The following is a 115,343-nucleotide window of genomic DNA, read 5'->3' on the forward strand; positions in this document are numbered from 1 at the left end:
CGTTTTCATCAACGACAAAACCATGCGTCAGTACTTGTTTAAAGGGCGGACGCTCGTACATGGCTTCAGACGTTAGTAGTGACGTTTGGAACCAGCCACGGTGTTGATCAGAGCCTTCTAAGTACATATCGGCAGGATTGGTCAGCTCATCACGCTGTTCAAGTACTGCAAAGTGCGTCGTACCAGAGTCGAACCACACGTCGAGCGTATCTGTGGCTTTGTCATAGTCAGCGGCTTCGCTACCTAAGAAATCTTCACAGCTGGCATCAAACCACGCTTCCACGCCGCCTTCATTGATTTTTTGCGCGGCCGTTTCCATCAGCTCTAGCGTGTTTGGATGTAGCTCACCCGTTTCTTTGTGGGTAAAGAAGGTAATCGGCACGCCCCACGTGCGCTGGCGGGAGATACACCAGTCAGGGCGACCCGTCATCATCGCTTCAATACGGTTTTGGCCCCATGCTGGCGTCCAATTGACGGATGGAATATCAGCAAGTGCTCGCTCGCGTAACCCTTTGGTTTCCATGTTGATAAACCACTGCGGCGTGGCGCGGAAAATAATCGGCGACTTGTGACGCCAGCAATGTGGATAGCTGTGTTCAATCTTGGTGTGGCTGATTAAGTGACCGTTGTCGTGTAAGGCTGCGATGATTTTTGGATTGGCTTTATAAATATGCTCACCCGCAAATACCGCTGCGCTGTCTAAATAAACGCCTGTACCGCTTACTGGGTTTTCAACGGGTAAATTGTACTTAAGACCCACAATATAATCGTCCAAACCATGACCCGGCGCGGTATGCACGAGACCTGTACCACTGTCAGTGGTCACGTGATCGCCTAAGATAAGTGGTACTTGACGCTCTGCAATCAGTGGGTGCTGGGCACGCAGCCCTTCAAGCTCGCGTCCGGCTACAGTCGCAAGGATACCTTTGTTGTCCAACTTAAGCTCAGTCAGTGCGGTTTCAACCAAATCAGCCGCCAACAGCAAATTGCCCCTTGAAGTGGCAACCACGCTATAGTCATGCTCAGGATGTACCGAGATGGCTTGGTTGGCAGGCAATGTCCATGGCGTCGTCGTCCAGATAACAGCGGCAATACGGCTTTCAACATTAGCCAAAGCGCCAACCTTATCAGTGCCAAGCACATCAAAGCTGACATAGATGGCATCTGAGACTTTATCTTGGTATTCGACCTCAGCTTCTGCCAAGGCAGAGCTACAGTCCAAGCACCAGTTGACGGGCTTCATACCGCGGGTCACATGACCGTTTTCATGAATTTTGGCAAGCGCACGTACGATGTTGGCTTCTTGATGAAAGTTCATCGTTAGATAAGGATTGTCCCAATCACCAAACACGCCTAGGCGCTTAAAATCCGCTTTTTGCAATTCAATCTGTGTGCTGGCGTACTCACGGCAAAGACCACGAAACTCAGTGGCCGAGACTTTCTGGCCAACTTTGCCGACCTTGGCTTCGACTTTTTGCTCGATTGGCAGACCATGACAGTCCCAGCCAGGCACGTATGGCGCATCAAAACCTGATAGTGTTTTGGACTTGACGATAATGTCTTTGAGTACTTTATTGACCGCGTGACCTAAGTGAATCTGACCGTTGGCGTATGGAGGGCCATCGTGCAAAATGTACTTGGGCGCACCCGCTCGTGCCTGACGAATTTTGCCATACACGTCATCCGCTTCCCACGCCGCCAGCCAATCAGGCTCGCGCTTAGCAAGATTTGCACGCATCGCAAATGGCGTGTCGGCAAGGTTTAGGGTGTCTTTATAATCGTGGCTTGGTGTATCAGTACTTTTATCAGTCATAAAGGTGTCTTTTTAAAAGGTAGGTTAGGATTGGATTAAAAGGTCAGTGTACAATCGGATGTAAAATTTAAGGCAACGCTTAGCTGATCGTTTCAACGTGCCTAGGCGTTTTTTTGCTAATAGGGTTAAAACGCTTTAAAGGTGCTATGGTGTGTATGCGATAAAACGTTTGCCACCTCTGTCATGTTTGCGAACCGCAAGCTAAAAGATTTTACCAGTAGCACAGACCGTTAGCGTCTTTATTTAGTGGTGCTGTGACTGTAAGGTTAGGCCGCGATATGCTATTTATCAGCCCCGTTACGTCAATAATAAATGCTAACGAGACGAATGCAACATAAAATACGTTTATCAGCCACAAAACACCGTGATAAAAATACATTAAATAGGTGCAATGATAACGGCAGCTATTATATGACAAAAAGGGTAGGGTAAAAAGGGCTGACCAGTGTCGCGCGTATTTTGCCCAAAATCAACTGTTTATCTCAGGGATATGTCACTTATCACGTCATACGTGTGACCTTGTTGAGGGTTTATTTATAACCGCCAAAAAATTGGTTAAACGTTAAAAAATGGACGACAACCACAATCGTAACTTCAATGACCACAGGGGCTGAATCCCTGTCAAACCTTGTGCCATCTCACCCTCTTTTAAAATGACGTAGGACGGCGTCACTTGCCCTTGCCAGTCAGCAAAGACACGGCCCTCTTGGTCGTTTACTGTGGTAAAACGATAGTTGTTTTCAGTAAGGTAGCGATGGAGTTCTTGGTCGGAACCGGATTTGATCGCAATAGTGACGATGGGATAATGGTTTTGTGCCGCAAGTTTGTCTATCGTGGGAGAGGTAACACGACAAATGGGACACCACGTCCCCCAAAAATATACCAGCGTTGGTTGCTCGCGACTCAGCGCTGCTAAATCAACCGGTTGTCCTTGATAGTCTGTTAACTGTAGCTGCGGGTTGGCTGGCATGACCGGTTGGCGCCACCAATTAAACGCCGTATAAATCACCGCGAATACCAGACCGTATAATAGTATGGTTCTACAGACAGACCACGCCTTTTGTGTTGGTGTTTTTTTAGGTTTGTCTTTTTTCTTTTTGATATCAGTCATCATGGCTGCTTTTTTATGTCGAGTTGACTATAGATAAAAATAAACGGCTGAGTGATCAGCCGTGTTATCAATACGATTTATGATAGATGTCTTATCTTAACCGATTAGGGTTTTTTGGCGCGGTTTTGTAACGGATCACCGGTCAGTACGCTGCCTGAGTTTTCACGGCGCTCTTCATCAGTTAATTTGCTCGCTGGAATTTTGGCTTTTCGCTTCCATTTTAAGCTAAACAAATCATCACGGCGATCAAGTAAATTATGTACCGAGCCTTCGTTACGGACGTGGGTAAGCTTATCTAAATTCACGTCTGAGAAGAAGATCATTTCAGTATTGGGGGTCGTTTCTGCCATAATCGCATCATGGGGGAAGGCAAAGTCTGATGGTGAGAAAACAGACGACTGTGCGTACTGAATGTCCAAGCTCTCAACTTGCGGTAAGTTACCCACTGAGCCGCAAATCATGACATAGCATTCGTTTTCAATCGCCCGTGCTTGTGCACAGTGGCGCACTCGCAGATAACCGTTTTTGGTATCTGTCCAAAAAGGGACGAACAAAATATCCATGTCATCAAGCGCGAGTAGGCGGGCAAGCTCTGGGAATTCAACATCATAGCAGACCAAGATACCAATACGTCCAGCATCCGTATCGAATACTTTGACCTCATCACCGCCTTCGATGACCCAAGCGCTACGCTCGTGCGGCGTGATATGAATTTTGCGTTGTTCTTCAACCGTACCATCGCGGCGACACAGATAACTCACATTGTACAAAGTATCGTCTTCATCGAGTAATGGCATGGAACCAGTGATCACGTTGACGTTATAGCTGACTGCTAAATGCGAAATCTCATTTTTGAACCATTCGGTATAACCTGCCAAAAATCGAATAGCGATGTTTTGATCCGTCGATTCACACAAACCCATTAATGGCGCGTTAAAGAATTCTGGTAAGCAAGCAAAATCTGAGTTGTAGTCTGCCATCACATCGACAAAAAACTCGACTTGTTGTAATAATTCCTCAGGTGATTCGACCTCACGCATTTGCCATTGAATACCACCAATACGCACTTCAGACTTACGCGTACTAGGCTTGTAATCTTGTGGCTCATAATAAATATTTGCCCACTCAAGTAAAGTCGCAAACCCTTTGGATTGTTTGTCATCGGGCAAATAAGCGGTCAAGATGCGCTTGACGATAAAGCCGTTCGATAATTGAAACGACAGCGCAGGATCATGTATTTCCCGAGCTGCCACGGCGTCAATATATTCGCCAGGGGTGAGGTCTTGGTGGTTATGGTAATTAGGAATGCGGCCACCTGCCAAAATAGCGCGGAAGTTAAGCTGGCGACAAAGCTCTTTACGGGCATCATAAAGCCTACGACCTAGGCGATAACCGCGATATTCAGGGTCAATCAAGGCGTCCAACCCATAGATAGCATCACCCTCTGGATTGTCTCTGATAATTTCTTTTTGTCCAATCAGATCATCGTAGGTATGCGGGTTTGAAAACTTAGCATAATCCACACGCATGGATAGGACGATACCAATCAGTTGATCGTGATCAAATAATGCAATCTGGCCTTCAGGGAAAGCATCAATTAAGGCGTGAATGGTGTTCTTTGACCACGCACCGCCTAAGTTTACATAGACACGGTCCATCAGTGCTTTTAATTGCGGATAGTCTTTTTTCTTGATTTCAGCGATCGTAAGATGAAAATCATCTAATTTTTCTATTTTACTCATAATTTTCCTGTTGTGGGACTCTACTGGACTGGTTTTGGTGGTATCAAGTATATGTGTGGGGCGGTACTCAAGTTGGCAAGGCTGTGTCTTTAGCCCCCTTTGTTTTGTTCGATATCATAACAAGCTGCCTGATCAATGACAGTCTAACGTGGTAACTATTTGCTACGTTTTTGTGAGTTAACACCTTTTGTTTATTCGGATATCACAGGTGTCTTATGTTATGGCAGTGGTCACTTTTTGCAATGTATCGAAGGTGAGAAAGCGCACGTCTTGGCATTACTTAAAGTGCGCTGGGCAACCTGTGTCGTCATATTGCCGCACCGCATCAAGCCTTTTTAATCGTCCAAGGCTTTTTAAGTGCCCTACTTATTGCGGCCTTGGTACTGCTGTATTTATAAGCTCAAACGTGTAAAAAAAGACGCTAACTTTTGCAGTTTAGCGTCTTTTTTATGTCAGGCTCATGAGAAGACGGTCAGTTAAATATCAAAAATCTTACCCCGATTCATAATGTTGTTTGGGTCAAAGACTTTTTTAATGTCACGTAAGTAGTCTATTTCAGTCTCGCTGCGGCTATAGTGTAGATACGGCTTTTTAGTCATACCCACCCCGTGCTCAGCAGACACAGAACCGCCATATTTTTGTACCGTCTCAAACACATACTTATTGACGATCTGACATTCGCTAAAGAAGTCGTCTTTACTCATGTTTTCAGGCTTTAAGATGTTTAGGTGCAAGTTACCATCACCGATATGGCCAAACCAGCAGACTTCAAAGTCAGGATAGTTACTGCTGACGATGTGATCAATCTCAGTGATAAATTCAGGCACATAGCTGATGAGTACAGACACATCGTTTTTGTAAGGGGTGAATACTGAGATGGTCTCAGAGATGTATTCGCGCAGTTTCCAGAGCTCCTCAGCTTGTGCGAGGCTTTGGCTCATCACCCCATCGACGACCCAGCCTTGCTCCATGCAGTGCTCAAATATGGCCATGGCTTTATCCATGATCGGCTCGTATGGCGCTTCAAACTCTAGCAGCGTATAAAACTTGGTACGTGATTCAAATGGCTCTTGGACTTGACCGTGGGCCATGAGTTTATCAATCGCGACATCATCAAAGAATTCAAACGCGGTCAAATCAATCTGCGCTTGAAACGCCGATAGGACATTCATCACATCGTTAAAGCTGTCCATGCCAAGTACCATGACGTTTAAGTCTTGCGGCTGACGTTCCAGCTTGATTTGGGCATGGGTGACTAGCCCTAGCGTGCCTTCGCTACCGATAAACAATTGGCGCAAGTCATAACCGGTGGCATTTTTGACCATACCGCGATTAAGCTGCAAGATATCGCCACGACCGGTGACGACGGTGAGTCCCATGATCCATTGACGGGTCATACCGTAGCGAATAACTTTGATACCGCCTGCATTGGTGCCGATATTGCCACCCATTTGACTGGAGCCGGCTGAGGCAAAGTCAACGGGGTAGTACAGATCTTTTGATTCGGCGAATTGTTGTAATTGCTCAGTGACCACGCCTGCTTCAATCTCAACCATGCGATCGGCAGGATAAAACTGGCCGATCCGGTTCATTTTATCCATGCTGACGACTATCTCGCCATTGGCCGCGACGGCGCCTGCAGACAGACCAGTACGACCGCCACTTGGGGTTAGAACGACATTGTGCTCATTGGCAAGGAGGACGATGGCTTGTACTTGCTCGGTGGTCTTTGGAAAGACGATGGCAGCAGCGGCTGGCGCAAAGTGTTTGGTCCAGTCTTTGCCCCAATGTTCTAAGCTCTCAAGGTCAGTTTTGATTTGGGCGGGGTCAAACTGATGGGTGTCGAGTAGAGTGTTTAAAACAATTTGGACAGCAGCGGTATTGGTTTCAGAAGGGCTTTGGCTAGATAAAGAAGTCATGGTCAAATCTCAGTAATAACGGAAGCGCGATGCATGAAAGGGAATATTATATCGCTAAATGTCTCTAACGAAACACATATAACGATGTTTACATAATTGTGTGGGTATAACTGCACATTCGTTCGCGAGCAACTATAGAATGACACGATTGAGTGTCCATAGTTGAGCGTCAGTAGGAAAAAGCAATGCAATCAATGTTGAACAAAATAATTCACTATAGCATAAAAAGTTTTCAGGCTTGATAATCAATAATTCATCTAATCTGCTAACATCAGCGCCCGATTTTGTGTAAGATATCTAGACTGTTTTCGTTTCATTCATCATAGATTATCCCTTAGATAATTTTATAAGCAATTATAGGACAGTTCTCATATGGCGTTATCACTACAAAAAGACAAAATCCGGTTTTTATTGCTCGAAGGCCTGCATGACAATGCGTTAAAAGTACTAGAAGGAGCTGGTTATCATAATATTGAGAATATCAGTCACGCCTTAGATAAAGATGAGCTGATCGAAAAAATTAAAGATGCGCATTTTATCGGCATTCGCTCGCGTACGCAGCTGACACGTGACGTCCTTGAGCACGCACACAAGCTGATCGGTATTGGCTGCTTTTGTATCGGTACCAACCAAGTAGACTTAGACGCGGCTCGTGATCTAGGTATCCCAGTCTTTAACGCGCCATTCTCTAACACCCGTTCAGTGGCTGAGCTGGTATTGGCTGAAGCCATCATGCTATACCGCGGTATCCCTGAAAAAAATGCAACCGTCCATCGCGGCGGCTGGGGCAAGTCTGCGACCAACTCACATGAAGTGCGTGGTAAAACCATCGGTATCGTCGGTTATGGCTCTATTGGCTCGCAGTTGTCTGTGTTGGCAGAAAGTTTTGGTATGAAAGTCATCTATCATGACGCCGTGACCAAACTGCCACTGGGCAATGCCGTACAAGTAGGCAGCTTAGAGGAGCTGCTATCAACGGCTGATATCGTGACGTTGCACGTCCCTGATGTGCCAAGCACGCGTTACATGATGAAAGCGGAGCAGTTCGCGCAAATGAAAGAGGGCAGCTACTTTATCAATGCCGCTCGCGGTACGTGTGTCGAGATCGACGATCTGGCGGCGGCACTTGAGTCTGGAAAGATATTGGGCGCGGCAATTGACGTGTTCCCAAAAGAGCCAAAATCAGCTGATGAAGAGTTTGAATCACCACTGCGTAAGTTTGATAATGTCATCTTGACGCCGCATATCGGTGGCTCAACGCAAGAAGCGCAGGCCAATATTGGTCTAGAAGTAGCTGATAAGTTTGTCAGATATTCTGATCAAGGCGATACCGCGACTGCTGTCAACTTCCCAGAGGTTTCTGTTCCGTTTAAAGAAAACTCGCATCGTCTGCTCCATATTCATAAAAACGTACCGGGCGTATTGTCACAGATCAACCGCCTGTTTGCTGAAGCAGGGATTAACATCCTCGCACAGAGCCTAATGACAGAAGGCGATGTCGGTTATTTGGTCATGGATGTCGACTACAATGACTCAACAGCCGCGCTAGATCAATTAAAAGACGTAGAAGAAACGATCCGCGTGCGTATTTTATTCTAATAACAGCGCTGATTGCCTGAATCTACAACTCCTCATGAAAAACTGGTATTAAAAAAGAGATGCTCTATGCTCTATGTACTAGGGCATCTCTTTTTTTATGGCATCAGGCGATAGCCTAGTCAGCTTTGATATGATTGGCCGCTTCTGCTTGCAGGCGGGCTTCAATTTTAGCTGCTTTGCGTTTTTCTATTACATCGATGACGTCGCTACCAATGTGGGCTTCGCCACGTTTTTTGGCTAACTGCATTTGATGCTCACGCTCACGGAACCGGGCTTTTTGCTCATCGGTGGCTTTATCGATACAGTGCGGGCATGACTCGCCTTTAACATAGGCAAGGCTTTGCATGTCATTGGCAGTGATGGGCATACGGCAGGCAAAACATTGCTCATAGCTGCCTTTTTCTAAGTTATGATTGACCGAAACGCGATTATCAAAGACAAAGCAGTCGCCTTGCCACATAGAGTCACTGGCCGGGACTTCTTCTAGATACTTTAAGATACCGCCTTCTAAATGATAGACCTCTTCAAACCCTTGCTCACGCATATAAGCGGTGGACTTTTCACAGCGGATACCGCCCGTACAGAACATCGCAACTTTTTTATGCTTAGTTGGGTCGAGCTCTTTTGCCACATATTCTGGAAACTCGCGGAAAGTTTCCGTATTGGGGTTGACGGCATTTTGGAACGTACCGATTTTTACCTCATAGTCGTTTCGCGTATCAATGAGAATAACGTCTGGATCTGAGATTAGCGCATTCCACTCACTAGGCTTCACATAACGACCGACTGACTGTAATGGGTCGATGTTTTCTACGCCCATAGTCACGATTTCTTTTTTGAGCTTGACCTTGGTGCGATAAAAAGGCTGGGCGTCGGTATAAGACTCTTTAAAGGTAAAGCTGCCAATGGCTTCGATGCTACGTAGATACTCAAGGACATTATCAATACCTTGACGTGTGCCAGAAATCGTACCGTTAATGCCCTCGCTTGCGATTAACAAGGTGCCTTTGACCTCGTTATCGAGCATAGTGTTTAAAATTGGCTCGCGGTATTGCTCAAAATCAGCAAAGCGCGTGAATTTATAAAGGGCGGCCACAACGATATTATTAGTGACGCTATCGTAGGCGGGGGCTGACTTATCATCAGTTACAGTGGTATTTTGGATATTGCTATCTTGGGTCGTGCTCATGTCTTTCTCCTGCTGGCTAGGTCGCAAACCTAGTGCAATACGTTAAGTTTTTTGAAGTGATAAAACATTGGTGCAATTGTGGAATTGGCCAATGCGCGCGTAGTGTAGCAAATTTTTAGAATATGTTGGCGATTTTATTAAAATATTCTATAGGCATCAAAGCATTTGAAGGAACGCTAAAAAACGAAAAAGCCCAGTAAAATACTGAGCTTTTTTATATTCTTGGCGTAAGATTTGAGTTTACTTACTTTGGAACCAAGTATCCGCTTGGTTGCGGGCGCTCGCGATATCTGCACTTGATAAGTTCAATGCCAACTGACCGATTTTGCCGCGGGCTTTGTTGCGCACTTTTTCATCGAGCATACCATCACGGGCAGCCAAGTCGTACCATTTATACGCATCGACAAGATTTTTTTGCTTTTCGTCTAACAACGCAAGCGTATAGCTAGCACGGTTATCGCCACGCATGGCGGCTTTCTCTAACCAAACACGGGCTTGTTGCAAGTTTGGTTGGACACCTTCACCGCGCAAGTACATGATGGCAAGGTTCAATTGAGCAGGAGCGACGCCTTGGTTTGCTGCTTTGGTGTACCACTGTATCGCTTGTTGCGTGTTTTGGGCAACCCCTTCACCTTTTTGCAAACGCTTGGCTAGGTAAAACTGAGCATGGTCATTACCTTGAGCCGCACGATTAGATAGCTCGCTAATAGGCATCAGCTCAAAGCGTGACGTGTCCAGTGGTACGTTTGATATTAACTCAGCGTTGGCAATACCGGCACAAGAAAATAAGGCAGTAAACAACGCAGCTTTTAATAATTTCATAGCAGCTCCAAAATTAGGCAGTTAATAAGCAAAAGAAAAAGTTGTACCGTCAAATCCGTTTAGACGGTGATAACAATTAGGTGAAATCTTGCTTTAGCAACTTACCTAATTATTAGCAATATCATTCATCATTGTAGTGTGACAACGCATAAAGTCATGGCAGACGGTCTTCATTCAACCGATAAACGGCCAAAAACACGGTGCGATTGACACTATTTTGCTAGCTTAACACCCAAACTTACGAAACTCAAATACTAATTACACGATTTAATTCCTATTTGTACTTCATTGTCCTCAATAAAATCATAGAGTTACTTAAGCGCAATAAAGGATTAATACCGTGTTAAGGTTAAAAATTGTCCTTATGGAGCCGCTGCATGTCCATTAATAAACCCTTGGATTATTTTGGCTGTTGTTTGGTGACACGGTAAATCGCCACATCGGCCAACAGATTGGGAGCTTGTCGTATCAATGACTTCATCAGAGTCGTGTGACCTTTCTCAGAGTCACTGACCGCAAAGCGGTTGATGATATGAATATCGTGCTTGGCACATAGCTGCTCAAAATCTTTAAAGGTACACAGATGAATGTTTGGGGTGTTATACCATTCATAAGGCAGTGCTTCTGAGACGGGCATGAGACCTTTTAGTCCCAAGTGTAGGCGGTTTTGCCAGTGAGCAAAGTTAGGAAAGGTAATGACGGCCTCGCGAGCCACCCGCAGCATATCAAGCAATAATACATCTGGTGATTTTACCGCTTGTAGTGCACGGGCCATAACGACAGTGTCAAAGCTGTTATCAGCGAAACGTGCTAAACCATCATTGAGATCTTGCTCAATAATAGATAGACCCTTGGCAATGCCGTCATTGATTTTTTCTTCATCAATCTCTAGCCCATACCCCGTCACACCGCGGTTTTGTTGCAAGTGCGCGAGCAGCTCACCATTACCGCAGCCCAAGTCAAGCACGTGTGAGTGCGGGGCAATCCAACGCTCAGCCAACTGATGGTCCATTCTCATGAGCGCGCTCCTGTTTTCTGATGATTGTTGCCGCGGCTGTTTTTCGGTAGGCTACCTGTTATAAATGGCGCGGTTAAAAAGCCTTTGACGGCGCCCATATAACGCGGAATATCAAATAAGAATGAGTCATGACCGTGCGGTGCATCGACATTAATGTAGTTGACCGGCTTACCAGTGGCCATCAGCGCATCGACAATCTCTTGTGAGCGCTCTGGGGCAAAGCGCCAGTCAGTGGTGAATGACACAACCAAATATTGGCACTGGGTGTGGGCAAAGGCGGCTTTAAGTGCGTTAAGCTCTTGCTGACGGTTATTCTCGCCCTCATCTATCGCGGTTACCGTCTCTTCTAGCGCATTTTGAGTGGCTTTTTTGGTGGCCTCGACTGATGCGCCAATTGAGTCCTCAAGTGGGACTAATGGTTCTGTCGATTCTGTTGCCAGTGCTGCTGGATAATCACGCGTCGGATCAAAGTAATCTAGCGCCTTGGTCATTAGCAAATACGTATTGGCATCGAAGTTTTCGCTAAAGCGTTCGCCCTGATAGCGTAGATAGCTTTCGACTTGGAACTCGACATCGTAGCCATACATAAACTTGCCGGATTTTAAATCACGGCCGAATTTGGCTTTCATGGCGTCATCGGTCAAATAGGTGATATGTCCGACCATGCGCGCTAGGATCAGGCCACGACGAGGATAAGTGCCTGCTTGTAAGTAGCGTCCGTCTTTGAAGTCAGGATCAGAGAGAATGGACTGACGCGCGACTTCATTGAAGGCGATATTTTGTGCGGACAGCTTGGGGGTACTGGCAATCACCACACAGCGCTTGAGCCTATCTGGGTAATCAACCGACCATTGTAGCGCTTGCATCCCGCCCATTGAGCCACCAACGATGGCGTGCCAAATATCAATGCCTAGGCGGTCTGACAGCATGGCTTGGGTTTTTACCCAGTCTTTAATGGTAACCAAAGGGAAATCAGGCCCATAAACTTGAGCTTCGTTATGATCACTTGTATGTGGTTTGTCTAAATGATGCTCGTCTGAGCTGACGCGGTCTGGATTGATCGTTGTGGGGCCTGTGGAGCCAAAACAGCTACCGATATTGTTGACACACACCACATAGAATTGATTGGTGTCGATGGCTTTATTTGGGCCAATCATGTTGTCCCACCAGCCAGCTTTTTTGTCATCGGCACTATGAAAACCTGCCGCATGATGGCTGCCTGACAGCGCATGACAAATAAGTATGGCATTCGACTTATCGTGGTTTAGCGTGCCATAAGTTTCGACGATCAAGTCAAACGAGGGCAGGGTACGATTGCACTCTAAGGTTAATGGCTCAGGGAAGTGAAAAATTTCGGGCGTGACGACTCCAACTGAGCCAACAGTGTTCACTTGGCTAGTCAAATCAGCTTCATCTTTTGGGAGCTGGTCACTGGTATTATCAGGGCGTGCGTTCAAAGCTACCTCGCAAGACAACAATCATCAATAAAATAAAATGGCAATATGTCGATAGGCTGTGTTGCCGACATTGTTTTTACCTACGTTTTTTACCTACACTTTGTTTACTACAACGCGCTTGCCTATTGTATGGTGATGCGCATATGAGTACAACCTTCGAGGGACATCTTTTGAGCCGAGTTTTTATCGTGACTGTATAATAGATAGATAATGGTGGGTGATAGAGAATAGTGATCGAGTATCATACGATATAAGTGAACTTTTCTCATGCGTTGTTAAGGGATAAAATGCTACACTAATCGGGCGTTCATTCAATAATGACTTAACAATCTTTTATCTGCTAATCTTTGACATGATCCCATGTTTTTCTCTAATTAACCTACTTCTAAAACAGTGCTGCTATGAAACCTGAACTGCCACCCCGTATCGCCGTCCTATTAGTTAACCTTGGTACACCTGATGAGCCGACCGCGCCTGCGGTGCGTCGTTACCTAAAACAGTTTTTGTCAGACCCACGGGTGATTGAAATCCCAAAGTTCTTGTGGGCGATTATTCTAAACCTGTTTGTCTTGCCCAGTCGCCCTAAACGCGTGGCAAAGGCTTATGCCAGCATTTGGGAGGGGGACTCGCCGATTCGTAAGATACTAAAGCGCCAAGTTGAGTTGTTAGCGCCGCGTTTGGCGGATAGTGCGGGCCCCTTTCGTGTCTCTGTACATCCAGCGATGAGCTATGGTAATCCTGGACTGCCTGAGGTGATGGATACGTTGCGCGGTGAAGGGGTTGACCATTTCGTCATCTTGCCTTTGTTCCCGCAGTATTCGGCTTCTTCAGGTGGGGCGGTATATGATGCGCTTACTAAGTGGACGCTAAAACAACGCAACTTGCCAAACTATACGATTGTTAAAGATTACTTTGCCCACCCGCTGTACATTCAAGCACTGGCCGATTCGGTACGTCGTTTTCAAGCAGAGCATGGCAAGCCTGATAAGCTCATGTTTAGCTTTCATGGTATCCCGCAACCTTATGCGGATAAAGGGGATCCATACCCTAGTCGTTGCAAATGTACGGCCGCACAAGTGGCGCACGCGCTTGGTTTGCAAGAAGATGAGTGGATTATTAGCTTTCAATCACGCTTTGGCAAACAAGAGTGGGTCAAGCCCTATACCGATGTGGTGCTAGAGGATTGGGGTAAATCAGGGGTACGTTCGGTACAAGTCATCAGTCCTGCATTTTCAGCGGATTGCCTCGAGACGTTAGAAGAGCTGGCGATTGAAAACCGTGATAACTTTTTAAATGCGGGCGGGCAAGAGTATCATTATATTCCAGCACTAAACCTTGATGAGGCTCACATTGATTTGCTCGAAGCCCTAAGTGTGCCCTTAGTACAAGGCTGGGCGGGAACGTTAGAAGGCTGGGCGTAAATAGTTACGTTTTTTATCGTATCAAAAGCCCCTTTAACAGCAGTAAAGGGGCTTTTATGTTGCAAATAAGGCACACACGCCTAAACCCAAAAAATGGTTTAAGTGGCTTTATTAAAAATCATCATCATTACTACGTTCTGCCGCCTCTTTATCCGCGATGTCTACCACATCTGGATAGTCACTGTCATCAAGGTTGTCTTGAACCAACACCTCATCAACACGTGCTTCATCGATATTCTGACGATGTATGGGCGTCAAACCTTGAGTTGCATCCGTGCCGACTTCTGAATTATCAAAACCTGCCCTGTTATCAATCACGTCGTCATCATCAGTTGTATGTAGCATAGGGTTGTCTAAATCGACTAACTGGTTGTCTTGGTTATCTAGAGTGACATCGTTATTGTCATTGTTGCGACGGGCATTGCCATCAATTTGATCCATCTCTTTTGGTAGTGGGGTTTTTGAGTTGTCCATAATGGGTTCCTTACTATCGATGGTTATTATTGGTTTTGTTTATCAAGATTTGTTTATCAAGAATAGTGTGACGCGTTATATTGACCACTCATAGTAGTATGCTGTCACAGCATGTTCAAAAAATGTAAGACAGCCCGAACAATAACTCAAGAAGACCCGATAGAGCATAGAGAGGAGAGACAGTAATTTTATCAATAGAGCGGCAGCGCAAGCGATGAGCGTGTGAGGACAAGTAACAACGGCCACTCATATTGAGTAGCTGTCATGGAAACTTATAAGATGATAATGAGTTTTTGAGGGGTGTAATGACATCATGTTAAAGGCTTAGTTGGCACCAATCTGGTATTGACCAAATGCATCGAGGCGTTGGACACAACTTTTGCCAGTGTCTGTAAGAGGGTCGCAAAAGTGTTACTGTGATGTCGGAGGACGTTATGGTTTGCTTACGCTCTAGGGTTGATCACTATATGATTGGCCGCTATAAGCGCTTAAGTGCAATCGCCATAAATAAACCAAAGCGATAGTGTAGATCACCGTTTCAGCCAGCTCTTCGACGATACCGCCAATAGTGTGAGGGAACATAATCGCATTTTCTCCCATATATTGTATTACCGCCAATGCCGTGACACTGAGATAAAGAGAAACAGGAACGCGCTTCAATACCGCATAAAGATAATGCCTTGAGTAAGCCAGCAAGCCAAGCGCAACGAGGTAAATAACGGTCAAAATGCTATCTTCCCACCAGTCATAAGATTGGCTGAGAAATGAGAAGTCACTGGGAACAAATAAATCTGGTAGGTAGTTCAATTCGCGGCGTATCACAGTAAAAAATATCAGTGCCGCAGCCAACCAAAAAGCCCGTGTTTGTTTAAGATGGCTCTGCCAAAGATATTGCGCGCAACGTAGCAAACAGGCGAACAAAAGCAAGTTGCCAGGGATTTCAATGATGCCATCTGAAGCCAAAATAGGAAACTCCTAGTTTTTGAAAAATAAAAAAGTGAGCGCAAAGGCTCACCGTAGATCGAAAATTATCCAATGACATACTATTTAATAGACGGCTATTATAACGCCAAATTTGTTGTGGTCAGTTAGTTATATTAACCAACTGGTCATAAGGAAAGGTTAAGCTGGACAGCACAACGTGTTTAACCATAAGTATGATGATTAACTATAGGCAGTACAAAATAAAATTGATACGTTAATAGCGACATGCGACTGGTATCAATTTTCCTTGCTTGCTGCTAATACAGAGGCTGCGAAAAATGCATTCCAGTCGCCTTATATCGTTCTTAAAGTGAATCGACTGTACTCTCCAAACTGTTATGTTAGTGCGCATTAGCACTGGTGAGTTGGCTTTATTTGCGCTTTTTTTGAGCACTTAAAAAACCCACTCATTTTATATCTCAGCCAATTGAAATCAGCGATTAATGCGCCTCATCCCAGTTTTGCCCACTATCAGTCTCAACGAGTAACGGCACGGCAAAGTCTACACTCCAACCTTTATCTACCGCTGTCGTGGTCAAGACATCTTGCATCGCATCGGTAATCAACTGGCTAATCTCATCCACTTTATCCGCATCGACTTCAAACACCAATTCGTCATGCACCTGTAGCAGCATTTTGGCCTGATCTTTTGGTAATACTTTATCAACGGCAATCATGGCAAGTTTAATCAAATCAGCGGCAGAGCCTTGTAGCGGTGCATTGATAGCAGCACGCTCAGCGCCCTGTTTGACCATACGATTGCTGTGAGTGATATCGGGCGTGTAGAGCTTGCGACCCAATATCGTCTCGACATAGCCTTGCTCATAAGCGCTGGTACGCGTGTTGATCATATAGTTCTTGACGCCTGGATAACGCTCAAAGTACATATCGATATAATCTTGCGCTTCACCGCGACTCATTTGAATCTGCTTGGCAAGGCCAAAGGCGCTCATACCATAGAGCAGTCCAAAGTTAATGGCTTTGGCATTACGGCGCTCGGTTGGTGTCACGTCTGAGACATCCTTTCCAAGCACTTCGGCCGCGGTGGCCGCGTGAATATCCAGCCCTTCGTTAAAGGCACGAGTCAGGTTGCTATCGCCTGAAAAATGCGCCATCAAACGCAGTTCAATTTGTGAGTAATCCGCGGCCAAGATCACGCGACCTTCTGGTGCGATAAAGGCTTGGCGAATCAGTCGACCTGTGGCCGTACGGATCGGAATGTTTTGCAAGTTAGGGTCTGTAGAAGACAGCCTGCCTGTGCTGGTCAACGCTTGATGATAACTGGTATGGACACGATCAGTCTTAGCATCTGCCACATTATCCAGCGCATCGGTGTATGTGCTTTTTAGCTTAGAGAGACTGCGATACTCAAGAACGATTTCAACCAATGGATGGTCAATCTTTGACAAGACCGCCTCACCTGTTGAGTATTGTCCAGACTTGGTTTTTTTACCACCAGGGACGCCCAGTTTGTCAAACAGCATCTCACCAAGCTGTTTCGGGGAACCTAAGTTAAATGCTTCGCCAGCGACTTCATACGCGCGTTTTTCTAGCGCAATGATTTCTTCGTCAAAACGTTTGGACAGCTCGTTCAAAAATGAGCGTTTGATTAGGATACCGTGCGCTTCCATTTGACAAAGTATTTGGGCCGTTGGAATCTCTAGCTCATGGAGTAATTTGGCATTATTGGCGTCATTAGCAAGCTCGACGCTAAACACGTCAAACAGTTGATAAGTGATATCGGCATCTTCACAAGCGTAGTCACTGGCGATATCAATGGCGACTTGATCAAAGGTGACTTGTTTCGCCCCTTTGCCAGCGACATCTTCATAGCTGATGGTTTGCGTTTGCAGATAGTGCCGTGCCAGATCGTCCATACCATGACGAGTGACAGCCGCATTAATCACATAGCTGGCGAGCATGGTATCCATTGCCCAGTTATTTGGCTGCTCATGGATGGCACCGATAAGGTCGATACCGTAGTGGGCGAGGATATGGGCATCGTATTTTAGATGTTGACCGATTTTACCAATGCTTGGGTTTTCTAAAATAGGCTTTAAGCGTGCCAATACCATGTCGCGGTCAAGTTGCTTGGCTGTCAGCTCATCGCCTTCTAAGCTGTGCGTTAGCGGTACATAATAAGCTTCATGGGCTTGTACGGCAAAAGATAGACCGACGATTTGTGCCTCGCGCCAGTGAACGCTGGTCGTCTCGGTATCAATGACGAAGTGCGGCGCAGATTCTAATAATTTGACCAAATTATCAAATGCCGGCTCATCTAAAACAGTGTGCCATGCTTTGTCATGATGTTTACTGTCTTTGATATTGTCGATCTTGGTTGATTGTAGCGATTTGGCGATTTGCGCTTGGGATTCGGCATCCGCTTGGCTATCAGCGACACTTTGCGAGCCGTTTCCATTAGCATTGGCGGGATGGTTGGGATGATCAAGCGATGCCAGCTCATTTCTAAACTCAAGCTCACCATACAGCTCGCGCAACTCATTTATGTGGGCACAAGGGTCTGTATTGATTTTTAAGTCATTCCAGTCTTGACCGATCTCCAAATCCGTGACGATAGTGGCCAGCTTTGCATTGAACGGAATATCGTCTGCGTGCTCAATCAGACCTTTGGCTCCGCGGCCTTTAATAAAGCCAATATGCTTTAACATATTGTCAATGGTGCCGTACTCAATAAGCAGGTCTTTCGCGGTTTTTTTACCGATACCAGGCACGCCTTTGATACCGTCAGAGGCATCACCCATTAAAGTTAAAAAATCAATCATTTGATTTGGGTTGATGCCGAACTTATCAATGACCGCTTGGGTGTCCGTCACTTTACCGGTAAAGCTGTCTTCTAGTATCACGCAGTCATTGACCAGCTGCATCATGTCTTTATCGCCCGTGGAGATGACCACGTGATGACCTTGTTCAACCGCACGGTGGGCCAGTGTGCCGATAATGTCATCGGCTTCTGCGCCTTCGATGCGTAACAGCGGAATGCCTAACGCCGTCACTAAACGATGAATGTAAGGAATCTGTTCTACCAACTCTACATCGATGGGTGGACGAGCTGCCTTATAATCAGCAGACATATGATGGCGAAAAGTCGGCGACTTAGTATCAAAACACACGGCCATATGGGTTGGATGATAACGACGCATCAATTTTAGCAGCGCGTTGAGGGTGCCACGAATGGCATTGGTTACCAGCCCTTGCGAGTTTTGCATGGTTTTTGGTAAAGCGTGATAAGTACGAAATAGATAATAAGAGCCATCAACCAAAATAAAAGGCGGTTGGTCTTTGTCGACGTGACTGGTGTCCATGGTCGCGACATTGGGCATGGTGTCAAAGTTTGGTAGGGCTTTGGGGTCGAGTGCCTGGTGGGAGTTGTGATTACTGTCGCTCATATTATCGCTCATAAAAGTCACTTAGTATCTGTTAGATAAAATATGTGCTTATTATAACGCTAAAATCAGCGCGTGCCGAACTGCTTAACCGTTACGAGATATTCTAGGGTTTTCCAAAATCTAAAATAAAAAAGAATCCAGCGCTGACTGGATTCTTTTATACGAAACCTTTTCTGTAAAGATAAGCCCTAACTGCTTATTTTACTTCTGAGGTGACTTCTACATCGATATTGCCACGGGTCGCTTTTGAATAGGGACAAACTTGGTGGGCTTTTTCGACCAGTTTTTGAATGTCGTCCGCTGATAGATCAGTGCTATCAGCAATGACGTGAATTTTTACGGAAAGTTTGTACTCATGATTGTCACCTTGTAACAAATCAACAGAAGTTTCAGTCGTTGAACCGAAGCTTGCGCTTTCCATTTTTTTGACCACACCCAAGGCGCTATCAAAACAAGCCCCGTAACCCATAGCAAGTAACTGCTCAGGATTATTGCCCTTCTGGTTGCCGCCTGGCGGTGCCATGTTTATTTCAAGATCACTATCGCTTAGCGTTGCTGTACCCATGCGACCGCCAGTAACCTTAGATTTAGTAGAATATAATGTTTTCATAACACATCCTTTATTTTAATATTTTGAATTTTTATATTTAAGCGGTAAATTTTAATATGGGATTTAGCATAACAAACTAGTGAAGTTCCTATATAGGTCAGTCGTAAACATATACTGTGTATTTGTAAGTACGAGGCCAAACACCCTGTCATAAATTGCCACCAAAAAGGCGACTGACACGCTGTGTTTGACGATTAGGGCGGGTTTTTTTATACGCTTATTCTGCACCATTCTGCTAAATCCGCTACAATACGCTCATTATTTATTCTATTTATTTAGATTGATTTCTAAATGACACAACCGTTGAAGCCGAAAACTATGAGCGTAGATCCAAAAAAGTTAGCCAAAGAAGTTGCCAAACGCCGTACCTTTGCCATCATCTCGCATCCCGATGCAGGTAAGACTACCATGACTGAAAAGTTACTGTTATGGGGGCAGGCGATTCAGGTGGTTGGTGAAGTCAAAGGCCGCAAAACAGATCGTCATGCCACCTCAGATTGGATGAGTATGGAGCAAGAGCGTGGTATCTCGATTACTACCTCTGTCATGCAGTTTCCTTATCAAGACCACATCGTCAACTTACTAGACACACCCGGTCACGCCGACTTTAGTGAAGATACCTATCGTACCTTGACCGCTGTGGATAGCGCGCTGATGATGGTGGACGGTGCCAAGGGTGTCGAAGAACGTACCATCAAATTGATGGAAGTTTGCCGGATGCGTGATACGCCGATTATCTCATTCGTCAATAAGCTCGATCGTCAGATTCGTGAGCCGCTAGAGCTACTTAGTGAAATCGAAGCGGTGCTAAAAATTAAATGTATTCCTGTGACTTGGCCTATTGGCATGGGACAAGATTTTATCGGCGTGTACCATTTGACCGAAAATAAGACTTACTTTTATCAAAAAGGTCATGGCGGTAAGATGACGGTGGCTGAGACCCGTGAAGGCTATGATTATCCTGATATACGTGAGCGTCTAGGAACGTTGATGTTTGATGCCTTTGAGGAGTCACTTGAGCTGGTACAAATGGCGTTAGAAGAGTTCAGTGTTGAGGCGTTTTTAGCGGGTGAGATGACGCCTGTATTGTTTGGCACAGCACTCGGCAATTTCGGTGTCAATATGGTACTTGATACGTTAGTGAAGTATGCGCCGCCGCCAAAATCCCATCCCACGCAAGAGCGTGAAGTGGCAGCAACGGAGACAGATTTTAGTGGATTTGTCTTTAAGATTCAGGCAAATATGGATCCGCGTCACCGTGACCGCATTGCTTTTTTACGCGTCTGCTCAGGCAAGTACGAGAAAGGCATGAAAATGAAGCATGTGCGTTTGGGTAAAGACGTGCGCATTGCCGATGCATTGACCTTCCTCGCTGGTGACCGTGAAGCGTTAGAAGAGGCGTACCCGGGTGATATTATTGGGCTTCATAACCATGGGACGATTTCTATCGGTGACAGTTTCACCGAAGGCGAGGAGTTGAACTTTACCGGTATTCCGCACTTTGCCCCAGAATTGTTCCGCCGTGTGGTGCTAAAAGATCCGCTGAAATCAAAAGCGCTGCAAAAAGGTCTACAGCAGTTAAGTGAAGAGGGTGCAACACAGGTGTTTATGCCGCAGATTAACAACGATTTAATCTTGGGTGCGGTGGGTGTACTACAGTTTGAGGTGGTCGCGCATCGTCTCAAAGAAGAGTACAAGGTACAATGTATCTTTGAGCCGGTCTCGATTGCCACGGTACGCTGGATTCACTGTGATGATGAAGTGGCACTGGCTAAGTTTAAGAAAAAAGCCCACGACCAGCTGTCGCTAGATGGTGGTGGTTATTTAACCTATCTTGCGCCATCGCGGGTTAATTTGCAGCTGATGCAAGATCGTTATCCAGAAGTAACCTTTAGTAGTACGCGTGAGCACTAATATCCGTAAATATAATGTATAGCCATCTCTTAAGACACGCCAGCCGTGTCTTTTTTATTAGCTATTATTTATCTATTGAATGAGGCTAGGGGTGTGCTCAGTAGGAATAGCACCTCAAAAACACAAACAGTGTTCCTACAATACGTTGCCATGGTTACGGTAGAATATTCAGTAACGTCTTATGTGGATAAAAGAGGATATATGAACGCTGCGAATCACTTCGATATCAAAACCCCAGAAACGGCGGGGCGCTTAGCGATAAACGCCAGTCCTACACGTCTGTTAGGTCTACTAGTGAGTGGGGTGCTACTAGGGACAATGGCTATGTCCGCAAACGCTGGCAGCCTGATTAGTAGCACTGACTATCTGAACTATACTTTGCCTAAAAATCTGCAAGAGCAGTGTGTTGAGAAAGACAACTGCCCAGAGATTGAGGTTAAATATCTTCAGACCAATCATGATTGGATAAATGATATTACCAACGCCCGTATTAATCACTTAGTCGTAAACAGCAAACCGACTGAGTCAGCGCCTATTAAGACGATAAACAGTCAGGCAGAGGTGACAGCGGCTATCGATGACTTTGCTAAATCGCAGTTGAGAGACATGCCTGAGGGTCGTTCATGGGCTTACAGTCTGACGGTAACGCCGGACTACTTAGGTCACATTAATGACGTTGAGTTGTTTGAAATTAACACGTATGTCTTCACTGGTGGCGCTCACGGTATGCCTTATAGTGAATACTTGATGTTTGATCTCAGCAGCAAAAAACACATTCAGCTGAATGACTTGCTGCAATCAGGTCAGAAGACACGTTTTAAGGTGCTCGCTTATGATGCTTATAAAACGTGGGTGAAAACGGTGGACGATGACATCAGCAACTATGAGAAAAATTGGCCGTTTACCTTAAGTGACAATGTGACACTGACGGATAAAGGCATCGATATTCGTTATCAGCATTATTCTATCGGCCCCTATGCTTACGGCATGCCCGTACTCAGTATCCCGTATAGTAAGCTTGATGGTGTGATAAAGCCTCGCTTTTTGCCTAAATAACTTAATAAATAACTGAAATAGTCATTACATAATGCATTGCAGCTCACATTAACATACTTAAAAAATCTTGAGAAAACTGGCAATACTGTTTTAGAACCATTTGAACTTTAATAGAAAATAAGGAGTGACAGCATAATGAATAATACAGATAGCGTGAACACGACGGTAGACGCAGACACTTGGCAGCTTAACGCGTTAACAGAGGCGCTTGGCGATCTGACATTAACGGTCAGTGAAAGCTTGTCGGTTGGTCGTGGCAGTGATAATGATGTGGTGCTCGGCAGCAAACAAGTATCGCGTAACCATGCCGTGCTAAGCGTATTAGAGGGTCAACTCTATGTAAAAGACTTGGATTCATCAAACGGTACGTTTATTAATGACGAACGTATCGAGGGTAATAAATCGCACCTTTTACAAGTGAGCGATACGATTGGTTTTGCAAGCTTCCGCTTTCAGGTGAATGCGCCTATTAACGAGGCAGAAGAGACTGAAGGGTTGGCGCCAGTGGCGGCAGAGAGTACAGTGGCTAGTACGAATACGGCTGAAACAGAAGCTGCTGAGACTGTAAAAGAAGCACACATGAACGAAGAGCCAACCGTTAAAGAGCCTGTGGTACAAAAAACAGGTATCGAAGAGTTTTTACCGACCACAGATAATGTAGAGACAGCAACGAGCGAAACTGCCACCGTGTCAGAATCGCCAGCGACTGGTATCAAGGAGGAAGCTGTGTCAACCAAACAAAGCACACCGACAGTCTCTGTCGATAACGATTCATTAGTAGAGCAGCCAGTTGTACGTGAAGAGCCAGTTGTACGTGAAGAGCCAGTTGTACGTGAAGAGCCAGTTGTACGTGAAGAGCCAGTTGTACGTGAAGAGCCAGTTGTACGTGAAGAGCCAGTTGTACGTGAAGAGCCAGCAGTCCAACCAGAGCACGATAAGACGACCAAAACTGAACTACAAGAAGAAGCTGATCCTGAGGTACTGCGTGCCAAGCAGGCGGCCACCGCCCAGTTTTCGGGTACGGCTAATCTAGGCCAGTCTCGTGATCTCGGTACCGAAGGGAATAACGCGATGGATCAAGCCGTTAGTAACCTAGCCAATGCAGGACAGGTAGAGAAAAAACCGAGCGGCAGTTGGTTTATCTGGGTATTTCTTGCCATTCTTGTGATCGGACTGGCGCTGTGGTTATTTAATATGGGCGGTGCGTAATTGGTTTTTACGTAGATGCCAAGCTGTGAGTACGGGTAAATGTTAGGGGTTTGGCTAACTGGCCAGTCCTTATGGATAGCGTGATCGTCAGCGAGATTTGGTGTACTCGTATATCGATTATCAGTCACTCTAACCATTGTTTATCACCCGCCTTTTTTATAGCGTCAGCATTCAGTAGAGTGTTGACGCTATATTTCATTTGTATTTTTATTATTGTTTCTACTGGTTATATCTTTTGCCAATATTTTGCTAAGAGAGCGTTACTATGATGACCTTTAAAGAGTATCGAGCGTTTAAAGACCGTGGCTTTAGTCACGCACCACTGGTGAAAAAACGTTTAATGGATGCACAAACCCCCGTATCTGTTTTTTCTAAAGTGCGTGATTTAAACGGTTCTGCGTATTTATTTGAGTCTGTCGTTGGCGGTGAGCGTTGGGCGCGATACTCGATGATTGGTCTGGGTAGCGAGCTGATTTTGCAGTATGCAGACGGCAATATGACGGTCAAAAAAAATGATCATATCGATGTAGAGGCGGTGGATGATCCTTTTGACTTTATTCGCACGTTAATGGCGCAGTATAAGATGCCAACGACAGCCGATATTGCTGCGTTACCGAGCTTTAGTGGGGGTTTGGTCGGTTACTTTGGCTATGACATGATACGTGTCATAGAGCCAACGGTGGGTCTGTCTGATGCACCCAATCCAATGTCGATGCCAGACATGTGGCTCATGCTTTCCATGAGCGTGATTGTTTTTGATAGTTTAGAAAACACCTTGTCTATTATTGTTTATGCCGATTGCAATGATGAGAATGGGTACAGTAAAGCCATTCGTGATCTAGAAAAAATAGAAGACAAGCTGGCAGAAACGCCAAATCTGAGCGCCCCTGTGATGCCGACACCAAAGTTCACGTCAAAAACCGGCGCGGATAAATACTGTAGTGACGTCAATAAAATAAAAGAATACATCTTAGCAGGCGATGTCATGCAGGTGGTTCCAGCGCAGCGTTTGACGGCCGACTATACAGGTGACTCACTGGCCGTCTATCGCGCTCTACGGTTTTTAAATCCATCGCCTTATCTGTTTTTGGTGCATGGCTATACGCTTGATGATCATAAGCGCTTTGACATTATTGGAGCTTCGCCTGAGATACTATCGCGTATCGAAAACGGCAAAGTGACTGTGAGACCGCTCGCTGGTACTCGCAAACGTGGTCAAGATGAAGCAGAAGATCTGGCGCTTGAGCAAGAGCTGCTAAATGATGAAAAAGAGATAGCTGAGCACCTGATGCTCATTGATTTGGGTCGTAATGATATTGGCCGTGTTTGTGAGTATGGCAGTGTCAAGGTCACCGAAAAGATGTTTGTGGAGCGCTACTCACAAGTGATGCACATCGCGTCCAATGTGGAGGGCACCATATCACCCGATAAAGACGCATTGGACGTTTTTTGTGCCGCCTTCCCAGCAGGTACACTGACAGGTGCTCCCAAAATTCGTGCCATGCAGATCATTGATGAGATAGAGCCTGTGCGTCGCACCGTATTTGGCGGCTCAGTGGGGTATCTGGGCTGGCATGGCAACATGGACACAGCGATTGCTATTCGTACCGCTGTGATGCGCCGCGGTGAGATCCACATTCAAGCAGGTGCTGGCGTCGTCGCTGATTCTGTACCAGAAGCGGAGTGGGAGGAGACCAATAAAAAAGCGTTGGCATTGGTTAAAGCGGTAAAAATGGCATGTAATGGCTTACGCATTCGCTAGCTACTAACCCGTTATTTGGTAAAGGGGAGCAAGTTCTACAGAAAGACCAACCACAAGCGTATTTATATCCGAAAAAAATAATAGTATAATCAATGGCTTGAATATTTTTCTTAAAATAATTTAAAAAAAGATAAAAAAGGGCTTGCGCATCTCAAAATATTTGATAGAATAGCCACCACTTTGAGAGAACAAGCCGACTTAGCTCAGTTGGTAGAGCAACTGACTTGTAATCAGTAGGTCGCCAGTTCGATCCCGGCAGTCGGCACCATCTCTCTCAAAGTAGCTTTTTATGAATTTGTCTTAAATGAAAGTCATTTTTGTTCAAAGCAACCTAAGGTGGGGTTGGGGAGCGGTCAAACCCAACAGACTGTAAATCTGTCGCGAAAGCTTCGAAGGTTCGAATCCTTCCCCCACCACCATATTTTTTTAAAGTTTGTCATAGCGCCAAGCACACTCTTTGTAGTTAACAACTCTCGATTAGAGTTGATCTGAATAAGAGTCAATGCGGGTGTGGTATAATGGTAACACCTTAGCCTTCCAAGCTAATGACGCGGGTTCGATTCCCGCCACCCGCTCCATATATACACCGTCGCAAAGCCTATCAATTATTCATCACGACCACAGTTATTTTGCTGTATCGTGATATTTTTTTTAGTGCAGCTTAAAGGTTTGATATACGCTCATATAGCTCAGCGGTAGAGCACTCCCTTGGTAAGGGAGAGGTCTCGAGTTCAATTCTCGATATGAGCTCCATTTATTAGTGAAACCCTACTTGCTTGTTTTGCTATTTATATAGCTTTGCGTTGTTATTGAATTCATAAGATATTGAAAATTATAAATACAGTGTGGCAGGTAATGATTTGAAGGTGACACTGAGGTGTTGCCTTTTAGTGCTGTCAGTTTATTAATAAATAATATCCCTATTTGTAAGACAGCTTCATTAATAACTGCTAGTAAGATAAAATATAACCATTGCTGTAGCGTATAACGCCTTACGTTGTTCAATAGATTAAAAAGCACGTATAATGTCTATATCTACGTATTCAGTGGTCACACAGATACTGGATCAAAACGTAGACAGTAACAGAGCAAAAAACAGTTTTGCAAAATAGTTTAGATAGATAAACCATAGCGTCAACGGTTTGATGGTTTTATATATATCATAGACCGTCAAACAGCTATTCACCGATCTTTGATTGATAAAGATTCACCAAAAAAAGAGGAAATACCCATGGCAAAGGCCAAGTTTGAACGCAACAAGCCACACGTCAACGTCGGTACCATCGGACACGTTGACCACGGTAAAACAACCCTAACAGCTGCAATCGCAACCGTAGCAGCAATCACCTCAGGTGGCGAAGCCAAAGACTACGCGTCAATTGACTCAGCCCCAGAAGAAAAAGCACGTGGCATCACCATCAACACCTCACACGTAGAATATGACACAGACACACGTCACTACGCCCACGTTGATTGCCCAGGTCACGCCGATTATGTTAAAAACATGATCACCGGTGCCGCTCAAATGGACGGCGCAATCCTAGTCGTATCAGCCACTGACGGCCCAATGCCACAAACTCGTGAGCACATCTTGCTATCACGTCAGGTTGGCGTACCATACATCATCGTATTCATGAATAAATGCGACATGGTAGACGACGAAGAACTACTAGAACTAGTAGAAATGGAAGTTCGTGAATTGCTTAACGACTACGACTTCCCAGGTGACGACACCCCAATCGTAAAAGGTTCTGCTACTGAAGCCCTAAAAGGCTCAGAAGACAAATATGGCCAACCAGCCGTCGTAGAACTACTAAACGTACTAGACACCTACATCCCAGAGCCAGAGCGTGACATCGACAAAGCATTCCTAATGCCAATCGAAGACGTATTCTCAATCTCAGGTCGTGGTACTGTTGTAACTGGCCGTGTAGAGTCTGGCATCGTAAAAGTTGGTGACGAAATCGAAATCGTTGGTATCCGTGACACTCAAAAAACCACCTGTACTGGTGTAGAGATGTTCCGTAAACTGCTTGACGAAGGTCGTGCAGGCGAAAACTGTGGCGTACTACTACGTGGTACCAAGCGTGAAGACGTACAACGTGGCCAAGTACTAGCGAAGCCAGGTTCAATCACGCCTCACACCAAGTTTGACGCAGAAGTATACGTACTATCAAAAGAAGAGGGTGGTCGTCACACACCATTCCTAAACGGCTATCGTCCACAGTTCTACTTCCGTACCACTGACGTAACTGGCGCAATCCAATTACAAGACGGCACTGAAATGGTAATGCCTGGTGATAACGTTGAGATGGGCGTAGAGCTTATCCACCCAATCGCTATGGACAAAGGTCTACGCTTCGCAATTCGTGAAGGCGGCCGTACTGTAGGCGCTGGTGTTGTTGCTAACGTATTGAACTAATCGATAAGTCTCAGCAATGAGATTTTGAGTTAGTCATAAAAAAGCCATCCTTTAAGAGGGTGGCTTTTTTTGTGGGGGCGCGGAAGTGGTATTATTGATAATAGAGTGACGTCTCGATAAGATTCTTTGGTAAAATTTGCCTAAGCTAAGAGCCATTAAGCGATAAACATAAGAGGAAGGGCCGTGTTTGCTATAGAAGATTTACCCATTCATGCAGCAGAGCGTCAGCACGTAATACAAGCGGTGGCGGATATTGAAGTTGTGGTACAGCCACAAGATGCGTGGTCTTATCAGACATTGCTCCAACTCCTTGAACAAGATAGCATCCACATACTAATTGTCTATGGGCAAGAGCAGCCTGCTCCTACTGATAGTGATAAGGTGCTTGGCTACTGTTTATATCAAGTGGTTTTTGAGCAAGCAGAAATTCTACGTATTGGGACGCAGCCTGCTTATCAACGCCAAGGTATTGCTTCGCAACTTTTTGCTAAATTAAACACAGAGTTAAAGACCCGTCAGGTAGAGAGTCTATTGTTAGAAGTGCGTGCAGATAATGCCCCTGCCATTGCTTTATATGAACAGCAGGGGTTTTTGGTGATTCATCAGCGTAAAGGCTATTATCAACGGTTGGGCCAGCCTGCTGTTGACGCGTTGATTATGCAGCGTGTTTATTGTTAAGTGGTTCAAGACGTCTTTTGTCACTGTGAGGGTGCTTTCTTTTTGCATACTTCGATATCCAGCTGATAGTCACTGTCTGCTTTCATGCGCTCCAGCACCTCGATACGTTCGCTTAGCAACTCTACCATAATGTTGATATTGGCTTGTTGGTTTTGAACCTGTGCTAACTTTTGCTGAGTCAGTGTCAACTGCAAATCAATATCGAGTTGACCGTCGTAATAATCATTAAGATTTTCTCTGATTTCTATAAGCGTAAAGCCGATGGCTTGGGCGCTTTTGATCAGCTCGATACGTTCAATACACTGGGGGTGAAACTCCGTATATAGACGAGAACCTGCCTGCCGTTTACGGGACTTTAGCAAACCCAATTGGTCATAATGACGAACGGTATCTTTGGTTGTATTGGCTTTTTTTGCTAGGGCGCCAATTAATAAGAATGAGGTATCAGGTGCCATAATGATCTCGACCGTAGGTAAATATTTATAGAATATTATAAATAACAAAATGGAGTGTGATAGGTAGTAGCAGTCGCGCTTAACGTTGTTTGAGCTGCCAAGGCTCTACGGTATCAAGTAGCGACACTGCTAACGGTTTGTGAGAGTCGCTTTGCCATTTTACTGAGCGACCACTCAGTAGGGTACCCAGTTGATTGAGAAAATCCACTCGCGGTAAGGTGATGGCGCCTAAGCTCATAAGATGGTCATTTGGAAGCTGACAGTCAACGAGCCCTACATGGCTTTGTTCGCACAAACGCATCAATCCCCAAAACGCCAGTTTTGAGGCGTTAGAGGCGCGGTGAAACATGGATTCGCCAAAATACACGTTGCCTATTTTTAATCCATAAAGCCCGCCGATCAGCTGTCCTTTATCATCCCAAACCTCGATACTGTGGGCAAAGCCTTGAGAATGCAGCTCAGTGTACGCTGCAATCATCTCTTCATGAATCCATGTATGCTCGCCCTCAGGTAGTCCGTCGCTACGGGGTAAACTACAAGCATGGATCACCTCAGCAAAAGCGTGGTTTAGGGTCAGCTGCCACCGTGCGCGACTGGCTTGCTTACGCAGAGACTTACTCGGCTGATAGTCCCTTGGCACCATCACACATCTTGGTTCAGGACACCACCAAGCGATGGGCTCATCTTCATTAAACCAAGGAAACAGCCCCTGCGCATAGGCAGAAATCAGGGTGTCGGGCGCTAAGTCCCCACCCATAGCGACGATACCAAGCCCCTCAGGATCGATAGACGTAGGATCAGGAAAGTCATAACGCCCAAGACTCTTTAGAGCCTCAGGCGTGATGGGATGATCATTATACTGTGATAAGTTAGCCATTTAGTCTTCTTGATCAGCAGTCAACGTTGACGCATACGTGTGATCAGACGCATTGGCTTCCCCAATGGCGTCCAAATATTTCTCTGCATCAAGCGCTGCCATACAGCCCGTACCAGCAGAAGTAATGGCCTGACGATACACATGGTCTGCGACGTCACCGGCTGCAAATACCCCTGCCATACTGGTTTGGGTGGCATTACCATTTAAGCCGCTGTTGACGATAAGGTAGCCATCTTTCATATCGAGCTGACCTTTGAACAAATCAGTGTTGGGCTTGTGACCGATGGCAACAAACATGCCCATCGCTTCTAGTGTTTTGGTGCTACCATCTAGCGTAGACTCGATGACCACGCCATTAACGCCCATGTCATCGCCGACCACTTCTTTTACTTGATGGTTCCATTCGATTTTGACATTACCATTTTTGGCTTTTTCAAATAACTTGTCCTGTAGGATTTTTTCAGAACGCAAGCTGTCACGGCGATGGACTAGTGTGACCTCAGAAGCAATGTTAGAAAGGTACAACGCTTCTTCGACGGCGGTATTACCACCGCCAATGACGGCGACTTTTTGGTCTTTATAAAAGAAACCATCACAAGTGGCACAAGCTGATACGCCCAAACCTTTAAATTTGGTTTCAGACTCTAGGCCCAAGTATTGAGCAGATGCCCCTGTTGAGATAATCAAGGCATCACAAGTGTAGTCGCCGTTGTTACCTGATAGCTGAAAAGGACGCTCATTCAAATTCACGTCATTGATATGATCATAGACCAATTCAGTACCGAAGCGTTCGGCGTGGGCTTTCATACGCTCCATTAAAGCAGGCCCCGTTAAATCATGAGCGTCGCCTGGCCAGTTATCGACTTCGGTGGTGGTCGTTAATTGTCCACCCACTTCCATACCTGTGATCATGACAGGCTTGAGATTGGCACGTGCCGCATAGACGGCAGCGGAGTAACCGGCTGGGCCTGATCCTAAAATAATGAGCTTTTCGTGACGTGGAGCTGTAGTGGCAGATACCATGAGTTGTTCCTTGCTAAAAATAAGAATGAAAAATGTGAGTTATTAGTAGAATAAAAGATACTCTTCAAAAGTTGTGACGAATATGGTTTTTCTAATTGCTGTGTGATAATAACATAAGGGCATATGGCAAAAAGTGCAAGTTTGCTAAAACAAACACAGGTATCATTAGAATTAAAGCATGTGGGTCTTGAAAGAGGATTTTGAAACATAGCTAACAGGATAGTGGCTATGTTATATAGTCAATTCTAAATAAAACAGATACATCATATTCTGACGTGGAACTGGAATAAATTTTTCTGGCGTGCTTGCCTGCGCAGACAGAGGCTGCAAAAAATTCAACCAGTCCCACTGTATCGCTTTTATACTGAACTCACGATAGGTTTACGAAAAATTGTTAAAGTATCCTGTCAGCGGTTTTGACGAGCAGCTCGTGTTTTGTGTCTAAATCGTATATTGGCTTACTTTCTTGCACGCTTTCTTTAGAAGACTGTCGCCACTGTACCTATGTATTTGTTATTATAAGAAGTTATGCCAAGTGTGGTCGTGTCTAAAAAATAACGGTTATCCATCGTTGTTAGGAGGGATAATGGCCTTTAAACACTTAGCCAGGTATATTTATGTCAGCACTTTATGTCAGCATGATTAGGCTTAGTCATGCGCAGACGACCATTTAGTATTAATAACAAGGCAGATCTTACGTGATATCAGCACCGCTTATTGAGTATTTAAAAAAGGGAATATTTACCCTCCTTGGGTTGATACTGGCCGTTTACCTGTTTGTCATTTTGATGACGTACACAGGCAATGATCCTAGCTGGTCGCACATCAGTAGTGATATGACGACGATTAATAATATGGGCGGTGAAACTGGGGCGTGGTTGTCTGATTTGCTCTATAGCTTCTTTGGTTTTGGCGCATGGTGGATTCTGGCGTTTGTGGTTTATGAGTCTATTCTTATTTGGTGGGACAATAAGCCAACGTTTTGGCTCATGCGCTTGGTTGCTTATGTGTTTTTATTATTAAGTGCCAGTGCTTTATTTGCCCAGTTTGTGTCTTTGATCCAGCAGATTACCAATCCCGCATCGACTGAGCTTGAAGGTGTGGCGGGTGGTATTATCGGCCTTGAATTACAAGTGCGTTTGGCGCAGCTGTTATCACAGTGGGGGAGTGCGCTTTTCTTGGCAGTATTTGTCATTATTACCGCCACCTTTGCCTTTAACATTCATTGGCTGACGATCTATCGCAAGGTTACGGCGCTATCATGGCTCGGTGCTGGTGTAAAAAATAAAGACAGGGACAATACCTTAGCCACGCCAGAAAATAACGCTTCCGAGAACGATGATGAAAGTACAGTAAAAGATCATACAAAAAAAGAGGCGTCAGAGTACGAACAATTACCACTTGAGCTACAGACAGCGGATCATGCTAAAACAGTAGATAACAGCGGTCGGTTCAGCAATGCGTTGTCAGATTTTTTAGTAAACTCTGGGCTTGCTGATAGTGTGAAAGCGTCCATGGCGACAGCGACACAAGCTACTACCTCTGATCAAACCGCTGTGTCTAGTAATGGAAAAAGCGATTATTTAAACACAGTAGCCATGACCCCTAGCGGCACTATGGCTCGTGATATGACGACCAGTGGTACTACGGACAGTACTACCGCCCCCACGAACACCTCGGCGTCATCGAGTTCTACTATGATGCCTGTGCGTAAAGTGGAACCAAGCTTTGCGTGGAATGACGCCAGTACCGTCGATGATTTGTTAGCAAGCGAGCAAACGAGTTATAGCGCTCGTCGTGTGAATCGCGCCGATGCTGACACTTTAGTTTCTAATGATACCGACCTTGAATCAACAAATGAAGCTGCCCTAGCGTCCACACTCACCCCAGAGGCAGAGCTGGCATCGGCTCAATCAGCTGTGAATCCACAGACAAACACTATTCAGCCATCAGTTGATGATTTGGCATACAGTGACAGTCGTCACCAAGTTACGACCGAGTCTAGCTCTGCTGAATTAGAGAGCACAACGGTAGCCGTTGATACGTTGGCAGAGGCTTGGTTAGCAGAGCACGCTGACGTCTTGGAACCTGCGAATCCTGAGTCTCCTGACCCCATTCAGTCAGACAACATCGCTGAGCCGCTAGTATCAAAAAAAGTAACGTCTGCGCCAGATGTTACTCCTGATGACTCAAACACACCCTCGCAACAGAGGACTGACGAACCAGCTGAGCTGTCACATAATGTTGAAGAGCCGAGCGTGACTGAACCTCCAGCTGCTCTAGCATCGACAGAAGCTACTTCGCCCGCACCAGAGGATACTGCCTCGGTCTCAGAAGTGGCTGACATGACGCCAACCAACACGCCGCCTACCAATCCAAAAGCCGCGCCAACGGTAGAGGCAACGAGCACTAAGACAAGTACCCCATCGGCTAATGCGGTTAAACCTTTGATGAGCTTTGCCGTGCCAGAGGGTGATAGCAGCAACCGTATCACCGACATGATGCCAGATGATGACACGAGTACTGATGACGATGCCCCAGTCATGCCAGATATCAGTGATGATGCGGCCTTTAGTCAAAAATCACGCTCGATGCAAACGGCCGCCTATCGCAGCAGCTTAACCCCTATTCCAGAAGTGTCTATACTCGATAAGCCTGATCCTGACCGTAAGCCTAGCTACACCGTGGCTGAACTTGAGCAACTTTCTGAATTGTTAGAGATTAAACTGCAAGAGTTCAACGTCAAGGCAACCGTCGTTAATGCAATCCCAGGACCTGTGGTCACTCGCTTTGAAGTGGAGCTTGCCGCAGGGGTAAAAGCCAGTAAGGTCACAGGCATTTCACGCGATTTGGCGCGCTCATTATCGATGGCTTCTTTGCGGGTGGTCGAAGTCATCCCAGGCAAGCCTTACATCGGTATTGAAGTGCCCAATAAAAAACGCGAAATGGTACGCTTGATTGAGCTGCTCAGTACCGAAACCTTCAAAGACCCTAAAGCGCAAATCAGCATGGCCATGGGTAAAGATATTGGTGGTAACCCAATCATCACGGATCTTGCCCGCGCGCCGCACATGTTGGTCGCTGGTACCACAGGCTCTGGTAAGTCTGTACTGGTTAACTCCATGTTGCTCTCGATGCTACTTAAATATACGCCAAATGAGCTGCGCCTGATTCTGATTGATCCAAAGCAGCTAGAGCTTGCCAACTACAATGACATTCCGCATCTGCTGACGCCAGTCGTCACGGATATGACCGAGGCTGCTAGTAGCCTGTCATGGTGTGTGGCAGAGATGGAACGCCGCTATCAGTTGATGAGTTTGCTTAAGGTTCGTAAGCTAAACGAGTTTAATAAAAAAGTCGTTGCGGCAGAAAAAGCAGGCAAGCCGATGCTAGATCCTTTGTGGCGACCGAACGACAGTGTCAGTATCAGTCAAGCGCCCAAGCTAAAAACTTTACCAATGATTGTTATTGTTGCAGATGAGTTTGCCGATATGATCATGCAGGTCGGTAAGCAAGCAGAAGAGCTGATCACACGCTTGGCACAGAAATCGCGCGCCGCTGGTATTCACTTGATGCTCGCCACCCAGCGCCCATCCGTAGATGTCATCACAGGTTTGATCAAAGCCAATATTCCAGTACGTGCGGCTTTGCGAGTCAACTCAAAGGTCGATTCCCGGACGATCTTAGACAGTGGCGGGGCCGAAGACATGTTGGGTAATGGTGATATGCTGTTTTTGGGACCAGGTCAAATCGAACCCGATCGGGTACATGGCGCATACGTCAGTGATGAAGAGGTAAACCGTGTTTGTGACGCTTGGCGTGAGCGCGGTGCACCTGACTATATCGATAATATGGCAGGTAACTTTGAGTTGTCTAGCCCGGGTGGGGGCGGTAGTACGGCTAACGCTTCTGGTGAGGACGACGACCTTTATAATGACGCAGTGGCCTTTATTATGGAAACCCGTAAAGTCTCCGCTTCTAGCATCCAGCGTAAATTTAGTATCGGCTACAACCGCGCCGCCCGTATTGTAGACTCCATGGAAGAGGCAGGATTGGTCAGCTCGATGGGTAAAAGTGGTAAGCGTGAGCTACTGATGTAAAGGCTGGTCAGTTGGACTAAATGATTCAAAAGCGAGCTGCACAAGTAGCTCGCTTTTTTAATGCCGTTTTTCAGTCTTGTTAAACAAATATTGGTAGGAAGTCTGTCCGACTATGCGCTAACCCGATATACTAAGTAAAATCATTTACCATGGAAGGTTAATTATGTTTAAAGAATATACTCAGTATGATGCCATAGGGTTGGGCGCACTCGTCAACTCAGGTGAGGTGAGTGCCAAGGAGCTGCTGGACGCAGCTGTTGATCAAGCGAACAAGATGAACCCAAAGTTAAACGCCATCATTCACCGTTTTGATGAGCGCGCTTATCATACTGCGCAAGCAGGATTACCGACAGGCGTTTTCAATGGCGTGCCTTATTTGCTAAAAGACTTGTCTTTTAGTTTCGCTGGTGAACCGATTACGATGGGCAGTCGCAGCGTCAATATCATCTCAGAAAATGACAGCGAAATCGTTAAGCGTATGAAAGCTACCGGCGTGAATACCTTCGGTAAAACCAATACCCCTGAGTTTGGTTTGATTATCACCACTGAGCCAAAAGCCCACGGTGCCACTCATAATCCCTTTAAAAAAGGCTATAGCTCGGGCGGATCTTCAGGCGGTAGCGCGGCGGCAGTGGCTAGTGGTATGGTACCAATGGCAGGCGCGGGTGATGGTGGTGGATCGATACGTTTCCCAGCCGCTTGGTGCGGCGCATTTGGACTCAAGCCGAGCCGTGGTCGTAATCCAATGGGTCCTAGGTTTGGTGAAGGCTGGGAAGGGGCAGTCGCTGATCATGTGATTACGCGCTCAGTACGTGATAGTGCTGCGATGCTCGATGCCACAAGCGGAGCAGAAATTGGTGCGCCATTTGTGATTGGCGCGCCTGACGGCACTTTTTTGCAGGCTGCCATGCGTGCACCGCGGCAGTTGACCATCGCCTTACATCAGCAGCCATTGATCGCCAATACCACCGTAGATAAAGAAGTGCTTGCCGTCCTTGAGCAAACCGCAAAGCAACTAGAATCTATGGGTCACCGCGTGATACCAGCTGAGCCAAATATTAACATTGAACAGTTTTGGCACGACTTTATCGTCGTGGTTTGTGCACACACCGCCTTTACGATAGATAATATCGCGCGTGACTTTGGCGCTGCCCACATCAAAAATTTAGAACCGCAAACCTATAACATGGCGCTGCTAGGTCGCTCGCTATCAGCGGTCGATTTGGCGCACGCCAAACACGGTTGGCACAACAGTCAGTATCAAACGGGTTTATTACTCGAAACCTATGATATGATTTTGTGCCCGACTGTACCGACCACTGCTGTGAAGCACGGCGTGCTACCGCCAAGTCGTGTGGATGAGATGCTGATGCGTAGCGCTGAATTGCTCAATAAAGGCATAGACATGGGTAAATACGCCTTTAACTCAGGCATGATCGAAAAGCTGAGCCAGCCTGTGCTTGGTAAAATGGCCTTTACATTATTGGGCAATGTCACAGGATTGCCCGCGATGTCAGTACCGGTCGGCATGAGTAAAAAAGGCTTGCCCATCGGCATGCAGTTGATCGGGCGCATGAACGATGAGGCGACCCTGGTTAGTGTGGCAGGCGAGATGGAGCGGGCGGGTTTATTTACCAAGCCTGCTTTTGAAAAGTAGTTTTATGTTCAATGCCTTCTAATCAAAGCGATAGATATCCATACCCAAACTATGATGCGCCATGCTTTGATGAACGACAGAGACGCGCTGACCTGCCCCTAAGGCAAAAAATAGTGGGAGCAGATGCTCGTCACTTGGATGAATATCTTGATAATTAGGATATTGCTGCCAGTCGAGAGCGCTGGGTATGTCTATTTTAAGCTGCTGTAGCAACCATAACTTAAACGCTTTTGCTGTCTGATCGATGCTGTCCGCTTGCCAGCGCAGTGCTTGTAAATTGTGCGTGATGTTACCTGAGCCAATAAGCAAGATCTGCTCATCACGCAGGCGAGCAAGCTGTGCGCCCAACTGATAGCAAGCGACACTGTCATAGTGCTGCGGTAACGATACCTGCACGATAGGCACATCTGCCTGTGGGTATAGGTGTTTGAGCGGCGCCCAAACCCCATGGTCACACGCTCGCACCGGATTGACGCTACAAGTAATACCGCGTGCGGTGAGTTGATGCGCGAGGGACTCAGCAAGGGTTGGCTGACCTGCCGCAGGATACTGGATTTCGTACAGCTCAGGAGCAAACCCGGAAAAGTCATGCCACGTTTTTGGCTGTGGATTACTGCTGATTTCAAGCTTTGCCGACTGCCAATGGGCTGACATAATAACGATGGCACGGGGCTTGGGTAAGTTTTGCCCAATACGTGCCAGCGCGCTGGTGGTGGCAGACTGCTCAAGCGCCAGCGTGGGTGCGCCATGTGAGATAAACAAGGCTGGTAGCTTTGCCATGTTACCAGTACTGGTTATGACAGTAGATGTGTCCGCCCAAGATGTTGCTGCCGTGATGGGCGGCAGCGTACTATCGTGATGATCATCACGTGGACGGTGAGTCTGAGAGGCGTTAGGTGTCGCGCGTTTTGGATATTTCATGGTCCCTGTATTAGGGCGCGCGCCAGTTTTTCAATCTGTTTTGCTAGTGATATTTTTAGATTCAAAAACAGTGGGTATGTATTTTATTCAATTACCACGATGATAAGGGTGGTTGTTATTGATACTCATCGCTCGGTATAACTGCTCCATTAACACCACACGAACTAACGGGTGCGGCAGGGTCAGCGCTGATAATGACCACTTTACATCGGCTTTTGCTAACACTTCTGGCGACACCCCATCTGCACCGCCAATGACTAAGGCAATGTCATCGCCTTGCTGCATGCTGTCTGCCAGTTTGTCCGCCAGCCCTTCTGTTGAAATCATCTTACCTTTGACGTCCAGTACCCATAGCTGTTCGCGCCCTGTTGCGTTATGAGCGGCCAAAATTGCTTGACCTTCTTGCTCACGGTACTGTGCTAAATTGGCATCTGAAGGGTTTTTTGCCCGTTTTGCGGCGGCAATTTCAACGATTTCTGTGCTCAGCATGGGTTGGATACGCTTAAAGTACTCATCAAAACCCGTCTGCACCCAGTTCGGCATTTTATTGCCCACACTCAAAATTCTTACTTTCATAGGAAACACCATTTTAATAGTTGAAAAAACGTAATAGCAAAACGCTACGCTTAAATTACTGTAACAAACCTGACTTTTACAATGCTTTTTTTTATGCTTTACTAAGATTTGACAAACACTTGTTCTTTATATAGTCGTCTCTTAGCGCCGTTTGGTAGAGCGATGAGCAAGTACCCCGTGTTTTTGTCGTGCTTCTAGCCAGCATTATGGCCTTAGGGGTAAAAGGGATATTAACGTTTTTAAACGAAAGGAGTCGTTCATGAACCGTAGTATATCAAGTTTTCTCACGCTTACCGCAGGTACCCTGCTATCTACCTCCGTTTTTGCCGCCTCTTTGGACGGCACGCAATGGCAAACCATTGACGATAAAACAGGAGAAAAAAAGGCCATCATTCAGTTGTACGAAAACAATGGTAGAGTGTCCGGAAAAATCATTAAGGTGCTTGACAGAGAAAAGGCCAAAGCAGTCTGTACTAAGTGTCCGGGTAGCCTCAAGAATCAACCTATCGAAGGCCTGCGAATTTTAACAGGTCTAAAGGCCGATGGTAATAACCGATGGCGTGATGGTAAGTTGGTCGATCCTGAATCAGGTAAAGTCTATTCGGGTAAGTTGACGTTAAGTGATAATGGTCAAAGTCTAGACTTACGTGGCTATGTCGGCACACCACTATTTGGTCGCTCACAAACTTGGCAACGCATCAAATAACCGTTTGACGTTAGGTAGACGGTTTATTAACAGTCATTGTCATTTGAAATCAACTATTTAAAACAAACCACTTTAAGTAAAAGGGTGGCCAATAACCATGGGCTACCCTTTTTTATTGGCCAAATATGATCGAGCCAAATCGTTACTGCGTGGTTATTGAGTGTGACTTGCAGCCTACATTAAAGGCGCAATGGTTTGTGAGACGGTGCTTTCTGTCTCTTGGCTGTTGGCGCTAGTATCAGTTGGGGTGGGCTTTGGAATAATGGTGAGCTTTGCGTCAGACTCAAAGACAATCGCTTCAACATCATCGAAGTTGTTTATCCCTTCAGAACGCATCGCACATTCGATCTCTTGCCCAGTCAACCGTTCAGCGCGCATCGCGTCGGGCAAAAACTGCCCTTGATAAAAGACAATACGCGGCTCAGATAAAATAAAACTGCTAAATTGCGGGGAGATAGAGGCGTATTTGGTGACCAAAAACTGCAATAGGTACAGCACCAAGATAGAAGCAACCCCTTCGATAAAAGGCACTTCTTTAAGGAGAATAGTACTGGCACCCAAGGAGCCAATCATCACCGTGACAACCCAATCAAAGTTGTTGAGCTGTGAAGTGGAGCGCTTCCCTGAGGCTTTAGTGACCAGCACGATTAACACATAAACCATGGTTGCCGTCAGCACAATACGCCCAAGTTTGTCTACACTGTCAAAAAAAAGCATATCCATGAAGATCACTCCTGTTATCAAAGTAAAACTGCTTTTTATTAGTAAGGTATCTACTAAACTTAGCCTAACGGATTTTGCGCGTCTATAGGAAGAAATTTGTAGTCACTTGTAGAGGCCTTAGATATCTTGTTAGTCTCAAATCATCTTGCGTTTGGGATCAAGCAAGCGATTGAACGCCCAAATACTGATTCGAGCGCTGACTAAGGTCAGTACCAGTATCATGATCAACGATGAGAGCAGGGGTAACGGGCGTTGTTTGGCCATCTCAAACAACACTTCGCGATTTACCGCATCAAATAACCAAAACCATATGCCTAAGAAATAAACGACCGTGAGTAACCACACGGCTGCGACTCCGCCAAACATCAAACGATTGATCTCTTCACTATCTAGTGCGCGCTGCTGATGTTTGACAAATTTGTGTACCGCGATGTAGGCGCCGACAATGACGGAGAGTACGGTGATGAGCTGGGAGTTTAGGGCGATTTGGGTTTGGATCATCATGAATATCACACTGGCAAGCGTATAACCAATCGCGAAAAACCCAACATATTGAGCCAGTTTAGGCTGAGCAAGTTCATGGTGTTGTGCTGCCCTGTTATGGCCTAAATGTGGGTTGGATTTATTGAGTTTAGTTGTCTTACGTGACATAAGCTGACCTTTATAAAGATAAAAAACAGAAGGTTCAAATTAACATTATGGTGCGATAAAAGTAAGATAAAAGGGGCTCATTGCTGCGCTGTCCAGTCTAGCATGGCATCTAATACGGGTCTCGCGGTATAAGTGTTTAACGCCTGCTCACTATTGATGAGCCCAACCACGACATAGTCCTGTCCTGATACCCCTTTGACATATCCTGCCATCGAAGTGACGTTGTTTAAGGTGCCCGTTTTTATCCACGCGCGACCAATGGCGGCTGACTCAGGTAAACGGTCACTATGCGCCGTAATGGTGCCGCTGACACCAGCCACGCCCAAAGAGTTGACGTAGGCATCGAAGCTTGGACGATTATAAGCGTACGTTAATAACTCGCTTAAGTTAGCGGCAGTGATCGTACAGTCGCGGCACAGTCCTGAGCCATTGGTTAGATACGGTGGCGGCGTGTCTAAATGGTGCTGCCACCACTGATTGATGGTCTGTAGTGTCTGTGGATAGCCCGTCGCAGCCGCGTTGCTAACTTGATACAAGCTGCTGGTTTTCTGGAGACTATTTTGATTGCCAATTATTTGCTCACGAGCCTTTTCACTGGAAATACTTTTATCGGTATTAGGTAAATTTTCGTGATGATAAGCGCCTATCGATAGCGCCACTTGCTCGGCCATGACATTGTTTGAGAAGTGATTGATGTCATGGACCTGCTGCCTTAAATTTAGCGAGGGGTAGCTGACAATGGGTAGTGGTGACACAGACAGGGCGGCCAGACCTTTTGCTGGCGTTGGCTTTTTTGTCGCATCATACGGGGTTTCTTGGGTAATGACGTGTCCACTTAAGGTATTGCCCAGCGTTTGCCACTTAGCGGCGATGACCCGTGCAGCGAACTCTTTGGCATCAGGGTAGGCGACATAAAAAGCATGCTCTTGACAGCGGTTTGGCAGATCGGTATTTAGTACTAACTGTTTGGCTTGCCACTTTGGGGCGAGACTATAGCGTGCTTGACCGCAGGCTGCTGCACGCACATCTATCACGCTTGGCATGTGATAATTCGCTAATTGCGGCGTGTACGTGAGGCGAGCTTGACCGTTGTCCATCGGATAGCTTTTGATACCAACGGTGCTAAAATTGACCAAAAATCCATCAGGACTGGCGTTATAAGGACGTAGTGGCGCATTATCAAAGGCGGCAGGGTCTTTAGTAACGTTGTGAAAAATAGAACTATCGACAATCATATCCCCATTGATATGACGAATCCCTGAGGTTTGTACTTGATACAGCAGTTGTTTTAAACGCTCATGGGTCATTTTTGGATCGCCGCTTCCTTGGATAATCAAGTCGCCATACAGCCGATCTCCTATCACTAAGCCTGTGTGATAAACACGCGTATGCCAGACAAAGTCGGCACCTAGTGTGTCTAAAGCGATAAAACTGGGCACCAGTTTCATGGTGCTGGCGGGGGTGCGCGGAGTATCAGGCTGGTGACTCAGTAATGGGGAAAATGAGATTTTGATAGCAGATGCCGCTGTGTTGGTATGATTGTCTGCTGCGCCCATGCTGCCATTATCAAGGACTGCTTGGTTACCAACTGACTGAGAAGCGGAATGATGACTATCGGGGATCAGCGTTGGAATACTCTCCAAGCTTTGATAGGTATAAGGGTCGTCAGTATAAGCGTGTATTTTTTGCTCGTGTTTTTTAATCGTTCGCTTCTCGATAGTGGTTAGGGTAACCTGCGGACTTGAGTTGTTTTTACCATCGTGCTTAGCATTTTGAGTACTGTTTTGTTTGACGCTTTTAGAGTCAAAAGCTGCCTCAGTCTCTGCCGAGTCACTGCTATCGATAACTTGAATGGGAGAAGGCAGGTGGCTGGCGTTTTTATCACCGACTGGCGTGATGACCATACTAATATCAGAAGCTGATAACTCTGCACGTGATAAAGCGGCTTGTATGGCCGCTGGCAATGCTGCTTGTGCATAGAGTGGGGTTGCTAAAACTGTCACTGCAATGAATATGCTAAGTAACGATAAGCGTTTACTGGCTTGAGATGTCACACGAAAATAGCCAACAGAAGGTTTTGCTTTGGCGTCATTTTTGGTGTCAATAAGAGCGTTATTATTGAGGGTGTGGCAGCGTTTAGAGGTGGGTTGCATAAGCATCTATCGTCAGCTAAAAAAACAGCCTATGGTAACATGAGTTGCTGTTTTCGCGTAGATGCCAGGCGTTGTTTGATAGTCGCCGAAGCTTCTTATCACGAGCGCGCACGGAGATGCAAAAACGCCATTGCGGTCATAATCGCGTCATTATAAGCATCATGAGCACCCAGCTCAGGAATGTCGTAGTGCGCTAAAATGTTGCTCAAATGCTGCGATTGATTGGGAATACCTTGAGTACGATCACCCATACGCTGACTGTATAACTGACGGACATCAATGATCTTATTTGGTAGGGCCGTGCCCATGTAACGTTTGACCAAGGGGTTTAAAAACCCAGTGTCTAGCTGTGTACAAAAGCCAACGATCGGTCGATTGCCTATAAATGGCAGCAAGTACGCCAGCATCTCCTCATAGCTCATGCCATGCTCAACATCAGCGGTACGCAAGCCATGAATAACAATGGTATCGCGATCTGGCATCACAGGTGGTTTGCATACCAGATGCATACCGTTGCCCGTATCGATAACATCACCGTTGATGTGAATCGCTGCGATAGATAACAAATGGTGTTTTCTTGGGTTCAGCCCCGTCATTTCACAATCAATCGCCACCCACTGCTTGGCTAAGGGTTTGCTAAACATAAACGCCAGCTCTGGGCGCTGTAGTTGCGTCTTTTGCCAAGCGTAAGACAACTGTTTTAGCCAACTCATAATCGTTACCCACCCATTTACGTTAGTGTTAGCCTTATGATATTTCTAATTGATAGTGCTGACGGAGCTGTGTCTTAAAGCTTTTGACCACTGCCAAGCACTCTTTTAACAAGTCACGCTCAAGCGCAGTTAAGGTCATGGGGTCGACTTGCCGTGCGTGTTTGTCATCGGTCGAGAGTGCCACTGATAAACGCTGCGCCATAAAAAATTCCAACGCTTCCAATAAGGTGTCGGCGCGCTCTTGGTTGATGACATGAGCTTGCACCAACGCCTTAAGACGGTCTTTTGTGCTCGGCACAGTTAAGATGTCATATTCTAATGCCAAGGTGCGAATTCCATGTACCAGAGGGAAGATACCGGCTTTTTTTAGGTCAATGTCTTGTGAGCTGGACTTGCCACCGAGCAATGGCATGAACTTTTGCCACCACTGATTGACATCACCAAACTGTAGTGCTGCGCGGGCGAATTGACGAACGAACATTGGATCTGATTGCCGATGGGCGACCTTGAGGTGTTGACGTACTTGGGTCAGGAGCGACTCATCACCGCAGACGTATTCACCATCGAGTATGGCGGACAAATAAATACCATGCATCGGATCGGTGTTTTTAAACCATACGCCAATCTGGGCGTTAAACTGTTTTAGCGGTTGCCGCCACATGGGATTGGTCATCATGATATTGCCGTCACACAGGGGGTAGCCTAGGTCTGCTAAATGGTGATTAAAAGTGTCAGCAAACTGGGCCAAATCAGGATGCGTGTAGCCATCGCGTATGATGAGCGCATTATCTTGGTCAGTACGCATGATTTGTTCGCCGCGACCTTCAGAGCCCATCACGATGAGGCAGGTATTTTTCATGACGGCCTCAGGCACGATCAGCTGCCAAAGCTTGGTAAATACCTGTGCGTTTAGTGTCTGTACCATGCGGCTAACGTTGCCGATTTTTACGCCGTTTTGATGCTGAGCACGAATATAGCGACCGATAAGCTCGACCGCGGTATCTAGGCTCGTTAAGTCTTTTGCTTGTTCGATTTGCATACTAATAAGCTGTGAATGGTGACTAATGTGAGCGAGCAGGTCGCTTTGTCCTAGCACGCCTGCCACGTTACCGTCATGGTCAATGACCGGCAATCGATGGATGCGATAGCGAGTCATGGTCAGTAGAGCATCACCAATCTCATCATTCGCTCCGATTGTCCGTAAATTAAAGTTGGCGTAACGCTGGCAAGGTGTCGTGGCGGGGTCTTGCTGGTCACTCACAGCGCGGCAAATGTCCGTGTCGGTGAGTATGCCTAATAGACGGCCGGTGCGCTGGGGCAACGCGACATCATTTTCTACAGAATGGGGCTGTATCAGTACGTGTTTTAGTCCGGCCTTTGTCATGATACCAGCGGCTTCATAGAGACTAGCGTTGGCATCGACAATATGTACTGGCAATAACTTAACCTCAATCACAGGCTGCAGCATAATCTGCTGTACTTCTTGTTGGGTATTATAATGAGAGGGGTCGATGACTTTGCCACTGCGCCGTTGTCGTAAGGCTTTTAAGCGTTCCGGCAGCTTGTCTGATAATAGCTGGCGTACCAGATGATTCTGAGCGCTGATTTTATCAACTGTGCTGCCAGCTACTTGCAGCAGCAAGGTGTCTTCAGTCGCTCGAAACTGATAGGTCTGTATAGCTTTAGGGTTGGTGCTGTTTTCATCTCCTTGTTGTAAGCTGTTTTTGGGTGATGCTTCAGGCAGGCGTCGACTATCGAACCAGTCGTTGTTATTGAGATCGTTAGAGTGGTTGCTACCCAAATAAGACGCGACAAAGTCACCATCGAGTGACTGTTCAATCTGTCCTTTGATGACCACATAAAGGTACTGTAACTCTGCCACAGGTAGGCTTTCATCTTTGGCAAGGAAGCGGATTTGGGTGTTTTTTCTGATGCTTTGACGCTCAGCCAAGCTTAATACATCAAAGGGGGGCTGGGTAAAATCAAGATGGGGCATGGCATCGTCCTTGATGGCACATTTAAAAAAGACTCTTTACTATAGCACTATTAAGGCAAAAAACCTTTAATAACCACAGTTATATTGTGGCTATTAAAGGCTGAGGTCTTGCTGACCGCTTAATCTTTAGGCAGCTACCGTTTATGTGCCCAGCAGTTGACGAATGCGACTGATCGCTTCACGGCTTTCCTCGACACTAGCGACTAGGGCGATACGCACATAACCTTGTCCAGGATTGTGACCATTAACCTCACGGGACAAATAGCGTCCTGCTAGCGCGTGAATGTTGGCCTGTTCATAGAGGGCTTTGACAAATACCTCGTCATCACCGTCGAACTGCTCAGGGACCTTTATCCAAAAGTAAAAACCAGCGTCAGGCATACGTAATTCTAGTAACTCGCCAAGCTCAGACATCCAGAGTGCAAATTTTTCTTGATAAAGCTGACGATTGTGTGCCACGTGCTTTTCATCTTGCCAAGCTGCAATAGAAGCAAGCTGATGCGGTATCGGCATCGCACAGCCTTGATAGGTGCGATACTGCAGGTAAGCCTGCAAAATCTTGGCATCTCCCGCCACAAATCCTGAGCGTAAACCGGGTAAGTTTGAGCGCTTGGACAACGAGTGAAAGACCAAGCAGTTGTGAAAATCATTCCGACCCAGAGCAGCGCAGGCTTGTAATAGACCAATTGGCGCTTTATCAAAATACAGCTCGCTATAACACTCGTCGCTTGCGATGATAAAACCGTATTGATCTGACAGACGAATGAGGTGCTCCCAGTCATCCATCGTCATGACTGAGCCTGTTGGATTATTTGGGCTACAAACAAACAACAGCTGCGTGCGCATCCAAACGTCCTTTGGCACGGCGCGATAGTTACCTTTAAAATCATCATCGGGTGTACAAGGCACAAAGTAGGGTGCGGCTTGGGCGAGTAGTGCCGCGCCCTCGTATATTTGATAAAACGGATTGGGCATGACAACCGTCGGCGGTTGATCAGACCCAGACAGCGAATGGCTCTCTGTATCGATTTTTTTATGATCAATGACCGCTTGTACCACGCTAAAAATGGCTTCGCGCGTCCCCATGACCGGCAATACCTGCGTATTGGCATCGACATGATGCAAAAAAAACCGCTTCTCTAACCAGTGCGCGATGGTTTGCCGCAGCTCAAACAAGCCGTTGGTGGTGGGATAATGGCTTATTTTGTCCAAATTTTCGTGTAGGACGTCCAAAACAAATGCGGGCGGCTTATGTTTTGGTTCGCCAATACCCAGCTTGATTTCACTGTAGCTATGGGCTGGCGTGCTATCGGCAAGCAAGGTTGCCATCTTGGCAAAGGGGTAAGGGTGTAGGTGGGTCAAGTTGTGATTCATAAGTAGGGTAACTATAATGGACAATTAATAATAAAGTTATAAAGAAAAGTTACATTTAAGCAGTGTAGCATTTCTTTTGTTTTTTTTCCTTGGCTTCTTATATTAATACTGTGTGTCTTGTAAAAGGCAAATAACTGTAATAAATTGAGAAGCCAGGGTTTAAAGAGGCTAAATAGCGTTAAGTAAAGCTTATCAGCTGATAACTTATAACAATGAAAAAAACCGCTATCAGACCTAACGATAGACTATTGTGAGGATAGTTTGATATGCCTAGTGCTTCGAATATTGAAGATATCAATACTAAAGAGAGCAGTACTGAAGAGAGTATTGCCAAAGATATCAGTAATGAAAACGATGAGAGTAGCCAACAACGCACTAAATTGTATGAGCTATTAAAACAGCGGGAGCAGTGCTGGTGGCAAGCTCGTCAGCAACTGATTAATCGTAAAGAACGAAAGGTGGTTTGGTACGGCGAAAACAGCTTAATGATGTGGTTGCTGTGGCAGCTGGTCAGTTATGTGGTCGTGGCGATGGTGCTGATGTTCCTCAGTAGCTTGTTGAACATACTGCTAACTTTATGGCAGTACGTTGCCTTATTCATCTTACAAACCGTGGTTTTTATCGCTATGCTGGCAGCCAAAGGGCGTACAGCAAAAACTCTGCAACGCAAAATTGATAAAGATGAGATAGTACGCGAAGAGGCGTTTAATGAGATGATTATTTTGGCAGAGGATAGTCTGTATCCAGATGTACACGCCAAATCGCCTATCTCTTTGAGGCAGGTGTATGAGTGCTTTGATGGGAGTTTCCATCTGGCAACCTTACATGGTTTACTACAAAAAGAAGTCGACGCTGGACGCCTCATATTAGGGCAACAGCAGATGGATGCCAAAATTTTACCGCCAGATCTTGCCGATGATGAGCTCGATGAGCATGCTAGCGAGATGGTGTATAAAAGCACGTTATAAGCACTGACCGACGCTAAATGCTAGAAGAATGCCTATGATCACGTCCTAAATAATCACGTACTAAGGGTAACCATTTTCTCGCGAGCGGTCATACCATTACAGTGCTTGAACATGTTTCTCAGCCCCACACGTCACCAGTAATAAATAGCTTCTTTACGCTGTATCGACAGTACAATGTTTAATGACGTTTTTATTCAGTGCGCTCTCTGTTAATCAACGAAATGATTAGCAGAGAGTACATTGCCATCTTAAATCACTTGGGTGTCTTTTTGGACGCTCAGACTCAGGATTAGTGCTGATTTTAAGGCCTCTAATCGATCAGCTGACAATGGCTCATCATTTTGATCACTGATATAAAACATATCCTCTGCACGCTCACCTAACGTGGTAATACGAGCAGCGTGTACCTCAATTCTCTCTTGCAAAAACACTTGTCCCACTCGTGCCAATAGCCCTGGCTGATCAAGTGTCTCTAAGCTCATGATATGTTGATCTGACGCTTCATTAAATTCAAAGTTAATAACCGTCGTTACTTCAAAATGCCTAAGTTGACGCGGGATACGTTTATTCGTCAGCTTTAGCACGGTAGGGTCTTTAAAGGCATTGATTAACCGCTGCTTAAGCTCTTGCTGGCTGTCTTCATCGACCAAGAGCGTCCCACTAGGATCGAGCAACACATAAGAATCCAATGCAAAATCGCGGGTGGCAGTAATGATGCGGGCGTCTAAAACGTCTAGATTCATCTGATCAAACACCGCCATGGTAACCGCAAAAAGATTTGTCTGATCTTGGGTATAAACAAAAACCTGTACCGCATCAAGAGCCAGCTCACGATGCTCTCGCAACACGATCAATGGTGGACTGTCCGCATTGGAGGCAAGGCCAATCGGGGGATGGTTCAAGATGGCTTCGGTATGCCATAAGATGTCTTCAGCAATCTCTCGCAAAAAGTACTCATCACCCAAATCATCCCATAGCCGCAAGACTTCATCGCGATTCATGTGCTGATTATTAACATTGTCTAGCATTGTGAGGGCTTGCCTACGTGTGGCACTGATCATGTCTTGGCGGTTGGTGGGCGCATCAATGTCAGCGCGCAAAATGCGCCGCGTTTGCGAGTATAACTGCTTCATCAAGGTGGCTCGCCAACTGTTCCACAACTGTGGGTTAGTGGCATTCATATCTGCGACGGTGAGCACATAGAGATGATTGAGGTGGGTCACATTACCCACTAGGTTGGCAAAAATGGTGACGACTTTTGGATCTGAGATGTCTTTTTTCTGGGCGGTCATCGACATCAATAAATGATAGCGGGTCAGCCAGCCAACTAGGTTTGCATCCGCTAAACTCATGCCATGGGCCAAGCAAAAATCAATCGATTCTGTTTGCCCAAGCTCACTATGATTGCCGCCGCGGCCTTTAGCAATATCATGAAACATGGCTGCGAGCACTAAGATCTCTTTGCGCTCGATACGTTGAAAAATAGAGCTGACCAATGGGAAGTCTTCATAAAAACGTGGATCAGTGAAACGGTGCAAAATCCGAATCAAAAACAACGTATGGGCATCCACCGTATAACGATGAAACAAGTCATACTGCATCAGACCAGTGACTTGCGCAAAAGCGGGAATATAGCTGCCCAAAACGCCACAGCGATTCATGGTACGGAGGCGATGAAAGAGATAGTTTTGTTCTTTTAAGTTGGCTAAAAAAAGCGCTTGGTGGGTGGGGTTGTCGCGATAAACCTGATCGATACCGCGTGCTGCGATTTTTAATGCCCTCAGGGTATGCGTACGGACGTTTTTGATACCGTATTGACCCATCAATAAAAACATCTCTAAAATGGCGTCAGGATGCTGGGCAAATACTCGATGATGCGCCATGGCGATTTGTTCACCCACTTGATTAAAGTGTGCGTTGATTGGCTGCTTTTTTGGGCGCTCATCATCTGGCAGCTGCGGCTCTATGATCGTCTCGTAGTAATGATTGGTCAACATCTCAGACAGCGTCGATATCTGCATAGCACAGCGATAGTAATCCCGCATAAAGCGTTCCACCGCCGCATTAGGTTGATCGTCCGGCTGCGTCTCATAACCCATCAGCTGGGCAATCTCACGCTGATAGTCAAACAGTAGCTTGTTTTCATTACGGCCAGTCAACACATGCAAATAATGACGTATTTGCCATAAGTAGCCTTCTGCAAAGCTCAGCTCATCAAACTCCTTTTCGGTCAAAAAATTTTGCTGGACTAAATCATAAAGCTTACCAACTCGAAAATAACGTTTGGTCACCCAGCCGATGATGTGAATATCGCGTAGGCCACCAGGGGCCGTTTTGATATTTGGCTCAAGATTGTACTCTGTGGCGTTGTGCTGTAGATAGCGTGCTTTGGCTTCTGCAATTTTTGCGTCAAAAAAGGCACGGGGCGTCCACTGCTTATTGACAATCTGAATAGGCACATCTTGCAGAGCCTCATTACCAATCAGTAGCCGAGCTTCGAGCTGTGCACTAGCAATGGTGTGATCAAGCGCCGCTTCTAGAGCGTCACTAACGCTCCGCACAGAAAGGGCAGGCTCTAGCCCTATGTCCCAGAGTAGCGCGACCAAGCGGTCAATTTTTCCACTCGTATTTGTGTCAACCTCTTCAGGGGAAAGCAGTAAAATATCAACATCTGAATAAAGCGACAGCTCACCGCGGCCATACCCACCAGTTGCAAACAATGCCAAATCGGTCTGATCCAATTCAAACCACTTAAACAACGCTATCAGTAGGCTGTCAATCGCACAGGCCCGCGCTGCCACTAATTGACGAATATTGACGCCGCGTTCTAGAGAGCGGCTAATATCTTCATTAATTTGAGCCAACCAATCAGGAATGCCAAGCAACGATTTTTCTGTTGCAGCGGTGTCTGGCAGCAGTGAGGCATTTGTCGCTATATCACTTGATAGTAAAGGCAGAGGCGTGAGATCGAGAGTCGCGACATCGCAATTAAACATGAGTGTTATCCAATTAAGAATTTAAAAATCAATCGTTAGAGCTAATAGTGGACTAAAAAAAAGGCCGTGAAAATTAAGATATCGCTACGTGAAGGTACTGCTATATGGTCATTGAATGTAACTGTATTTAATGAGCAGTATAAAGGGACATCATCGCTAAACAGTCACTAGACAATCACCACGCATAGTACGCAATATGCCTGAATTTTAGTCCAAAAAAAAGACCGCCTAGGCGATCTTTTGTAGTACTACTGGGTCAAAAAGCTTAAATCTTCTTCAGGGCGAGTGGTAAACACTTCACAGCCATTATCGGTCACGACCATCGTGTGCTCCCACTGAGCAGACAGCTTACGGTCTTTGGTAATCGCCGTCCATTCATCAGGCAAAATCTTAGTCTGCCACGTGCCTTGGTTAATCATCGGCTCGATGGTAAAGGTCATTCCTGTTTTTAGCTCAAAGCCGGTGCCTTTTTTGCCATAGTGCATGACTTGTGGTTCATGGTGAAACTCATTACTAATACCATGACCACAGAACTCGCGCACGATACTAAAACGCTCAGGTTCCACCACTTCTTGAATAGCAGCCCCGATATCGCCTAAACGAGCGCCATTTTTGACGACACTCATACCTGCATATAGCGCGTCTTGTGCCACTTTGCAGATACGCTGCGCCATAATTGAGCCGTTACCCACGATCCACATTTTTGAGGTATCGCCGTAATAGCCGTCTTTAATCACCGTGACATCGATGTTGATGATATCACCATCTTTTAGCAGTTTGTTTTCGGTTGGGATGCCATGACAGACGACATGGTTTACCGAGGTACAAATAGACTTTGGAAAGCCATTATAGTTGAGCGGCGCAGGAATCGCCTGTTGCACATTAACGATATAGTCGTGAGCGATTTGGTTCAACGCCTCGGTACTGATACCGACTCGGACGTGCTCATCAAGCATGACAAGGACATCGCTGGCAAGTTTACCGGCCACACGCATTTTTTCTATGGCGTCGGCGGACTGGATAAGGGATTTTTTAGTCATCATGATCTTACTTATAGTTATGGAATTAATGTCTTGCATTATAGCATAAATGCAGCTGCTGCTGTTTTGTGAGACTGGCGTATAGAGCGTCAGTTGAGCTGACCGCTGACCTAGAAAGTCATGAGTTTATACATTCACAGAAATGACTATATGGTCATAAATAAATTGCCTATCGTTAATAAAATAATTGAATGTTGCAAAATATAGACGTATTGTAAATTTAGTTGCTAAAAGGATTAGCCATTGTTTTGAGAGTGTTTGTATTGCCGGTAATACAAACGCTCATGCATGAGAACGACAAAACGCTAACGATAACAAGGACGTTATTATGATGCTCAAAGCTTACTTTTCGACGGCGTTTACGCCTGCTCTGTTTTTACCTTCCCTTGGTGCCATTGGTGTTGGTGTGGTCATGATGGCAGTGCAAACCACCTCTGCCCAAGCCGCTGGCCAGTACTATAATTGTGCCAATCCTACGGGATGCAAGCTGGTCAGTAACCAGTATTGGACGTCAAGTCATACAGCTACCCAGTATCCCATTGTCATGGCTCATGGTCTTGGTGGTTTTACTAAAGCATTTGGGTTGGTGGATTATTTTCATGGTATCCCTGAGACCTTAATGAGTGGAGGAAGTCAGGTATATACGACCAAAACCTCATCGGTTCACAACAGTGAGTTTCGCGGTGAGCAGTTACTGCAACAAGTTAAAACCATCAGTGCCATCTCAGGCAGCCCCAAAGTCAATTTACTCGGTCATAGTCAAGGCGGTATTGATATTCGTTATGTCGCTGCTGTAGAACCGAAATACGTGGCATCAGTAACGGCTATCGCAAGCCCAGAGCAAGGCTCAAAGATGGGCGACTGGGTAATCAAACAAGTCGTCGAAGGGAGTGCAAAGGATGGCTATGATGAAGGCGAGTTTAATGTTGGCTCACAGATAGCCATTGGGTTTTTTAAGTTTGTGGGTGGCTTTATGGACGTCAGCGCGGGTATTGGTTTTAAAGAGATACAAGAGCAAGACGGTTGGAACGCGGTCCTTGCCTTATCGACTGACTATGCCACTCAGTTTAATGCCAAGTTTCCAGCGGCGATGCCAACCACCTATTGTGGTCAGCCTGCTAACACGGAAGTTAACGGCATAAAGTACTACTCATTCAGTGGTATTGGTCAGCTCACCAATGGCCTTGACCCTAGTGACTATATGCTGGCCTTAACCGGCACCACCTTTGATAACGATCCAAACGATGGTTTGGTATCTGCCTGCTCAAGTCGACTTGGGTATGTCATTCGTGATGACTATCGAATGAATCATTTGGATTCAGCCAATCAAGTATTGGGCTTGACTGCATGGGGGCAGCCAGACCCAAAAACTTTATATCGTGGTCACGTTAACCGTTTGAAAAGGGCCAATTTATAAAGCTCATTGATAAAGCTGGCATGAGCAACCATCGGTGAGCTTGAGATTACCAAGCGTATGTATAACCAGTTGATACATAAGTGTGGTCACAAAACTGATTTATTAAAAAGGTGTTTTACTATGAGACGCAATCGCCGCCGACCTTTTTTATCTGTGTTTATTATCACTGTCATACTCGCGATAACAGTGGCGATTATTCTGTGGTTTAAGCCTAATAATAAAAAAAGCACGATGTTTCCTCACCTGCCTTTCACAACGATAGGTGAGAATGACCTAAGCAGCTCGATAGATATGACCATGTTTAGTAATAAAGTGCGCAGCGCAGCCACTCAAAATAATACCTCGTTTACCACAGGGCTAGAAAATTTACCGCGCTCTTTACAAGGTACGGAGGTGGTTGGCGAAATCATTATTAATGAAAACAAGCAACTGATCGTCACTGAAGGCTTACGGCGTTTGTTTGATTATTTTTTGTCAGCGCTGGGTGAGGAGGATGACGCTGTTATCTACGCCCGTGTGGAGCGTTATATTCGCAATCACACGCCTGAACCTGCGGCCAGTCAAGCAATCGCTATATTTGATCGCTACATTGCTTATCTTAAGGCCGTTCCTGAAATAGAAAACCGTTACGGCAATTTGCAATTGCAAGCCACGAAAAGTGGCGAGCTGGATCTGAATGTCGTGGCACAGCAAAAGCAAGATGTGGCCAAGCTACGCCAGCAGTATTTTGCCAAAGACACCATCAAAGCGTTCTTTGGCGCAGATGATTTCTATGATGATTATAGTATCGAGATGATTGGCATTAACCAAAACAAACAGCTGTCTGCTGCCCAAAAAGAAGCGGCAAAGCAGGACTATATTAGCCGTATGCCAGATAATGCCACCAAAGCCCATATTGAGCAGCAAACCAATCTGAATGAGCTAATGAGTCGTACCGCACAAATGAAAGCAAAAGGTGCCACGGCTGAGGAGTTGTACAATATGCGCCGTGAGCTGGTAGGAGCGCCTGCCGCTCAAAGGCTTGCGCAAGTAGACCAAGAAGATGCCAATTTTGACCAGCGCTTCACTCAGTATGAAACACAAAAACAACGCTTATTAAGCCAAAATCCGGACCAAGCTCAAGCACAAGTTCAGATAAACCAGCTTGAGCAGCAGTTGTTTGATGAGACTGAGCGCAAACGTTTGGCAGGGTATGCCGCTCTGCAAGAAACAAAGACGCAATAAGAACATTGAGTAACATTAAATAATTTACAGTGATGTAAGAGACAGATAAGCTAAAAATGTGAATAAGTTATGGTTACTGGTAGAAGTACGATCCAATATCTGTAGCTTTATTACAATGACATGCATACTTCCATTGAACCAAAGAACTATTAAAAACATTCTAGGAGCTAAGATGAAAAATATAACCAAAGCATTGATGACAGGTATTGTCATGGTAACGGTATTGGTCGGTTGCCAATCTTTATCAAGCATGACGGCACCCGCCACTAACGAGCCAGAAATTACGGGTACTGACGTTATCTAAGGTTGTCGCTGACACGTTTATTGATAGCGAAACGCTTTGTCTAAAGAAGCGATAAGTACAATCAGCAATAACGCATACGACTTTATTGAAGCAACACTATACAAAAACACCTCGCTATTGAGCGGGGTGTTTTGCGCAGTAACGCTTGTTTTAGAGATGTTAGGAGAAAAACTAGAAAAGGGTTAGCAGCTAATGCGTCGCCTAGCAAGACGTGTTAGCAAAACAACCATAGAGTGGAACAAATAGGTGGGAATCTTACACCTAACCTATCAAGACAGGTAAGTATCAGATGTGCATAATAGCGACATTGTTTAGGTACATGAATAAAACCATAAATGAATCATAATAAAAACGAACATTTAGAGTGAAAAATATCTTGGTTGTTCATTCTAAATCAAACCACTGCGGAGATGATATGAAAAACATGACTAAAATAATGATGGCTGCGACCCTTGCTGTAGGGACACTTGCGGCCGGTTGCCAAACCACCCCTAATATCACGGCCCCTGTCACCCAGCCAATCACTGCAGAGGCACTGCAAGCGTATAATTGGCAACTTGTCGATGCCAAGCGTACCAATGGCGACAAAGTCAGCCAGTTGTTTTTTGATCCAGCCAAGCCGTTAACGCTAAATTTCTTTACCTCTAACGGTAGTGACCGTGTGACCTTTATCAATACATGTAACAATATGGGTGCAGAATACAGTGTGGTCAATGGCAATGTACAGATTAAAAATGGCATCAGTACTTTGATGGCCTGTCCTGAGCCGCAAGCGAGCTTTGATACAGCGACATTAGCGACTGTACAAGGTAAATATAGCCTAGATAAAAATGCGAATAAAACGCCTATTTTGACCATCAAAAATGACAGTCAAGTGGCTTACTTCAAAGGCGTCGCTAAATAATTCAGTCATCATAGATAAGGGATTTAAGCCCACTGTTTTTTTAACCTAATATTTAGTTTTAATCATGCCTCACTATTTAAGTGGGGCATTTTTTTATCTAAAATCAAAGCGCAATGTACGCTACACTAGAAGCAATACCCGTCTCTAGCAAAAGACGCATAACGCATCTTCCAAGGCTATATTGGACTTTATCTTATGTTAAAAACCTCTGCGCTAACAGTGGCCATAAACGTGCGCCTAATAAACCACACTATCGTCATTGGCACTCTCAGCGTGTTAACGGGGTGTCAGACGCTATCCAGCCCGCCTGCCAAAACGCCTGCCAATACAGTCGCGACCAATCCATTGACAGCGCGTATGCCCGCGATAGACCGTCAAGGCTACATTGCTTATGTGGAGGAGCAAGGAGTGGGCAGCGCTAAAATATCGACACTTTATCGCATTCGTCCTGATGGTAGCGACCGCCAACTGATCGACCAGTTAAATGGCTATATCTATGCGCCAGCGTGGTCAGCTGACGGGCAACTGCTCGCCTATAGCAAACAGGCCCCGCGTGAGCACCCCAACATTTATATTTATGATTGGAGCAATCACACGCGCAATCTGGTGGTCAATGCTGACGGTAGCAATCTGTCAGCATCATTCTCCCCTGATGGACAAAAATTGCTCTACAGCTCCACCGTTGGTGGCAACGCCGATATCTATGAGATGCGTTTGAGTGATGGCGAAACCCGCCAGCTGACCACCTTACCCAGCACAGAAGTGCAGCCCAGCTATGCAGCCGACGGCAAGAGCTTTGTCTATACCAGTGATAAAGTCCGCGCTGGGCGTCCTCGTATCTACCGTTATAGCTTTGCCACTACCAATGCCGTACCGGTGTCGACAGGTGGCTACGCAGCCAGTCCCCAGTTGAGTCTAGATGGTCAGCGTCTGGCCTACCTAAATGGTCGCAAGGCAGCGGTCATGACGCTCGCCACGGGGCAAGTGAATAATCTGGCAGAGACGGGACTGGATGAACCAGCACGGCTATCACCCTCTGGACAGTATGCAGTCTATCCAACGCGTCATTCGAATTTAGACGGGCAAGTAAACGGTCAAAACGGTGGTGGTTTGATTATCCATTCACTGTCTGGCAACGCAAGCTATACCATCAGTCGTAAAGATGGCGGGGTAGTACGCTCACCAGCGTGGAGCCGTTAACATGGTAGTTTTAAAAATTTAGTCACCAATCTAATCAATCTAAGGGGGTAATAAGGGATGGCGCACAAAAAAAAGAACGTCCGCAAAAAAGAATGTCCGGTCTGTGAGCGCGAATTTAGCTGGAGCAAGAAGCTGGATAAAAACTGGGACAACATGGTCTACTGCTCAGATCAGTGCCGACGGATTAAGAAGTATGAGGGCGTCGAGCATCAGAAGTAAGATGATACCAAACAACAAAAATACGATTAGCTGTGTCAAAATCGCTTAGCCTACAACGCGTAGTACTTGCACTTTTTTTCCTTGCTACTCTAATTTTTGTGAATGGTATGAATAATTCATCAGTCGAATAGATAAGGTAGGGCAGTTATGGCACATAAGAAAGTAAACTTACCGCAAAAAACCTGCCCCGTCTGCCAGCGCCCGTTTACGTGGCGTAAGAAGTGGGAGAAAGATTGGCAGCAGGTGATTTATTGTTCTGAGCGTTGTCGGCGTGGGAAGGGTAAAGCTGATTAAGTTAATTCAAGATAGTAAGGTAAATTATGAGTAAGCATTATGAACAATCAAGCTTCCGAGAAAAGCTTATTGAGCACTTATTTATTGGTGAAATACTAAAATTATCGTGGTTAAAAGGTGATTGCCAACTAGAGGTCATGAAACCTGAAGTTGATCACGCAGGTTGTGATGTTGTCCTTGAAGACAAGAATATTATTCGTCATATTCAACTCAAAACGTCAAAATTAGGTGCTAAAGCGTCAAGTCAAAAAGTTAATGTTCGTTTAGCCAATAAACCTTCAGGATGTATTGTTTGGATAGTATTTGATGAAGATACTTTAGAGTTATGCTCGTTTTATTTTTTTGGTGCTGAGGCTGGCAAGCCATTAACTGGACTAGAGAATGCTAAAGTTGCAAAACATACCAAAGCCAATGCGGATGGCATAAAAGCTGAAAGGCCTAATATCCGCACTATTAATAAAGGGCAGTTTGTCCGCTACGATAGTATTGAAGCTTTATATAACGTCTTGTTCATTCCAAAAAGCTAAGGTCGCACTAGGCAAGACAGTGACAGGATTGAAGTGAAAACCTGGCTATGACTCTATAAAAAATGGCTTACTCATATTAAATGAATAAGCCAAAAAATTACGATAAATGGTTTAAGCGTTAACTGATTTTCACACCTCTACAAATTCGGATTTAACCACTTCTCCGCAGTTTTTATATCCCAACCTTTACGCTCAGCATAGCTCTCTAACTGGTCACGACTGATTTTACCGACGTTGAAGTATTCACTCTCAGGATGCGAGTAATAGAAGCCGCTAACGGATGATGCAGGCCACATCGCATAGCTTTCGGTCAAGGTTGTACCGATGGCATCGACTGTACCCAGCCAGTCAAACAATTTGCCTTTTTCCGTGTGTTCAGGACAGGCAGGATAGCCGGGCGCTGGACGGATACCGACGTATTTTTCTTTAATCATCTCATCATTGGTGAGTGACTCAGTCGGCTGATAGCCCCAATAGTCTTTTCGAATCAGCTCGTGCAAGTGCTCAGCAAAGGCTTCTGCCAATCGATCAGACAAGGCTTGTACCATGATGGCATTATAATCATCACCCGCCGCTTTATACTTTTCTGCCAATGCTTCTGTGCCGACGATGGAGACGGTAAAGCCGCCCAAGTAATCATTATAGGCATCCGAAGGCGAGATAAAGTCCGCCAAGCTCAAGTTCGGCTTGCCGCTAGATTTGTCGCTTTGCTGGCGTAAGTGCTCAAACTGATGGGTTGGGTTGCCACCCTTGCCCCCATCAAACGCAGCATCATTGTCATAGACCGTGACGGTGTCTGCACCAGTACGACGAGCGGGCATGAGTTTAAACACGCCTTTGGCCACGATTAACTTTTCATCGATCATTTTTTGTAGCATGTCTTCTGCATTGGCAAACAGATCGCGTGCTGCTTCGCCAACCACGTCATCTTGCAAGATTTTGGGGTATTTACCTGTCAGGCCCCAAGAGATAAAGAATGGTGTCCAGTCAATATAAGGGAGAAGGTTGGTGATGGGATAGTCGTCAAATATCACTTGTCCGAGGGTATTTGGGACAGGCGGGACATAGTTTTCCCAATCATACTGAAAGCCAATCTTAACCGACTCAGCATAGGTCAACTTGGCCGCTTTCGGTTGACGCTTGGCAAGGCGCTCACGTACTTTGACATACTCTTCGCGTGTCTCATCGATAAGCGCTTGGCGATGCTCTTTTGATAGCAGTTTGGTCACCACGCCGACTGAGCGCGAGGCGTCTGAGACATAGATGACACCATCGTTTTGATATTGTGGCTCGACTTTGACAGCGGTGTGGGCTTTTGAGGTGGTGGCACCGCCAATCATTAGCGGTAAGGTCATGCCGCGCTCTTGCATTTGTTTGGCGACGTAGACCATCTCATCAAGACTTGGGGTAATCAAGCCTGATAGACCGATGATATCGACTTTTTCTTTGATGGCGGTATCGAGAATTTTTTCACAAGGAACCATCACGCCCAGATCAAGGATGTCATAACCATTACAGCCCAGTACCACACCGACGATGTTTTTGCCGATATCATGGACGTCACCTTTGACCGTTGCCATCAGGACTTTACCTTTGACTTCACCCTCAACCTTTTCGGCCTCAATGTACGGGTTGAGCCAAGCGACCGATTGCTTCATGACGCGCGCCGATTTTACCACTTGCGGCAAAAACATTTTACCCGCGCCAAATAGATCACCGACGATATTCATACCGTCCATGAGTGGTCCTTCGATGACCTCTAGCGGTTTGGGGTATTTCTCCCACGCTTCTTTGGTATCGGCTTCGATAAAGGTGGTGATGCCTTTTACGAGCGCATGAGCAATACGCTCTTCTACCGTGCCTTCACGCCAGCTCATATCAACGGTGCTGTCTTTTTTCTTACCACCATCTTGGTAGTTTTCCGCGACAGTCATGAGACGCTCAGTGGCGTCTTGCCCCGTGTCACCTTGATTGCGGTTCAGCATCACATCTTCGATGGCCTCACGCGCCTCGACAGGAATGTCATCATACACTTCAAGCATGGCGGGATTGACGATACCCATGGTCAGACCGTTTTTGATCGCATGGTATAGGAACACAGAGTTGATCGCTTCACGGATAGGGTTACCACGGAAACTAAAGGAGACATTAGAGACCCCGCCTGACACCATAGCGTTCGGTAGGTTTTCAGTGATCCAGCGCGTGGCATTGATAAAGTCAGCACCATAGTTGTTGTGCTCGGTGATACCGGTGGCGACCGCAAAAATATTGGGATCAAAGATAATGTCCTCGCTAGGGAACCCCACTTCATTGACCAACACATCATAGCTGCGCTGACAAATCTGAATTTTACGCTCGTAGGTATCGGCTTGACCATCTTCATCAAAGGCCATGACAATCACAGCCGCGCCATAACGCATACATAACTTAGCGCGTTCGACGAACTCAGCATGGCCTTCTTTTAGGGAGATGGAGTTGACGACAGACTTGCCTTGTGTGCGCTTGAGGCCTTCTTCAATGATGTCCCATTTAGATGAGTCAATCATCAAGGGGACGCGGCTGATATCAGGCTCACCTGAGACCAGATTGACAAAATGGATCATCGCTTGCTTAGAATCAAGCATGCCCTCATCCATGTTGATATCGACGATTTGCGCGCCGCCCTCGACTTGATCACGAGCGACATCGAGCGCCTCAAGATAGGCTTCGGTTTTAATCAAGCGCAAGAACTTCTTTGACCCAGTGACGTTGGTACGCTCACCCACGTTGACAAACAAACTCTCAGGCGTGATGGTAAAAGGTTCAAGTCCTGATAGACGGCAGGCAGGTGCAATCTCAGGAATGACGCGAGGCGGATAGTTCGCCACCATGTTGGCAATCTGGCGAATGTGCTCAGGCGTGGTCCCACAGCAGCCGCCGACGATATTTAAGATACCAGCCTTGGCAAAACCTTCGAGTAGGGCAGCCGTTTCCTCAGCGGTTTCATCATACTCCCCAAACTCATTAGGCAGACCGGCATTTGGATGCGCAGAGACAAAAGTGTCCGCGATGTTTGACAGCGTCTGAATGTGTGGACGTAGCGCATCGGCCCCCAGCGCACAGTTAAAACCCACAGATAATGGTTTGGCATGGCGAACAGAGTTATAAAACGCCTCAGCCGTTTGACCTGATAGGGTTCGACCCGAGGCATCGGTAATCGTCCCTGAGATCATAATTGGTAATTCAAAGCCGATATCATCAAACACACCCGTGATCGCAAATATCGCCGCCTTGGCATTGAGCGTATCAAAGATGGTTTCAATCAAGATAATATCCACGCCGCCTTCTATGAGTGCCAAGGTCGCTTCACGGTAATTTAGCACCAGCTCATCAAAGGTAATATTACGAAAAGCAGGATCGTTGACATCAGGCGACAGCGAACATGTGCGCGAGGTTGGACCCACGACACCAGCGACAAAGCGCGGCTTATCAGGCGTTTTGGCGGTAAACGCATCCGCCGCCGCACGTGCAATGTTGGCCGCCGTCTTATTCAGCTCGGGGACCAGATATTCCATATCGTAGTCGGCCATCGATAGGCGCGTACCATTAAAGCTGTTGGTCTCAATGATATCTGCCCCAGCCGCCAGATGATCGTGATGAATCTCTTTAATCATGTGCGGCTGCGAGAGTACCAGCAGATCGTTATTGCCCCTGACGTCTTGACTGATATCTGCAAAACGCTCACCACGATAATCCGCTTCTTCCAACTTGTAAGTTTGAATCTGGGTACCCATCGCGCCATCTAACATTAAAATTCTTGAGGTCATCTGCTCAGTGATGCGGGCACGTGCCGTCAGTTGTTGTTCTTTATAAGGAAATACAGCAGGTGGCGTTAGCACAAAGCCGTCAGTAGAGTGTGATGAGCTAGGAGTGGTATCAGGTTGAGAGGAAGTCTGTGAAGTCGTTGTTTGAGTCATAGGAGCGCTGCTTATATCGTCAATATTATAAAAGGAGGGAGTAACAAATAGGGTGCAAAATTTTATAAAAGGCGTCGGCAAATCCAGATTATTTTAGCATGAAAATCATATAGTACGCCGGATAGTCCTTATTCCTCTTTGGCAATTTGATAAACCTGATGTCAGTTTAATGACGAACGGGCATGGCATCAAAGTCTATGGCATAAAATGGTTTAGCACAAATGAATATCATTTCGCTAAAAGATTACAGAAAGCTTTGCTTTTATAAATGAAAGCCAACGGGCATTCGTAAAAGTCAGACAAGGTTTACACCGATACTACAAAAAATAGCGGAAAGAGGAATTGATAAAACGGCTTTATATGTTAATTTAATTTCAGAAGAGTTGGTTTTTTATAAGTAATACTTACTAGTAAATGTTAATGATTGCTATTTGTCAGTATGAATCAATAACAGCCAAGCAAGTAGGTATTCTAGAAAACCAATTTGATCTGTAAGACAGTAAGATCGTAGTCAAAAAATAATTAATCATTAAGGACAATGTTATGAAAATTAGTAAAATTGCTACCATCGGTACATTAGCGGTTTCAATCGCAGGTCTAAGCGCTTGTAATAATATGATGCCTCATAAGAGCGCACATATGAAAGCGCCTATGCACAGTCAATCGATGGCAAAAATGAACGTGGTACAAGTTGCCCAAAGTAACGCTGATTTCTCATTGCTCGTAGAAGCGATACAAGCAGCTGGTCTAACGGGTGCGCTTGCCAATCCAAATGCCAATTACACCATATTTGCCCCAACCAACGCCGCCTTTGTGCAAGCTCTGCAAGAAACAGGGATGACGAAAGCGCAGCTGTTTGCCAATAAGCCATTGCTAACCAAAATCTTAGGTTACCACGTGATCAACGGTGATATGGCGATGTATGCTAAAGACGTGAAGCCAGGCAACGTCATGACCCTGAGCAACGATACATTAATGGTGACTAGCCAAGGCAAGTTGATGGATGAAAACGGTCGTACGACGAATATCATAAAAACCGATATCGCAGCTAATAACGGTGTGGTACACGTCATTGACAGAGTATTACTACCGAAATAAGGGTGAGTAAAAACTTTGGTTGTTGGGAGTAGGAAACGATCCCCTGATTACTTTATACAACGCATGTTATATGACGAAGCTGGTCTAGGTACTGGCTATCGTCTTTTTTGCCCTAAGTGTCAGACAGAGGTCATTGTTTAGGCGGCATTGTTTTCGATGCCCATTCTCAAGTGGTACACGTGATTAATACAGTGGTACTACCTAAGTAAGCATCAATCTAAAAATAATAAGTTACACTCATAGTAATTGGTATAACAGGTTTGAGGTAGTTGAAGCTGGCTAACGTGCCATGTTTGCAATTAATAACGTATTTACTGTTATATTCATTGGTTACATACATACATTCATTCATTCATTAAGAGATACTATTTATTTAGCAAAATTATTTGTTCAATCAATAGTCTAATCATTCATTTATAAGGAAATACTCATGTTAAAGAAGAAGGTACTATCTATCGCGGTTGTTACTGCTGCCATATCATTGGCGGCCTGTAATGACACTGAAACTGTCGCAGATCCTGTGGAGCCTGAAGTCACTACTGAAGAAGTGGTGGTAGTAGATCCAGCTGTTGAAGCTGAACCAATGGTGGAAGCTGAGCCAATGGCTGAAACTGACGTAGTCGGGACGCAAACCATTGGCGAGATGGCAGCGAGCAATGAAGATCTAACCATTCTTACGGCTGCACTACAAGCCGCTGGACTGGATACAATGCTGATGGCTGATGACAAATACACGGTATTTGCCCCTACTGATGAGGCGTTTGCTGCTTTGTTAACCAAGCTGGACATGACCAAAGAAGAGCTATTGGCTGATGAAGCGACGCTAAAAAGCGTTCTGCCTTATCACGTCGTTCCTATGGTCGTGACAGCGTCTGATATTCCTTATGGTACTGATATTGAAACGGCAAATGGCCAAGCCTTCATGATTAGTGAAGATAATGTGATCACTGATGCGAGTGGCAACACGGCCAATATCGTTGGCACAGACATGATGGCAACCAATGGTGTGGTACATGTAATCGATACCGTATTATTACCAAAATAAGCCTGTGTAAACGATTGCTATAATTTGCAGATGTTACCTAAAGAGCCTAGCGATGAGCTGGGCTTTTTTGTGCTTGGCTGTTATCCAAGAAACTCTCAGGAATGGTGCCACAGAGACATTAGAAGCGCGCTTAGCATGGGTAGCCATACATAGTGGGGAGGTATCAATGAGAGAATGCCGATTTAACGCCACATTTCACTTTGCTATGCTATAGCTTTACGCATTCAACGTTCAAAATGAAAAAAGCCCGAGACGATGGCCTCGGGCTTTTATTTAAGATACTTATTTAGCAACCGCTGTCGTGATTACTTACGCTCTTTACGTAGTGGATCAGCCGCCAGTCTTTGTTGCTCTAGTAGATGACGCTCTTCCCAATAAGGCGCATTTTTGATACCGAATTTTGCAGGATCAAAACTGTAGCGTGCAACGCCAGCTTTACGCTGTGCTTCATAATCTTTAAGCATAGTGAGTGTTGGACGTGCCACGATAAAGATGACCAAGATACCAACAATATTGAGCCACGCCATGAGGCCAACACCAATATCACCAATAGCCCAAATGTAACCCGCTGAGTTTAGACCACCGTAGGCAACCATCACCATGATGAGGACTTTGACTAAGAATAAGCCTGTTTTATTGGCACCGCGACTGAGAAAGCGCGTCAAGTAAGCCACGTTCACTTCAGCGATGTAGTAGTAGGCCAAGATAGTCGTAAAGGCAAAGAAGAATACAGCCACCGCGATAAAGGTATTACCAAAACCACCGTATACAGATTCCATTGCCATTTGCGTAAATGCAGGCGCGTTGATCTCAGTGGTAGCAGCGACATTCTGTACGATGAACTGACCGTCTGGTAGCGTACCTTGGATGTTATAAGTACCCATCGTCAAGATCATAAATGCAGTAGCAGAACATACTAGCAATGTATCAACATACACTGAGAATGCCTGTACCAGACCTTGCTGTGATGGATGCTCAACTTCAGCAGCAGCAGCAGCGTGAGGGCCTGTCCCTTGACCTGCTTCGTTTGAGTAAATACCACGTTTGACACCCCAACCAATAGCCGCACCGAAACCTGCTTGTGCCGTAAAGGCATCGCTAATGATGAGACCGAATACTTGTGGAATCATGTCAAAGTTAGTGAACATAATGATGAGGGCTAGCACGATATAGCCTAACGCCATAAAAGGGACGGCAAACTCAGTAAAGGTTGCAATACGTTTAATACCACCAAAGATGATGATACCTAAAACCACTAGGATGATAGCTAGGGCGACCAAACGCATAGAACCGACTTCTAATGCGCCGATACTCATGACAGTGCCTTCACCCATTACCTGTGCGAACGCATTGATAACGCCGTTAGCCTGAACGCCTGGCAAGAACATACCACAAGACAAAATTGAGGCGATGGCAAAGAGGATACCGTACCATTTTTGACCAAGGGCACGCTCAAAGTAATACGCAGGGCCACCGCGGTACTCGCCAGTGACCGTGTCTTTTTCTTTATAAATCTGTGCAAGTGTCGACTCAACGTAAGCTGTAGATGCGCCTAAGAAGGCCACGATCCACATCCAAAATACGGCACCCGGACCACCAAAGCCGATAGCCGCAGCAACACCTGCGATGTTACCCATACCCACACGGCCTGCGAGTGAGACGGCAAGTGCCTGAAATGATGAAATACCTTGTTGGCTGGACTTACCAGTGAAGAGCAATTTGATCATTTCACCGAATAAACGCACTTGTACAAAGCGCGTCAGAATGGAATAGAACAGGCCCGCGCCCAAACACAGATAGATCAGTGCGGGGCTCCAGATAATTCCGTTTACTAAGTTAACTAAACCTTCCATATGTATATTCCTAGTACTGTCTCAAAGTGGCTCTGTATGCTAGGAGTAAGCTAACTGGTTAACTTACTTATTTAAGTTAAGCAGTTAAATTAGCTACATTGACTTATATATCAGATAAGTCTCATACGCGCTTAGCCACTAAGAATGGACTGTAGTTGTCTGTATTTATCCGCTTAGCTCATCAGCAACATTGACGGTTTGCATAACACCTACTGACGCCAATATTTCTATCAGCGACATTTGCCACGCTTTTGCTGTCTTTATTACTGGTGCATCTTATTATCACATCATAAATAAGATAAGTTATAAGTAGACCAGCGGATAAAATAGGCGGCTAATCATTAAATACTGATCGTATTTAACTTGTTATGAGCCGTACCGATTGATGACAGGACGGGCGTGGATGATTGAATCTGTGAGCAACTGTCTAATAATTGATTGACACTTTTATACATCAATCAACGATTGGCTAGTACTAATCAAACGATAAGTCCACTACCAAATGTATTCAAACCGTACGGCTACGTAACTGCAATTTGCCATATTTTTTTACCAATTACTAGAATTTTCTTTGTACATAACCATATATATTCTTTTTGCGTGAGGTGGTTACTGTCATAAATAACGCTAACGTGGGGACATATAACGATGCTAGGTGTGGCAAAACCGCCTACTAAAAAATGTATCACCTAACGAGAACGCTAACGTTGTCACGGCTTTTACCACGCTCTATCTATGAATAGCAAGGGACGGAAAGCGGCATCAAAATAAGGGTTTGCGGTTGTTTTTTGGTAACGGTGAATTGTAAAAGTGCCGTTATCACGCCATTATTGTTAGGATAACTTATAGGCTATAAACCTGAGTATAACTTGAGCGTATGATTAGTATTTGATCACCCAGCGCATATTTTTTGTATCTGTACTTATGTTTATAGTTTTTGAATAAAAATACAGTTCCACAGAACGTTACTGACAGTAATCAGGAGTTCCAGTAGTCAGGCGTTCTGAAAACAAGATTAAAAGCTGTGACTGGCTGTTTGTTATTTATCATCATTAGGAGAGACATCGATGACGCGTCAATCAATTGTAAAACCCATGTTGCTTGCAGCAGTATTAGCAACTTCTACTGTTGGTCTAAGCGGTTGTGGCTATAATAACCTTCAAGCCCAAGACGAGCAGGTGACGGCGTCGTGGTCAGAAGTGGTCAACCAGTATCAACGCCGTTCTGATTTGGTGCCAAACTTGGTCAAAGTGGTACAGCAGTATGCGGAGCAAGAACAAGAAGTGTTTACTCAAGTGGCTGAGGCTCGCTCACGTGCTGGCAGTATCACCGTGACGCCTGAGGTACTCAATGATCCAGAAGCGATGGAGCGTTATGCGGCTGCGCAAGAACAAATGACAGGGGCATTATCACGTCTGATGGCAGTGTCTGAGCGTTATCCTGAGCTAAAGTCAGATGCGTTGTTCCAAGACTTACAAGCACAGCTCGAAGGCACTGAAAACCGGATTGCTGTCGCTCGTAACCGTTATATACAAGAGGTACAAGCCTACAATACCACTGTGCGCCAGTTCCCAACCAACATCACGGCGAAAGTGTTTGGTATGGATGCTAAGCCAAACTTTAGCGTGGCGAATGAAGAGGCTATCTCAACTGCGCCAAGTGTCGACTTCGGTGATGATAACGCAGCGACAGCTGAGTAACGTTAATTGAATGTATTAAGTAGCGAGGTATTTGCCTGGTTGCGGGTTTAGAGGGCACTACCAGATTTGTTTTAAAGGTGTTGATGGTTATGAATGCCTATTAATAATTTAGTACCGATGTCACTTGAGGTGGTATAGAGTAGATGAATAATTCCAAAGCAATCTTATCAACATTGTTGTTCACCCTAAGCATGAGTAGTGCCTCTGTGCTGCATGCTGCGCCTGCTGACACGGCTGTGGCGACAGAAAATAACCCCTCAAGCATACAAGACCGTAGCGTCGAGGATTTGGTGGCTATTGCCAAAGCCGGTGAGTCCAATGAAGCCATCAATGACGCTGTACTGGGCAATGATGCCATTAACCCAGTGGCGGCCAACAGTGAGGCCACCACTGAGACCTCAGCAGCCACTCGCCCTTCTGTACAATCAAGCGCGCCTAGTGTCGATGCAGACAAACTGATATTAAATGAGCCAGTGATTGATCAGGCCAATATTTTAAACCCGCAAGAAAAACAGCGCTTGGAAGCACAGCTTAGAAATATCTACCAGCAAGGTCTAGCACAAGCAGCTGTTGTCATCGTACCGACGACCAATGGTCTGCCTATCTTTGACTATGCCTTGCAAGTGGCAGAAAAATGGCAGCTTGGCGATCAAGACATCGATGATGGTTTGTTAATTGTCGTTGCGGTCAATGACCGTGACATGTATATTTTAACGGGCTACGGCCTAGAGGGCGTGTTGCCAGATGCTGCGGTCAATCGTATCATTCGGGAAGAGATCACCCCGCTATTTAAACAGGACAACTATGGCGCTGGGATTTTAGCTGGGGTTGAGGCCTTAAAAGCGCGTCTGAGCGCTGACCCTGAGGTTTTGGCGCGTGCCGATGCGCAAGCGGCCGAACGTAGTCAAAATCCAAACGATGTCGGTGACAACTCATCACCCGTTTTTTTATTCGTCATGGCGATGATATTTGGTAGTTTTATTACCAGCATCTTTGGCCGCGTTTTTGGCTCGATCCTGACGGCCGGAGGTTTTTTTGCCGGCTCATTGGCACTCGGCGGCGGCTTTTTTATGACGCTGATTATGGCGATATTTATCTGGATGTTCCTGATTTCACGCGGTGGTGGTGGCAAAGGCGGCGGCGGTAAAGGTGGTCGAAGAGGCGGCGGCATGATTTTCCTACCAGGCATGGGCGGCGGAGGCGGCTTTGGCGGTGGTGGTTTCGGAGGCGGCGGCTTTGGCGGCGGTGGTGGTGGCTTTGGCGGCGGCGGTGCTGGCGGCTCGTGGTAGACCCATTCACTAAATGAACGTCAGTAATGACGTACTTGAGGAAATAATATAATGGCAGAAAACAGCGCTTCAAATTCCAGTTTTGCCCGCTGGTGGCGTCAAGTCTTGTTTGTCCCTTTATTGCATAGTAAGTGGCTGACAGCAGACGCCAAAGCACGTTTAACAGATAAAGTAACACGCGCTGAGCGTGGACATCGGGGTGAGGTGTTTTTGATTGTAGAAAACCATCTACCCATTCAAGAGGCCTATCACATCGGCTGCCGCGACCGTGCGATTGACTTGTTTAGTGAGTATCGAGTTTGGGATACCGAAGAAAACACCGGTGTTTTGATCTATGTCAATATTTGTGAGCATCAGCTAGAGATAGTCGCTGATCGTGGCATCAGCGCGCACGTCAGCCCAACGGTATGGCGAGCGATGTGTGAAAAAGCGCTATCAGGTATTGCGAATAAGAAAACAGAAGAAAGTTTGACTGAACTGTTAGATGAGGTGGGACAATTGCTGCGTCAGTACTATCATCTTGAGCACAATCCAGCTGGTAATGAGTTGTCTGATACGGTGGTGTTTTTGAGGTAAGTACTATGATTAGCTATTTCTATGAGTCTTCTTATTGATAAAGGGCACATTCATCGCGTTAAATGGTTTGCTTTTAGCCTATGGGGTTTTGAGGGTAATTCAAATATAATACGCGTCTAGCCACAGAAAATGACTGATGTGTGTCGCATTTAAGCCCATGTATCGTCTGCCTGTCTTGATAAAAAACACTACTGGAACACTATGATTGAGTTAATAAAGAAACTACCGAAAGCGGAACTGCATCTACATATTGAAGGCTCACTAGAACCTGAGCTGATGTTTCGATTGGCCAAAAAGAACGACGTAAAGATTCCTTATGAAAACATAGAAGATGTACGCAAGGCTTATAACTTCACCAATTTGCAAACCTTTTTAGACATTTACTATGCGGGTGCAAATGTTCTGCTCACCAAAGATGACTTTTATGATTTGACTTGGGAATACATTCTTAAATGTGTTGAGGACAATGTCATCCACACGGAGATCTTTTTTGATCCCCAGACACATACAGAAAGAGGCGTGCCTTTTGAGGCTGTGATAACGGGTATCAAAGAGGCGCTTGCGGATGCTAAAGAAAAGTACGGCATCACGTCTTGTATTATTATGTGCTTTTTGCGTCATTTATCCCAAGAAGACGCCTTTGAAACGTTAGAGCAAGCTTTAGCATTCAAAGACGACATCATTGGTGTTGGTCTTGATTCATCAGAGCTGGGCAATCCGCCATCGAAGTTTAAAGAGGTATTTAAAAAGGCCAAAGAAGAAGGCTTTAAATTGGTGGCCCATGCAGGTGAAGAGGCAGATTTTTCGTACATTTACGAAGCGTTAGATTTATTGAATATCAATAGAATCGATCATGGTGTGCAATCTATAAAAAGTCCAGAGCTGATGCAACGACTCAAAGACGAGCAAATGCCGCTGACTGTCTGCCCCAACTCAAATATCGAACTGAAAGTTTTTGAAACCTATAAAGAGCACAACATCAAAGAGCTGTTGGATTATGGTCTAAATATCAGTGTTAACTCAGACGATCCAGCGTACTTTAAAGGCTACGTCAATCAAAACTTTATCAACTTATATGAGAATCTACCGATCACGGAAGATGATGTCATAACCTTGGTGAAAAATTCTTTTCGTTCGGCATTTATAGATGATGAATTAAAAGAGGCGTATTTAGCGAAAGTTGATCTAGCGTTACAATAAGACCTGTTTGGATCGTGGTCTCGTACAAAGCTTAATGGTTGATACAAACCGTTAAGCCTTTTTTTTGGTCTGATAAAAAGTTAAACGAACTCAGCCCCTAAGCTAGTGTTAGATTTTATGATTCGTCACACAGCCATAATTATAACTTATTGATTGCTTGTATGAGTGCTGGCATTATCACCCCCGCTTTTTCTGCTAACGTTGTATCAACGACAGTATTTGGCGTCGGATTTGGATTTATTTCAATGATTTTGGCGCCATTGTGCTTTGCTAACTGGGCCAGTCCCGCAGCAGGATAAACGAGGCTTGAGGTACCAATACTGATAAACACTTCACAGCTGGCAGCGGCGTCCTCTGCCGTCTGCCATGCCTGTACGGGCAGCGCTTCTCCAAACCAAACGATATCTGGCCTGATATAACCGCCACAGTGCTGGCAAGTGATTAACGTATCAGTAAAATCTGTGTCATTCTCGCTATTAGATGAGCCTTCTGGGTTGCTTTGATAAGGTGCTTTACACTGACTACAACGATTACGCCACAGATTCCCATGCAGATGAGACACGGTACTGCCAGCTTGTTCATGTAAGTCATCGACATTTTGAGTGATGAGCGTTAACTGCTGATGGTTTGCTTTGATATGTTGCTGCCACTGGGCTAAGGCAACATGCGCGGGATTTGGCGTTTTATCCGCTACCAACTCTCTGCGCCATTGATACCACGACCATACCAGTTTTGGGTCGCGGGCGAACGCAGTTGGTGTGGCCAAGTCCTCTGCATGATAGTTTTCCCATAAGCCTGTTTGCTTATCTCGAAAAGTTGGAATGCCGCTTTCTGCTGAAATTCCTGCCCCCGTTAAAACACAAATACGCTGTGAGGAAGCCAATAGTTTCGCTGCATCCTGTACTTCTGCTATTAACGCTGGTGATAATTCTGCTAACATAAGCTACCCCTTGCTAATAATGGATACTCTTCTTATGATAGATGGAATTTGGTGGCTTGTCATATTGTTTGCCGTTATCGCCGCCTTATGGCTGGTGGCAAAGTCACGTGGGGCAAAAGTAGGAGAGCAGAATGGGTACACACAGTCAAAAAAAGATAAGTCTCATGATGGCTTACAGAAGACCTCTGCACTATTAAAGAAATATTTCCCTAATTATCGAGTGACCCGTAAGGCAAATCATTTATTACTGAGTAAGCAAGATAAAAAAATTGCCATGATTACCATCGACAGGAAGCTTGCCACAGGGCAGCGCCGTCTTGGTGATGTGCCAGTGATTAACTACCACCGTGTCCCTAGCCGCGCGCAACTAACGGCTAATTTGCAAGAGGCAGAATAAGCTCACGTTATAAGCAAAACATTCAGAAAGATAGGCGCAGAGCAACAAACACAAATATCTTTAAAGACATATTTGCATAAGGGTGAGCAATGTAAGGTAGTGCTAGGGAAGGGGGAAATACAATGATTGGTGCGCTCGGCGGGAGTCAATGAGTTATTATAAGTTATTGATAATAAAATAAATTTAGTAAATATATTTTTAATATGCACAACAGTATGTACAACATTTTTCTATTGTTACTCTATATGCTTACCATAGAAAAGGTGATGACCACTTACAAAAAAATTATGTTAATGAAAGTAAATTATCTGATTTCAACAATTAGTATCTTATAAACTGATTCAACCCATGCTTGCTCACTAGAGTAACCACGTAGTAAAGGATCGAAATCAAAGCTGTTAGTTTCAAAAGTTGTCTTTGCAAGATCATTTGCTAGTATATATTCAATCTCTTGAACTAAGCTGTTTAATATTTCCATATTTTCATTACTCGCGAAACGTAATAGTACGTCTTTATCATTAGCGCTAGGATCGGAATACTCTGCCCACCACTCTTGATAGAAGTAGGCATTCATTAGATATGTAAATGTATTAATCATAACGTCCCATAGTCCATTATCTTTATAATCGTCACTTTCGTCACGCTTCCATGTTTATATTGTCACTTTATGATTTTACCTAATCAGTAGTATATGCATAAGTATTTGTATTGTATGATTAAATTTTAAATAAATAGCTTTTTTATATGCTTAAAATAGGCCTCTAGGGGTGACGAAAAGTGACGAAAACACCGTTATATAAGGATAAGGTACTATGAATAGTATCTATGCTATCTTTATATTGATTTGATTTTTATCAACAACACCTGCCACACCTGTAACTCACCTTTAAATCTGATATAGTTCTCAGTATCTTACTGGACATTTATTTGTTCTAGCTTTTTATAACATTATCCAACCTTGCACAACAAACAATAAGACGACCCCATGACCAAAAACTTCTCTCAAACAGCGGCTTTCATCTGGTCTGTCGCTGACCTATTGCGCGGTGACTTTAAGCAATCTCAATACGGTCGTATCATCTTGCCTTTCACACTATTGCGACGTTTAGAGTGCGTATTAGAAGAAACCAAAGCTGATGTGGTGGCAGAGAGCGAGCGTATCGCTGATAAGGGTCTGCCAGAGGAAGCGCAAGAGAAGTTCATCATTCGTGCCAGCAAGCGACCGTTTTACAATACCTCGCCGATGGATCTGAGCAAGATGGGTCAAAGCGATATTAAAGATAACCTTAATACCTACGTGCAATCCTTCTCTAAAGACGCACGCGAGATATTTGAACACTTTAAGTTTGAAGAGTTTGTTGGACAACTGGCCGATGCCAACTTACTCTATAAAGTGGTGCGGATGTTCGCTACTACTGATCTTAGCCCTGAGACAATTTCTAACCATGAAATGGGCTTTGTGTTTGAAGAGCTGATTCGCCGCTTTGCTGAAAGCTCGAACGAGACGGCAGGAGAGCATTTTACCCCGCGTGATATCGTCCGCTTGACTACTTCACTAGTGTTTATGGAAGATGATGACGCCTTGACCAAAGACGGTATTATTCGCACCATCTATGACCCGACAGCAGGTACGGGCGGCTTCCTATCCTCTGGGATGGAGTACGTGCTAGAGCTAAACCCTGATGCGGTCATGCGTACCTATGGGCAAGAGCTCAATCCTGAGTCTTATGCCATCTGTAAAGCTGACATGCTGATCAAAGGGCAAGAGGTCAATAACATTAAGCTGGGCAATACTTTGTCTAGTGATCAACTGGTCGCGGAGAAATTCGACTATATGCTATCGAATCCACCGTTTGGGGTCGATTGGAAAAAGATATCAGGTGAGATCAAAGACGAGCACGAGCAAAAAGGCTTTGACGGTCGCTTTGGGGCGGGCTTGCCGCGCGTGTCTGATGGCTCGCTATTGTTCCTGATGCATTTGATTAGCAAGATGCGTCCGATCACTACTAATGAGCAAGAAGCTAATAATGGTCAAAATAGCAACCAAGGCAGCCGTATTGGTATTATCTTAAATGGTTCACCGCTGTTCACGGGCGGCGCAGGCAGCGGCGAGAGTGAGATTCGCCGTTATATCCTTGAGGCCGATTTACTAGAGGCCATTATCGCTCTGCCTACCGATATGTTCTACAACACGGGTATCGCTACCTATGTATGGGTATTGAGCAATAAGAAAGCCGCTGAGCGTAAAGGTCATGTGCAATTGATCGATGGCAGTAACCTATACGGCAAGATGCGTAAATCCCTTGGCTCAAAGCGTAACGAGATGTCTGATGACGATATCAAGACCATCATCCGCAGCTTTGGTGACTTTGAGGTGGTTGATGCGCGTGTGCTCGATAAGCCTGAAGAAGTGAAGTCTAACCGTGGCCGTCAGTCTGCTAATCCTAAAGCGGAACCTGCTAAGACCTTTGCCAGTAAGATATTTGCCACTCACGAGTTTGGCTATCGCCGTATTACGATTGAGCGTCCGCTACGTCTATCTGCTCAGTTGTCTGATGATGCTATCGAAACCTTGCGCTATGCCCCTAAACCTTTTGATATGGTCATGCCAGCGCTATATGACGCCTTTGGTGGTAGTTGGACGACTGATAGCGACACCGATTCTGATACAAGCAACTACGGTGACTTATCGGCGGTCACGTTAGAAGCGCGTGCAATGATTAAAGCCGACTTCTCAGAACTAAAAGAGAAGCAGATAAAAGACGTGCTCGATGCCAAGCTCTGGCAAGATCAGCTTGAGATCATGAATAAGGCCAAAGCCTTACAAGCGGCTATCGGTGAAAACCAATTCGATGATTTCAATCAGTTTGAAAAAGTACTTAAGCAAGCGTTAAAAGATGCTGATGCCAGTGATGATATGAGCCTTGATGCGAAAGAGAAAAAGCAGCTGCTAGATGCCATCACTTGGAAAAACCCTGAAGCAGAACCCGTCATCAAAAAAGTAGTCAAGGTTGCTAACCCTCTCTATGGTGCGTTTACTTATCGTCCAAAAAATAGCACCGATCCTGCCAGCAAGACCAAAAGTGTTGAGTTCCAAACAGACAGCGACCTACGTGACTACGAAAACGTGCCGCTGAATCCTGAGGTAACGACTATTGAGCTGATTGAAAGTTACTTCGTCCGTGAAGTTCAGCCGCATGTACCTGATGCTTGGATCAATGTAGATAAGACAGATGCAATCGATGAAGAGATTGGCATCGTGGGCTTTGAGATACCGTTTAACCGTCATTTCTATGTGTATGAGCCGCCACGTCCGCTTGCCGAGATTGATGCAGACTTGGATGCGGTTAGCGCTGAGATTATGCAGTTATTGGGTGAGGTGCATTCGTAATGGCGAAGTATCAGCAATATGAACAATATAAGGAATCAGGGGTTGAGTGGCTGGGAAATATTCCAAGTCACTGGGAAGTTGTACCTATAAAACATCTAGCAATTCTTAATCCAAAAAAGTCTACGCTATCTCAAGATTTAATGTCTGATGAATGTAGTTTTGTGCCAATGGAAAAGCTCAAATTCAATAGTCTTGTTTTAAATGAAAAAAAAGTCATCAAAGACGTTTATGACGGTTATACCTATTTTGAAAATGAAGATATTCTAGTTGCAAAAGTGACTCCATGCTTTGAAAATAATAACACTACTATAGCTAGAGATCTCATTAATGGGGTTGGTTTTGGATCGTCTGAAATATTCGTTTTACGAGTTAATGACAAGGTTAATAACCGTTACCTATTCTATCGTTTACTAGAGACCATATTTATTAGTGTAGCTACAGCTGCTATGACAGGTGCTGGGGGATTGCGACGTGTTCCTGCTGAGATTATTAATACATATCCGATAGCTGTTCCTGATATTAATGAACAAACCCAAATCGCCAACTTCCTCGACCATGAAACCGCTCAAATCGATACTTTAATCGAAAAACAGCAAACCCTCATTCAACTGTTAAAAGAAAAGCGCCAAGCGGTCATCAGTCATGCCGTGACGAAGGGCTTAAGCCCTGATGCGCCGATGAAAGATTCTGGCGTTGAATGGTTGGGGGAAGTGCCTGAGCATTGGATAGTAAAACGTCTAAAATACATATCGCCAAAAGTAGGTGTAGGGCTTGTTATTAATCCTTCTACTTATACACAAGACGAAGGTGTTTATTTTATATTTGGTGGTGATGTAAAAGCATTTAGTTTTGATCTAACTAAAACTAGAAGAATCTCTCAAAAAAATAGCGATATTTTAAAGCCGTCTCAATTGCATCATCGTGACTTAGTATCAATACGAGTAGGTTATCCTGGAGTTACTGCCGTTGTTACTGAAGAATTAGAAGGAGCAAACTGTGCTTCTATAATCATAATAAGAAGAGGTCAGTTTAATTCTGACTGGCTTTGTGCTGCTATGAATATTTGGGTTGGCAAACAGCAGGTAAACAATGCTTCATATGGTGCTGCACAAAAACAGTTTAATGTATCAGATGCGATAGAGTTTATATTTCCTGTGCCACCAGAAAGTGAACAAAATGATATAGCTGTGTATGTTGAAGAGTCATTGAAGAAATTTGATGAATTATCTAATAAAGCGCAATTACAAATTGAATTGCTAAGAGAACGTCGCACCGCTTTAATATCTGCTGCCGTTACGGGTAAGATTGATGTGCGGGGTTGGCAAGGAACTGAAGTTGATGCTTTGTAGGGTGCATTTCATGCATATTATAATGATTTTTTAAATACAAAGAATTTCAACTAAAAATGAAAGGTCACAATATGAAAACAGTTGAAGAGTTAGCTGAAAAACATAGCTTAAATGATACATATGCTAAAGAGCTACATGAGCTCATAGAAGAAGTAATTGTATTGAATTTCACTAAAAGCAAATCACTATCTAGATATATAACTAATAATAGGTTAGAAGATAAATATCCAAATATCTCAGGAGTAGTTAGGATGAGTAATAGCCGAGATATATGGGATTTTGAAGGAGGATTCCCTAAAAATATATACAGAATAGTGTGTTTAGAGCTAGGTCTAGAAGATCAGGGAAGTACAGCTAAAGCTATTACTTTTACTCCATACACTGATTTAAAATAAATTGTTATTAATTATTAGAAATAAAGTGTGTTGTAAGACTCTGCTCATGAATCTTACAACTTTTTTTGAAACCGTATTTGTATTAGTGAGATAACACGCAATTATCACCTATGACATAATCTTCGTAGTCTTTTGTTAAAGCATTGACTTGTTTAACTGTTATACCAACAGTTGTCTTAGAATCTAGGTGCAGCTTACGCATGGTTTCAACATCGCTTTCATCGTATGTAAAGCCATTCGAGCTACGTTCACTAATAATTTGGGCTACGATAGATGGGCTTGATATATCTCCCTCTATTAGCTTACCTACACGCTCAACTGTTACTCCTGCACGAGAAGCAGGACTAGCAACCTTTTCAAATGTATCTATAACTTGAGCTGAAATTTTATCGGGGATAGATGTCATAATTATAACTCCATTTATTTATGATCAGATATTATTGTGTTGCAAGCTTTACATAGTGTCTGAATCAAAAGTTTTCAAGAGGCTGTTATATATTATCTGAGTAAGCATATAGCTTTTGAATTATAAAAAATTGGTTAATAGTAAAATTAAACGGAATTAACATGAGCAATACCCGTAACGTCACCTACGAATCTGCCTTCCAAACTGATATTGTCACTCAAATGCAAGCGCAAGGCTGGCAAGTAGGTCATGCCAGCGACTATCAGGCTGAGACCGCGCTCTATGAGCAAGACGTGCTCGACTTTGTGCAGACAACCCAGCCAAAGGAGTGGGAGAAGTTTTGCCGTACCTTTCCTATCGACTCAGAGCGTCACTTTATCACCGCATTGGTGAAGCAGCTCAATAAGGCTGATGAACACTCTACCGATAGAGCCTCACGCACCTATGGCACATTGGGCGTATTACGTCATGGCCTAAAGATTCGTAACGCACGTTTTGACTTATGTCAGTTTAAGCCTGAGCACAGCCTTAACCCTGAGACGATGGCACGCTATGAGGCCAATATCTGCCGTGTGGTTCCTGAGGTAGTCTATAGCCCTCACACCAGCGTCAGAGACAGTACTGACGGTAAAGTCGCTAAGCGTAACCGTATCGATGTGGTGCTGTTCGTCAATGGTTTGCCCGTCACAACGATGGAGCTAAAGTCTGAGTTTAAGCAAGCGGTACAAAATGCTATTACTCAGTATAAGCGCACACGCCTACCAAAAGACCCTGATACCAAGAAGCCTGAGCCGCTGCTGACGTTTAAGCGTGGCGCATTGGTTCACTTCGCTGTCAGTCAGTATGAAGTCTATATGACCACAAGGCTGGCAGGGGACAGCACGTACTTCTTGCCGTTTAACAAAGGCACAGCGGAAGGCGGCGCGGGTAATGATATCCCTGACGATATCAGCCACTATGCTACCGATTATCTATGGAATGAAGTACTCACACCAGAGAACTTGCTGGCCATCCTCGGCCACTTTATGCACTTGCAGATTGACGAAGAGGAAGACGCGATTGGGCGCAAGTCCAAAAAAGAAACCATGATGTTCCCGCGCTATCATCAGTGGGATGTGGTGACCAAGCTGGTCAATGCCGCTATTACTGAAGGTGCTGGTCAAAAGTATTTGATTCAGCACAGTGCTGGATCGGGTAAATCTAACTCTATCGCATGGACGGCGCATCAGCTCTCCACCTTATATAATGATCAAGGCGATAAGCAGTTTCACTCTGTCATTGTCATCACTGACCGTACTGTGCTTGATGATCAGTTGCAGGACACTATCTATCAGTTTGAGCATGCTGATGGTGTGGTTGGTAAGATCAATAGAAAAGAGAGTGATGGCTCAAAGTCTGAACAGCTTGCCAGCGCATTGGTAAACTCACAGCCGATTATTATCGTGACCATTCAAACTTTCCCGTTTGTACTCAAAGCGATTGAAGACTCAAGTGTGCTCAAGTCACGCCGCTATGCCATCATCGCCGATGAAGCCCATTCATCACAAACAGGCTCTACCGCACGCCAGCTCAAAGAAGTGTTGGTCTCAGGTGATATAGAGAGCAATACTACCGAGAATGATGCACTGCTATCTAGCGAAGACATATTGGATGCCACGTTAGCCGCACGTCGTAGCAGTCCGAATCTAAGCTACTATGCCTTTACTGCCACGCCTAAGCCAAAAACCATTGAGCTATTTGGCCGCCTGCCTAATCCTGACTTGCCAGCCTCTAAAGATAACCTGCCAGCCGCTTACCATGTCTACTCAATGCGCCAAGCCATTGAAGAAGGCTTTATCCTAGATGTACTCAAGAACTACACCAACTATAAAGTGGTCTATCAGCTTAAGCAAAAGCTGGCTGCCGCTGATGATGAAGTCGATGCCCGCCGCGCCAAGATTAAGCTCAATAACTGGGTGCGCCTCCATGAGCACAATATAGCGCAGAAAGTAAAAATCATCATTGAGCACTTTAATGACAATATTAAAGGCTTACTGGGTGGCCAAGCCAAAGCGATGGTAGTGACAGGCTCACGTAAAGAAGCGGTACGCTATAAGATCGCCTTTGATAACTATATTGCTGATTATGGTTATAGAAACATCAATGCCATGGTCGCGTTCTCAGGTGAAGTCACCTTTACTGATAATGACCCTGATAGCGGCGCATTACTTGGCGAGAAGTTCACCGAGCACAATATGAATATTGGGTTAAAAGGCCGCGATCTACGTAAAGCCTTTGATAGTGACGACTATCAAGTGATGCTGGTGGCTAATAAGTTCCAGACAGGCTTTGATCAGCCCAAACTGTGCGCCATGTACGTGGATAAGAAACTGACGGGCGTGGACTGCGTACAGACACTCTCACGGCTGAACCGTACTTATAAGGGCAAGGCAGAGAGCGGCACGTTTGTACTCGACTTCTTTAATGATCCACAAGATATTCTTGAAGCCTTCCAGCCATACTATGAGACCGCAACCTTAGGGGATGTGTCTGACCCTGATCAGGTGTTTGACCTCTATGAAAAGCTGCGTGCCAGTGGCATTTTCTTATGGAATGAGGTCGAGCAATTCGTTGAGGCCTTCTATAGTAAGAACAAGTCTAATGCCGCTATCAGTAATATCTGCAAGCCAGCAGTTGAGCGTTGGCAAAAACGCTATAAGCTGGCACGTGAGCAAGCACAGCATGCCAAAGTGATGCTAGAGCGCACCAAAGCGACAGGCGATGTGGTGCTAATGACCAATGCCGAGAATGACTACAAAGACTTTAAGACCGATCAAGATGTGCTGGAAATCTTTAAAAAGGATTTAGGTACACTCACCCGCCAGTATGAGTTTATGTCGCAAATCGTGGATTATGACGACAAAGAGTTAGAGAAGCTGAGCCTATACGCGCGTAACCTACAGCCGCTATTACGTGAAAGCGTGGATAATGAAGAAAACGTTGATCTAAGTAACATCGTCATGAGCCATTACCGTGTCTCAAAGCTGCACCAGCAAGACTTAAAACTACAAGAGGGAAAATCTGAGTATCAATTAGATGGTGGCAGTGGAGCGGGCACGGCAACACCCAAGAATAAACAAGAAGCACTACTGTCTCAGATTATTGATAGATTAAACGAGGTTTTTGCTGGTGAAGATTTTACCGATAAGGACAAAGTGAACTTTATGAATACCATTTGGGATAAAGTCACTGAAAACGAGATCGTGGTCAAACAGTTCACCAATAACAGTGTCGATCAGATTATGCTGGGTGGTTATCCAAATGCTGCCGAGGACGCTATGTTTGATGCCAAAGGTACGTTTGAAGATATGACTATGCATCTACTGTCGAACCCGAATCAGTTTAAGCAGTTTATTCGATTGATGCTTGATACGAAGCTGGGTGCTGAGGTTTCAGGATAGGTGATACAGAGAATAAAGGGTACATGGCATGACAGATAAGAATATTAACCTTTGTGATACTGAAGATGAGAAGTTGCGTTATAACATCAGTATGTTCCCGTCCTTGCTTCTTTTGAAGAAAGGTATGCCTGAAGGCAAAGGTTTAATGAGAAAGCTGACAAAAGGGCTGTCTAAAATACCTAGAAAGCAGAAAATACAGATTGCAGATATATTTGATAATATAGCTACGACGCAGGAAAAAGGAAGCATTAAACCAGAAGATATAAACTTAGAGGAAGGGGGGCTATCTAGCCATCCTTATGAGTCATTGGTACGTACGTTCGGTGCTGAAAAATCAACTCACTTACTTGAGCATGCTAGAATTGTAGATGACTGCTTGAGTCAGAAATTTAATAGTAAGCTTATTACAAATTTTAAGACTTACTTATTTAAGACTTTTAACTATGAAGATGAGGTGCTTAATACAAGCATGCCAGTAGGGAGTTTCTATTCATTTATAGTGCTTAGTTTTATCGCTAATCTTGATGCTCTAGTTCATGCAGCTTTTTATTCAAAAGATATTAAGCCGATTAGTTTGGGCTGGTTGTTTATGCATAAACTAAATCCAGATAAGTGGAAATATGACACAACGACCAAAAAATATAAGCTAACTAACAAAAATGGCAGTCCGTTCACTTGTACCTCACGTTCATTCATACATTTTTTACTAACAGACCTTTACTTCTATAGTAACGAGAAAACTGAAGAAGACTGTAAAAACCCAAAACCCAAGGAGATGCCGAAAAGCCTTTATGGTCTTCGAAATGAGATTAATTGGAGAACGGATGATGAGGATGGTCAGCTGTATAGCTTTTTAGATATAAAAAGCGAACGTGATAGTAAGAGAAACTGGATTAGTCTTGAGGAGTTCTATTGGTTGTTGGGTATGGAAGAATCTCTAGAAGATGAGCCTGACAAAGCATTAGTTAATTTTCAGAAATCGTTTGTTAGATATATAAAAACTGAAAATATAAATGAATTTGGTGGACTTCCTCCTACTGCTGAAGGCATGATCTGGTTCATATATGCTTTCTTTCAAAGTATTTATGAGCACACGGATAAGCTCAACAAGCAGACCAAAGAGCAACATTGTTTTATCTGTGATGAGTATTATGGATTATGGGAATCAATAACGGTAATCCCCCCAATAAATAAGAACACTTACAAATAGAGATTAACTGCTAAAATACACCAGCAGGAGAATCCTATGAAAAAGACACGCTTTAGCGACAACCAAATCGTCAACATCCTAAAACAAGCCGAACAAGGCGTCCCTATTACCGAGCTCTGCCGTGAGCATAACATCAGCCAAAGCACCTTCTACAACTGGCGATCTAAATATGGTGGTATGGACGCCACACTTATCAGCCGTCTTAAAGAGCTTGAAGTTGAAAATGCCCGCTTAAAGAAGATGTATGCTGACGAATGTCTTAAGTCAGATATCCTACAGGATGCCATGACAAAAAAGTGGTAGCGCCCCAAAGGCGCAGGCAGCTAGCTTGTCACTATATTGAAGCGCGTCGCATTAGCATACGCCGTGCTTGCCGTATTTTTAACATCAGCGTCACCTGCTATTATCACAAGTCAGTAGCAACGGATGAGAATAAGCAGATAGCGGACTTGCTTATAGAGCTGACTACCCAGAATAAGAACTGGGGCTTTGGCTTGTGCTTCTTAACCCTACGTAACGTGATGGGGCTGCGATACAACCATAAGCGAGTGTATCGCATCTACTGTGAGCTTGAACTCAACCTTAGAATCAAGCCCAAGCGTCGCATTAAACGTGCTAAACCAATACCATTAGCAGTACCTGATAAGCTCAACCAAAGCTGGAGCATGGACTTTATGCACGACGGCTTAACGGATGGCCGCGGCTTTAGACTGTTCAACGTGATTGATGATTACAACCGTGAGGCACTCACCGTTGAAGTCGACTTCTCACTACCGGCCGGGAGGGTCATACGCAGTCTAAATCAGCTCACTGAGTACCGAGGTAAGCCGATTCAGATAAGATGTGATAACGGCCCTGAATACATCAGCAATGCGCTCAAAGACTGGGTTGAACAGCAAGGTATCATCTTAAGCTATATTGAACCTGGCAATCCACAGCAAAATGCGTATGTAGAGCGCTTTAACAGAACCATGAGATATGATTGGTTAAATCAGGAGCTGTTTGATAATCTAGAGCAGGTACGCGCACAAGCAGAAAACTGGTTATACCATTATAATCATAAGCGCCCAAACATGGGCAATGGCGGTTTTACACCGATACAGAAACTCAATCAGGCAGCTTAATTCTATTTATTAGGTGTCTTAAGTTTGGGAGGGTTACCCTTGGGCTTTCCTCACTAATATTCTCGCTATCAAAATGCAATAAGTCATCTAATGGTTTAAAGTCTATGAGTTCCGATACTATCAAGCCTGAGCTAGAGTACTGGTTAAATATATTTTTTAGCTGGTCTTCAGCTGTCGGTGTGCAAAAATTAAAATCATTCATATCCTCGAATATCCACATATCACAAGGGAATACCAGCACTTCTTGAATAGCCTTTAAATAGCGAGTAAATTGCGTATCTGGAATAGAGTTATTTACTGCTACTGGCAAAGTATTGTACGGCTTTCTAGTTTGCGAATAGTGATTGTTGAGACGAATAACTGTCAATTTTTCTATTTTTTGAGAAAGTAAAAAATTAATAATGCTATATATAGTTTCGTTATTACTGCTTGATAAATGAAACAAAAAATCTCTAAAGCTGATGTATTGATTTTCACTACTCAAAATAACTTTATCGTTTAATGACCGCACACTCACACCCTTACACCCTTAAATTAAAGTAGGTGCAAGGCAGTGACAGCATAAAGGTGTGAATAGCTGTCGTTCGGGTAATTAATCCTAGCCTTGCAATCGATTATGACAGCGATTAACGCTATCAATATTAGCTTGCCAGCCTAATGCTGACGATAATTAGTAAATCGGTGTTGTTAAAGTTGCTCGGCAAGTCTGGCTAATACCTGTTGAGATACGCCTTGTGCCCGTAAGCTGTTTATCAATATATCTTTATCATGCAGCGCTATATCAGTGGCTTGCTCGTTACGGCTATCCATTTCTTTGGCGAGTTCATTAGGGGTCAGTAAGTCAAAGCTGACCGCCTTGCCAGCTCGCAAGTCATCTAAATGGTTCGCCCATTTATTCATCATTACTTGACGTTGGGCTAAGTGTGCTGACAGATCATAACGCTTTTTAACGCTCGATTGCTCAAGGTGTGCTAATTGTATTTCGATAATGCTTTCGGAAAATTGTAGTTCGTATAAGCCAGTGCTGGCAAGCTGTCTAAATCCATGACCTGTCATTTTAGGGTAGGGATCTCCACTATAGCCCATTCTATTCAACGCCTGATTGAACCATGCTTCACTATATGGCTTGTTTGACTCAAAGTTATAGAACACATAGCCAGTACTTTCTGTCAGTGGCCTTAAGCTTTCAATAATTGCCATTGCTTGGGATGACAGCGGAATAATGTGATCTTGACGCATTTTCATTTTATGAGCTGGTACACGCCAAACGCTTTTATGATAATCAATTTCTGACCACTCAAAAAACCTCAATTCTTTAGTCCTAACAAAACATAGCGTCATTAGCTGTAAGCCAGCAACCGTCTGTTGATGCCCATTAGGATGCTTTTCTATATAGCTATCAATATTTCGAAGTAGTTCAGGGAATTGATGCTGCTCAACAGCTTTCATACGCTCAGCTTTGTGAGGTCGTAACGCTTTATTACGTCCGCTGGCAATGTTAACAATGTCATGACCTAGCGTATTGATAGCATAATCAAAGATTGAGCTGATAAGTCCCATACATTTATGAGCGGTTTCTGAGGTATGTTTGCCTTGCTGTTCAAAAGTAGTTTGAATGGCAAGTCCTGTCTTGATAATATCTTGCGCTGTGATTGCACCAATAGGATATTCACCTATGTGCTTTAGAATATGATTATCTAGAAACCCTTGCAGCTTTTGCACATTCTTTGATGTAGTTTTTGATTTTTCTGACATATAGTTTTTAGCTATGAATTTAAATAAATCTTTCTGTTCGTAGCTATTTTTATGTCTATTCTTATGCTCGTTGGGATCGATACCATCGTTAAGTAGTTTTTTGGCACTGTCACGCGCAAGCCTTGCTTGTTTCAAAGAAACTTCGGGCTTGAAATTGGTGTCTATTACTTGTGAAGAGGGCTTATAAGTACCTATATGATAAGTTTTTTGTTTTGGCTCAATATCTTTGTCAGATTGGTAGCGATAAGACATTACCCAATAAAGCGAGCCTTTGGGGTCATGAATTAGGGAGAGGCTATCACCGTCACTATGTCTGGTGCGTTTAGTAGGTGCTGACTGTTTGGCTATTGCTTTTACACCATTATCAGTTAGTAGATAGTTTTTGCGCTTATTCATCACCACACCTCTGAGAGCCATAGAATAGTAATGTTGTGTGTGTACAACAATATGTACAACATTCTATAGGTGCTACTAGGTAATGACAAGTTATATCAAAAGACATAAAATGATGGTTATAAAGGGTTTTAGAGGTTTTTGGTAACGCTAAGGAAGGACTAAGTATGATGATTGGTGCGCTCGGCGGGAATCGAACCCACGACCCTCGGCTTCGGAAACCGATACTCTATCCAACTGAGCTACGAGCGCATCATAACAACGGCATCTTGTATTAAACAACATAACGCTTAAACGAGGTTATAAGCGGTATTAGGTGTCGAAAAATAAAGACCGCTTAGTCTAACAAATAAAAGTCATAAAGCCAATAAATGAAGACAAGGATTGATGTTTTTTAAGAAAAAACAGCATAGTCATGAAACAGGCATGGCAATTTACCTGCCTTTTCCCTTATAATGACAGGGAGAATTCATATTTATAATCACCGATTACAAGTGTGCTGACACGCGGGATGGCTGTTTGCTATTGATGACGAGAGGTCATTAAAGGAGGACAGACAGAATGTCCGAGCCGTGTCAGCCTTTGTACATGTAATAAGAGAACGTGACGAATGAGAAAAGTAGTTATGTTATCGGCAGCTGCCATTCTAGGAATCGCTAGTATCGCGGTGAGCCAAGCTGAAGATGTGGCAGGGCCTTCTGTCACTGTTACTGATGTAGCAGAAGCGCAGGAAGTGGTAGAAAATGTTCCTCAAAAGCTAGGTAATGATACCCAAGCTGCGGCAGTGACGACAGAGAGCGAAGTTTCTCCTGATGAAGCCGCACAAGTAGACGGCGCAGCCGTTGAAGAAACGGCCGCTGCAGCGCCTGCTGCTGAAGAAGAGCCCATTCCGCAAGATACACCGCAAGTGCAAAAACTGATTGCTTTATACCCCAATCTAATCGCACGTATTCAGCCTGTTGCCGAGGTGTGCTTTGAAGATGATGACGTTTGTGATGTGACACCACGTGCCGCTGGCCCATCAGCAGGTGACGGTCCTCGTGATGGTAAAGCTGTGTACAATGCTGTGTGTCAGACTTGTCACGGTGCAGGCTTACTTGGCTCTCCTATTTTTGGCGATGCTGGCGCTTGGGGACCACGTATAGCAAAGGGTAAAGACACGTTATATACCCATGCTATCAATGGTTTTAACGCCATGCCTGCAAAAGGTGGTGCTGATATCCCTGATGAAGAAGTCCAAAATGCGGTGGACTACATGATTGATGGAGCAAGCTAATAAAATTTGTGATGTCTGTCTGTACAGCGCCTATTTCATTTGATGAGATAGGCGCTTTTTTAATGTTAACTGTTATTAATATACGCCTTCCGAGCCGCTGCAGTTGAAATTCATCTTCAACAGCCTCATTTCATGACAGTATCTTTTCTAGATAGTAGAGTGTGTTAAATATTTCACGGCGCTTTTGTCAGTGTCGTCGTTGAATGTTCAACACGGCCTATTATTCTAAAACCATTTTTTATACAAGTTTATAACAAATAAAGAGGTCTTCATGTCTGAGGTACCAGCACTTTCGATCCAGAACTTATCCAAAACCTATGACAATGGGTTTTCGGCGCTCAAGGATGTCAGTTTGACCGTCCCCCAAGGGGGTTTTTTTGCACTACTTGGGCCAAATGGTGCCGGTAAGTCAACGATGATTGGCATTATCAGCTCATTGTTTAAGCCCACCACAGGCAGCGTGAAGATTTTTGGCACCGACCTGCTAGAAAATCCTTCCATTGCCAAGCAGTATCTGGGCGTGGTGCCGCAAGAATTTAATTTTAATCAGTTTGAAAAAGTACAAGATATCTTGATCACCCAAGCAGGTTATTTTGGTATTCCTGCCAAAGAAGCGCGTCCACGGGCGAAGCGGCTACTGACAGCGCTTGGTCTATGGGACAAACGTGACAACAAATCACGTGAGTTATCAGGTGGTATGAAGCGCCGTTTGATGATTGCTAGGGCTTTAATTCACAAGCCCAAGCTGTTGATTCTTGATGAGCCAACCGCTGGGGTTGATATCGAGCTGCGCCGCTCTATGTGGGAGTTTATGCAGCAGATTAATATTGAAGAAAAAACCACTATTATTCTGACCACTCACTATCTTGAAGAAGCTGAGCAGTTATGTAAGCGCATTGCTATTTTGGATCATGGTGAAATTCGTATCAATACAGAGATGAAAGACTTATTGGCGCAGTTATCCGTTGAAACATTTGTTTTTGACTTAAATACACCGCTCACCCGTCAGCTGGCTTTGACAGGAGTGACGGGGATAGCACAACCAGATGATCAGACGCTGGAAGTCACCTTGACAGAAGGTGAGTCGTTAAACGGTGTCTTTGATCAGCTGTCTGAGCAGGACATCAGTGTGGCGAGTATGCGGAACAAAGCCAATCGACTAGAAGAGCTGTTTATGCGTTTAGTGGATAAAAACATTCAAAGTTCAGACAGTATGAAGGAGGCAGGGTTATGAGTCAGGAACTGATAGATCGCAATAAAACGGATCTTAGCAAAACCATGTCATGGAGTAAGAAGTGGATCGCTTTTCGTACTATTTGGTTTAAAGAGATTCGTCGAATCCTACGTATTTGGCCACAGACCTTGCTGCCGCCCGTTATCACAATGAGCCTGTATTTTGTCATCTTTGGTAAGATGATTGGCTCACGTGTGGGTGAGATGGGCGGTGTACCGTATATGCAGTTTATCGTGCCTGGCTTGATTATGATGTCTATCATTACCAACAGCTACTCCAACGTGGTTTCAAGTTTTTTTAGTGCCAAGTTTACAGCCAGCATCGAGGAGCTTTTGGTATCACCAGTCTCTAAGCATGCGATCTTGATGGGTTATATCAGTGGTGGTATCTTTCGCGGACTGGCCATTGGTGTCATTGTCTCAATAGTGGCGCTGTTCTTTACTGATCTTGGTATCGAGCATTTATTCGTGACGGTATTTACTGTACTTGGCACCTCTATTTTGTTTTCACTGGGCGGTTTTATCAATGCCGTATTTGCTCGCTCATTTGATGATATTTCTATCATTCCAAGCTTTGTGCTCACACCATTGACTTATCTTGGTGGTGTTTTTTATTCGATGGAAAATCTCTCACCATTTTGGCAAAATATTTCGCTTTTGAACCCTATTGTCTATATGGTCAACTCGTTCCGTTACGGCATCCTAGGCTATTCGGATGTCAATGTTTGGTATTCGATGGCCGCTATTTTTGTCTTTTGTGCGATATTTTATACCATCGCCTATCGCTTACTGAGTAGTGGCTCACGCGTACGCTTGTAAGGTTTTGGGCCAAAAGGTAGTGTGACTCATGTAAAGTTTGGGTCAAGGTACTCTCTATCGGACTGATTCGTAAAAGTTAGAGTACAATAAATTTTTAACGGTTTAATATTAGGAAGGTAAATGAGTATTCACGGCATCTTGGGTGAGCAAACCACCGACTATCCAACCACGTATAGCCCAGAGACGCTATATCCTATTGCACGCAGTATGGGACGTGACGCTATTGGCTGGCAAACAGATAAGTTAACGGTGGGTGTTGATTGGTGGCAGGCTTTTGAGATGTCGTGGCTTAATACACAAGGCGTCTCGCAGGTTGCTATCGCGCGCTTTAGTATCCCTGCCAGCTCACCATTTATCGTAGAGTCCAAGTCACTTAAGCTATATCTGAATAGTATTAATTTTACTGAGTTTGCCAGCTGGGACGACGTACAAGCGTTGATAACTAAAGACTTATCTGCCTGTTTGCAAGCAGACGTGCAGGTCGCGCTGTTTGGCTTAAATGAGGATCTAAATGACAACGCATCCGGGCTGTTAATTGCCCAGCCTGAGGGGGTTTGTATTGATGATGCGTTGGCAGACAGCACTGACAAAATCGCGTTAACTGAGCACCCTGATGCGTCGTTGCTGCGTCATCATGACACAGAAGTGAGCAGTACGAGGGCAGTAAGGGGGAGCAGTCAGCCTTATGCGTTCTACTCCAATCTACTGCGGAGTAACTGCCCTGTGACCAATCAGCCAGATTGGGGCACTTTAGCCGTTTCGATCAGGAGCGAACACCCCATTAATGAAGCCAACATGCTGCGTTATATATTGAGTTTTCGTCAGCATAATGGGTTTCATGAGCAGTGCGTTGAGCAGATATTTGCTGATTTGAGCAGATGCTATGCGCCAAGTGAGCTGATGGTGCGCGCTTGGTATACACGCCGCGGCGGTATCGATATCAATCCTTGCCGCGTTAGCGATATAAGCTTGCTGCCTAAGCCCAGCCGTTTGATTCGCCAATAAGTAAGCACTATAGGGTGGGGTGTAAGTAAAACAGATACGATCAGCTTTATTAATAAAAAAGCGCCTATCTCTTCAGTGAAATAGGCGCTTTTGCTTGAGCAGTCTGTATTAAAAGGGCTACTTACCGCTAACTTTTGCCAATACGTCTTCACGGCTTAGCATTTGCTTCTCGGTTTCGCGGCGATTGACGTACTCGTACTTGTCTTCTGCCAGATTGCGGTCAGAGACGACAATACGATGCGGAATACCAATCAATTCTAGATCTGCAAACTTAACGCCTGGGCGCTCATTACGATCGTCAAGTAGCACATTGACACCTTGAGCTTTTAGCTCTTCATAGAGTGCCGTTGCCGTTTGCATGACCGTTTCTTCTTTTGACTTCATCGGTATGATGGCCACTTCAAAAGGCGCAATAGAGTCCTCAACGGTCGGCGTGGTTGGCCACATGATCCCGTTTTCATCGTTGTTTTGCTCGATGGCAGCGGCAATAATACGGCTGACGCCAATACCATAACAGCCCATCATGAGAGTGACGGGCTTGCCGTCTTCACCCGATACCGTACAGTTCATCGCTTGTGAGTACTTATCACCCAACTGGAAAATGTGACCCACTTCGATACCGCGTTTGATTTTTAGGCTGCCTTTACCATCGGGAGAAGGGTCGCCTTCTTGTACATTACGCACATCAACGATGCGAGTAATGCGCGTGTCGCGCGCCCAGTTCATACCGATTGTATGCTTATTGACTTCATTAGCACCGCAGACAAAGTCTGACAAGGCAGCGGCCGAGCGATCAACGAACACAGGCATGTCTAAGTCAACACCAATGTAGCCTTTATGCAGGCCAGCTGCCTTTAGCTCTTCATCTGAGGCGAGTGTTAATGGTACGTTGGCTTCTTCGATTTTCTCAGCCTTGATGGTGTTGAGCTGATGGTCACCGCGCAATACGACAGCGATCAGTTGTGGCTCATCGGCTTCGGTATGACCATGTACGATCAAAGTTTTAACCGTGGTCGCGAGTGGGATATCTAAATGCTCAGCAACCATTTTACAGCTGGTCATGCCTTCTGTTAAGACGTCTTCACGCTCCACTCTAGGCGGCTGACGCTCAGCTGTGCTCACAGACTCCGCCAGCTCAACGTTGGCTGCATAGTCAGATGAGTCAGAGAAGGCAATGTCATCTTCGCCGCTGTCCGCCAACACATGAAACTCATGTGAGGCAAAACCGCCGATAGAGCCTGTGTCTGCTTGTACCGCGCGGAAATCCAAACCCAAGCGGGTAAAGATGCGGGTATAGGCGTCATACATGTCATGATAAGTCTTAGCCAATGATGCTTGATCAAGATGGAACGAATAGGCGTCTTTCATGGTGAACTCGCGAGCACGCATCACCCCAAAGCGCGGACGAATCTCATCACGGAACTTGCCTTGAATTTGAAAGAAAGTTATCGGCAGCTGCTTATAGCTACGTAGCTCACCTTGAGCAAGATTGGTGATAACCTCTTCGTGAGTGGGACCAAGCACGAAGTCACGATCATGACGGTCTTTAAAGCGCAATAGCTCAGGACCGTAATCGTCAAAACGTCCCGTCGTCTGCCAAAGCTCTGCAGGTTGAGTCATGGGCATCAACACTTCTTGCGCGCCGACATTTTGCATCTCTTCACGAACAATACGTTCGACTTTTTGTAAGACGCGCAGCCCCATGGGCAACCAAATATATAACCCAGAAGCGATTTTGCGAATGAGGCCGGCCCGCACCATCAACTGGCTTGAGGCGATGTCGGCATCACTTGGGGTTTCTTTTAGTGTGGCAAATAAAAATTGACTGGCTTTCATAAATAAAGCGTAACCTTATCAACGATAAAAAAATAAGAAATAGTAGGATGTTGAGCGTATGGCTAATCGTTTCATGGCCGCCGCAAGCTTACCTTTATCACTTAGCAATAATCTAGGGTGTGTCCTAGAGACTAAAATGCTTGTAAAAAAGCACATAAGTAAACCGCTCTTATAAAAGAGGGAAAGTTATGATTGACATATCAATATATCGAGCGGTTGAATGGGTAATTTCAGGCTAAAATCCTGATAAGTATACCTATGCCGACATTTTATCCATGCAATCTGACTATGTTAGGTAAAGTTTGTCTAAGACGCAATGACTTTTTGTTTTTTCAGACCGAACGGGCGTTAAAGTCTCAGCTGGGGCAGCCATAATGGCACTGTTTGCTGGTTTTAAGCGTGTTTACAGTCAGTAACAGCGAATTTTGAAGAGCTAAGAGGATTGGGGCTTATGTAGCATATTAGTAGCCATAACTTGAAGTGAAGGCGCAAAAATAGCATTTATATTATAGACCGATGTTTGTCATGTAATTTATAGAAGTAAACGGTATAAACGATACAGTATAAATGATGAAGTATTGAGGTGGCCTATATGAACAATCCTGATGATCGCTCTCCTATTAAGCCCAAGGGGAGAAGTCCGCAAGCGAAAAAACCGATAGCCACGATGTCATGGGTTATTTTGCTCATTGGTTTGGCCGCGATTGTTTTTGCTATTTATAGTGCGCAGAATCTAACAGAAGAAGAGCCCATAGAAACCATCACTCGCGAGGGTGTGGTCACGCAAATCCAGCAGCTTAATCGTTTGCACACCGTTGCGTTTAGTGTCGATACCGTGATTACAAGCGAACGTCCCGGTAGCTGGATGAAGCTGTGGCAAGATGAACAAAAAGGCTTGTTTATCGCTCGTGGGCGGGTAGAAGCGGGTATTGACTTAAGTACGTTGACACCTGAGATGGTACAGGTAGTACCGCCTGCTGAGGCTAACACTGATGTAGAGGGGGAGCAGGTAGCTAATACCAATACACCAGCCTCAACCATGCCAAAAATCAGTATTACCTTACCGCCCTCAGAGATATTTTCCGTGTATTTGGATGATATTGAGATTTATGATTGGCAAACGGGCGCTTTTGGCCTGATGCAAGTCGATCCAAAAATCTTAGCACAAGCACAAAGTATGGCCAAAAAAGAAGTCCTAGAACGTGCTTGCCGAGGAGACGTAATGAATATGGCGCTACAAAACGCGCAAACGCAACTGCAGCAGCTGTTTGCTTTGACAGGAGCTGTGGTAACAGTGACCACTCAGGGCGCAGGGGCGTGCCAAATGCCACTGACCGTGTCGGCAAATGGTTAAACCTATATGTAGTTAACACGGCTAATCGTACTTGTTTAAATTAATTGTTATTTTTTAAATTCTGCGATGGCAAGCTGGCGTGCTTTTTTATGCTCGACCATGGGCACAGGGTAGTCAAGGTCGGCAAATTGTCCTCCTTTACTGAGCGCCTTGCGGAGTTTGTCTTCTGAATGCAAGACATTGGTAGGGATGCTCTTTAGTTCAGGTAGCCACGTCTTGATAAACGCCCCGTTAGCATCGTGCGTCTTAGCTTGGCTAAAGGGGTTCATAATGCGGAAATAGGGCGCAGAATCCGTACCAGTCGAGGCGCTCCATTGCCAGCCGCCATTGTTGGACGCAAAGTCACCATCGATGAGCTGCTGCATAAAATAGCGCTCACCCAAGCGCCAGTCAATGAGCAAATCTTTAGTCAAAAACATCGCTGTGACCATCCGCAGGCGATTGTGCATAAAGCCTGTCGCATTGAGACAGCGCATGGCAGCATCGACCAGTGGCACACCCGTTTTTCCCACACACCAGGCTTTAAAACTCTCCTCATGGTATGACCAATTAATTTGTTTGTCCGTTTCATCCTTGTAGGCTTGGTGGCGGATTAGTGCTGGCTTATCGACCAGTACATGACGATAAAAATCTCGCCACGCAAGCTCGCTGATCCAGCGGTTGATATCGTCATTGTCGCCATCATTACCGTGAAGCTTTTCTTGTACTTTGCTTGCTTGAACATAGCAAAGTCTGGGGCTGATTGCCCCTATCGTGAGATAGGCAGATAGTTGACTGGTTGCCTGTAGGCTAGGCATATCGCGACTCACATCGTAATCATTGATATCTTCAGCAGCAAACTCCTCTAACCGCTGGCAAGCAGTGGCCTCACCAGCAGGATAAGCATCTCTTGCCTGAGTGAGCTGTGCTTCCATATTGACATGCTGTAATGCTTCCGTACTTTGCAGTGTTTTTTGGTAGTCATTCATGATCTCTCTACCGAGATTTTCTATCTCCTTAACAGAGCTTGCACTGTTTTTTGCTAATGTTAACTCATCGTTTTGTTTCTCATTTACCCCTGCTGCTGTATGTAGTTGTAGATCGCTTACGTCCAACGTCTGCCGCCATTTTTTATAAAACGGGGTAAATACTTGATACATGCTATCGTCATTGGTGGTAATGCTTTGCGGTGGCAAGATACATTGGTCATGCCAACGGACGAATTCGATATCGTCTTTTGTCAGTCGCTCGTTTAATTGTTCGTCACGGTTGATTTCATTGCCTTCGTACTCGTGATTGGCCATGATGCAGCTGATGGCATTGTCCTTACATAAGGTAGTTAGCGCATCTATACACTCCGAAAAACTGGGACAAACCTGCACTATTAGAGTGATCTTTAATTGCTCTTGTAGGTGTTGTGCAAGTAGCGGTAAGGTACGAGCGATATGGTCAACCTGTACAAGTGACATGTCATGGGCTTGCCACTGAGCGGGCGTTAGAAAAAACACCGCGCTGAGCTGAGCGTTGTCTGCGTTTGCCCGCTCACACAAAGCCGCTAGGGCGGTATTATCATGAATTCGCAGATCCCGACGAAACCACATCAAATAATGGGGCGGATTTACGCTCGTATTTTTAGCGTTGCTATCAGTGTGGTTAGCCGTTGCTGACGCGGTCTTAGACATTCAAGTCGCCTTATGTCAATCATAAACAAAATTAGGAATAAAAGTATGCTAGGATAAGTTTTTGGATGCAATGGATTTGCCATCTGATTAAAAAATTATCATATTTACTTGGTAGCGCTAGCGATTGGCATTTTTCGCGAGTCCGTTTAACCCTGTCATGCTAAGTTTCTTATTTAAGGTCATGTCATGCACGTTAAGTTTTGCGGTTTTACCCAGCTTAGTGATATTCATACTGCTGTACAATTGGGTGTGGATGCGGTCGGCTTGGTGTTTTACCCACCAAGTCCGCGTGCTGTCACGCTTACGCAAGCAAAGACGCTAAGCGCGGCCGTGCCTGCTTTTGTGAATGTGGTGGCGTTAGTGGTTAATATGCCTGAGGATGAACTGGTTGATTTGGCCAATCAAGTGCCTTTTGATCTCATTCAATTTCATGGCGATGAGACGCCTGAGCAGTGTGAGCAGCTGGCAAGCAAGGTCAATAAGCGCTGGATGAAAGCGCTGCGTATCAATGCTGATCAGCATACCACGGCTAGCGTGCGCGCCCAGATTGATCAGTTTGCCGCAGCAGGGGCGAGCAGTATTTTACTCGATGCGTATCATCAGCATAAATATGGTGGTACTGGCGCACGTTTCGATTGGAGCTTGATACCAAAGGACAGCGCGCTACCCATTATCTTAGCGGGTGGACTCAATGCCGAAAATGTCGCGGCGACTTTAGAGCTACCTATTTATGCAGTTGATGTCAGCGGTGGTATCGAGCAGGATAAAGGCAAAAAAGACACCGCCAAAATGCGCGCCTTTATGAAGGCAGTCAAACGCGCTCGATGGCAAAATGAGACGCTTAGCGAACCTTCGAACCTGAGTAGCTAGCTTTGTATGACCGTTACCTAGCCAGCTCCTCAAACCGTTTTCCCCCATATTTATACTAAAAAATACCACTTATTACAGTAGGAATTATCATGAGTCATGTCACGAACAAAGATCTATCTGCCACTGCGCAGTCTGTCAATACTTTTACCAATCCAACAGACGTACCCGACTTCAATCAATATCCGGATACGCGCGGACATTTTGGCGTACACGGTGGTCGTTTCGTCTCCGAAACCTTGATGGCCGCGCTTGAAGAGCTAGAGACGCTCTATACCAAAGTCAAAGCCGATCCTGCGTTTTGGGAAGAGTATCACAATGATTTGGTCAATTATGTCGGTCGCCCTACACCGCTGTACCATGCCAAACGCTTGAGCGATGAGATTGGCGGCGCGCAAATTTACTTTAAGCGTGAAGATCTCAACCATACAGGTGCCCACAAGGTAAATAACACCATCGGCCAAGCACTGCTTGCCAAAATGTGTGGCAAAAAACGTATCATCGCTGAGACGGGCGCAGGACAGCATGGTGTGGCGACGGCGACGATTGCTGCGCGTTTGGGTCTAGAGTGTATCGTCTATATGGGCGCGGACGATGTTGAGCGTCAAAAGATGAACGTCTATCGTATGCGCTTGCTTGGCGCAAAAGTAGTACCCGTGACTTCTGGTTCACGCACTCTAAAAGACGCCATGAACGAAGCGATGCGCGACTGGGTCACCAATGTCGATAGCACTTATTACATTATCGGTACGGTTGCAGGCCCCCATCCTTATCCGCTACTGGTTCGTGATTTTCAAGCGATTATCGGTAAAGAAGCGCGTATTCAGCATTTAGAAAAAACGGGTAAATTACCGGATGCCCTAGTCGCTTGTGTCGGCGGGGGCTCTAACGCCATTGGTTTGTTCTTTGACTTCCTAAACGACCCCGACGTTAAAATGTATGGCGTTGAAGCAACGGGTGATGGCATTGAGTCAGGTCGTCATTCCGCGCCACTGGCTGCTGGTCGTATCGGCGTGCTACACGGCAACCGTACCTACCTGATGGCAGATGATGACGGCCAAATTCAAGAGACGCATTCTATCTCAGCGGGACTCGATTACCCCGGTGTCGGCCCTGAGCACAGCTTCTTAAAGGACATGAAGCGCGTTGAATACGTTGGCTGTACTGATAAAGAATCACTAGAAGGCTTTCATGAGTCCACGCGCAAAGAAGGCATCATTCCTGCACTTGAATCAGCTCACGCAGTCGCTTATGCCTTAAAGCTGGCTAAGACGATGACACCTGATCAGACCATTATCGTGAATATGTCAGGTCGCGGTGATAAAGACTTGCATTCAGTGATGAAGGCGGAAGGGATTGAGCTGTAGCAGCGACTACTTTTGCACGCTTATCCAATCTATTGCTTATAAGAAAAATTGCTTAGCGCCCTTTGTTAGTTAATAAAGGGGCAAGCAAGTAAGCTAATTTATATGAATTAAGAGACTCCTATGACCAGAATTGAAAGCACGTTTAAAACCTTAAAAGCACAAAACAAAAAAGCCCTCATTCCTTATGTGATGGCAGGTGACCCCAATCCTACGACGACCGTAGACTTGCTCCATGATTTGGTTATGCATGGCGCGGATATGATCGAGCTTGGCTTGCCGTTCTCTGATCCAATGGCAGATGGTCCAGTCGTCGCGTTGGCGGGCGAGCGCGCGTTAGCAGCAGGGACCAGTACCCGTGATGCCCTAAAAATGGTCGCAGAGTTCCGTCAAACAGACACGCAGACGCCAATTATCCTGATGGGTTATCTCAATCCAGTGGAGATTATCGGTTATGATAACTTTGTCGCCTTATGTGAGCAGTCAGGCGTCGATGGTATCTTGATGGTGGATTTACCACCAGCAGAGGCGGGCAGCTTTACCCAGCATTTGACTGAACATTCGATGAATGAGATTTTCTTACTATCGCCAACGACTTTGCCTGAGCGCCGTGAGCAAGTATTGACCCATTGCGGCGGCTATATTTATTATGTGTCTTTAAAAGGCGTGACAGGCTCAGCCACGCTAGATACGGATGATGTGGCAACCCAAGTGCAAGCGATTAAGGCAAAGACAGATTTGCCAGTGTGTGTGGGCTTTGGTATTCGTGATGCCGCTTCGGCCAAAGCGATTGGTACTCATGCAGACGGCGTGATCGTAGGGAGTGCCTTGGTACAGAACTTTGCTGATATAGATGCTAACGATGCTAATGCTGTCGCAAGCGCTCAGCAAAAGATCATGACTAAGATGGACGAGCTGCGGGCGGCACTCGATAGTTTAAGTGCTTAACTTTCAGATTATATGAGTATGCGGCCTTATTTTTTTAGAGTATCAATAGCTAAGTTAAGGTGTCATCACATTGTTTATAAAGACAGGGGCAAATGACTTTGCTAAAGTTAGTTTACGTGTGTAAACTAACCTCACATATAAATTGTTACAGTTGCACGTAAGTGTGCCTTATAACTGCTCATGTTATGACTGTATGTGACTCTTAAATCTACTCTTAGGGACAAGTGAATGAGCCAACTTGCCGATAAGCCTTTGATAATGGCGAATAATATGACTGATACGATGACAAGACCCGATTCTAACAACGATAGTGCTGCTAACCTTGAGCAAAATAACAAGACGGCTGGACAATCATGGTTTAATCGCCCGATACCAGGGATCAAGCAACAGCTGACGGCACCATTGACTGCGGTCGAGACCGAACCGTCAACGGAATGTAGCAGTTGCCACTCCATGATTACCAATACGGCGCTGATTTTTAACTGTTATGTGTGCCCACATTGTGACCATCATTTACCGATGAGTGCTCGTGAACGCTTAAACTGGCTACTCGATCAAGTAGATGGGGAGCTTGGGCAAGAGTTTACCGCCAAAGATCCGCTAAGTTTTGTGGACAGCAAACCCTATCCACAGCGTATGACGGAAGCACAAGAGAAAACAGGCGAGAGTGAAGCACTGATTGTGATGCATGGCAAATTGCGCAATCTAGATGTGGTTACTTGTGCATTTGATTTCCGTTTTATGGGTGGCTCTATGGGGTCAGTGGTTGGCGATCGTTTTGTCCAAGCGGCCGAAAAAGCCCTTGAAGACAAAGTCCCTTTAGTGTGCTTTGCAGCCTCAGGCGGTGCCCGTATGCAAGAAGGTCTGCTGTCATTAATGCAAATGGCTCGCACAGCCGCTGCCATTGAACGCTTGCGCTTAGCTGGCATACCTTATATTGTGGTATTGACCAACCCTGTTTATGGTGGTGTGACGGCTTCTTTGGCCATGATCGGCGATATTCACTTGGCAGAACCAAAAGCGATGATCGGCTTTGCTGGCAAGCGCGTGATTGAACAAACCGTCCGTGAGACGTTAGAAGAGCCGTTCCAACGGGCAGAGTTTTTGTTAGAGCATGGCGTGGTTGATGAAGTGGTGCATCGTCATCAATTGATAGACACGATTTACCGTCTATTGGCCAAGTTATGCTCTGTACCGAATGTTGACGCTCAGTAGATAAAAGCGTCTATTACGGTATGTATAACGGTTTCTTGTCGTGCTAATATCTACCGCATAGGTAACACTAACGAATAGCATTTATCGTCAATTACGGTAAATGCTATTTTTTATTGTTATTTAGCTCGTTATACTATTTTAAGCTTTTATCAAATTTGAGCTTTTATCAAAATTTTTATATAGGTTTTGTCCATGTCTGATTCTTTAACTTCTCGTACTCATAGCCCCAATAACAAGGCCAGTCTAACTGAGTGGCTTGATTATATGCAGCAGATACATGTCTCTGCGATCGACATGGGTTTATCGCGAGTATTGCCAGTCGCTGAATCGCTAGGTGTCGTACAATCAGCGAAGGATGACGCCTACGTATTTACGGTGGCAGGTACCAACGGCAAAGGGTCAACCACCGCCGCTATCGCACAGATGTGTCAAGCTGCCGGTTATAAAACCGCTCTGTATCAGTCGCCGCACCTGAGTGTTTTTAATGAGCGCGTGCGTATCAATGGCGAGATGGTCAGTGATCAGACGTTAATTGATGCCTTTAGCAAAGTAGAGTCGGCACGGTTAGAATGCGCGTTGACCCTATCGTTTTTTGAGATGACGACGCTGGCAGCATTACTGATATTTGCTGAAGCGGATTGTGATGTTTGGGTGTTAGAAGTAGGCTTGGGTGGCCGTTTAGATGTGGTGAATATCATCGATCCTGACATGGCGGTGATTACCAACATTGGCATCGATCATGTCGATTGGCTAGGCGACAATGTTGAAGACATCGGTCGCGAGAAAGCAGGTATCTTACGTGAAGGTATTCCCTTAATTTACGGTACGACAGCGATGCCAGATAGTGTGCAGCAAGCCATCAATAAGCATCAAGCGACTTGCTATCAGTTTGGGCAAGATTTTAGTTACCGCGAAATCGACGCAAAAACGTGGCAGTATAGTAATGCCGCTGTCACGATGCAACTACCACGGCCAGCACTGTCACTGACCAACACCGTCAACGCGCTGTCAGCAGTATTGGCAAGTTCGTTAAATGTAGACACTCATGCGATTGAGCAAGCGTTACAAACGGTCAAGTTAGCCGGTCGCTTTGATTACCGTGAAGTGCAAGGTCGTCATTGGCTATTGGACGTGGCGCATAACGAACAAGGCGTTGAGTTTTTACTGGCGCAGTTGTTGCCTTTTTGGCAGCAGCACTTAGTAGAACAAAACAAGCACAACCGCCACGCTCATATCGCGCCGCCAAAGATAAAAATGCTGTTTTCAATGCTAGGCGATAAAGACATCAATAAAGTCGTGCAGTGTTTGACCACAGCAGGCTTGCCAATTAGCGACTGGTTTATCGCTGAAATTGACTATCCGCGTGCCGCAAGTACTGAGCGTCTGCAAAGTATCTTAGCTGAGTATGTGGATGGCGCTCAGATACATGAGTTTGATGGTTTGCAGGCAGCGACACAGGCGGTGATAAACGCCAGTCAACCACAAGATCTCATCGTGGTCTGTGGCTCTTTTCACACGATTGGAGAGGCACTGGCTGCTCTTGAGGTAGCGTAAGTTAAGTTAAAGCAGCCGCTATTTCATGTCAATTTTAGTGATAGGATGATGGCAGACAGCATGAAAAATATGCTTTATAATCAAAGTGATTTAGCAGACTGGTATTAGAAAGTCGGTATAAATTCTGCGAACGAATAGACGTGACCGACGGCCGGCCGTTACTACAGATTTAAGCTATCTATAGTATAGTTTTGAGACGATAGCTGCGGCGCTCAATCAACCTTATTACCAACTAAGAGACGTAAACGGATGAACTTTTCGAGACAAGCCTTATTGGGCATTGGGATGATTATAGGCGGTAGCGTGATGCTATACGCAATGGTACAACAGATTGGTGATAGCAATAAACCTGCGCCAACGTCAGCGATGATAGAGAAGCCAGATACCGAGCAAGAGTCGCCGCAGCCACTGACGACTGATATTGAGACTGAAAAACGTATCCTCGCGCAAAAACAAAGAGAACGTGCCGCTCGCGTTGCCGAGCAAGAAAGGCGTGCTCAGCAGTTCTTAACAGAGCAAGAGATTGCTGAAGCGCAAGCATTAGCAAAAGCTCGGGCAGAAAGTCAGCAGTATGTCGAAAACATCGCTGCGGTAAGTGAGCAGAGTGACAGTTCAGCAGAGGAAAAAAACACGGAAAAGAGTGTCAAAAGTAAGGAAGTGCAAGATGCTGAGAAGTTGGTTAAAGCAGCCGACGATGCAGTGAAAGAAGCCAAAGCGAAAAAGCAGGCAGATGAAAAGCAACAGGCTGAAGCAAAACAAGAAAAAGCCGCTGCTGAAAAACTAGCAGAAAGTAAAAAACAAGCAGAAGCAAAGAGACAAGCTGACGCACAAGCTGCGGCTGAGAGAAAAAAAGAGGCCGCGGAGGCCGCTAAAAACGAGCCACCAAAATCGCCTTCTGAGTATCAAGTCAAAAGAGGGGATGGGCTCATTAAACTGGCTAGGCAATACAACATGCCAGTTGAAGTTTTGGCTCAAGCAAATAATATCTCACCGTCTACCTCACTACAGCTGGGCCAAAACATAACTATTCCGTCGCGTGATCAAGTGCAACGTCTAGAGCGTGAAGCAGCGGCGGCTGAGCAAGCACGTGAAGAAAAACGTCAACGAGAAGAAGCGCTGGCAAAGAAATCTGCCGATGCTAAGCGTGATGCCCAGCAAAAACTCAGCGAGGCACGCAAAGAAGCGAGAGAAACGGATGCCAAAGGTAGCTTTGGGGTGCAAGTGGCGTTAGCAGATAATCAGGCCAAAGCAGACGCACTAGCAAAAAAACTCCAAGCTGCGGGCTATCAAGTGAAGACCAGTCCTACCAGTCGCGGTGTCCGAGTAATCGTGGGGCCTGAGCGCGGTAAAGTGGCCGCACTAGCCCTAAAAGATAAGATTAATAGCGATCCTAAAGTCAATACGACCAACGCTTGGGTGCTTTACTGGCGCTAAAGTACAGATGCGGCAATTTTCATCAAAGGCTTATATTTAGATAAATAGGAGCGCTTTTGTGAGGTTGGTCTGACTTTTTATTTCCTAACTATCAAAACACGACATCTACTGTCGTGTTTTTTGTTTTATAGTTTGCTGATTGGCGCGTGTTTGGTTACGATGAGCAGCATTTTTATTCTCTCTTTTTATATAACCTGTCAGCCTACAAGGGCTGCCCTGTTGTGATCGGTTGATCAGTTAGTGATCTTAATAGTTAGTGATCTTAATAAGGTCGTGACGTCTAGCTGCTCACTCTCATATTGTATAAGGTAAAACCATGTCATTTGGCGTTATATTTTTAATATTGGCCGTTGGATTTTTAGGGCTGATTACGTTACCCAAGCTGTTATCAAAACGTCAAAGCATTGAGCCGGACCCAAAGCCAGTTCGCGGCGATGAGCTGGCGATTTGGCCGTTTGCGCCAATGCCCATCATGACCGATACGGAAGTGATTTTTTTTAATAAGCTCAAAAACGCCCTGCCGGAATATCACATCTTTGTGCAAGTTCAGCTGTCGCGAATCATTGAAGCCAATAGTAATGAGACATCCGAGCGTAGCTTTTGGTTTAACCGCATCTGCCGTCAGAGCGTCGATTATGTGATCGTGGATGTTGACGCACAGACCACGCTAGTGGCGATTGAGCTGGATGATTGGACGCACAGTAGTAAAGCGCGGCAAAAGGCTGATGACAAAAAAGATAAAGCCCTTGCGAGTGCAGGCATTGCCATCGTCCGTTTTCACGCTGAGCGTATGCCCAGTGCGGATATGCTCAGGTATGAGCTGATGCAAGTGATTGAAACGTATTGATGGTTTTACGAGTTTGCATTAAAAACTATCGTGAGCTTGGCCGCGCTGATGGGGATAAATAACGATGGGTCTATCACCTTCAAAGTACAATCCTGTTTTGAGTGACTCGTTATCAGAGCATGTGAGTGGCGATGGATGTCCATCATCGCGATCGTAAAAGCGGCGTTTGCTAAACCATTCAATATAGTGTGCAGCTCGTAATATGGTCGTATCAATCGTAGCGAGGTTAACCGTATCATTCTTATCACACCATTCATGTAGCGGAAAGCTTGGTGTGAGCCAAGTAGGCCAATCATAGCGGCCAAAGTGTTTGGTGTTTATAGGTAAAAAGAACCGTCCTTTTATAACGCCATAACGCTTATCAATTTTGATTTGACCTCGATCCTCAGTATCTACCCACACCGCTCGAAATTGCTTGGTTTGCATATGGGTTATTTTACGCTGTAGATTGTCATTGGAATTAATACCTACCCAGTTCACAGGTTCAAACGGGGCTGAGCCCATAAAAAACTTAATGGCCAGCTCCCAATGCTCGACAAGCTGCTCTTCATGATTGTATAAAATCAAATCAAGCTCGCCGGTTGTCTGTTTGCCGTTGTACAGTTGCACGTTGTTAGCCAACGTTTCGTATGGATGCAACTGACGCGCAAAACCATCCTCTAGCCAAAATGATAATAATCCTTCAAAGTGAAAGCCCAAGCGATTGGGACTGGGGCGCTTGAGTAAATAGCGAGTGAGCGTCTGGTAGGCAGTGGTGGTGTCAAGCTCTTCTAAACGCTGTTGGTACGCTGCAAACTGTGCTTGCCAGAAGCTTGCACTATGTACTTCAACCTTATGCGTATTTTGATGCGGCGCAAAGTCCAGCCACGTCGTCAAGACATTGGGGCACGCCAGCACATATGCCAAGTCACGCACATAAGGACGTCGGTAACGCTCCCAAGGTGCGTCATCTGTAAGCGCAGAGACAGGCTTGGCAATAGGCTCGGACATAGGAATAGGATAAGTCATCATAATGGGCAAGCATTTACCCTAACTGCTCACCTAATAAAAGTCTAGTTATGGTGAGTATCTGCTATTGTGTTTCAATTCTAGAAATATATTTAAATTGATTCCAAAAAAAAGCCAACCATTGAAAATCAATGATTGGCTTTTCTTGTTACTACTATGTTTGGTCGGAACGGCAGGATTTGAACCTGCGACCACTACACCCCCAGTGTAGTGCGCTACCAGACTGCGCTACGCCCCGAATGACTGACTATTTTACGCAAAATTATGCATATTGCAAGGGCTATTTGTCTTTGGCAAAAGATACAACAGCGTTTTACCTATAATAGTCAGCCTAACCGATAAGCCGACAACCTTAACCCAATAGCTCTTTTAGGATTTGATTGACTTGCTGCGGGTTAGCACTACCACGGCTGGCTTTCATAACTTGACCGACCAGACCATTAAAGGCTTTTTCTTTACCGCCGCGATACTCTTCGACCATCGCTTGATTTTTAGCGATAACCTCTTCAACGATTGTCTTAATAGCACCCGTGTCGGTTTCTTGCTTGAGGCCTTTTTCTTTGATGATCTTGTCTGCTGCATCGTCAGCGTCGCCGCCTTCTCTCTCATATAGTGCAGTGAAGACCTTTTTGGCCATCTTACCAGACAGCGTGTCATCATTGATACGTTTGAGCAGTCCTGCGAGCTGCTTGGCACTGATAGGCGCATCAATGATGTCTGTGTCGTCTTTATTGAGGGCGCCCAGTAGCTCACCCATTACCCAGTTACCCGCCATTTTTGCGTGCGTTTCACCCACATCAGCGACGACATCTTCAAAGTAATCGGCAAGCTGGCGGCTACCAGTTAAGATGCGAGCGTCATACTCTGACAGCCCAAGCGCCTCTTCAAAGCGTGCACGACGCGCAACAGGTAGCTCGGGCATGGCCGCTTTAATCGCATCAACCGTATGCTGCTCAATGTGGACAGGCAGCAGGTCAGGATCAGGAAAGTAACGATAATCGTTGGCATCTTCCTTGGTACGCATGGTGCGAGTTTCATCGCGTTCTGGGTCATATAGCATCGTTGCTTGGACGACTTTACCGCCGTCCTCGATGATATCGATTTGACGCTCAATTTCACGATTGATCGCGCGTTCGATAAAGCGGAACGAGTTCAGATTTTTTAGCTCAGTACGCGTACCAAGCTCATCGCCAGGCTTACGCACAGAGACGTTACAGTCACAGCGGAAAGACCCTTCGGCCATCACCGCATCTGAGATACCAAGCCACGTGACCAGCTGATGAATGGCTTTGATATAAGCAAGCGCTTCATGGGCTGAGCGCATGTCTGGCTCGGATACGATCTCGATCAGCGGCGTACCAGCACGGTTGAGATCGACGCCAGTCATGCCATCGATGGCATCATGGACAGATTTACCCGCATCTTCTTCTAAATGCGCGCGGGTGATACCCATGCGTTTCGGATATTCGTTTTTTTCGCCTTCATTGACCACAACATCGATGTAGCCAACGCCTACGATAGGATTGGCCATCTGGGTGATTTGATAGCCTTTTGGTAAGTCAGGATAAAAGTAGTTTTTGCGGTCAAAAGTGTTGTACAGACCCAGCTCGGCATTAACGCCAATGCCGAACTTTAGAGCGCGATCAACCACGCCGCTGTTTAGAACGGGCAGTACACCCGGCAGACCTAAATCAACGATACTGGCTTGGCTGTTTGGCTCATGACCAAAATCAGTGGGCGCGCTTGAGAATATTTTACTTTCAGTATTGAGCTGGCAGTGGATCTCGATACCGATAACCACTTCATAACCATCGACAAATAGCTCTTTACGGACGGCATTGTTGTCAGTTGTCGTTGCTGTGTTCATTATACCGTCTCCTTGGCGATAGTAGAGTGTTGCAGATGATGGTCTGTGTGTTGCTGAAACAGGTGGGCCGTAGACAGTAGCTTACTTTCTTGCCAATACTGACCAATCAACTGCAAGCCAATCGGTAGACCTTCTGACGTCAAGCCAACTGGTTGACTGATCGCAGGCAGGCCAGCTAAGTTAACCGCAATAGTATAAACATCACCTAGGTACATTGTTGCAGGGTCGAGGTTTTCACTGAGTTTATAAGCCGCCGTGGGCGCGGTTGGACTAGCAATCACATCACAGCTGGCAAACGCTTCATCAAAGTCGCGAACGATTAAACGGCGTACTTTTTGTGCTTTGGTGTAATAAGCATCAAAGTAACCCGCAGACAGCGCATAAGTGCCTGTCAAAATACGGCGCTGTACCTCAGGGCCAAAGCCTTCAGAGCGTGAGCGCGTGTACAGATCGATAAGATCGGTTGGGTTTTCACAGCGATAGCCAAAGCGCACGCCATCGAAGCGTGATAGGTTCGATGAGGCTTCTGCCGGTGCTAGCATATAATAAGTCGCAAGCGTAACCTCAGGATCGGTAATGTTTACTTCTACAATGGTGGCGCCCAGCTCTTCATATTTTTTAAGTGCCGCCCGTACCGCTTGCTCGACTTCGCTGTCGAGCCCTTTACTAAAGTATTCTTTGGCAAAGCCTATCCGCAGACCGGCAAATGGTTTGTCACCAGCGCTTGCTTCTGCGTCGTTAAGGTCTTGCACGTAATCAGGAATATCGTGTTTGATTGATGTCGCATCGCGTGGGTCATGGCCGATCATTGGTTGCAATAGATAGGCGCAGTCTTTGGCGCTGCGTCCCATGCTACCGGCTTGGTCGAGACTGGAGGCATAAGCAATCATGCCAAAGCGTGATACGCGGCCATAAGTTGGTTTGATCCCTGTCAAACCGCAAAATGAGGCAGGTTGACGAATGGAGCCACCCGTATCACTACCTGTGGCTACAGGGACAAAACCTGCGGCAACGGCGGCAGCACTACCACCTGATGAGCCACCAGGAACGCGCTCTAGGTTCCAAGGGTTTTGCACCGTGCCATAATAAGAGCTGCTATTGTCCGAGCCCATCGCAAACTCATCCATATTGAGCTTACCTAAACTGATCATCCCAGCTTTATCGATGTTAGAGACGATCGTGGCATCGTAAGGCGAAATAAAATTGTGTAGCATTTTAGAGCCACAAGTGGTCAGCACGCCTTGGGTACAAAAGATGTCTTTATGCGCCATGGGCACGCCTAATAATGGGCGCTGATCGCCTTGTGCGCGCATCTCGTCTGCCGCTTTTGCTTGGGCGCGTGCCGTCTCAGAGGTGTGAGTGATAAAGCTGTTGATCTTGCTGTCTAGCGCGTCTATACGTTTGATGTAGTGTTCAGTTAATTCCACGCTGCTAAATTGTTTGTCTTGTAAGCCAGTGATAAGCTGCTGGGTACTTAATAGATGAAGTTCAGACATAAGGTGTCGTCCGTCAAAGTGTTAATAGCATTAATAAAGTGAGATAAAGGCAAAAATAGCGAAAGCGGCCTATTCAATCACTTGTGGTACCAAATATAAGCCGTCTTCGACCGCAGGTGCAACCGACTGATTACGCGCGCGGTTGATATCGTGTTTGGCGACGTCAGCACGCAATTCTTGGCAGGCTTCATGGATGTTTGCTAATGGTTTAACGCCCGCCGTATCAACGTTGCCAAGGGTGTACATCAGCTTTAATACTTTACTGATGTCATCGGCGTAGCTATCGGCCGTACTTTCATCGATACCTAAGCGGGCAAGGTTAGCAATGTCTAGGATTTCTTCACGGCTGACGTTACTGTCAGAGGGTGTTGGTTGCTGTGACATGATTTCTCCAGTTAAGGACATTTTTTGTTAAAGGTAATAGTAGGTGAACGCTAAGACCATTGAATACTAAGACAAGCAAAGACAAAAAATAAAACAGGTTAGTATGAAAATAAAGTCTTATATACAGTTGGCTTATTATAAAGCATCTGACCCAAGTTTACAGAGCATGACGCTAGATTGATGCACAATATCAGCCAAGACAGAAGGATTTGTAAAATTGACCGTATAATTCACGATTGATTCTTAATTGCCCACCCATTCCGTTCTGAAATACGTTACAGTATGCACCTGCTGTAAAGCAAAACTCTCATCTGCCTGTAGAACCTTGTTAGTTATTGAATTAAATGATGTTTCATTCAGTTGAATGGCAATGGCTGCTATTTCAAACTTTGTAACAACTTTTAGCGTTTAAGACCAAAATCCTGACTTACTGATGCAAATATCTGTGTTTTTTTTGAGCTAAATCGGTATAATTTAGCTCAGTTTTGTCATTTCATCATTATTGCTTAGGTTTGACTTGTTGCGATGTTCAATTTTCGCGATAAGTAATGTCTATCGACGACCTGCTCAACACTGACGAGTAACCCCTCAGTCAATCTCATTCGCCTCATTCGTAAGACGCTGGATATATTAGTCATGAACCTGTTTGGATTTTTATCAAATAATATCGCTATCGACCTCGGTACTGCGAACACCCTCATTTTTATTCCTAATAAAGGCGTCGTGCTTGACGAGCCTACGGTGGTCGCGCTACGAAGTAATCGTACTCAGAACCCTACCGTTGCAGCTGTTGGTATCGATGCGAAGCAGATGCTTGGTCGTACGCCTGCCAATATTACGGCTATTCGTCCACTAAAAGACGGCGTGATTGCTGATTTTGAAGTGACGCAGAAAATGCTTAAGCATTTTATTGGTAAGGTAAAAGCCAAGCGTTTTATGGCCCAGCCTAATGTGGTGGTTTGTGTGCCTTGTAAGTCTACTCTGGTTGAGCGTAAAGCGATTCGTGAGGCGGTCTCATCAGCAGGCGCGAGTAAAGTACTGTTGCTAGAAGAGCCAATGGCGGCAGCAATTGGTGCGGGTATGCCGGTGCATGAGGCGAGCGGTTCTATGGTGGTTGATATTGGTGGTGGTACGACTGAGATTGCGGTGATCGCGCTATCTGGTTGTGTCTACGCTGAGTCGATTCGTATTGGCGGTGATATGTTTGATGAAGCCATCATTACACACGTTCGCCGTACCCATGGCTGCGTGATTGGTGAGACGACGGCTGAGCGTATCAAGCAAGAAGTCGGCTCTGCACTCAATGAAGACAGCCAGCTTGAAGTAGAAGTTCGTGGTCGTAGCATGGCAGAAGGCGTACCAAAAACCTTTACGGTCAATTCAGAAGAAGTACAAAAAGCGCTGAGTGACCCATTGAGTGGTATCGTTAGTGCCGTAAAAGCCGCACTTGAGCAAACCCCGCCTGAGCTGTCATCAGATATTGCAGAGCGTGGTATTGTCTTGACGGGCGGCGGCGCGCTACTACGTGACTTGGACAAGTTAATCTCAAGAGAAACGGGACTACCTGTGACTGTGGCTGAAGATCCGCTAACTTGCGTCAGCCGTGGTGGTGGTATTGCGCTTGATTTTATCAATAACAAAAGCTTGAACATGATTTTTGTGTAGTCTGTTTTAGTTGAGCGTACTGTATTGTTATAGTACTCGTGCGCTCGCTTACAGTAAGCGTAAAATATCTGGTTAAAAAAGCATAAAATTAAAGGTAGCCAGTTGCGCTGCCTTTAATTACATTGGCAAACGTGAGAAGCCATTTCTGTCTGTACATAGTGCTGCGCTCGACTGTGAGTAAGCTATGTGCAACGCTAACTGTGTTAGTAAACGGATAGTCATTATACCCAGTACTGGCTACTGATTATTTTATAACTCCTGAGTTAAAAGACTTATGACCCCAAGTATTTTTGCGCGCCAGCCGTTGTCACTTCGTAAGACTGCTATTGTACTGATAGCAGCCTTGATACTGATGTGGTTTGATAGCAAAAACTCAGACTGGTTTAAACCATTACGTAATAGCAGCCATGCCGCTATGCAGCCTATCTATGAGCTATCATTGTTGCCAAGCTATGCTAAGCATTGGGCGAGTGGTAGCCTGCAATCTAAAGAAGCAATACGCCGCGAAAACATCCAGCTAAAATCACAACTTATTCACGCACAAGCCAAACTGCAGCAGCAAGATTATATCTTGGCTCAAAATGCCCGGCTGCAAGGTATTTTGTCCACCACCAAACCTGAGCAATTTGATCTTAATCTGGCTCAAGTCATTGGTACAGATACCAATTTACTCAGACAAATTGTGGTGCTTAATAAGGGTATGCAAGATGGCGTACAGGTTGGACAAACGGTCATTGATGAAGACGGTATCCTAGGACAGATCATTAATGTCTATCCCAACACCAGCCGTTTACTACTTATTACTGATGAACAGCAATCAGTGGCGGTCACTGTGAAACGCACAGGCCAACGTGCTATCGTGACAGGGCAGGGAATACCAACCGCCTTAAGCCTCGACTATGTATTCAAAACCTCAGACGTGCGTGTGGGGGATGAGCTGGTTTCGTCAGGATTGGGCGGGCGTATCCCTGCAGGTTATCGGGTTGGCCGCATCGCGCATATTAAAGATGCCCAAGCCGCCAACTTTAGAAGCATAGAAGTGACGCCAGCGGCAAACTTTATCGATAATGCTTATGTATTGGTGCTCCAAGACAAGCTGATAAATAAAAATACGCTTGCGGCTAATGAATAAGCGCCATTGGCGTTACGTGTCGCCCCTAGCGCAAAGTAACATGACTGTCATCGCTCTCATCTAGCGCATGTATCCTATCATCAACGCTCAATCATGCTTTTATAGCAGCAGCCCGCCCATTTGCTAAGGTAAGTACCCATGTCGTATCCTGATTCTGAGAATGCAAAGGTACTACTGATTGCTATGATTATTATAAGTTTTGTCATTGCATCATCGCTTAATGTGTATCCGTTAAGTCCTAGTATGGCGACATTGCGGCCTATGATTATGATCATGGTGCTGATTTTTTGGTTGTTATTTCAGCCGCGTTATGTGGGTATCTTCACGGCATTTACCATTGGTCTTATTGCCGATCTATTGCTGGACACCCATTTAGGCGAGCAAGCCTTTGCTGCGGTGGTGGTCGCTCTTGTGATCAAAATCAGCAGTATCTATGTTAGACAACTAAATACCATCAGTGCGTGGCTCATAGCGAGCCTAGGGTTGATTGTGTTCCAGTTAAACCTATGGATATTACAGATGGCTATCCAAAATACCTTTGTTGCAAAGTCCGCCTTATCCTTGTTGATGAGTATCATCAGCTGGCCATTGGTGCTATTAGCGTTACGAAAATTTGTGCGTTAAGTAAGGCTGCTCCTATCGCGCTGGTGGTGACGGCAATCACTGTCATGAATGGCCTGTTTTGGCGTGCCAGCCTACAAAAAATCAAAATGAAAAACACACAATCTATAGGGTAAGAGAATAGCGATGGATATCATTTTAGTGTCTGGTTCGCCGCGGCGTCGAGAGCTGCTCGCAAGAGCGCAGCTGGATTTTAGTGTATTGCGCGTGGATATCGATGAAACGCAATATGATAATGAGTCGCCAAAAGACTATATTGAGCGTATGGTTGCCATGAAAGCTGAGGCTGCGATACAGCAGCTAAATGAAGCCTTTAAAACAAACAAAGACACTCGTGCTCACCACCTTATTGTCTTAACTGCCGACACTATCGGGGTACTAGCAGATGGTCAAACCATACTGGTTAAACCCGTCGATCGTGAACACGCTTATAGTATGTGGCAGCAAATGTCGGACAGCGTCCACCAAGTATGGACGGCGGTTCAGGCAACCCAAATAGCGTTACTTCCAAATAGTGCCAACACAGCGAGTAACGAGCCAGCGTATCAGATAGTCAATCAACAACAAATCACTGAGCGTACAGAAGTGCGTTTCATCCCGCTGACGCCAGCAATGATGAGCGACTACTGGAATAGTGGCGAGCCTACTGACAAAGCGGGTGGTTATGGCATTCAGGGTTTGGGGGCGGCATGGGTCAGTCGTATCAATGGCAGCTATACCAATGTCGTGGGCTTGCCACTTGCACAAACGCTGGCATTGATCAAAAGCCTCACAGACGTCAGCGATAGGTAAAGAGATAAGACAGATGAAGGCAAAAGCTATCAATTGATCACAGATTGGTTGCTAAGCTTTTGCACATAATGACACGGTAGGGTCATGGGCAAGAGTAAGTCGTATTTGTTACACTGTAAAGCTAATAGGCGATAAACGCCTAATAAGAAAGCTGAGAGATAAGAGAAAAACATTATGTCCGAAGAGCTGCTGATTAATATTAGTCCAATGGAATCCCGTGTCGCGGTGTTAGACAACGGCATCTTGGGCGAAATTTATATTGAACGTCATCATAAACTGGGTCTGGTTGGTAATATCTATCTGGGGACAGTCGTGCGTGTCTTACCTGGTATGCAGGCGGCGTTTGTGGATATTGGCCAGTCGCGGACAGCGTTTCTACATGTCAATGATATGCAGCGTGAGCCGCGCCCAGTCGCAGAAAGCAAAAATAAAGCGACCCAAGCGACCAAGAAAGAGACTGACACAGATATTAATAAAGACGGTGGCGTGCTAGATGACTCAGCCGACAGTTTGGCGGTCACGCCTCCTGTGGTCAGTGCCCAAAGTACTGACGTTGTACCGGTAACTAAAACCCTTATCCAGCACCGCTTGCACGAAAGCCAGCGTATTTTAGTACAAGTGACCAAAGACCAATTGGGTAGCAAAGGCGCTCGCTTGACCACCAACATATCGCTACCATCGCGTTATTTGGTTTATCTACCCTCCAGTGAACACATTGGTATATCACAGCGAATTGATGGGGAAGAGGAGCGTACGCGTTTAAAGACTGAGCTGAGTAGCTTGATGCAAACGGTCAATCTAAAAGGCGGTCTCATTGCTCGTACGGCAGCAGAGCGTGTTCCTGTCGATAAGCTAGAAGAAGATATTTATTACTTGTTACAGCTTTGGCGTACCATTTGTGCGCGCCGTCAAGAGATCAACCATCATCAAAGCTCAGAGTTGATCTATCAAGAGCTATCACTGCCACTGCGCTCCATTCGTGATTTAGTACACGCCGATACCGAAAAAGTCATCATCGATAATACGCAAGTTTATGAGCAAGTAAGGTACTTTGCCAAAGAGTTTGTGCCTTTTGTGTACGATCGAATCGTACATTACACTGCAGAGCAGTCGTTATTTGACGTACACCGTGTCGAAGACGACTTACGTGACGCCCTAAAACGCCGCGTGGATCTAAAGTCTGGTGGTTATCTGATTATTGATCAAACTGAAGCGATGACCACCATTGATGTCAATACGGGCTCCTTTGTTGGCGGCCGCTCATTAGAAGACACGGTCTATAAAACCAACTTAGAAGCCACTCACGCTATCGCTCGGCAGTTGCGTCTGCGCAATCTAGGCGGCATTATTATCTTAGACTTTATCGATATGCTGGAACAACAGCATAAAGACGATGTACTTGAGAGTTTGCAAGCGCAGCTGGCACAAGATTATGCCAAAACCAAAATCACGCAAGTAAGTGAGCTTGGGTTAGTAGAAATGACACGTAAACGCACGCGCGAGTCTTTAGGGCAGCAGCTTTGTGAGCCATGCTCGACCTGCCAAGGCCGCGGATTCGTAAAAACCGCAGAAACCGTCTGTTTTGAGATATTTCGTGAGATCATGCGCTGTGCCCGTACGTATAACTCCCCTAAGAAATTCACTGTCGTCGCTCATGCGGCGGTTATTGATTTACTGTTAACGTCGGAGTCCGACACCGTGGCAGACTTAGAGTACTTATTAGGTAGGGTCATTACTTTTGATGTAGAAAACCTGTACACCCAAGAGCAGTATGATATTGTTTTGGACTGATGGCGTAACTCACTGTTTATGTGTGCAAGTTGCCTCTCTGTTTATGGATAGCGCCGTTCAACAGGGTAGGGTGTTGCACCGCCCCCTATATTGCGCTTGCAATGAAAAAAATACTATGTATAATATACACCACTGAATTATATACGCGCAGCCGATTAAAAAGCTGGCGCTATGACAGCTAGAGCATCGTTTCTAGCACTATTTCATTATGCCTTTGCTGACATCCATATTAATAGGAGGGTTGGCGGGGCTTTAAACTATTTTGCTTTTAGCACGCTGCTGGTTCTCTTGAAGAACAGATTCTGTAAAGAATGGGAAGCCGCTTGAAGTGAATCTTTAACCAAACTGCCTTTGATCACAAGCTTGCAACGCAAGAATGACAAAGGCACATATTAGGAGCTTGCTGGCATGGCTAACCAGAGAATCCGTATCCGTCTCAAGTCATTTGATCATCGTCTGATTGATCAGTCGGCGCAAGAGATTGTCGATACTGCAAAGCGCACCGGTGCGCAAGTTTGTGGTCCTGTACCGTTGCCGACTCGCATTGAGCGCTTCAACGTTCTAACCTCACCACACGTTAACAAAGACGCTCGTGACCAGTACGAAATTCGTACTCATAAGCGTATGGTTGATATCGTTCAGCCTACTGACAAAACTGTGGATGCGCTAATGAAACTAGATTTAGCGGCGGGTGTTGACGTTCAAATTGCTTTGGGTTAATGCACATTACACACCCAACCCATTAATATAAGATATAAAGAGGTCTAAAATGGCGATCGGTTTAGTCGGTAAAAAATGCGGCATGACCCGTGTCTTCACTGAAACAGGCGCATCTATCCCTGTGACAGTGGTTGAGGTCGATGCAAACCGCATTACTCAAGTAAAAAATACTGATGTAGATGGCTATCAAGCTATCCAAATTACCACAGGTACCCGTCGTGACAGTCGCGTAACAGCCGCACAAAAAGGTCACTTCGCTAAAGCTGGCGTTAAAGCTGGCCGTGGTGTGTGGGAATTTCGTGCCAATGAAAGCGATCTTGAAGGTCGTGAGATTGGTGGTGAGATCCTAGCTGACTTATTCGAACAAGGTCAGATGGTTGATGTGACAGGACAGAGTAAAGGTAAAGGTTTCCAAGGTCCTGTAAAACGTCACAACTTTAGCATGCAAGATGCTACTCATGGTAACTCAGTATCTCATCGTGCACATGGTTCAACTGGTCAAAACCAGTCACCAGGTAAAGTATTCAAAGGCAAAAAGATGGCGGGCCAGATGGGTAACAAGCGTGTTACTGTTCAAGGCCTAGAAGTGATCTCGGTTGATGCCGAGAAAGGGTTACTTGTCATCAAGGGTGCTATCCCAGGTGCCACCGGTGGCGATGTTATCGTACGTCCGTCAGTCAAAGCCTAAGCAAGGGGATTAACGTGGATTTAAAAACAGTTACAGGTGCGGCGGTTGAGCTTTCTGATACGGCATTTGGTCGTGAATTCAACGAAGCACTAGTGCATCAAGTCGTCACCGCTTATTTAGCTGGTGCTCGCCAAGGTACACGCGCACAAAAAACCCGTGCCGAAGTTTCTGGCGGTGGTATCAAGCCATGGCGCCAAAAAGGTACTGGTCGCGCTCGTGCGGGTTCTATTCGTAGCCCAATCTGGCGTTCAGGTGGTCGTGCATTCGCTGCAAAACCACAAGATTGGTCACAGAAAGTAAACCGTAAAATGTATCGCGGTGCGATGCAGTGCATCCTAGCCGAATTGATTCGCCAAGAGCGTTTGATTTTGGTAGAAGAGTTGAGCGTTTCTGGGCCTAAGACTAAAGAGCTGATTGCAAAGTTAAATGAGCTTAATGCACCTCGTGCACTAATCGTCACCAAAGAAGTTGACGAAAACTTATATTTAGCTGCTCGCAACATTCCACATGTCAATGTACTTGGTACAAATGAAGTGGACCCAGTGAGTTTGATCGCGTTTGATAAAGTGATCATGTCAGTTGAAGCTGCGAAACAATTTGAGGAAGCACTAGCATGAATAACGC

General features: G+C 45.4%; 93 protein-coding genes and 6 tRNA genes (2 of these 99 cut by a window edge). 59 read left to right on the forward strand and 40 right to left on the reverse strand.

The window, feature by feature from the left end; translation table 11 throughout:
- From ileS to DVY93_RS03345, 3 genes are all read right to left on the reverse strand, one after another.
- On the reverse strand, window positions 1-1,813 hold the 5' portion of the coding sequence (gene ileS, locus DVY93_RS03335; protein ID WP_230709091.1) for an isoleucine--tRNA ligase. Its footprint begins 1,046 nt before the window's first position; the window shows 1,813 of its 2,859 coding nt (coding positions 1-1,813); its start codon is at window positions 1,811-1,813; its stop codon lies beyond the left edge, outside the window.
- A gap of 562 nt (window positions 1,814-2,375) precedes the next feature.
- Window positions 2,376-2,927, reverse strand: a complete 552-nt coding sequence (locus DVY93_RS03340) for a protein disulfide oxidoreductase (protein ID WP_193004644.1) — start codon at window positions 2,925-2,927, stop codon at window positions 2,376-2,378.
- 101 nt (window positions 2,928-3,028) lie between these two features.
- Window positions 3,029-4,666 carry a carbon-nitrogen hydrolase family protein gene (locus DVY93_RS03345; RefSeq protein WP_193004643.1) on the reverse strand — a complete coding sequence of 546 codons (1,638 nt, stop codon included), beginning with the start codon at window positions 4,664-4,666 and terminating at the stop codon, window positions 3,029-3,031.
- A gap of 237 nt (window positions 4,667-4,903) precedes the next feature.
- Here DVY93_RS03345 and DVY93_RS12440 point away from each other — a divergent pair, with 237 nt between their 5' ends.
- Window positions 4,904-5,005 carry a hypothetical protein gene (locus DVY93_RS12440; RefSeq protein ID WP_330165957.1) on the forward strand — a complete coding sequence of 34 codons (102 nt, stop codon included), beginning with the start codon at window positions 4,904-4,906 and terminating at the stop codon, window positions 5,003-5,005.
- 137 nt (window positions 5,006-5,142) lie between these two features.
- On the opposite strand, the gene DVY93_RS03355 is transcribed toward DVY93_RS12440, so the two are convergent.
- A complete protein-coding gene (locus tag DVY93_RS03355; RefSeq protein WP_230709093.1) occupies window positions 5,143-6,585 on the reverse strand; it encodes an FAD-binding oxidoreductase in 1,443 nt (480 codons plus the stop codon).
- Between the two features lie 372 nt (window positions 6,586-6,957).
- On the opposite strand from DVY93_RS03355, the gene serA reads away from it, so the two are divergent.
- Complete coding sequence (serA, locus tag DVY93_RS03360) at window positions 6,958-8,184, forward strand: phosphoglycerate dehydrogenase (RefSeq protein WP_193004641.1); 1,227 nt, start codon at window positions 6,958-6,960, stop codon at window positions 8,182-8,184.
- A 115-nt stretch (window positions 8,185-8,299) separates the two neighbouring features.
- Here serA and trhO read toward each other — a convergent pair whose 3' ends face one another.
- The 4 genes from trhO to metX form a co-directional block, all read right to left on the reverse strand.
- Window positions 8,300-9,373 (reverse strand): oxygen-dependent tRNA uridine(34) hydroxylase TrhO, encoded by a 1,074-nt coding sequence (gene trhO, locus DVY93_RS03365; protein WP_230709095.1) that lies wholly within the window; start codon window positions 9,371-9,373, stop codon window positions 8,300-8,302.
- Window positions 9,374-9,613: 240 nt separating this feature from the next.
- Window positions 9,614-10,195 (reverse strand): tetratricopeptide repeat protein, encoded by a 582-nt coding sequence (locus tag DVY93_RS03370; RefSeq protein WP_198334163.1) that lies wholly within the window; start codon window positions 10,193-10,195, stop codon window positions 9,614-9,616.
- A gap of 400 nt (window positions 10,196-10,595) precedes the next feature.
- Complete coding sequence (metW, locus tag DVY93_RS03375) at window positions 10,596-11,213, reverse strand: methionine biosynthesis protein MetW (protein WP_193004638.1); 618 nt, start codon at window positions 11,211-11,213, stop codon at window positions 10,596-10,598.
- A complete protein-coding gene (gene metX / locus DVY93_RS03380) occupies window positions 11,210-12,604 on the reverse strand; it encodes a homoserine O-acetyltransferase MetX (protein WP_319020822.1) in 1,395 nt (464 codons plus the stop codon). Before metX ends, metW begins: the two co-directional genes overlap by 4 nt.
- 467 nt (window positions 12,605-13,071) lie before the next feature.
- Between metX and hemH the strand changes: the two genes are divergently transcribed.
- Window positions 13,072-14,091 (forward strand): ferrochelatase, encoded by a 1,020-nt coding sequence (gene hemH, locus DVY93_RS03385; RefSeq protein ID WP_230709097.1) that lies wholly within the window; start codon window positions 13,072-13,074, stop codon window positions 14,089-14,091.
- A gap of 111 nt (window positions 14,092-14,202) precedes the next feature.
- Here hemH and DVY93_RS03390 read toward each other — a convergent pair whose 3' ends face one another.
- The 4 genes from DVY93_RS03390 to DVY93_RS03405 form a co-directional block, all read right to left on the reverse strand.
- Window positions 14,203-14,565, reverse strand: a complete 363-nt coding sequence (locus DVY93_RS03390; RefSeq protein ID WP_198334160.1) for a hypothetical protein — start codon at window positions 14,563-14,565, stop codon at window positions 14,203-14,205.
- A gap of 450 nt (window positions 14,566-15,015) precedes the next feature.
- A complete protein-coding gene (locus DVY93_RS03395) occupies window positions 15,016-15,528 on the reverse strand; it encodes a hypothetical protein (protein ID WP_230709099.1) in 513 nt (170 codons plus the stop codon).
- Window positions 15,529-15,989: 461 nt separating this feature from the next.
- Window positions 15,990-18,956 (reverse strand): DNA polymerase I, encoded by a 2,967-nt coding sequence (polA, locus tag DVY93_RS03400; protein ID WP_230709255.1) that lies wholly within the window; start codon window positions 18,954-18,956, stop codon window positions 15,990-15,992.
- 196 nt (window positions 18,957-19,152) lie between these two features.
- Entirely contained in the window at window positions 19,153-19,566 is a 414-nt protein-coding gene (locus tag DVY93_RS03405; RefSeq protein ID WP_230709101.1) for an Ohr family peroxiredoxin, read from the reverse strand.
- 318 nt (window positions 19,567-19,884) lie between these two features.
- On the opposite strand from DVY93_RS03405, the gene DVY93_RS03410 reads away from it, so the two are divergent.
- From DVY93_RS03410 to rimI, 10 genes are all read left to right on the forward strand, one after another.
- Window positions 19,885-21,480, forward strand: coding sequence for a peptide chain release factor 3 (locus DVY93_RS03410; RefSeq protein WP_193004632.1), 1,596 nt, complete (start codon window positions 19,885-19,887; stop codon window positions 21,478-21,480).
- Between the two features lie 201 nt (window positions 21,481-21,681).
- Window positions 21,682-22,536, forward strand: coding sequence for an RsiV family protein (locus DVY93_RS03415; RefSeq protein WP_230709102.1), 855 nt, complete (start codon window positions 21,682-21,684; stop codon window positions 22,534-22,536).
- A 135-nt stretch (window positions 22,537-22,671) separates the two neighbouring features.
- Complete coding sequence (locus DVY93_RS03420) at window positions 22,672-23,745, forward strand: FHA domain-containing protein (protein WP_230709104.1); 1,074 nt, start codon at window positions 22,672-22,674, stop codon at window positions 23,743-23,745.
- A 265-nt stretch (window positions 23,746-24,010) separates the two neighbouring features.
- Complete coding sequence (locus DVY93_RS03425; protein WP_230709106.1) at window positions 24,011-25,507, forward strand: anthranilate synthase component I family protein; 1,497 nt, start codon at window positions 24,011-24,013, stop codon at window positions 25,505-25,507.
- Window positions 25,508-25,699: 192 nt separating this feature from the next.
- Window positions 25,700-25,775 (forward strand) — tRNA-Thr (locus DVY93_RS03430).
- A 67-nt stretch (window positions 25,776-25,842) separates the two neighbouring features.
- Window positions 25,843-25,926: transfer RNA gene (locus tag DVY93_RS03435), tRNA-Tyr, on the forward strand.
- Between the two features lie 85 nt (window positions 25,927-26,011).
- Window positions 26,012-26,085: transfer RNA gene (locus DVY93_RS03440), tRNA-Gly, on the forward strand.
- Between the two features lie 100 nt (window positions 26,086-26,185).
- Window positions 26,186-26,260: transfer RNA gene (locus tag DVY93_RS03445), tRNA-Thr, on the forward strand.
- Between the two features lie 478 nt (window positions 26,261-26,738).
- Complete coding sequence (tuf, locus tag DVY93_RS03450; protein ID WP_193005364.1) at window positions 26,739-27,929, forward strand: elongation factor Tu; 1,191 nt, start codon at window positions 26,739-26,741, stop codon at window positions 27,927-27,929.
- Between the two features lie 183 nt (window positions 27,930-28,112).
- Window positions 28,113-28,607 (forward strand): ribosomal protein S18-alanine N-acetyltransferase, encoded by a 495-nt coding sequence (gene rimI, locus DVY93_RS03455; protein WP_230709107.1) that lies wholly within the window; start codon window positions 28,113-28,115, stop codon window positions 28,605-28,607.
- Window positions 28,608-28,627: 20 nt separating this feature from the next.
- On the opposite strand, the gene DVY93_RS03460 is transcribed toward rimI, so the two are convergent.
- From DVY93_RS03460 to trxB, 3 genes are all read right to left on the reverse strand, one after another.
- Window positions 28,628-29,062 (reverse strand): MerR family transcriptional regulator, encoded by a 435-nt coding sequence (locus DVY93_RS03460; protein WP_198335227.1) that lies wholly within the window; start codon window positions 29,060-29,062, stop codon window positions 28,628-28,630.
- A gap of 79 nt (window positions 29,063-29,141) precedes the next feature.
- A complete protein-coding gene (aat, locus tag DVY93_RS03465; protein ID WP_230709108.1) occupies window positions 29,142-29,939 on the reverse strand; it encodes a leucyl/phenylalanyl-tRNA--protein transferase in 798 nt (265 codons plus the stop codon).
- Window positions 29,940-30,962 (reverse strand): thioredoxin-disulfide reductase, encoded by a 1,023-nt coding sequence (gene trxB, locus DVY93_RS03470; protein WP_193005752.1) that lies wholly within the window; start codon window positions 30,960-30,962, stop codon window positions 29,940-29,942.
- A 698-nt stretch (window positions 30,963-31,660) separates the two neighbouring features.
- On the opposite strand from trxB, the gene DVY93_RS12445 reads away from it, so the two are divergent.
- Window positions 31,661-35,062, forward strand: a complete 3,402-nt coding sequence (locus DVY93_RS12445) for a DNA translocase FtsK (protein ID WP_230709113.1) — start codon at window positions 31,661-31,663, stop codon at window positions 35,060-35,062.
- Between the two features lie 163 nt (window positions 35,063-35,225).
- Window positions 35,226-36,719, forward strand: a complete 1,494-nt coding sequence (locus DVY93_RS03480; RefSeq protein WP_230709115.1) for an amidase — start codon at window positions 35,226-35,228, stop codon at window positions 36,717-36,719.
- Between the two features lie 18 nt (window positions 36,720-36,737).
- On the opposite strand, the gene DVY93_RS03485 is transcribed toward DVY93_RS03480, so the two are convergent.
- Together DVY93_RS03485 and rlmH are read right to left on the reverse strand one after the other, a co-directional pair.
- A complete protein-coding gene (locus DVY93_RS03485; RefSeq protein ID WP_230709256.1) occupies window positions 36,738-37,499 on the reverse strand; it encodes a DODA-type extradiol aromatic ring-opening family dioxygenase in 762 nt (253 codons plus the stop codon).
- Between the two features lie 228 nt (window positions 37,500-37,727).
- Window positions 37,728-38,216, reverse strand: a complete 489-nt coding sequence (rlmH, locus tag DVY93_RS03490; protein WP_193005748.1) for a 23S rRNA (pseudouridine(1915)-N(3))-methyltransferase RlmH — start codon at window positions 38,214-38,216, stop codon at window positions 37,728-37,730.
- Between the two features lie 259 nt (window positions 38,217-38,475).
- On the opposite strand from rlmH, the gene DVY93_RS03495 reads away from it, so the two are divergent.
- Window positions 38,476-38,922, forward strand: a complete 447-nt coding sequence (locus DVY93_RS03495; RefSeq protein WP_230709117.1) for a DUF2147 domain-containing protein — start codon at window positions 38,476-38,478, stop codon at window positions 38,920-38,922.
- Window positions 38,923-39,096: 174 nt separating this feature from the next.
- Here the strand turns inward: DVY93_RS03495 and DVY93_RS03500 are convergent, their stop codons facing one another.
- The 6 genes from DVY93_RS03500 to dapC all read right to left on the reverse strand — a co-directional run bounded on the left by DVY93_RS03500 (window position 39,097) and on the right by dapC (window position 46,532).
- Complete coding sequence (locus DVY93_RS03500) at window positions 39,097-39,645, reverse strand: DUF421 domain-containing protein (protein ID WP_230709118.1); 549 nt, start codon at window positions 39,643-39,645, stop codon at window positions 39,097-39,099.
- Between the two features lie 135 nt (window positions 39,646-39,780).
- On the reverse strand, window positions 39,781-40,296 hold the full coding sequence (locus tag DVY93_RS03505) for an ABZJ_00895 family protein (protein WP_230709124.1): 516 nt from the start codon (window positions 40,294-40,296) through the stop codon (window positions 39,781-39,783).
- A gap of 77 nt (window positions 40,297-40,373) precedes the next feature.
- Window positions 40,374-42,449: a D-alanyl-D-alanine carboxypeptidase/D-alanyl-D-alanine-endopeptidase gene (locus tag DVY93_RS03510; protein WP_230709127.1), complete on the reverse strand. Its 2,076-nt coding sequence runs from the start codon at window positions 42,447-42,449 to the stop codon at window positions 40,374-40,376.
- A 98-nt stretch (window positions 42,450-42,547) separates the two neighbouring features.
- The gene (locus DVY93_RS03515; protein WP_230709129.1) at window positions 42,548-43,162 is read right to left on the reverse strand and encodes a 3'-5' exonuclease; all 615 of its coding nucleotides are present in this window, start codon (window positions 43,160-43,162) and stop codon (window positions 42,548-42,550) included.
- Window positions 43,163-43,196: 34 nt separating this feature from the next.
- Complete coding sequence (locus DVY93_RS03520; RefSeq protein ID WP_230709131.1) at window positions 43,197-45,158, reverse strand: DUF294 nucleotidyltransferase-like domain-containing protein; 1,962 nt, start codon at window positions 45,156-45,158, stop codon at window positions 43,197-43,199.
- A 141-nt stretch (window positions 45,159-45,299) separates the two neighbouring features.
- A complete protein-coding gene (gene dapC, locus DVY93_RS03525) occupies window positions 45,300-46,532 on the reverse strand; it encodes a succinyldiaminopimelate transaminase (protein WP_193005741.1) in 1,233 nt (410 codons plus the stop codon).
- Between the two features lie 266 nt (window positions 46,533-46,798).
- Here dapC and DVY93_RS03530 point away from each other — a divergent pair, with 266 nt between their 5' ends.
- Window positions 46,799-47,500 (forward strand): hypothetical protein, encoded by a 702-nt coding sequence (locus DVY93_RS03530; RefSeq protein ID WP_230709133.1) that lies wholly within the window; start codon window positions 46,799-46,801, stop codon window positions 47,498-47,500.
- Window positions 47,501-47,748: 248 nt separating this feature from the next.
- On the opposite strand, the gene glnD is transcribed toward DVY93_RS03530, so the two are convergent.
- The gene (gene glnD, locus DVY93_RS03535) at window positions 47,749-50,496 is read right to left on the reverse strand and encodes a [protein-PII] uridylyltransferase (RefSeq protein WP_230709134.1); all 2,748 of its coding nucleotides are present in this window, start codon (window positions 50,494-50,496) and stop codon (window positions 47,749-47,751) included.
- A 248-nt stretch (window positions 50,497-50,744) separates the two neighbouring features.
- Window positions 50,745-51,536 (reverse strand): type I methionyl aminopeptidase, encoded by a 792-nt coding sequence (gene map, locus DVY93_RS03540; RefSeq protein WP_404672265.1) that lies wholly within the window; start codon window positions 51,534-51,536, stop codon window positions 50,745-50,747.
- Window positions 51,537-51,864: 328 nt separating this feature from the next.
- Here map and DVY93_RS03545 point away from each other — a divergent pair, with 328 nt between their 5' ends.
- The 8 genes from DVY93_RS03545 to DVY93_RS03575 all read left to right on the forward strand — a co-directional run bounded on the left by DVY93_RS03545 (window position 51,865) and on the right by DVY93_RS03575 (window position 57,625).
- On the forward strand, window positions 51,865-52,953 hold the full coding sequence (locus DVY93_RS03545; protein WP_230709136.1) for a lipase family alpha/beta hydrolase: 1,089 nt from the start codon (window positions 51,865-51,867) through the stop codon (window positions 52,951-52,953).
- A 120-nt stretch (window positions 52,954-53,073) separates the two neighbouring features.
- Window positions 53,074-54,177: a lipase secretion chaperone gene (locus tag DVY93_RS03550; RefSeq protein WP_230709138.1), complete on the forward strand. Its 1,104-nt coding sequence runs from the start codon at window positions 53,074-53,076 to the stop codon at window positions 54,175-54,177.
- 172 nt (window positions 54,178-54,349) lie between these two features.
- The gene (locus tag DVY93_RS12420; protein WP_265088187.1) at window positions 54,350-54,481 is read left to right on the forward strand and encodes a hypothetical protein; all 132 of its coding nucleotides are present in this window, start codon (window positions 54,350-54,352) and stop codon (window positions 54,479-54,481) included.
- A 415-nt stretch (window positions 54,482-54,896) separates the two neighbouring features.
- The gene (locus tag DVY93_RS03555; protein WP_198335074.1) at window positions 54,897-55,385 is read left to right on the forward strand and encodes an META domain-containing protein; all 489 of its coding nucleotides are present in this window, start codon (window positions 54,897-54,899) and stop codon (window positions 55,383-55,385) included.
- Between the two features lie 195 nt (window positions 55,386-55,580).
- Window positions 55,581-56,585: a Xaa-Pro aminopeptidase gene (locus DVY93_RS03560; protein WP_230709140.1), complete on the forward strand. Its 1,005-nt coding sequence runs from the start codon at window positions 55,581-55,583 to the stop codon at window positions 56,583-56,585.
- 57 nt (window positions 56,586-56,642) lie between these two features.
- Window positions 56,643-56,804, forward strand: a complete 162-nt coding sequence (locus DVY93_RS03565; protein ID WP_193005733.1) for a DUF2256 domain-containing protein — start codon at window positions 56,643-56,645, stop codon at window positions 56,802-56,804.
- 147 nt (window positions 56,805-56,951) lie between these two features.
- Window positions 56,952-57,098, forward strand: a complete 147-nt coding sequence (locus DVY93_RS03570; RefSeq protein ID WP_230709142.1) for a DUF2256 domain-containing protein — start codon at window positions 56,952-56,954, stop codon at window positions 57,096-57,098.
- 26 nt (window positions 57,099-57,124) lie between these two features.
- Entirely contained in the window at window positions 57,125-57,625 is a 501-nt protein-coding gene (locus tag DVY93_RS03575; RefSeq protein ID WP_230709144.1) for a hypothetical protein, read from the forward strand.
- 137 nt (window positions 57,626-57,762) lie between these two features.
- Here DVY93_RS03575 and metH read toward each other — a convergent pair whose 3' ends face one another.
- Window positions 57,763-61,461, reverse strand: a complete 3,699-nt coding sequence (metH, locus tag DVY93_RS03580; RefSeq protein WP_404672264.1) for a methionine synthase — start codon at window positions 61,459-61,461, stop codon at window positions 57,763-57,765.
- Between the two features lie 663 nt (window positions 61,462-62,124).
- Between metH and DVY93_RS03585 the strand changes: the two genes are divergently transcribed.
- Together DVY93_RS03585 and DVY93_RS03590 are read left to right on the forward strand one after the other, a co-directional pair.
- Complete coding sequence (locus DVY93_RS03585; RefSeq protein ID WP_193005729.1) at window positions 62,125-62,679, forward strand: fasciclin domain-containing protein; 555 nt, start codon at window positions 62,125-62,127, stop codon at window positions 62,677-62,679.
- 430 nt (window positions 62,680-63,109) lie between these two features.
- Window positions 63,110-63,724: a fasciclin domain-containing protein gene (locus DVY93_RS03590; RefSeq protein ID WP_230709153.1), complete on the forward strand. Its 615-nt coding sequence runs from the start codon at window positions 63,110-63,112 to the stop codon at window positions 63,722-63,724.
- Window positions 63,725-64,029: 305 nt separating this feature from the next.
- Here the strand turns inward: DVY93_RS03590 and DVY93_RS03595 are convergent, their stop codons facing one another.
- On the reverse strand, window positions 64,030-65,577 hold the full coding sequence (locus DVY93_RS03595; protein ID WP_193005727.1) for an alanine/glycine:cation symporter family protein: 1,548 nt from the start codon (window positions 65,575-65,577) through the stop codon (window positions 64,030-64,032).
- A 1,067-nt stretch (window positions 65,578-66,644) separates the two neighbouring features.
- On the opposite strand from DVY93_RS03595, the gene DVY93_RS03600 reads away from it, so the two are divergent.
- From DVY93_RS03600 to DVY93_RS03615, 4 genes are all read left to right on the forward strand, one after another.
- Window positions 66,645-67,277: a LemA family protein gene (locus DVY93_RS03600; RefSeq protein ID WP_193005726.1), complete on the forward strand. Its 633-nt coding sequence runs from the start codon at window positions 66,645-66,647 to the stop codon at window positions 67,275-67,277.
- Between the two features lie 143 nt (window positions 67,278-67,420).
- A complete protein-coding gene (locus DVY93_RS03605; protein WP_230709154.1) occupies window positions 67,421-68,566 on the forward strand; it encodes a TPM domain-containing protein in 1,146 nt (381 codons plus the stop codon).
- Window positions 68,567-68,617: 51 nt separating this feature from the next.
- Window positions 68,618-69,142, forward strand: a complete 525-nt coding sequence (locus tag DVY93_RS03610; RefSeq protein ID WP_230709155.1) for a TPM domain-containing protein — start codon at window positions 68,618-68,620, stop codon at window positions 69,140-69,142.
- A 201-nt stretch (window positions 69,143-69,343) separates the two neighbouring features.
- On the forward strand, window positions 69,344-70,342 hold the full coding sequence (locus DVY93_RS03615; RefSeq protein ID WP_230709156.1) for an adenosine deaminase: 999 nt from the start codon (window positions 69,344-69,346) through the stop codon (window positions 70,340-70,342).
- Between the two features lie 139 nt (window positions 70,343-70,481).
- On the opposite strand, the gene DVY93_RS03620 is transcribed toward DVY93_RS03615, so the two are convergent.
- Window positions 70,482-71,282, reverse strand: coding sequence for an SIR2 family NAD-dependent protein deacylase (locus DVY93_RS03620; protein ID WP_230709158.1), 801 nt, complete (start codon window positions 71,280-71,282; stop codon window positions 70,482-70,484).
- Between the two features lie 34 nt (window positions 71,283-71,316).
- Between DVY93_RS03620 and DVY93_RS03625 the strand changes: the two genes are divergently transcribed.
- Complete coding sequence (locus DVY93_RS03625; protein ID WP_230709160.1) at window positions 71,317-71,679, forward strand: hypothetical protein; 363 nt, start codon at window positions 71,317-71,319, stop codon at window positions 71,677-71,679.
- A 304-nt stretch (window positions 71,680-71,983) separates the two neighbouring features.
- Here the strand turns inward: DVY93_RS03625 and DVY93_RS03630 are convergent, their stop codons facing one another.
- Window positions 71,984-72,277, reverse strand: a complete 294-nt coding sequence (locus tag DVY93_RS03630; RefSeq protein ID WP_201580422.1) for a contact-dependent growth inhibition system immunity protein — start codon at window positions 72,275-72,277, stop codon at window positions 71,984-71,986.
- A 387-nt stretch (window positions 72,278-72,664) separates the two neighbouring features.
- Between DVY93_RS03630 and DVY93_RS03635 the strand changes: the two genes are divergently transcribed.
- The 3 genes from DVY93_RS03635 (at window position 72,665) to DVY93_RS03645 (ending at window position 76,814) form a co-directional block, all read left to right on the forward strand.
- Window positions 72,665-75,070 (forward strand): type I restriction-modification system subunit M, encoded by a 2,406-nt coding sequence (locus DVY93_RS03635; RefSeq protein ID WP_230709163.1) that lies wholly within the window; start codon window positions 72,665-72,667, stop codon window positions 75,068-75,070.
- Window positions 75,070-76,419: a restriction endonuclease subunit S gene (locus DVY93_RS03640; protein WP_230709164.1), complete on the forward strand. Its 1,350-nt coding sequence runs from the start codon at window positions 75,070-75,072 to the stop codon at window positions 76,417-76,419. The genes DVY93_RS03635 and DVY93_RS03640 overlap by 1 nt, the downstream gene beginning before the upstream one ends.
- Window positions 76,420-76,490: 71 nt before the next feature.
- Window positions 76,491-76,814: a hypothetical protein gene (locus tag DVY93_RS03645; protein WP_230709166.1), complete on the forward strand. Its 324-nt coding sequence runs from the start codon at window positions 76,491-76,493 to the stop codon at window positions 76,812-76,814.
- 82 nt (window positions 76,815-76,896) lie between these two features.
- Here DVY93_RS03645 and DVY93_RS03650 read toward each other — a convergent pair whose 3' ends face one another.
- Entirely contained in the window at window positions 76,897-77,220 is a 324-nt protein-coding gene (locus tag DVY93_RS03650; RefSeq protein WP_230709168.1) for a hypothetical protein, read from the reverse strand.
- 161 nt (window positions 77,221-77,381) lie between these two features.
- On the opposite strand from DVY93_RS03650, the gene DVY93_RS03655 reads away from it, so the two are divergent.
- The 3 genes from DVY93_RS03655 (at window position 77,382) to DVY93_RS03665 (ending at window position 82,994) form a co-directional block, all read left to right on the forward strand.
- The gene (locus DVY93_RS03655) at window positions 77,382-80,660 is read left to right on the forward strand and encodes a type I restriction endonuclease subunit R (protein WP_230709170.1); all 3,279 of its coding nucleotides are present in this window, start codon (window positions 77,382-77,384) and stop codon (window positions 80,658-80,660) included.
- Between the two features lie 28 nt (window positions 80,661-80,688).
- Window positions 80,689-81,870: a hypothetical protein gene (locus tag DVY93_RS03660; RefSeq protein ID WP_230709172.1), complete on the forward strand. Its 1,182-nt coding sequence runs from the start codon at window positions 80,689-80,691 to the stop codon at window positions 81,868-81,870.
- Window positions 81,871-81,906: 36 nt separating this feature from the next.
- Window positions 81,907-82,994, forward strand: a protein-coding gene (locus DVY93_RS03665) for an IS3 family transposase (RefSeq protein ID WP_230709176.1) whose coding sequence is annotated in 2 segments (ribosomal slippage) — window positions 81,907-82,159 and window positions 82,159-82,994 — 1,089 coding nt in all. Because the reading frame shifts where the segments join, the coding sequence is not laid out codon by codon here.
- Here the strand turns inward: DVY93_RS03665 and DVY93_RS03670 are convergent.
- The 3 genes from DVY93_RS03670 to DVY93_RS03680 all read right to left on the reverse strand — a co-directional run bounded on the left by DVY93_RS03670 (window position 82,978) and on the right by DVY93_RS03680 (window position 85,394).
- Window positions 82,978-83,505: a hypothetical protein gene (locus tag DVY93_RS03670; protein ID WP_230709177.1), complete on the reverse strand. Its 528-nt coding sequence runs from the start codon at window positions 83,503-83,505 to the stop codon at window positions 82,978-82,980. The two genes, DVY93_RS03665 and DVY93_RS03670, sit on opposite strands and share 17 nt — an antisense overlap.
- Before the next feature lie 176 nt (window positions 83,506-83,681).
- Complete coding sequence (locus DVY93_RS03675) at window positions 83,682-85,145, reverse strand: tyrosine-type recombinase/integrase (RefSeq protein WP_201580117.1); 1,464 nt, start codon at window positions 85,143-85,145, stop codon at window positions 83,682-83,684.
- 172 nt (window positions 85,146-85,317) lie between these two features.
- A tRNA-Arg gene (locus tag DVY93_RS03680) sits at window positions 85,318-85,394 on the reverse strand.
- A gap of 373 nt (window positions 85,395-85,767) precedes the next feature.
- Here DVY93_RS03680 and DVY93_RS03685 point away from each other — a divergent pair.
- From DVY93_RS03685 to queF, 4 genes are all read left to right on the forward strand, one after another.
- Entirely contained in the window at window positions 85,768-86,418 is a 651-nt protein-coding gene (locus DVY93_RS03685; protein WP_230709179.1) for a c-type cytochrome, read from the forward strand.
- A 271-nt stretch (window positions 86,419-86,689) separates the two neighbouring features.
- Complete coding sequence (locus tag DVY93_RS03690) at window positions 86,690-87,652, forward strand: ABC transporter ATP-binding protein (protein ID WP_230709181.1); 963 nt, start codon at window positions 86,690-86,692, stop codon at window positions 87,650-87,652.
- Between the two features lie 44 nt (window positions 87,653-87,696).
- On the forward strand, window positions 87,697-88,470 hold the full coding sequence (locus tag DVY93_RS03695) for an ABC transporter permease (RefSeq protein ID WP_193006081.1): 774 nt from the start codon (window positions 87,697-87,699) through the stop codon (window positions 88,468-88,470).
- A gap of 120 nt (window positions 88,471-88,590) precedes the next feature.
- Window positions 88,591-89,475: an NADPH-dependent 7-cyano-7-deazaguanine reductase QueF gene (gene queF / locus DVY93_RS03700; RefSeq protein ID WP_230709183.1), complete on the forward strand. Its 885-nt coding sequence runs from the start codon at window positions 88,591-88,593 to the stop codon at window positions 89,473-89,475.
- 117 nt (window positions 89,476-89,592) lie between these two features.
- Here the strand turns inward: queF and DVY93_RS03705 are convergent, their stop codons facing one another.
- A complete protein-coding gene (locus DVY93_RS03705; protein ID WP_230709185.1) occupies window positions 89,593-91,311 on the reverse strand; it encodes a proline--tRNA ligase in 1,719 nt (572 codons plus the stop codon).
- A 592-nt stretch (window positions 91,312-91,903) separates the two neighbouring features.
- On the opposite strand from DVY93_RS03705, the gene DVY93_RS03710 reads away from it, so the two are divergent.
- Window positions 91,904-92,665 (forward strand): DUF4230 domain-containing protein, encoded by a 762-nt coding sequence (locus tag DVY93_RS03710; RefSeq protein WP_230709186.1) that lies wholly within the window; start codon window positions 91,904-91,906, stop codon window positions 92,663-92,665.
- 47 nt (window positions 92,666-92,712) lie between these two features.
- Here the strand turns inward: DVY93_RS03710 and DVY93_RS03715 are convergent, their stop codons facing one another.
- Window positions 92,713-94,326: a cryptochrome/photolyase family protein gene (locus DVY93_RS03715; RefSeq protein WP_230709188.1), complete on the reverse strand. Its 1,614-nt coding sequence runs from the start codon at window positions 94,324-94,326 to the stop codon at window positions 92,713-92,715.
- A gap of 186 nt (window positions 94,327-94,512) precedes the next feature.
- On the opposite strand from DVY93_RS03715, the gene DVY93_RS03720 reads away from it, so the two are divergent.
- The 7 genes from DVY93_RS03720 to DVY93_RS03750 all read left to right on the forward strand — a co-directional run bounded on the left by DVY93_RS03720 (window position 94,513) and on the right by DVY93_RS03750 (window position 102,555).
- Window positions 94,513-95,196 (forward strand): phosphoribosylanthranilate isomerase, encoded by a 684-nt coding sequence (locus tag DVY93_RS03720; protein ID WP_230709190.1) that lies wholly within the window; start codon window positions 94,513-94,515, stop codon window positions 95,194-95,196.
- 89 nt (window positions 95,197-95,285) lie between these two features.
- Window positions 95,286-96,560: a tryptophan synthase subunit beta gene (trpB, locus tag DVY93_RS03725; protein ID WP_230709193.1), complete on the forward strand. Its 1,275-nt coding sequence runs from the start codon at window positions 95,286-95,288 to the stop codon at window positions 96,558-96,560.
- 120 nt (window positions 96,561-96,680) lie between these two features.
- Complete coding sequence (gene trpA, locus DVY93_RS03730; protein ID WP_230709199.1) at window positions 96,681-97,505, forward strand: tryptophan synthase subunit alpha; 825 nt, start codon at window positions 96,681-96,683, stop codon at window positions 97,503-97,505.
- A 258-nt stretch (window positions 97,506-97,763) separates the two neighbouring features.
- Window positions 97,764-98,720, forward strand: a complete 957-nt coding sequence (gene accD / locus DVY93_RS03735; protein ID WP_230709258.1) for an acetyl-CoA carboxylase, carboxyltransferase subunit beta — start codon at window positions 97,764-97,766, stop codon at window positions 98,718-98,720.
- Window positions 98,721-98,912: 192 nt separating this feature from the next.
- Entirely contained in the window at window positions 98,913-100,274 is a 1,362-nt protein-coding gene (gene folC, locus DVY93_RS03740; RefSeq protein ID WP_230709202.1) for a bifunctional tetrahydrofolate synthase/dihydrofolate synthase, read from the forward strand.
- 249 nt (window positions 100,275-100,523) lie between these two features.
- Window positions 100,524-101,708, forward strand: coding sequence for a LysM peptidoglycan-binding domain-containing protein (locus tag DVY93_RS03745; RefSeq protein WP_230709207.1), 1,185 nt, complete (start codon window positions 100,524-100,526; stop codon window positions 101,706-101,708).
- Between the two features lie 316 nt (window positions 101,709-102,024).
- Window positions 102,025-102,555 carry a DUF2726 domain-containing protein gene (locus tag DVY93_RS03750; RefSeq protein ID WP_193006058.1) on the forward strand — a complete coding sequence of 177 codons (531 nt, stop codon included), beginning with the start codon at window positions 102,025-102,027 and terminating at the stop codon, window positions 102,553-102,555.
- Between the two features lie 18 nt (window positions 102,556-102,573).
- On the opposite strand, the gene DVY93_RS03755 is transcribed toward DVY93_RS03750, so the two are convergent.
- From DVY93_RS03755 to gatC, 5 genes are all read right to left on the reverse strand, one after another.
- Window positions 102,574-103,566 (reverse strand): DUF1853 family protein, encoded by a 993-nt coding sequence (locus DVY93_RS03755; protein ID WP_230709208.1) that lies wholly within the window; start codon window positions 103,564-103,566, stop codon window positions 102,574-102,576.
- Window positions 103,567-103,724: 158 nt separating this feature from the next.
- Window positions 103,725-103,801, reverse strand: a tRNA-Pro gene (locus DVY93_RS03760).
- 114 nt (window positions 103,802-103,915) lie between these two features.
- Window positions 103,916-105,430: an Asp-tRNA(Asn)/Glu-tRNA(Gln) amidotransferase subunit GatB gene (gene gatB, locus DVY93_RS03765; protein ID WP_230709210.1), complete on the reverse strand. Its 1,515-nt coding sequence runs from the start codon at window positions 105,428-105,430 to the stop codon at window positions 103,916-103,918.
- Entirely contained in the window at window positions 105,430-106,926 is a 1,497-nt protein-coding gene (gatA, locus tag DVY93_RS03770) for an Asp-tRNA(Asn)/Glu-tRNA(Gln) amidotransferase subunit GatA (RefSeq protein WP_230709213.1), read from the reverse strand. Before gatA ends, gatB begins: the two co-directional genes overlap by 1 nt.
- Window positions 106,927-106,995: 69 nt before the next feature.
- The gene (gene gatC, locus DVY93_RS03775) at window positions 106,996-107,310 is read right to left on the reverse strand and encodes an Asp-tRNA(Asn)/Glu-tRNA(Gln) amidotransferase subunit GatC (protein ID WP_230709215.1); all 315 of its coding nucleotides are present in this window, start codon (window positions 107,308-107,310) and stop codon (window positions 106,996-106,998) included.
- Window positions 107,311-107,937: 627 nt separating this feature from the next.
- Between gatC and DVY93_RS03780 the strand changes: the two genes are divergently transcribed.
- From DVY93_RS03780 to rplW, 9 genes are all read left to right on the forward strand, one after another.
- Window positions 107,938-108,975 (forward strand): rod shape-determining protein, encoded by a 1,038-nt coding sequence (locus DVY93_RS03780; protein WP_198335038.1) that lies wholly within the window; start codon window positions 107,938-107,940, stop codon window positions 108,973-108,975.
- Between the two features lie 274 nt (window positions 108,976-109,249).
- Complete coding sequence (gene mreC, locus DVY93_RS03785; protein WP_230709217.1) at window positions 109,250-110,107, forward strand: rod shape-determining protein MreC; 858 nt, start codon at window positions 109,250-109,252, stop codon at window positions 110,105-110,107.
- 138 nt (window positions 110,108-110,245) lie between these two features.
- On the forward strand, window positions 110,246-110,731 hold the full coding sequence (gene mreD / locus DVY93_RS03790; RefSeq protein WP_198335030.1) for a rod shape-determining protein MreD: 486 nt from the start codon (window positions 110,246-110,248) through the stop codon (window positions 110,729-110,731).
- A gap of 123 nt (window positions 110,732-110,854) precedes the next feature.
- Window positions 110,855-111,520, forward strand: coding sequence for a Maf family protein (locus tag DVY93_RS03795; RefSeq protein ID WP_230709218.1), 666 nt, complete (start codon window positions 110,855-110,857; stop codon window positions 111,518-111,520).
- Window positions 111,521-111,694: 174 nt separating this feature from the next.
- On the forward strand, window positions 111,695-113,311 hold the full coding sequence (locus DVY93_RS03800; RefSeq protein ID WP_230709220.1) for an Rne/Rng family ribonuclease: 1,617 nt from the start codon (window positions 111,695-111,697) through the stop codon (window positions 113,309-113,311).
- Between the two features lie 408 nt (window positions 113,312-113,719).
- Window positions 113,720-114,031: a 30S ribosomal protein S10 gene (rpsJ, locus tag DVY93_RS03805; RefSeq protein ID WP_010196670.1), complete on the forward strand. Its 312-nt coding sequence runs from the start codon at window positions 113,720-113,722 to the stop codon at window positions 114,029-114,031.
- A 49-nt stretch (window positions 114,032-114,080) separates the two neighbouring features.
- Window positions 114,081-114,719 (forward strand): 50S ribosomal protein L3, encoded by a 639-nt coding sequence (gene rplC / locus DVY93_RS03810; protein WP_057758696.1) that lies wholly within the window; start codon window positions 114,081-114,083, stop codon window positions 114,717-114,719.
- Between the two features lie 14 nt (window positions 114,720-114,733).
- Window positions 114,734-115,336, forward strand: a complete 603-nt coding sequence (rplD, locus tag DVY93_RS03815) for a 50S ribosomal protein L4 (RefSeq protein WP_193006042.1) — start codon at window positions 114,734-114,736, stop codon at window positions 115,334-115,336.
- Window positions 115,333-115,343: the start of a 50S ribosomal protein L23 gene (gene rplW / locus DVY93_RS03820; RefSeq protein WP_193006040.1), read on the forward strand. The gene runs 340 nt beyond the window's last position; 11 of the gene's 351 nt are visible here — the first part of the coding sequence; it begins with the start codon at window positions 115,333-115,335; the stop codon falls past the right edge of the window. The genes rplD and rplW overlap by 4 nt, the downstream gene beginning before the upstream one ends.

It is taken from the genome of Psychrobacter sp. CCUG 69069 (genome assembly GCF_021023115.1).
Taxonomy (GTDB): Bacteria; Pseudomonadota; Gammaproteobacteria; order Pseudomonadales; family Moraxellaceae; genus Psychrobacter; species Psychrobacter namhaensis.

Excerpts from the sequence above, each read along its gene's own strand:
- DVY93_RS03595 (WP_193005727.1), bottom strand. The coding sequence starts at position 65,577 with ATGGAAGGTTTAGTTAACTTAGTAAACGGAATTATCTGGAGCCCCGCA.
- DVY93_RS03800 (WP_230709220.1), top strand. The coding sequence starts at position 111,695 with ATGTCCGAAGAGCTGCTGATTAATATTAGTCCAATGGAATCCCGTGTC.
- DVY93_RS03750 (WP_193006058.1), top strand. The coding sequence starts at position 102,025 with ATGTCATTTGGCGTTATATTTTTAATATTGGCCGTTGGATTTTTAGGG.
- DVY93_RS03675 (WP_201580117.1), bottom strand. The coding sequence starts at position 85,145 with ATGAATAAGCGCAAAAACTATCTACTAACTGATAATGGTGTAAAAGCA.
- trpA (WP_230709199.1), top strand. The coding sequence starts at position 96,681 with ATGACCAGAATTGAAAGCACGTTTAAAACCTTAAAAGCACAAAACAAA.
- polA (WP_230709255.1), bottom strand. The coding sequence starts at position 18,956 with ATGAGCGACAGTAATCACAACTCCCACCAGGCACTCGACCCCAAAGCC.
- DVY93_RS03600 (WP_193005726.1), top strand. The coding sequence starts at position 66,645 with ATGACGCGTCAATCAATTGTAAAACCCATGTTGCTTGCAGCAGTATTA.
- DVY93_RS03410 (WP_193004632.1), top strand. The coding sequence starts at position 19,885 with ATGAGCGTAGATCCAAAAAAGTTAGCCAAAGAAGTTGCCAAACGCCGT.
- DVY93_RS03500 (WP_230709118.1), bottom strand. The coding sequence starts at position 39,645 with ATGGATATGCTTTTTTTTGACAGTGTAGACAAACTTGGGCGTATTGTG.
- DVY93_RS03570 (WP_230709142.1), top strand. The coding sequence starts at position 56,952 with ATGGCACATAAGAAAGTAAACTTACCGCAAAAAACCTGCCCCGTCTGC.
- DVY93_RS03630 (WP_201580422.1), bottom strand. The coding sequence starts at position 72,277 with ATGATTAATACATTTACATATCTAATGAATGCCTACTTCTATCAAGAG.
- DVY93_RS03640 (WP_230709164.1), top strand. The coding sequence starts at position 75,070 with ATGGCGAAGTATCAGCAATATGAACAATATAAGGAATCAGGGGTTGAG.
- mreD (WP_198335030.1), top strand. The coding sequence starts at position 110,246 with ATGTCGTATCCTGATTCTGAGAATGCAAAGGTACTACTGATTGCTATG.
- DVY93_RS03610 (WP_230709155.1), top strand. The coding sequence starts at position 68,618 with ATGGCAGAAAACAGCGCTTCAAATTCCAGTTTTGCCCGCTGGTGGCGT.
- hemH (WP_230709097.1), top strand. The coding sequence starts at position 13,072 with ATGAAACCTGAACTGCCACCCCGTATCGCCGTCCTATTAGTTAACCTT.
- DVY93_RS03620 (WP_230709158.1), bottom strand. The coding sequence starts at position 71,282 with ATGTTAGCAGAATTATCACCAGCGTTAATAGCAGAAGTACAGGATGCA.
- DVY93_RS12420 (WP_265088187.1), top strand. The coding sequence starts at position 54,350 with ATGAAAAATATAACCAAAGCATTGATGACAGGTATTGTCATGGTAACG.
- gatC (WP_230709215.1), bottom strand. The coding sequence starts at position 107,310 with ATGTCACAGCAACCAACACCCTCTGACAGTAACGTCAGCCGTGAAGAA.
- DVY93_RS03575 (WP_230709144.1), top strand. The coding sequence starts at position 57,125 with ATGAGTAAGCATTATGAACAATCAAGCTTCCGAGAAAAGCTTATTGAG.
- DVY93_RS03605 (WP_230709154.1), top strand. The coding sequence starts at position 67,421 with ATGAATAATTCCAAAGCAATCTTATCAACATTGTTGTTCACCCTAAGC.
- DVY93_RS03635 (WP_230709163.1), top strand. The coding sequence starts at position 72,665 with ATGACCAAAAACTTCTCTCAAACAGCGGCTTTCATCTGGTCTGTCGCT.
- DVY93_RS03645 (WP_230709166.1), top strand. The coding sequence starts at position 76,491 with ATGAAAACAGTTGAAGAGTTAGCTGAAAAACATAGCTTAAATGATACA.
- DVY93_RS03485 (WP_230709256.1), bottom strand. The coding sequence starts at position 37,499 with ATGGCAAAGCTACCAGCCTTGTTTATCTCACATGGCGCACCCACGCTG.
- DVY93_RS03590 (WP_230709153.1), top strand. The coding sequence starts at position 63,110 with ATGTTAAAGAAGAAGGTACTATCTATCGCGGTTGTTACTGCTGCCATA.
- DVY93_RS03510 (WP_230709127.1), bottom strand. The coding sequence starts at position 42,449 with ATGCAACCCACCTCTAAACGCTGCCACACCCTCAATAATAACGCTCTT.
- DVY93_RS03550 (WP_230709138.1), top strand. The coding sequence starts at position 53,074 with ATGAGACGCAATCGCCGCCGACCTTTTTTATCTGTGTTTATTATCACT.
- folC (WP_230709202.1), top strand. The coding sequence starts at position 98,913 with ATGTCTGATTCTTTAACTTCTCGTACTCATAGCCCCAATAACAAGGCC.
- accD (WP_230709258.1), top strand. The coding sequence starts at position 97,764 with ATGGCGAATAATATGACTGATACGATGACAAGACCCGATTCTAACAAC.
- DVY93_RS03565 (WP_193005733.1), top strand. The coding sequence starts at position 56,643 with ATGGCGCACAAAAAAAAGAACGTCCGCAAAAAAGAATGTCCGGTCTGT.
- DVY93_RS03555 (WP_198335074.1), top strand. The coding sequence starts at position 54,897 with ATGAAAAACATGACTAAAATAATGATGGCTGCGACCCTTGCTGTAGGG.
- DVY93_RS03795 (WP_230709218.1), top strand. The coding sequence starts at position 110,855 with ATGGATATCATTTTAGTGTCTGGTTCGCCGCGGCGTCGAGAGCTGCTC.
- DVY93_RS03495 (WP_230709117.1), top strand. The coding sequence starts at position 38,476 with ATGAACCGTAGTATATCAAGTTTTCTCACGCTTACCGCAGGTACCCTG.
- DVY93_RS03425 (WP_230709106.1), top strand. The coding sequence starts at position 24,011 with ATGATGACCTTTAAAGAGTATCGAGCGTTTAAAGACCGTGGCTTTAGT.
- DVY93_RS03515 (WP_230709129.1), bottom strand. The coding sequence starts at position 43,162 with ATGAGTTGGCTAAAACAGTTGTCTTACGCTTGGCAAAAGACGCAACTA.
- trhO (WP_230709095.1), bottom strand. The coding sequence starts at position 9,373 with ATGAGCACGACCCAAGATAGCAATATCCAAAATACCACTGTAACTGAT.
- DVY93_RS03405 (WP_230709101.1), bottom strand. The coding sequence starts at position 19,566 with ATGAAAACATTATATTCTACTAAATCTAAGGTTACTGGCGGTCGCATG.
- metW (WP_193004638.1), bottom strand. The coding sequence starts at position 11,213 with ATGAGAATGGACCATCAGTTGGCTGAGCGTTGGATTGCCCCGCACTCA.
- DVY93_RS03685 (WP_230709179.1), top strand. The coding sequence starts at position 85,768 with ATGTTATCGGCAGCTGCCATTCTAGGAATCGCTAGTATCGCGGTGAGC.
- DVY93_RS03520 (WP_230709131.1), bottom strand. The coding sequence starts at position 45,158 with ATGCCCCATCTTGATTTTACCCAGCCCCCCTTTGATGTATTAAGCTTG.
- DVY93_RS03345 (WP_193004643.1), bottom strand. The coding sequence starts at position 4,666 with ATGAGTAAAATAGAAAAATTAGATGATTTTCATCTTACGATCGCTGAA.
- DVY93_RS03710 (WP_230709186.1), top strand. The coding sequence starts at position 91,904 with ATGAACAATCCTGATGATCGCTCTCCTATTAAGCCCAAGGGGAGAAGT.
- DVY93_RS03625 (WP_230709160.1), top strand. The coding sequence starts at position 71,317 with ATGATAGATGGAATTTGGTGGCTTGTCATATTGTTTGCCGTTATCGCC.
- rpsJ (WP_010196670.1), top strand. The coding sequence starts at position 113,720 with ATGGCTAACCAGAGAATCCGTATCCGTCTCAAGTCATTTGATCATCGT.
- rlmH (WP_193005748.1), bottom strand. The coding sequence starts at position 38,216 with ATGAAAGTAAGAATTTTGAGTGTGGGCAATAAAATGCCGAACTGGGTG.
- dapC (WP_193005741.1), bottom strand. The coding sequence starts at position 46,532 with ATGAATCACAACTTGACCCACCTACACCCTTACCCCTTTGCCAAGATG.
- trxB (WP_193005752.1), bottom strand. The coding sequence starts at position 30,962 with ATGGTATCTGCCACTACAGCTCCACGTCACGAAAAGCTCATTATTTTA.
- DVY93_RS03460 (WP_198335227.1), bottom strand. The coding sequence starts at position 29,062 with ATGGCACCTGATACCTCATTCTTATTAATTGGCGCCCTAGCAAAAAAA.
- DVY93_RS03545 (WP_230709136.1), top strand. The coding sequence starts at position 51,865 with ATGATGCTCAAAGCTTACTTTTCGACGGCGTTTACGCCTGCTCTGTTT.
- rplC (WP_057758696.1), top strand. The coding sequence starts at position 114,081 with ATGGCGATCGGTTTAGTCGGTAAAAAATGCGGCATGACCCGTGTCTTC.
- DVY93_RS03530 (WP_230709133.1), top strand. The coding sequence starts at position 46,799 with ATGCCTAGTGCTTCGAATATTGAAGATATCAATACTAAAGAGAGCAGT.
- glnD (WP_230709134.1), bottom strand. The coding sequence starts at position 50,496 with ATGTTTAATTGCGATGTCGCGACTCTCGATCTCACGCCTCTGCCTTTA.
- mreC (WP_230709217.1), top strand. The coding sequence starts at position 109,250 with ATGACCCCAAGTATTTTTGCGCGCCAGCCGTTGTCACTTCGTAAGACT.
- gatA (WP_230709213.1), bottom strand. The coding sequence starts at position 106,926 with ATGTCTGAACTTCATCTATTAAGTACCCAGCAGCTTATCACTGGCTTA.
- DVY93_RS03505 (WP_230709124.1), bottom strand. The coding sequence starts at position 40,296 with ATGTCACGTAAGACAACTAAACTCAATAAATCCAACCCACATTTAGGC.
- DVY93_RS03705 (WP_230709185.1), bottom strand. The coding sequence starts at position 91,311 with ATGAAAGCCAGTCAATTTTTATTTGCCACACTAAAAGAAACCCCAAGT.
- DVY93_RS03585 (WP_193005729.1), top strand. The coding sequence starts at position 62,125 with ATGAAAATTAGTAAAATTGCTACCATCGGTACATTAGCGGTTTCAATC.
- DVY93_RS03695 (WP_193006081.1), top strand. The coding sequence starts at position 87,697 with ATGTCATGGAGTAAGAAGTGGATCGCTTTTCGTACTATTTGGTTTAAA.
- DVY93_RS03615 (WP_230709156.1), top strand. The coding sequence starts at position 69,344 with ATGATTGAGTTAATAAAGAAACTACCGAAAGCGGAACTGCATCTACAT.
- DVY93_RS03420 (WP_230709104.1), top strand. The coding sequence starts at position 22,672 with ATGAATAATACAGATAGCGTGAACACGACGGTAGACGCAGACACTTGG.
- queF (WP_230709183.1), top strand. The coding sequence starts at position 88,591 with ATGAGTATTCACGGCATCTTGGGTGAGCAAACCACCGACTATCCAACC.
- DVY93_RS03415 (WP_230709102.1), top strand. The coding sequence starts at position 21,682 with ATGAACGCTGCGAATCACTTCGATATCAAAACCCCAGAAACGGCGGGG.
- tuf (WP_193005364.1), top strand. The coding sequence starts at position 26,739 with ATGGCAAAGGCCAAGTTTGAACGCAACAAGCCACACGTCAACGTCGGT.
- serA (WP_193004641.1), top strand. The coding sequence starts at position 6,958 with ATGGCGTTATCACTACAAAAAGACAAAATCCGGTTTTTATTGCTCGAA.
- DVY93_RS03355 (WP_230709093.1), bottom strand. The coding sequence starts at position 6,585 with ATGACTTCTTTATCTAGCCAAAGCCCTTCTGAAACCAATACCGCTGCT.
- DVY93_RS03340 (WP_193004644.1), bottom strand. The coding sequence starts at position 2,927 with ATGATGACTGATATCAAAAAGAAAAAAGACAAACCTAAAAAAACACCA.
- gatB (WP_230709210.1), bottom strand. The coding sequence starts at position 105,430 with ATGAACACAGCAACGACAACTGACAACAATGCCGTCCGTAAAGAGCTA.
- aat (WP_230709108.1), bottom strand. The coding sequence starts at position 29,939 with ATGGCTAACTTATCACAGTATAATGATCATCCCATCACGCCTGAGGCT.
- DVY93_RS03650 (WP_230709168.1), bottom strand. The coding sequence starts at position 77,220 with ATGACATCTATCCCCGATAAAATTTCAGCTCAAGTTATAGATACATTT.
- DVY93_RS03745 (WP_230709207.1), top strand. The coding sequence starts at position 100,524 with ATGAACTTTTCGAGACAAGCCTTATTGGGCATTGGGATGATTATAGGC.
- DVY93_RS03480 (WP_230709115.1), top strand. The coding sequence starts at position 35,226 with ATGTTTAAAGAATATACTCAGTATGATGCCATAGGGTTGGGCGCACTC.
- DVY93_RS03755 (WP_230709208.1), bottom strand. The coding sequence starts at position 103,566 with ATGATGACTTATCCTATTCCTATGTCCGAGCCTATTGCCAAGCCTGTC.
- DVY93_RS03660 (WP_230709172.1), top strand. The coding sequence starts at position 80,689 with ATGACAGATAAGAATATTAACCTTTGTGATACTGAAGATGAGAAGTTG.
- DVY93_RS03720 (WP_230709190.1), top strand. The coding sequence starts at position 94,513 with ATGCACGTTAAGTTTTGCGGTTTTACCCAGCTTAGTGATATTCATACT.
- DVY93_RS03390 (WP_198334160.1), bottom strand. The coding sequence starts at position 14,565 with ATGGACAACTCAAAAACCCCACTACCAAAAGAGATGGATCAAATTGAT.
- trpB (WP_230709193.1), top strand. The coding sequence starts at position 95,286 with ATGAGTCATGTCACGAACAAAGATCTATCTGCCACTGCGCAGTCTGTC.
- map (WP_404672265.1), bottom strand. The coding sequence starts at position 51,536 with ATGACTAAAAAATCCCTTATCCAGTCCGCCGACGCCATAGAAAAAATG.
- DVY93_RS03560 (WP_230709140.1), top strand. The coding sequence starts at position 55,581 with ATGTTAAAAACCTCTGCGCTAACAGTGGCCATAAACGTGCGCCTAATA.
- DVY93_RS03715 (WP_230709188.1), bottom strand. The coding sequence starts at position 94,326 with ATGTCTAAGACCGCGTCAGCAACGGCTAACCACACTGATAGCAACGCT.
- DVY93_RS03370 (WP_198334163.1), bottom strand. The coding sequence starts at position 10,195 with ATGAAATTATTAAAAGCTGCGTTGTTTACTGCCTTATTTTCTTGTGCC.
- DVY93_RS03655 (WP_230709170.1), top strand. The coding sequence starts at position 77,382 with ATGAGCAATACCCGTAACGTCACCTACGAATCTGCCTTCCAAACTGAT.
- DVY93_RS03690 (WP_230709181.1), top strand. The coding sequence starts at position 86,690 with ATGTCTGAGGTACCAGCACTTTCGATCCAGAACTTATCCAAAACCTAT.